The sequence below is a fragment of the Micromonospora sp. DT41 genome, assembly GCF_049841715.1.
Lineage (GTDB): Bacteria > Actinomycetota > Actinomycetes > Mycobacteriales > Micromonosporaceae > Micromonospora > Micromonospora profundi.
On sequence record NZ_JBNCKU010000001.1, the window covers coordinates 1 to 115,343 of the forward strand.

86 protein-coding genes, 3 tRNA genes and 3 pseudogenes (1 of these 92 running past the window's edge) are annotated in these 115,343 nt (G+C 70.1%); 37 read left to right on the forward strand and 55 right to left on the reverse strand.

Annotated elements, in window-relative coordinates; translation table 11 throughout:
• The 8 genes from ACLQ23_RS00005 to ACLQ23_RS00040 all read right to left on the reverse strand — a co-directional run.
• Positions 1-10,411: amino acid adenylation domain-containing protein (locus tag ACLQ23_RS00005; protein ID WP_425880206.1), on the reverse strand; the 10,411-nt coding region annotated here is incomplete at its 3' end.
• Positions 10,408-15,411, reverse strand: coding sequence for an amino acid adenylation domain-containing protein (locus ACLQ23_RS00010; RefSeq protein ID WP_425880207.1), 5,004 nt, complete (start codon positions 15,409-15,411; stop codon positions 10,408-10,410). The genes ACLQ23_RS00010 and ACLQ23_RS00005, both read right to left, overlap by 4 nt.
• A gap of 48 nt (positions 15,412-15,459) precedes the next feature.
• Entirely contained in the window at positions 15,460-15,666 is a 207-nt protein-coding gene (locus ACLQ23_RS00015) for an MbtH family protein (protein ID WP_053655527.1), read from the reverse strand.
• A gap of 17 nt (positions 15,667-15,683) precedes the next feature.
• A complete protein-coding gene (gene sbnB / locus ACLQ23_RS00020; RefSeq protein ID WP_355592115.1) occupies positions 15,684-16,697 on the reverse strand; it encodes a 2,3-diaminopropionate biosynthesis protein SbnB in 1,014 nt (337 codons plus the stop codon).
• Positions 16,691-17,659 (reverse strand): 2,3-diaminopropionate biosynthesis protein SbnA, encoded by a 969-nt coding sequence (gene sbnA, locus ACLQ23_RS00025; protein ID WP_355592461.1) that lies wholly within the window; start codon positions 17,657-17,659, stop codon positions 16,691-16,693. The genes sbnB and sbnA overlap by 7 nt, the downstream gene beginning before the upstream one ends.
• A 211-nt stretch (positions 17,660-17,870) precedes the next feature.
• Complete coding sequence (locus tag ACLQ23_RS00030) at positions 17,871-19,226, reverse strand: condensation domain-containing protein (protein ID WP_355592117.1); 1,356 nt, start codon at positions 19,224-19,226, stop codon at positions 17,871-17,873.
• The gene (locus ACLQ23_RS00035) at positions 19,223-19,477 is read right to left on the reverse strand and encodes an acyl carrier protein (protein WP_425735980.1); all 255 of its coding nucleotides are present in this window, start codon (positions 19,475-19,477) and stop codon (positions 19,223-19,225) included. The genes ACLQ23_RS00030 and ACLQ23_RS00035 overlap by 4 nt, the downstream gene beginning before the upstream one ends.
• Before the next feature lie 43 nt (positions 19,478-19,520).
• Positions 19,521-20,477: a beta-ketoacyl-ACP synthase III gene (locus ACLQ23_RS00040; RefSeq protein ID WP_355592121.1), complete on the reverse strand. Its 957-nt coding sequence runs from the start codon at positions 20,475-20,477 to the stop codon at positions 19,521-19,523.
• A 179-nt stretch (positions 20,478-20,656) separates the two neighbouring features.
• On the opposite strand from ACLQ23_RS00040, the gene ACLQ23_RS00045 reads away from it, so the two are divergent.
• Positions 20,657-21,544, forward strand: coding sequence for an SDR family NAD(P)-dependent oxidoreductase (locus tag ACLQ23_RS00045; protein WP_355592123.1), 888 nt, complete (start codon positions 20,657-20,659; stop codon positions 21,542-21,544).
• Here ACLQ23_RS00045 and fabG read toward each other — a convergent pair.
• The 4 genes from fabG to ACLQ23_RS00065 all read right to left on the reverse strand — a co-directional run bounded on the left by fabG (position 21,516) and on the right by ACLQ23_RS00065 (position 24,992).
• Positions 21,516-22,262, reverse strand: a complete 747-nt coding sequence (gene fabG, locus ACLQ23_RS00050; protein ID WP_355592125.1) for a 3-oxoacyl-ACP reductase FabG — start codon at positions 22,260-22,262, stop codon at positions 21,516-21,518. The genes ACLQ23_RS00045 and fabG overlap by 29 nt on opposite strands.
• Positions 22,259-22,723 (reverse strand): 3-hydroxyacyl-ACP dehydratase FabZ family protein, encoded by a 465-nt coding sequence (locus ACLQ23_RS00055; protein WP_355592127.1) that lies wholly within the window; start codon positions 22,721-22,723, stop codon positions 22,259-22,261. Before ACLQ23_RS00055 ends, fabG begins: the two co-directional genes overlap by 4 nt.
• Positions 22,723-23,091 (reverse strand): hypothetical protein, encoded by a 369-nt coding sequence (locus tag ACLQ23_RS00060; protein WP_355592129.1) that lies wholly within the window; start codon positions 23,089-23,091, stop codon positions 22,723-22,725. Before ACLQ23_RS00060 ends, ACLQ23_RS00055 begins: the two co-directional genes overlap by 1 nt.
• 80 nt (positions 23,092-23,171) lie before the next feature.
• Entirely contained in the window at positions 23,172-24,992 is a 1,821-nt protein-coding gene (locus tag ACLQ23_RS00065) for an AfsR/SARP family transcriptional regulator (protein WP_355592131.1), read from the reverse strand.
• Positions 24,993-25,272: 280 nt separating this feature from the next.
• Between ACLQ23_RS00065 and ACLQ23_RS00070 the strand changes: the two genes are divergently transcribed.
• The 3 genes from ACLQ23_RS00070 to ACLQ23_RS00080 all read left to right on the forward strand — a co-directional run bounded on the left by ACLQ23_RS00070 (position 25,273) and on the right by ACLQ23_RS00080 (position 31,709).
• Positions 25,273-28,443: a type 2 lanthipeptide synthetase LanM family protein gene (locus ACLQ23_RS00070; protein ID WP_355592133.1), complete on the forward strand. Its 3,171-nt coding sequence runs from the start codon at positions 25,273-25,275 to the stop codon at positions 28,441-28,443.
• Positions 28,440-28,682, forward strand: coding sequence for a hypothetical protein (locus ACLQ23_RS00075; protein WP_355592135.1), 243 nt, complete (start codon positions 28,440-28,442; stop codon positions 28,680-28,682). The genes ACLQ23_RS00070 and ACLQ23_RS00075 overlap by 4 nt, the downstream gene beginning before the upstream one ends.
• 180 nt (positions 28,683-28,862) lie before the next feature.
• Positions 28,863-31,709: an AAA family ATPase gene (locus tag ACLQ23_RS00080; RefSeq protein ID WP_425880333.1), complete on the forward strand. Its 2,847-nt coding sequence runs from the start codon at positions 28,863-28,865 to the stop codon at positions 31,707-31,709.
• 56 nt (positions 31,710-31,765) lie between these two features.
• On the opposite strand, the gene ACLQ23_RS00085 is transcribed toward ACLQ23_RS00080, so the two are convergent.
• Both ACLQ23_RS00085 and ACLQ23_RS00090 read right to left on the reverse strand, forming a co-directional pair.
• Positions 31,766-34,465 carry an RICIN domain-containing protein gene (locus ACLQ23_RS00085; protein WP_355592139.1) on the reverse strand — a complete coding sequence of 900 codons (2,700 nt, stop codon included), beginning with the start codon at positions 34,463-34,465 and terminating at the stop codon, positions 31,766-31,768.
• Between the two features lie 312 nt (positions 34,466-34,777).
• Positions 34,778-35,509 carry an alpha/beta hydrolase gene (locus tag ACLQ23_RS00090; RefSeq protein ID WP_355592141.1) on the reverse strand — a complete coding sequence of 244 codons (732 nt, stop codon included), beginning with the start codon at positions 35,507-35,509 and terminating at the stop codon, positions 34,778-34,780.
• A gap of 291 nt (positions 35,510-35,800) precedes the next feature.
• On the opposite strand from ACLQ23_RS00090, the gene ACLQ23_RS00095 reads away from it, so the two are divergent.
• Together ACLQ23_RS00095 and ACLQ23_RS00100 are read left to right on the forward strand one after the other, a co-directional pair.
• The gene (locus tag ACLQ23_RS00095; protein ID WP_355592143.1) at positions 35,801-36,541 is read left to right on the forward strand and encodes a class I SAM-dependent methyltransferase; all 741 of its coding nucleotides are present in this window, start codon (positions 35,801-35,803) and stop codon (positions 36,539-36,541) included.
• Positions 36,531-37,040: a polyketide cyclase gene (locus ACLQ23_RS00100; protein ID WP_355592145.1), complete on the forward strand. Its 510-nt coding sequence runs from the start codon at positions 36,531-36,533 to the stop codon at positions 37,038-37,040. Before ACLQ23_RS00095 ends, ACLQ23_RS00100 begins: the two co-directional genes overlap by 11 nt.
• Positions 37,041-37,070: 30 nt before the next feature.
• On the opposite strand, the gene ACLQ23_RS00105 is transcribed toward ACLQ23_RS00100, so the two are convergent.
• The gene (locus tag ACLQ23_RS00105) at positions 37,071-38,051 is read right to left on the reverse strand and encodes a DUF2867 domain-containing protein (RefSeq protein ID WP_355592147.1); all 981 of its coding nucleotides are present in this window, start codon (positions 38,049-38,051) and stop codon (positions 37,071-37,073) included.
• A gap of 49 nt (positions 38,052-38,100) precedes the next feature.
• Here ACLQ23_RS00105 and ACLQ23_RS00110 point away from each other — a divergent pair, with 49 nt between their 5' ends.
• Both ACLQ23_RS00110 and ACLQ23_RS00115 read left to right on the forward strand, forming a co-directional pair.
• Positions 38,101-38,703 carry a TetR/AcrR family transcriptional regulator gene (locus ACLQ23_RS00110; protein WP_355592149.1) on the forward strand — a complete coding sequence of 201 codons (603 nt, stop codon included), beginning with the start codon at positions 38,101-38,103 and terminating at the stop codon, positions 38,701-38,703.
• Between the two features lie 68 nt (positions 38,704-38,771).
• Positions 38,772-39,281, forward strand: a complete 510-nt coding sequence (locus tag ACLQ23_RS00115; RefSeq protein WP_355592151.1) for an HAD domain-containing protein — start codon at positions 38,772-38,774, stop codon at positions 39,279-39,281.
• Positions 39,282-39,380: 99 nt separating this feature from the next.
• On the opposite strand, the pseudogene ACLQ23_RS00120 reads toward ACLQ23_RS00115, so the two are convergent.
• Positions 39,381-39,512 (reverse strand): annotated as a pseudogene (locus ACLQ23_RS00120) (kinase); the annotation flags it as partial.
• A gap of 102 nt (positions 39,513-39,614) precedes the next feature.
• Between ACLQ23_RS00120 and ACLQ23_RS00125 the strand changes: the two are divergent.
• Together ACLQ23_RS00125 and ACLQ23_RS00130 are read left to right on the forward strand one after the other, a co-directional pair.
• A complete protein-coding gene (locus ACLQ23_RS00125; RefSeq protein WP_425880208.1) occupies positions 39,615-40,334 on the forward strand; it encodes a VOC family protein in 720 nt (239 codons plus the stop codon).
• Positions 40,335-41,082: 748 nt separating this feature from the next.
• Entirely contained in the window at positions 41,083-42,075 is a 993-nt protein-coding gene (locus ACLQ23_RS00130) for a glycoside hydrolase family 11 protein (RefSeq protein WP_425735983.1), read from the forward strand.
• A gap of 213 nt (positions 42,076-42,288) precedes the next feature.
• Here the strand turns inward: ACLQ23_RS00130 and ACLQ23_RS00135 are convergent.
• Positions 42,289-42,364 (reverse strand) — tRNA-Lys (locus ACLQ23_RS00135).
• A 188-nt stretch (positions 42,365-42,552) separates the two neighbouring features.
• On the opposite strand from ACLQ23_RS00135, the gene ACLQ23_RS00140 reads away from it, so the two are divergent.
• On the forward strand, positions 42,553-43,833 hold the full coding sequence (locus tag ACLQ23_RS00140; protein WP_425880209.1) for an Ig-like domain-containing protein: 1,281 nt from the start codon (positions 42,553-42,555) through the stop codon (positions 43,831-43,833).
• 248 nt (positions 43,834-44,081) lie between these two features.
• Positions 44,082-45,371: a L,D-transpeptidase gene (locus tag ACLQ23_RS00145; protein ID WP_355629663.1), complete on the forward strand. Its 1,290-nt coding sequence runs from the start codon at positions 44,082-44,084 to the stop codon at positions 45,369-45,371.
• Between the two features lie 109 nt (positions 45,372-45,480).
• Here the strand turns inward: ACLQ23_RS00145 and ACLQ23_RS00150 are convergent.
• Positions 45,481-45,553, reverse strand: a tRNA-His gene (locus tag ACLQ23_RS00150).
• Positions 45,554-45,736: 183 nt separating this feature from the next.
• A complete protein-coding gene (gene orn / locus ACLQ23_RS00155; RefSeq protein ID WP_355592163.1) occupies positions 45,737-46,333 on the reverse strand; it encodes an oligoribonuclease in 597 nt (198 codons plus the stop codon).
• A gap of 67 nt (positions 46,334-46,400) precedes the next feature.
• Here orn and ACLQ23_RS00160 point away from each other — a divergent pair, with 67 nt between their 5' ends.
• The gene (locus ACLQ23_RS00160) at positions 46,401-47,669 is read left to right on the forward strand and encodes a glycosyltransferase family 87 protein (protein ID WP_355592165.1); all 1,269 of its coding nucleotides are present in this window, start codon (positions 46,401-46,403) and stop codon (positions 47,667-47,669) included.
• Positions 47,670-47,701: 32 nt separating this feature from the next.
• Here ACLQ23_RS00160 and ACLQ23_RS00165 read toward each other — a convergent pair.
• From ACLQ23_RS00165 to ACLQ23_RS00175, 3 genes and pseudogenes are all read right to left on the reverse strand, one after another.
• Positions 47,702-48,229, reverse strand: a pseudogene (locus ACLQ23_RS00165) (hypothetical protein); the annotation flags it as partial.
• A 681-nt stretch (positions 48,230-48,910) separates the two neighbouring features.
• On the reverse strand, positions 48,911-49,642 hold the full coding sequence (locus ACLQ23_RS00170; protein WP_355592167.1) for a YcnI family protein: 732 nt from the start codon (positions 49,640-49,642) through the stop codon (positions 48,911-48,913).
• Positions 49,643-49,659: 17 nt separating this feature from the next.
• The gene (locus tag ACLQ23_RS00175; RefSeq protein WP_355592169.1) at positions 49,660-51,324 is read right to left on the reverse strand and encodes a copper resistance CopC/CopD family protein; all 1,665 of its coding nucleotides are present in this window, start codon (positions 51,322-51,324) and stop codon (positions 49,660-49,662) included.
• Positions 51,325-51,526: 202 nt separating this feature from the next.
• On the opposite strand from ACLQ23_RS00175, the gene ACLQ23_RS00180 reads away from it, so the two are divergent.
• From ACLQ23_RS00180 to ACLQ23_RS00195, 4 genes are read left to right on the forward strand one after another with little or no spacing between them, the layout of a single operon-like run.
• The gene (locus tag ACLQ23_RS00180; RefSeq protein WP_355592171.1) at positions 51,527-52,105 is read left to right on the forward strand and encodes a sigma-70 family RNA polymerase sigma factor; all 579 of its coding nucleotides are present in this window, start codon (positions 51,527-51,529) and stop codon (positions 52,103-52,105) included.
• Positions 52,106-52,136: 31 nt separating this feature from the next.
• A complete protein-coding gene (locus ACLQ23_RS00185; RefSeq protein WP_355592173.1) occupies positions 52,137-52,661 on the forward strand; it encodes a MauE/DoxX family redox-associated membrane protein in 525 nt (174 codons plus the stop codon).
• Positions 52,654-53,370, forward strand: coding sequence for a DsbA family protein (locus tag ACLQ23_RS00190; RefSeq protein ID WP_355592175.1), 717 nt, complete (start codon positions 52,654-52,656; stop codon positions 53,368-53,370). Before ACLQ23_RS00185 ends, ACLQ23_RS00190 begins: the two co-directional genes overlap by 8 nt.
• Positions 53,367-54,443, forward strand: a complete 1,077-nt coding sequence (locus ACLQ23_RS00195; RefSeq protein ID WP_355592177.1) for a hypothetical protein — start codon at positions 53,367-53,369, stop codon at positions 54,441-54,443. Before ACLQ23_RS00190 ends, ACLQ23_RS00195 begins: the two co-directional genes overlap by 4 nt.
• 122 nt (positions 54,444-54,565) lie before the next feature.
• On the opposite strand, the gene ACLQ23_RS00200 is transcribed toward ACLQ23_RS00195, so the two are convergent.
• From ACLQ23_RS00200 to ACLQ23_RS00215, 4 genes are read right to left on the reverse strand one after another with little or no spacing between them, the layout of a single operon-like run.
• Entirely contained in the window at positions 54,566-55,336 is a 771-nt protein-coding gene (locus ACLQ23_RS00200) for an energy-coupling factor ABC transporter ATP-binding protein (protein ID WP_355592179.1), read from the reverse strand.
• Positions 55,333-56,103 carry a cobalt ECF transporter T component CbiQ gene (gene cbiQ / locus ACLQ23_RS00205; RefSeq protein WP_355592181.1) on the reverse strand — a complete coding sequence of 257 codons (771 nt, stop codon included), beginning with the start codon at positions 56,101-56,103 and terminating at the stop codon, positions 55,333-55,335. Before cbiQ ends, ACLQ23_RS00200 begins: the two co-directional genes overlap by 4 nt.
• A gap of 15 nt (positions 56,104-56,118) precedes the next feature.
• The gene (locus ACLQ23_RS00210) at positions 56,119-56,553 is read right to left on the reverse strand and encodes a PDGLE domain-containing protein (protein ID WP_355592183.1); all 435 of its coding nucleotides are present in this window, start codon (positions 56,551-56,553) and stop codon (positions 56,119-56,121) included.
• Positions 56,550-57,266, reverse strand: a complete 717-nt coding sequence (locus tag ACLQ23_RS00215) for an energy-coupling factor ABC transporter permease (RefSeq protein WP_355592185.1) — start codon at positions 57,264-57,266, stop codon at positions 56,550-56,552. Before ACLQ23_RS00215 ends, ACLQ23_RS00210 begins: the two co-directional genes overlap by 4 nt.
• 164 nt (positions 57,267-57,430) lie before the next feature.
• Here ACLQ23_RS00215 and bcp point away from each other — a divergent pair, with 164 nt between their 5' ends.
• From bcp to ACLQ23_RS00240, 5 genes are all read left to right on the forward strand, one after another.
• A complete protein-coding gene (bcp, locus tag ACLQ23_RS00220) occupies positions 57,431-57,907 on the forward strand; it encodes a thioredoxin-dependent thiol peroxidase (RefSeq protein WP_355592187.1) in 477 nt (158 codons plus the stop codon).
• 34 nt (positions 57,908-57,941) lie between these two features.
• Positions 57,942-58,607 carry an HNH endonuclease signature motif containing protein gene (locus tag ACLQ23_RS00225; protein ID WP_355592189.1) on the forward strand — a complete coding sequence of 222 codons (666 nt, stop codon included), beginning with the start codon at positions 57,942-57,944 and terminating at the stop codon, positions 58,605-58,607.
• 13 nt (positions 58,608-58,620) lie between these two features.
• Positions 58,621-58,857, forward strand: coding sequence for a hypothetical protein (locus ACLQ23_RS00230; RefSeq protein WP_355592191.1), 237 nt, complete (start codon positions 58,621-58,623; stop codon positions 58,855-58,857).
• Positions 58,843-58,925: transfer RNA gene (locus tag ACLQ23_RS00235), tRNA-Leu, on the forward strand. The genes ACLQ23_RS00230 and ACLQ23_RS00235 overlap by 15 nt, the downstream gene beginning before the upstream one ends.
• A 93-nt stretch (positions 58,926-59,018) precedes the next feature.
• Entirely contained in the window at positions 59,019-59,546 is a 528-nt protein-coding gene (locus ACLQ23_RS00240) for a GNAT family N-acetyltransferase (RefSeq protein WP_425880210.1), read from the forward strand.
• Positions 59,547-59,606: 60 nt separating this feature from the next.
• On the opposite strand, the gene ACLQ23_RS00245 is transcribed toward ACLQ23_RS00240, so the two are convergent.
• The 4 genes from ACLQ23_RS00245 to ACLQ23_RS00260 all read right to left on the reverse strand — a co-directional run bounded on the left by ACLQ23_RS00245 (position 59,607) and on the right by ACLQ23_RS00260 (position 62,722).
• The gene (locus tag ACLQ23_RS00245; RefSeq protein WP_355592193.1) at positions 59,607-60,617 is read right to left on the reverse strand and encodes an expansin EXLX1 family cellulose-binding protein; all 1,011 of its coding nucleotides are present in this window, start codon (positions 60,615-60,617) and stop codon (positions 59,607-59,609) included.
• Between the two features lie 53 nt (positions 60,618-60,670).
• A complete protein-coding gene (locus ACLQ23_RS00250) occupies positions 60,671-61,003 on the reverse strand; it encodes a hypothetical protein (RefSeq protein ID WP_355592195.1) in 333 nt (110 codons plus the stop codon).
• Positions 61,004-61,065: 62 nt separating this feature from the next.
• Positions 61,066-61,884: an MOSC domain-containing protein gene (locus tag ACLQ23_RS00255; protein ID WP_425880211.1), complete on the reverse strand. Its 819-nt coding sequence runs from the start codon at positions 61,882-61,884 to the stop codon at positions 61,066-61,068.
• 4 nt (positions 61,885-61,888) lie between these two features.
• Positions 61,889-62,722: a class I SAM-dependent methyltransferase gene (locus ACLQ23_RS00260; RefSeq protein WP_355592197.1), complete on the reverse strand. Its 834-nt coding sequence runs from the start codon at positions 62,720-62,722 to the stop codon at positions 61,889-61,891.
• Between the two features lie 119 nt (positions 62,723-62,841).
• On the opposite strand from ACLQ23_RS00260, the gene ACLQ23_RS00265 reads away from it, so the two are divergent.
• The 3 genes from ACLQ23_RS00265 to ACLQ23_RS00275 all read left to right on the forward strand — a co-directional run bounded on the left by ACLQ23_RS00265 (position 62,842) and on the right by ACLQ23_RS00275 (position 67,020).
• The gene (locus ACLQ23_RS00265; RefSeq protein ID WP_355592198.1) at positions 62,842-63,924 is read left to right on the forward strand and encodes an LCP family protein; all 1,083 of its coding nucleotides are present in this window, start codon (positions 62,842-62,844) and stop codon (positions 63,922-63,924) included.
• Between the two features lie 122 nt (positions 63,925-64,046).
• Positions 64,047-65,540, forward strand: coding sequence for a sugar transferase (locus ACLQ23_RS00270; RefSeq protein ID WP_355592199.1), 1,494 nt, complete (start codon positions 64,047-64,049; stop codon positions 65,538-65,540).
• Positions 65,541-65,637: 97 nt separating this feature from the next.
• Positions 65,638-67,020 carry a glycosyl hydrolase family 28-related protein gene (locus ACLQ23_RS00275; protein WP_355592200.1) on the forward strand — a complete coding sequence of 461 codons (1,383 nt, stop codon included), beginning with the start codon at positions 65,638-65,640 and terminating at the stop codon, positions 67,018-67,020.
• 7 nt (positions 67,021-67,027) lie between these two features.
• Here ACLQ23_RS00275 and ACLQ23_RS00280 read toward each other — a convergent pair whose 3' ends face one another.
• From ACLQ23_RS00280 to ACLQ23_RS00305, 6 genes are read right to left on the reverse strand one after another with little or no spacing between them, the layout of a single operon-like run.
• Complete coding sequence (locus ACLQ23_RS00280; protein WP_355592201.1) at positions 67,028-68,281, reverse strand: hypothetical protein; 1,254 nt, start codon at positions 68,279-68,281, stop codon at positions 67,028-67,030.
• Positions 68,282-68,283: 2 nt separating this feature from the next.
• Positions 68,284-70,044, reverse strand: a complete 1,761-nt coding sequence (locus tag ACLQ23_RS00285; protein WP_355592202.1) for an O-antigen ligase family protein — start codon at positions 70,042-70,044, stop codon at positions 68,284-68,286.
• Complete coding sequence (locus ACLQ23_RS00290) at positions 70,041-71,216, reverse strand: glycosyltransferase (protein WP_355592203.1); 1,176 nt, start codon at positions 71,214-71,216, stop codon at positions 70,041-70,043. The genes ACLQ23_RS00285 and ACLQ23_RS00290 overlap by 4 nt, the downstream gene beginning before the upstream one ends.
• Positions 71,217-71,219: 3 nt before the next feature.
• Entirely contained in the window at positions 71,220-72,332 is a 1,113-nt protein-coding gene (locus ACLQ23_RS00295) for a glycosyltransferase (protein WP_355592205.1), read from the reverse strand.
• Positions 72,319-73,452: a glycosyltransferase gene (locus tag ACLQ23_RS00300; protein ID WP_355592207.1), complete on the reverse strand. Its 1,134-nt coding sequence runs from the start codon at positions 73,450-73,452 to the stop codon at positions 72,319-72,321. Before ACLQ23_RS00300 ends, ACLQ23_RS00295 begins: the two co-directional genes overlap by 14 nt.
• A gap of 56 nt (positions 73,453-73,508) precedes the next feature.
• Positions 73,509-74,891, reverse strand: a complete 1,383-nt coding sequence (locus tag ACLQ23_RS00305; RefSeq protein ID WP_355629717.1) for a hypothetical protein — start codon at positions 74,889-74,891, stop codon at positions 73,509-73,511.
• Between the two features lie 147 nt (positions 74,892-75,038).
• Here ACLQ23_RS00305 and ACLQ23_RS00310 point away from each other — a divergent pair, with 147 nt between their 5' ends.
• The 6 genes from ACLQ23_RS00310 to hutH are packed head-to-tail and all read left to right on the forward strand — an operon-like array spanning position 75,039 to position 82,924.
• Positions 75,039-75,890 (forward strand): MurR/RpiR family transcriptional regulator, encoded by an 852-nt coding sequence (locus ACLQ23_RS00310; RefSeq protein ID WP_355592211.1) that lies wholly within the window; start codon positions 75,039-75,041, stop codon positions 75,888-75,890.
• Positions 75,891-75,906: 16 nt separating this feature from the next.
• The gene (hutU, locus tag ACLQ23_RS00315; protein WP_355629720.1) at positions 75,907-77,556 is read left to right on the forward strand and encodes a urocanate hydratase; all 1,650 of its coding nucleotides are present in this window, start codon (positions 75,907-75,909) and stop codon (positions 77,554-77,556) included.
• A gap of 11 nt (positions 77,557-77,567) precedes the next feature.
• On the forward strand, positions 77,568-78,788 hold the full coding sequence (locus tag ACLQ23_RS00320; RefSeq protein WP_355629723.1) for an allantoate amidohydrolase: 1,221 nt from the start codon (positions 77,568-77,570) through the stop codon (positions 78,786-78,788).
• A 37-nt stretch (positions 78,789-78,825) separates the two neighbouring features.
• Positions 78,826-80,187 carry a formimidoylglutamate deiminase gene (locus tag ACLQ23_RS00325; protein WP_355592217.1) on the forward strand — a complete coding sequence of 454 codons (1,362 nt, stop codon included), beginning with the start codon at positions 78,826-78,828 and terminating at the stop codon, positions 80,185-80,187.
• An 8-nt stretch (positions 80,188-80,195) separates the two neighbouring features.
• The gene (gene hutI, locus ACLQ23_RS00330) at positions 80,196-81,389 is read left to right on the forward strand and encodes an imidazolonepropionase (protein WP_355592465.1); all 1,194 of its coding nucleotides are present in this window, start codon (positions 80,196-80,198) and stop codon (positions 81,387-81,389) included.
• On the forward strand, positions 81,386-82,924 hold the full coding sequence (hutH, locus tag ACLQ23_RS00335; protein WP_355592219.1) for a histidine ammonia-lyase: 1,539 nt from the start codon (positions 81,386-81,388) through the stop codon (positions 82,922-82,924). The genes hutI and hutH overlap by 4 nt, the downstream gene beginning before the upstream one ends.
• A 130-nt stretch (positions 82,925-83,054) precedes the next feature.
• Here hutH and rdgB read toward each other — a convergent pair whose 3' ends face one another.
• The 9 genes from rdgB to ACLQ23_RS00380 all read right to left on the reverse strand — a co-directional run bounded on the left by rdgB (position 83,055) and on the right by ACLQ23_RS00380 (position 90,108).
• On the reverse strand, positions 83,055-83,672 hold the full coding sequence (gene rdgB, locus ACLQ23_RS00340; protein WP_355592221.1) for an RdgB/HAM1 family non-canonical purine NTP pyrophosphatase: 618 nt from the start codon (positions 83,670-83,672) through the stop codon (positions 83,055-83,057).
• A 214-nt stretch (positions 83,673-83,886) separates the two neighbouring features.
• Positions 83,887-84,612, reverse strand: a complete 726-nt coding sequence (gene rph, locus ACLQ23_RS00345) for a ribonuclease PH (RefSeq protein ID WP_355592223.1) — start codon at positions 84,610-84,612, stop codon at positions 83,887-83,889.
• Positions 84,613-84,690: 78 nt separating this feature from the next.
• Positions 84,691-85,434 carry an MBL fold metallo-hydrolase gene (locus ACLQ23_RS00350; protein WP_355592225.1) on the reverse strand — a complete coding sequence of 248 codons (744 nt, stop codon included), beginning with the start codon at positions 85,432-85,434 and terminating at the stop codon, positions 84,691-84,693.
• Between the two features lie 193 nt (positions 85,435-85,627).
• Positions 85,628-86,593, reverse strand: coding sequence for a PLP-dependent cysteine synthase family protein (locus ACLQ23_RS00355; RefSeq protein ID WP_053655581.1), 966 nt, complete (start codon positions 86,591-86,593; stop codon positions 85,628-85,630).
• 11 nt (positions 86,594-86,604) lie between these two features.
• Entirely contained in the window at positions 86,605-86,934 is a 330-nt protein-coding gene (locus ACLQ23_RS00360; RefSeq protein ID WP_425735985.1) for a MoaD/ThiS family protein, read from the reverse strand.
• 69 nt (positions 86,935-87,003) lie between these two features.
• A complete protein-coding gene (locus ACLQ23_RS00365) occupies positions 87,004-87,492 on the reverse strand; it encodes a Mov34/MPN/PAD-1 family protein (protein WP_053655583.1) in 489 nt (162 codons plus the stop codon).
• Positions 87,493-87,545: 53 nt separating this feature from the next.
• Positions 87,546-88,040 carry a DUF2017 domain-containing protein gene (locus tag ACLQ23_RS00370; protein ID WP_355592229.1) on the reverse strand — a complete coding sequence of 165 codons (495 nt, stop codon included), beginning with the start codon at positions 88,038-88,040 and terminating at the stop codon, positions 87,546-87,548.
• A gap of 120 nt (positions 88,041-88,160) precedes the next feature.
• Entirely contained in the window at positions 88,161-88,451 is a 291-nt protein-coding gene (gene clpS / locus ACLQ23_RS00375) for an ATP-dependent Clp protease adapter ClpS (RefSeq protein WP_053655585.1), read from the reverse strand.
• A 148-nt stretch (positions 88,452-88,599) separates the two neighbouring features.
• Positions 88,600-90,108: a hypothetical protein gene (locus tag ACLQ23_RS00380; protein WP_425880212.1), complete on the reverse strand. Its 1,509-nt coding sequence runs from the start codon at positions 90,106-90,108 to the stop codon at positions 88,600-88,602.
• Positions 90,109-90,340: 232 nt separating this feature from the next.
• Here ACLQ23_RS00380 and ACLQ23_RS00385 point away from each other — a divergent pair, with 232 nt between their 5' ends.
• From ACLQ23_RS00385 to ACLQ23_RS00400, 4 genes are read left to right on the forward strand one after another with little or no spacing between them, the layout of a single operon-like run.
• A complete protein-coding gene (locus ACLQ23_RS00385; protein WP_355592233.1) occupies positions 90,341-93,019 on the forward strand; it encodes a LuxR C-terminal-related transcriptional regulator in 2,679 nt (892 codons plus the stop codon).
• Between the two features lie 16 nt (positions 93,020-93,035).
• Positions 93,036-94,322 (forward strand): nicotinate phosphoribosyltransferase, encoded by a 1,287-nt coding sequence (locus ACLQ23_RS00390; RefSeq protein WP_425735987.1) that lies wholly within the window; start codon positions 93,036-93,038, stop codon positions 94,320-94,322.
• A gap of 52 nt (positions 94,323-94,374) precedes the next feature.
• The gene (locus ACLQ23_RS00395) at positions 94,375-94,956 is read left to right on the forward strand and encodes an isochorismatase family protein (protein WP_425735988.1); all 582 of its coding nucleotides are present in this window, start codon (positions 94,375-94,377) and stop codon (positions 94,954-94,956) included.
• Positions 94,957-94,996: 40 nt separating this feature from the next.
• Entirely contained in the window at positions 94,997-96,253 is a 1,257-nt protein-coding gene (locus tag ACLQ23_RS00400; protein ID WP_425735989.1) for an MFS transporter, read from the forward strand.
• 479 nt (positions 96,254-96,732) lie between these two features.
• Here the strand turns inward: ACLQ23_RS00400 and ctaD are convergent, their stop codons facing one another.
• Together ctaD and ACLQ23_RS00410 are read right to left on the reverse strand one after the other, a co-directional pair.
• Positions 96,733-98,493 carry an aa3-type cytochrome oxidase subunit I gene (gene ctaD, locus ACLQ23_RS00405; RefSeq protein WP_377663418.1) on the reverse strand — a complete coding sequence of 587 codons (1,761 nt, stop codon included), beginning with the start codon at positions 98,491-98,493 and terminating at the stop codon, positions 96,733-96,735.
• A 128-nt stretch (positions 98,494-98,621) separates the two neighbouring features.
• Positions 98,622-99,734: an FAD-dependent monooxygenase gene (locus tag ACLQ23_RS00410; RefSeq protein ID WP_355592242.1), complete on the reverse strand. Its 1,113-nt coding sequence runs from the start codon at positions 99,732-99,734 to the stop codon at positions 98,622-98,624.
• A 302-nt stretch (positions 99,735-100,036) separates the two neighbouring features.
• Here ACLQ23_RS00410 and ACLQ23_RS00415 point away from each other — a divergent pair, with 302 nt between their 5' ends.
• Complete coding sequence (locus ACLQ23_RS00415; RefSeq protein WP_355592244.1) at positions 100,037-101,170, forward strand: GH12 family glycosyl hydrolase domain-containing protein; 1,134 nt, start codon at positions 100,037-100,039, stop codon at positions 101,168-101,170.
• 120 nt (positions 101,171-101,290) lie between these two features.
• Here the strand turns inward: ACLQ23_RS00415 and ACLQ23_RS00420 are convergent, their stop codons facing one another.
• The 6 genes from ACLQ23_RS00420 to ACLQ23_RS00445 all read right to left on the reverse strand — a co-directional run bounded on the left by ACLQ23_RS00420 (position 101,291) and on the right by ACLQ23_RS00445 (position 104,894).
• On the reverse strand, positions 101,291-101,899 hold the full coding sequence (locus ACLQ23_RS00420) for a hypothetical protein (protein ID WP_355592246.1): 609 nt from the start codon (positions 101,897-101,899) through the stop codon (positions 101,291-101,293).
• Between the two features lie 394 nt (positions 101,900-102,293).
• Positions 102,294-102,728 carry a DUF6896 domain-containing protein gene (locus tag ACLQ23_RS00425; protein WP_355592248.1) on the reverse strand — a complete coding sequence of 145 codons (435 nt, stop codon included), beginning with the start codon at positions 102,726-102,728 and terminating at the stop codon, positions 102,294-102,296.
• A 5-nt stretch (positions 102,729-102,733) separates the two neighbouring features.
• On the reverse strand, positions 102,734-103,030 hold the full coding sequence (locus ACLQ23_RS00430) for an Imm32 family immunity protein (protein ID WP_355592249.1): 297 nt from the start codon (positions 103,028-103,030) through the stop codon (positions 102,734-102,736).
• Positions 103,031-103,152: 122 nt separating this feature from the next.
• Positions 103,153-103,539, reverse strand: coding sequence for an Imm32 family immunity protein (locus tag ACLQ23_RS00435; RefSeq protein WP_355592251.1), 387 nt, complete (start codon positions 103,537-103,539; stop codon positions 103,153-103,155).
• 91 nt (positions 103,540-103,630) lie between these two features.
• Positions 103,631-104,122 (reverse strand): hypothetical protein, encoded by a 492-nt coding sequence (locus tag ACLQ23_RS00440; RefSeq protein ID WP_355592253.1) that lies wholly within the window; start codon positions 104,120-104,122, stop codon positions 103,631-103,633.
• 484 nt (positions 104,123-104,606) lie between these two features.
• Positions 104,607-104,894: a hypothetical protein gene (locus tag ACLQ23_RS00445; RefSeq protein ID WP_355592255.1), complete on the reverse strand. Its 288-nt coding sequence runs from the start codon at positions 104,892-104,894 to the stop codon at positions 104,607-104,609.
• Positions 104,895-105,128: 234 nt separating this feature from the next.
• Here ACLQ23_RS00445 and ACLQ23_RS00450 point away from each other — a divergent pair.
• Positions 105,129-105,371, forward strand: a pseudogene (locus tag ACLQ23_RS00450) (cellulose binding domain-containing protein); the annotation flags it as partial.
• Between the two features lie 592 nt (positions 105,372-105,963).
• On the opposite strand, the gene ACLQ23_RS00455 reads toward ACLQ23_RS00450, so the two are convergent.
• Together ACLQ23_RS00455 and ACLQ23_RS00460 are read right to left on the reverse strand one after the other, a co-directional pair.
• On the reverse strand, positions 105,964-112,758 hold the full coding sequence (locus ACLQ23_RS00455; protein ID WP_355592257.1) for a polymorphic toxin-type HINT domain-containing protein: 6,795 nt from the start codon (positions 112,756-112,758) through the stop codon (positions 105,964-105,966).
• Positions 112,759-112,838: 80 nt separating this feature from the next.
• On the reverse strand, positions 112,839-115,343 hold the 3' portion of the coding sequence (locus tag ACLQ23_RS00460) for a LamG-like jellyroll fold domain-containing protein (protein WP_355592467.1). Its footprint extends 969 nt past the window's final position; 2,505 of the gene's 3,474 nt are visible here — the last part of the coding sequence; the start codon falls outside the window, past its right edge; its stop codon occupies positions 112,839-112,841.

The following is a 115,343-nucleotide window of genomic DNA, read 5'->3' on the forward strand; positions in this document are numbered from 1 at the left end:
CCAACCCCGTGTAAAAACGCCGCTCCCCCGACAACTGACTCATCACCTTCAAATGAGCCGCGTGCAGAACGGCCTTGGGTGACACCTCGTACGTCGATGCCAGCTCGCGGATCCGGGGGTCGAGGTCCTGGTAGCTGAGCCGATGCCGCAGCACGGTCCCGGGCTCCCCGGACTCGTCGCCCCAGCCCACTGGTGGGGTGAACCTGGCGTGGTCGGAGGTGACAGTCCGCCAGTACGCCTCGTCGGCCTCCGAGGCCAGCGCCGCCTGCTCGCCGGCGACGAAATCGGCGTACCGGACCGCGAACGGCTCCGGTGCCTCCGGCGCCATGCCGACACAGCGCCGCTCGTAGCAGCTGAGCAGCTCGGCCAGCAGGGTGTTCAGGTCCCAGCCGCCGGTCACCAGGTGGCTGATCGCCACGGTGAGCCACCATCCGCCGTCGGCGCCGACATGGGCGCTGACCCGCAGCAGCGGGGCGGGGTGCTCCGGGTCGAACGGCCGTGCCCGCTCGGCGTCGACGTAGCCGCGCAGGTGTGCCTCGGCCCGATCCTCGTCAAGGCGCAGGATCCGTACGTCGATGGGGGCATGGGCGTGCACGAGTTGCAGCGGCACCGAGTAGGTGTGCGGGTCGAACGACGTACGCAGGGTCTCGTGCCGGGAGACGATGTCGTGCACGGCCGCCGTGAGCGCGTCGCCCGAGAAGGACTGGCGACTGTGGACCCGGAAGCAGCGGACGATGTGGTACAGCGACCGCGTCGGGTCCTTCTGGATCTCCACGAGCATGCCGAGTTGAACCTGGGCGATGGGGTAGGCGTCGGTGAGGCCGGCGGGCAGGGCGGCCCGGTCGGCGTCGTCGAGGAGCGCGAACGGTGCGACCGGCTGGAACTCCGGAGCGACCTCGGCGCTGTCCTTTGCGGCGAGGTGCGCGGCGAGCGCGGTGACGGTGCGGTGCACGAAGACGTCCCGGACGCCGACGGGGAAGCCGGCTCCCCGGAGCGCCCCGACCAGGGCGACCGCTCGCAGTGAGTCGCCGCCGAGGTCGAAGAAGCTGTCCATGACGCTGACGGTGTCCAGGTTCAACACGCGTGCCCAGATCTCCGCGAGTTGCCGTTCCAGGTCGTTACGGGGAGCCACGTGCGCCCGGCCGGTCTCCCCGACGGACGCGGCCAGGGCGGCCCTGTCGACCTTGCCGTTGGCGTTCAGTGGGATGGACTCCACCACCACGAGGTCCGCCGGGATCATGTACTCCGGCAGTCGACTGGCACATTCCTGCCGCACCCGGGCGGCCAGACCGGCGTCCGGCCCTTCCGGCACGTAGAAGGCGAGCAACCGCGCCTCTTCCGGATGGACCAGAGCGACAGTGTCGCGGACGCCGGCGACGGCGCCGATCACCGACTCGATCTCGCCCAGCTCGATCCGGTAACCACGAACCTTCACCTGATGATCGACGCGGCCCACGAACTCGACAACACCATCGGCCAACCGGCGAACCAGATCCCCGGTCTTGTACAACCGCGACCCATCCGAGGCGAACGGGTCCGGCACGAACCGATCCGCAGTCAAACCAGACTGACCCACATAACCCCGAGCAACACCCACACCGCCGACGAACAACTCACCGACCACACCCACCGGCACCAGATTCATCCACGAATCAAGCACGAACATCCGCATACCCGGCAACGCCCGACCAATAGGCACCACCGGCAGGGTCTGCTCCACCCGCACCGGAAAAACACACGTCCCCACCGACGCCTCCGTCGGCCCATACTCATTGATCAAATTCCCCGGACCCAGAAGACCCAACCAACGATTAGCCAACGCCGCCGGCAAACCCTCACCCGCAACCACCACCACCGGCGCCAACCCAGCCAACAACTCATCCGACAACTGCCGACCCAAAATCTCCAAATGACCCGGCGTCAACTTCAAGAAACTAAACGGAGCAGCAGCCGACAACACCGACCCCAACTCCGCCAAATCCACATCCTGATCCACCATCAACACCCGCTGGCCCACCACCAACGGCGCCCACAAATTCGGCACCTGCAAATCAAACGCCACCGACGAGAAAACAGCACACCCACCCGAACCACGACCAGCCAAATCCACCGACGCCCAACGAACATGATTCGCCAAACCCCGATGCGTAACCTGCACACCCTTCGGCCGACCAGTCGAACCCGACGTGAAAATCACATACGCCAAATCATCCAAATCCACCACACCCGGCAACACCACAGACTGCTGCGGCTCCACCGCGCGCTCGGCCACCAGCACCTCGACCCCGGACGGGAACCGATCCGCGTAGCGGGCTGACGTCACCACATGGGACACACCGGCATCCGCCAGGATCGAGCTGATCCGACCGGCCGGGTACGACGGGTCCACAGGCACGAACGCCGCGCCCGTCTTCCACACGCCCAGCATGGCGGCCACCAGATCGACACCCCGATCCAGCAACACCGCCACGACCGAGCCACGGGATACGCCGGACGAGGCCAGCCACGTCCCCAGCACCACAGCCCGCGCATCCACCTCCGCGAAGGGCACCCCATTGACGGCCTCGCACGACGGCACCGCCGTCACCCGCTGCTCGAACCACCCCAGCACCGAGTCCGACAGCGGCTCCACCGCGCCGTCGCCGTCTGCCAACAGCACCGACACCTCACCCGCCGGCAGACACACCATCCGCGCGTCCCCGCCCGGATCCGCCACCATCGCCTCTAGCACCGCCCGGTACATCGCGCCCAGGCGCAGGACGTTGGGGTAGCTGACGACGTGGGGGTCGCTGAGAATGCTGAGCGTCCCGTCCAGTGTGGAGACGTGCAGGTCGAACTCACTTGACGCCTCGTAGACGGCGTCGTCGAAGCCGACCCGGTCGGTGTCGACCTGCGCGAAGTCGAGGTAGTTGAAGAGGATCTCGAGGGGCCGGGCACCGTCGGTGAACCGCTGCACCGACGGCAGCGGGTAGTGCCGGTGCGGCCACAGCTCCAACTCGGCGTCGAAGGTCTGCCGGATCAGCTCCGCCCAGGTGGCTGCCGAACCACGGTGCACGATCGGCAACGTGTTCAGGTGCATGCCGTACACCTGGTCGGCGCCGGTCACCTCGGGCCGCCCGTGGCAGACCAGGCCGCTTGTGAAGACGGGCTCGATGGTGATCTGGCTCATCACCTTCAGATGCGCGGCCAGCAGCACGCTCTTCAGTGCGGTGCCGGTGCTGCTTGCCACCTCCCGGAGCCCGTCGAGCAGGTCGTGCAGCGGAACCCTGGTGCCGCACTGGAACTGGGGGTCGGAGTCCGGGGCGCCCCAGCCGGTGGGCAGGGCGAACCGCGGGTACTCGACGACACCCCGCCAGTACGCCTCGTCCTCGGCGGACGTCAGCGCGGCCAGTTCCGCGGCGACGAAGTCGGCGTAGCGCACGGGCAGCGCGTCGACGGGCACCGGAGCACCGGTGTCCCGCAGCCGCCGGTAGTTGTCGAGGATCTCCATCAGCAGGGAGTGGTGGCTCCAGCCTTCGAGGATGCCGTGCGACATGGTCAGCACGAACCACCAGGCGTTGCCCTCGCCGATCGCACCGGCGACGCGTATCTGCGGGACCTGGTCCGGCGCGAACGGGTTGGCCCGCTCGACGGCCATGTAGGCGCTCATCCGGGCCTCGGTGTCCGGGCCGCGCAGGTCGAGTTCGGTCACCTCGATCGGCACCTCGGCGTGCACGAGTTGCAGCGGCACCGAGTAGCCGTTCAGGTCGAACGACGTACGCAGGATCTCGTGCCGGTCGACGACGGTCTGCACGGCACGGCGCAGCGCGTCGGGGACCAGCGGCTGCTCGTCGTGGATCGGGAAGGCCGAGACGTTGTGGTAGGTGTGCCGCTCGGTGTCGGTCATCGTCTTGACGAGCATCCCGAGTTGCACCTGGGCGATCGGGTAGGCGTCGCTGAGACCGGCGGGCAGCGCGGCCCGGTCGGCGTCGTCGAGCAGCGCGAACGGTGCCACCGGCTGGAACGCGGGCGCGACCTCGGCGGCGTCCCCTGCCGACAGGTGCGCGGCGAGCGCGGCGACGGAGCGGTGCACGAAGACATCACGTACCGAGGCGGAGAAGCCCGCCGTACGCAGGGCGCCGACGAGAGCGATGGCGCTGATCGAGTGGCCGCCGAGGTCGAAGAAGCTGTCCACCACGCTGACGGTGTCCAGGTTCAACACGCGTGCCCAGATCTCCGCGAGCTGCTGCTCCAGGTCGGTACGCGGGTCCACGTGCACACGCCCGCCACCGGTCACCGACGCCGCGAGAGCAGCCCTGTCGACCTTGCCGTTGGCGTTCAGCGGGATCGACTCCACCACCACGAGGTCCGCCGGGATCATGTACTCCGGCAGTCGACTCGCGCACTCCCGCCGCACCCGCTCCGAGAGCCCGACATCGGGGCCGTCCGGCACGTAGCAGGCCACCAGCCGCGAGCCCTCGCCGTGGACCAGTGCCACCACATCACGAACCCCGGCCACCGCGCCGATCACCGACTCGATCTCGCCCAGCTCGATCCGGTAACCACGAACCTTCACCTGATGATCGACGCGGCCCACGAACTCGACAACACCATCGGCCAACCGGCGAACCAGATCCCCGGTCTTGTACAACCGCGACCCATCCGAGGCGAACGGGTCCGGCACGAACCGATCCGCAGTCAAACCAGACTGACCCACATAACCCCGAGCAACACCCACACCGCCGACGAACAACTCACCGACCACACCCACCGGCACCAGATTCATCCACGAATCAAGCACGAACATCCGCATACCCGGCAACGCCCGACCAATAGGCACCACCGGCAGGGTCTGCTCCACCCGCACCGGAAAAACACACGTCCCCACCGACGCCTCCGTCGGCCCATACTCATTGATCAAATTCCCCGGACCCAGAAGACCCAACCAACGATTAGCCAACGCCGCCGGCAAACCCTCACCCGCAACCACCACCACCGGCGCCAACCCAGCCAACAACTCATCCGACAACTGCCGACCCAAAATCTCCAAATGACCCGGCGTCAACTTCAAGAAACTAAACGGAGCAGCAGCCGACAACACCGACCCCAACTCCGCCAAATCCACATCCTGATCCACCATCAACACCCGCTGGCCCACCACCAACGGCGCCCACAAATTCGGCACCTGCAAATCAAACGCCACCGACGAGAAAACAGCACACCCACCCGAACCACGACCAGCCAAATCCACCGACGCCCAACGAACATGATTCGCCAAACCCCGATGCGTAACCTGCACACCCTTCGGCCGACCAGTCGAACCCGACGTGAAAATCACATACGCCAAATCATCCAAATCCACCACACCCGGCAACACCACCGACTCCACCTGCGGCACAGAGTCGACGGTCAGCACCTCGACACCATCGGGGCAGCGATCCACGTGCCCCGGCGACGTCACGAGCACCGACGCGCCCGCATCGGCCAACATGGTCTCGACCCGGCCCACCGGGTACGACGGGTCCACCGGCACGAACGCCGCACCCGCCTTCCAGACACCCAGCAGCGCGGCCACCAGATCGGCACCCCGATCCAGCAACACCCCCACCACCGAACCCCGCGACACACCACGCGAGGCCAACCACGACCCCAACGCCACCGCCCGAGCATCCAACTCGGCGAACGACACACCATTGACGGCCTCGTTCGAGGGCACTCGAGCGACCTGGTCCTCGAACCACCGCAGGACCGACCCCGACACCGGCTCCACCCCGCCGTCGCTGTCGGCCATCGCCACGGACACCTCGGCGGTCGGCAGACACACCACCCGCGCGTCCCCGCCGGAGTCCGCGACCATGGCCTCCAACACCGACCGGTACATCGCGCCCAGGCGGCGCAGGGCGTCGTGGCCGACGTTGCGTTGGCTGGCCTGGAGGGTGAGGAAGCCGAGCCGGCTGAACACGCCGAGCGGGAACTCGGTGGGACTGTCGTCGATGGACTCGGCGTAGTCGATGTCGTCGGTGTCGATCTGGTGGAAGTCGTGGAAGCTGAACCGCACGTCGAGCATGCGGGCGTCCTCGCCGACCTCACGTTGCAGGGTGGACAGCGGGTAGCGCCGGTGCGGCCACATCGCCAGTTCGGCGGCGAAGGTCCGCTGGATCAGCTCCGACCAGGTGGCGGCCGGGCCGTCGTAGCCGACCGGCACCGTGTTGAGGTGCATGCCGTACACCCGGTCGGCGCCGGCCGCCTCGGGCCGGATGTTGCAGACCAGGCCCGTGTAGAACCGATCGGCGCCGGTCAGCTGGCTCATCACCTTGAGGTGCGCGGCAAGCATCACCGACTTGAACGGCACACCGAGGCGCCGGGCCAGGTCCCGCAGCGAGGCTTCGAGGTCCTGCACCGGCACCCAGTGCTCGTGCTTGGCGCCCTCCGGCGCGTCGGGGTCACCCCAGCCGGTGGGCAGGTCGTGACGGACCCGTCCGGCCAGCACCCCACGCCAGAACTCCCGGTCCTCGTCGCCGGTGACCGACAGTCGTTCGGCGGCGACGGCGTCGGCGAACCGCACCGACGGGATCGGCTGCGGCGAGAGCGGCTCTCCGGCACGGATCTGGTGGTAGGCGCGGACCAGTTCCATGATCAGCGAGTGGTAGCTCCATCCGTCCAGGATCGGGTGGCACTCGGTGATGGTGAGCCACCAGCTGCCGTCCGGGCAGGTACGGGCGTGCAGCCGCAGCAGCGACGGGCGATCGAGGTCGAACAGTTGGGCCCGCTCGACAGCGATGTGCTCGCGCAGTTCCCGGTCCAGCTCGGCCCGCTCGGTGGTGACCGTGTGGTCGTGCGTGACGGTCAGCTCGGCGGTGGCGTGCACCAACTGCATCGGCACCGAATAGCTGGTCAGGTCGAAGGAGGTACGCAGCACCTCGTGGCGGCGCACCAGCAGCGCCGCGGCGGCGCGCAGCGCCTCCAGGGAGAACTCCCCTTCGCCACGAACCCGGTAGCTGGTCACGTTGTGGTACGGGTTCTGCTCGGTGTCGGACAGCAGCTCGACAAGCATGCCGAGCTGCCCCTGGGTGCACGGGTAGGCGTCCACCACGCCGGCGGGCAGCACGGCCCGGTCCGCCTCGCCGACCAGCTCGAACGGGGCGACGGTCGGCTCCGGCTCGGTGGCGGGCCGCGCGGTGAGCAGTTCGGCCAGCTCGGCGACGGTACGCCGCTCGAAGATGTCCCGGACCTCCACGTCGAAGTGCGCCGCCCGCAGTGCGCCGGCCAGCGCCACGGCGCGGATGGAGTCACCGCCGAGGTCGAAGAAGCCGTCCTGTACGCCCACCCGGTCCAGCCCGAGCGTGGCGGTCCAGACGTCGGCGAGCTGCTGCTCCACAGTGGTGCGCGGGGCCACGTACGGCCTGTCGACGGCGACCACCGACCGACCCGGGGCGGGCAGCGCGGCCTGGTCGAGCTTGCCGTTGACGGTGAGCGGGATCCGGGGCAGCGGCATGAACGCCGCCGGGACCATGTAGTCCGGCAGCGTCCGACCCAGCGCCGCGCGCAGCTGCGAGGGGCGCAGCAGCGTCGAGGTGTCATCGGCCACCAGGTACGCGGTGAGCCGCTGGTCGCCCGGGGTGTCCTCGCGCAGCACCACCACCGCGTCCCGGACGCCGGGCAGGACGGTGAGGGCCGCCTCGATCTCACCCAGCTCGACCCGGTAGCCACGGATCTTGACCTGGTGGTCGATGCGTCCGACGAACTCCAACCCTCCGTCGGCGTGCCGTCGGGCGAGGTCGCCGCTGCGGTAGAGCCGCGAACCGGCAGGCCCCCACGGGTCCGGCACGAACCGCTGCGCGGTCAGGTCGGCGCGACCCAGGTAGCCGCGGGCGACACCTGGGCCGCCCACGTGGATCTCGCCGGGCACGCCGATCGGCACCGGCCGACCGTCGGCGTCGAGCAGGTGGACCGTGAGGTCCGACAGGGGTACGCCGATCCGGCTGGCGGTGCCGCCCACCTCGGCGGCGACGACCCTGTGGTACGTGGTGTGCACTGTGGTCTCGGTGATCCCGTACATGTTGATCAGCTGCGGCGTGTCCACGCCACGGCTTGCCACCCACGGCGCCAGCTCGGTGAAGTCCAGTTTCTCGCCGCCGAAGGTCACCACCCGCAGGGCGAGCTGGTCCACCCTGGGGTCGCCCTCGGCCGCCAGCCCTACCAGCGCGCGGAACGCCGTGGGCGTCTGGCAGAGCACCGTGACCCGCTGCGCGATCAGCTCGTCGAGCAGCTCCTGCGGGGATCGGGCCAGCGCCCGGGGCACCACAAGGAGGCGACCGCCGTGCAGCAGGCAGCCCCAGATCTCCCAGACCGAGAAGTCGAAGGCGTACGAGTGCAGCAGCGTCCACACGTCGTCGGCGCCGAACCGGTAGTCGCCGGCGGTGACGGTCAGCAGCCGCAGCACCTGCCGGTGGGCCACCGCCACGCCCTTGGGCCGGCCGGTGGAGCCCGAGGTGTAGATGACGTAACAGAGGTTGTCCACGTCCATCGGCACGGCCGGGTCGGTGGCCGGCTGGGCGGACAGTTCCGTGGCGAATTCCGGGGCGTCCAACAGCACGACGGTTCCGTCGAAGTCGGCGAACCGGTCACTGTAGGCGGTGGTGGTAAGCACGATCGCCGCGCCGGCATCGTTGATCATGAAATCGAGGCGTTCGTCAGGCGAGGCCGGGTCGAGGGGCAGGTACGCCGCACCGGACTTGAGCACGCCGAGCAGGGCCGGCACCAGTTCGGGGCCGTGGTCGAGGTGGACCCCGACCAGCCGCTCCGGGCCGGCGCCGTGGCCGCGCAGCCAGTGGGCGAGCCGGTTGGCGTCGGCGTTCAGCTCGGCGTACCCACTGGTGGTGCCGCCGACCGTCAGCGCCGCCGTGTCGGGGTGGGTGGCAGCGACCGCCTCGAAGACGCCGTGCACGGTGCCGGTGACCGGGTCGGCGGTGACCGGCCCCTGAGTCACAACGGCCAGCTCGGCGGGGCCGAGGACGGCAAAGTCGGAGAGTCGGGCCGTCGGGTCGGCCGCCACCTGCTCCAGGAGCCGCACCAGGTGGTCGGCGGCACGCTCGACGGTGGCCGTGTCGAACAGGGCTGTGGCGTACTCGATCCGGCCGCGCAGTCCGCCGTCGGCGCCCTCCATCATGTGCAGGGTCAGGTCCACCTTGGACGTGCGCAGGGGCAGCTCGACAGATTCCACGCTGAGGTCGCCGGGCCAGTCGATGGCGGGCGGCTCGGACTGGAGGGTGAACGCGACCTGGTAGAGCGGCGTCCGGGAGAGATCACGCTCCGGTTCCAGCTCGTCGGCGAGCAGGGCGAACGGGGCGTCGGTGTTGTCGAACGCGCCCAGCACCGTGTTGCGGGTCTGCTCCAGCAGGGCGGCGAACGACGGGTCACCACTCCAGCGGGCGCGCAGCACCAGGTTGTCGATGCCGTACCCGACCAGGTTGTGCAGCTCCACGCGGCTACGCGCGGACGACACGGTGCCCACGGCGAGGTCGGTCCGGCCGGTGTAGCGCGACAGCAGCACCTGGTAGGCGCTGAGCAGGGTGACGAAGACAGTGGTGCCGGCGTCGCGGGCGACCCCGCGCAGCGCGGCGGAGAGTTCGGCGGTCAGTGTGAACGGCACCGACGAGCCGCGCCAGTCCCGGTTCTTCGGCCGGGTCCGGTCGGCCGGCAGCTCCACAGGCGTCAGCCCGGCCAGTTGGTCGCGCCAGTAGTCGAGCGACCGGGCCACCGCGTCGGCGCGCAGTCGGCCGCGCTGCCAGGCGGCGAAGTCGGCGAACTGGACGGCGGGCACCGGCAACCAGGGCTCGACGCCGGCCCGGAGGGCGGCGTACAGCTCGGCCAGCTCACCGGTGAGCACCGCGAGGGACGGCGCGTCGCAGGCGATGTGGTGCAGCACCAGGGCGAGGACGTGCTCGTCGGTGTCCAGCCGGACCAGCACGGCCCGCACAGGCCAGTCCTCGGCCAGGTCGAACCCGGTGAGCGCGGCGTCGGCGAGCACCGCGTCGAGCGCTGCCTCCCGCTCGGTGCGCGGTCGGTCGGTCAGGTCCACCACCGGCAGGTCGCGGCTCGTCGGAGTGTCGATCACCTGGATCGGAGCGGTGCCGGCGAGGGCGTAGCGGGTGCGAAGAATCTCGTGCCGGGCGACCAGGGCGTCGAGGGCGCGGCCCAGCACGTCGGCATCCAACTGCCCGCGCAGTCGCAGCGCGCAGGAGACCAGGAACTCGGCGCTCGTGGGGTCCATCCGGTTGAGGAACCACATCTGCTGCTGGCCGTACGACAGCGGCAGCTCCCCCGACCGGTCGACGGTCGGGATCCGGTCCCGGCGGCCGGTACGACGGCCGGCCAGGCGACGCTGGACGAGTTCTTCACGCAGGTTCGGCTCGTTGGCGATGCTGGTCATGCCGGGTACTCCTCGGATCGCGAAAGGTCGTGGGTGAGATCGGCTGCGTCCAGCGCGTCGACCTCAGCTCGGATCAGGTCTTCGATGGCGAGCGCCTGGGCGCGCACCGTGGGGTGCTCGAACACCAGCCGGATCGGCAGGTCGAGGTCGAACTCCTCCTGCAACCCGGCGATCAGCCGGGCGGCCAGCACCGAGTGGCCGCCCAGGAGGAAGAAGTCCGTGGTCGCGCCGATCCGCCCGTCGAGCAGTTCCGCCCAGATCGCGGCGACCCGCTTCTCGACAACGCTCTGCGGTGCGACGAACTCGGTGGGGTCGGCGGTGCCGTCGGCGAGCGCCGCGTCGAGCCTGCCGCGCAGGGCGTCCCGGTCCACCTTGCCGTTGGCGTTGAGCGGGATCCGCTCCACCGGCACGAACAGGCCCGGCACCATGAACTCGGGCAACTGCCGGGCGCAGTACGCGGCCAGGTCGGTGGCCTCGCCGATGTAGAAGGCGACCAGGCGGTCCTGGTGGGCGAGGACCACGCAGTCGCGTACCCGCGGATGTTCGGCGACGACGGCGCTGATCTCGTCGGGTTCGATCCGGTAGCCGCGGACCTTCACCTGGTCGTCGACGCGACCGACGAAGGCCATCGTGCCGTCGGGCCGCCAGTGGCCCCGGTCGCCGCTGCGGTAGAGGCGGGTGCCCGGCGGGCCGTAGGGGTCGGGCACGAAGCGTTCGGCGGTCAGCTCTGGCCGCCCGAGATAGCCGGTGGCCAGGCATGCGCCACCGATGTACAGCTCGCCGACGGCGCCGACCGGCAGCAGCCGCATCTCGTCGTCCAGGATCCGCACGACTGTGTTCGCCATCGGGCGGCCGATCGACACGATCTCGCTGGTCTGCGGCTCCACCACCGGGTACGCCGACATGATCACTGTGGTTTCGGTAGGGCCGTAGGAGTTGATCAGGCCGCCCGGACCGAGCAGTTCGAGCCACTGGTTGGCCACCGACCGGCGCAGCACCCCACCGGCCACCCAGAGCTGACCGGCCAGCCGCTGCGCCTGCGCGGCGTCCACCTGCGTGGCCAGCAGCTCCAGGTGCGGGGGCGTCATGATGAAGCGGTCGTACGGCCCGGCGGCCAGCAACAGAGCGCCGAGCTGGGTGAGGTCAAACTCCTGCGGCAGCAGGGTCACCGGCTGCCCGGCCACCAGCGGGCCCCAGAGGTTGGAGATCGACAGGTCGAAGGCGATCGTGGAGAAGAGCGGCGCACCACCGCCGGCCGGGCGGCCTCCCCGGTCGCCGAGCGCCTCGGTCTCGGTGGCGCAGGCCAGGAAGTTCGTGACCGCCGCGTGGGAGAGCAGCACCCCCTTGGGGCGGCCTGTCGATCCGGAGGTGAACAGCACGTACGCCGTCTGGGCCGGGTCGAGGTCGCGGGCCGGCGCGGTGTGCGGTTCGGAACTGACCATCAGCCGGTGGGTGTCCACCTGGAGGGTGGGCACTGCGAACCGGTCGGCGAACCGCGATTCGGTGACGGCGAGGCCCACGCCTGCGGTGTCGAGCAGGTAGTCGATCCGCTCGGCCGGATACGAGGGGTCCAACGGAAGGCAGGCGGCACCCGCCTTCCAGCAGCCGAGGATCGCGGCCACCAGGTCGGGTCCCCGACCCAGCAGTACGGCGACGGTCGCCCCCGGCGCGACGTTGGAGCGGCGCAGGTGGTTGGCGAAGCGGTTGGCCCTGTCGTCCAACTCGGCGTAGCTGGTGCACGCCTCGCCGTGGCGCAACGCCACCGCCTGCGGTGCCACCGCGCGACGCGCCTCGAACCTGTCGACAACAGTGGTGGCCGGACGGGGCACCGTCGGCCCGTTCCACAGGTGCAGCAACTGGTGCCGTTCCTCGGCCGAGAACGGGTCGAGCCCGTCCAGGCGGGCGTCCGGCTCGGCGGCGGCAGCGCCCAGCAGCCGGACGAAGTGGTCGGCGAACCGTCGCACTGTGGCTTCGTCGAACAGCGTCGTGGCGTACTCCACGGCTCCGGCGAGCGAGCCGTCCGGCTGCGGCCACAGGTGCACTGTCAGGTCGGTCTTGGCCACCGTGGACGCCTGCCGCAGCGCGTCGATCGTGAGCGGGTCGTCGGCCATCCGGCCGGTGATCCCGCCCTCCTGGTAGTTCAGCGCCACCTGGTAGAGCGGGGTACGGGAGAGGTCCCGCTCACCGACCAGGTCGTTTACCACCCGGTCGAAAGGCAGGTCCTGGTGGGCCAGCGCCGCGACGGTCCGGTTGCGGACCGCCCGTACGGCCTGAGTGAAGCCGGACGCCGGGTCCAGAGTGCAGCGCAGCACCACCGGATTGAGGAAGATCCCGGCGATCTGGTCCAGCTCGGCGGGCCGGTGCCCCGATGTGGGCGTGCCGATCGGCATGTCCCACTGCCCTGTGTAGCGGGCGAGAACCGTGGCGAAGCCGGTGAGCAGTGTCATGAACGGGCTGGCCGCGCAGCGCCGACCCACATCGGTCAGAGCGCCGGCGACGTCCGCCCCGACGGTGAAGCCGAGCATGCTGCCCTGCGCGTCCCGCCGGGCCGGGCGCGGACGGTCCAGCGGCAGCTCCAGCTGCGGCACCCCGGCCAGCGCCTCCCGCCAGTACGCCAACTCACGCCCGACGACCTCGTCGGTGAGGTGCCGCTGCTGCCAGACCGCGTAGTCGGCGTACTGCACCGGCAGCTCCGGCAGGTCCGCCGGTCGTCCCTGCGCGGCGGCGGCGCACAACTCCCGCAGGTCCCGTTCGAGGACGTCGGCGGTACCGGCGTCGGACGCGATGTGGTGCACGGCCAGCACCAGCAGGTGATCGCGGCCTGTGGCGACGGCGAGTCCGGCCCGCCACAGCGGACCGGTGTGCAGGTCGAAGCCTCGGCCGAGCTGTTCGGTGATCAGTTCGGCCAGCCCGCCGTGGCTGACGTCGCGCACCTCCAGGTCGACGGTCCCCGGCGCCACGACCTGCTGGCGGGCCACGCCGTCGACCACCAGATAGCGGGTACGCAGCGGCTCGTGCCGTGTCTCCAACGCGTGCAGCGCCGCCCGGACGTGGTCGGGGCGGGTGGTGGCGGGCAGCCGTACGTGCACGGGAACGACCCATTCCTTGCTGCCCGGGTCGAGCTGGTCGAGCATCCACAGCCGGTGCTGGGCGGCGGACAGTGGCAGGGGCCTGTCGCGCCCCACCGGCAGCACCGGCGAGGCGGCCGGGGTGGCCGGGGTGGCCGCCTCCAGCAGCCGTGCCTGCGCGGCCACCGTGGTGTGGGTGAGCAGGTCGCGCAGCGTCACCGTGCCGCCGGCGCCGCTGAGCTGGCTCTCCAGCGCCAGCGTCACGAGTGAGGAGCCGCCGAGCTGGTAGAAGTCGTCGTCTACGCCGACCTGGTCGACGCCGAGCAGGTCCCGCCAGATGGCCGCGACCGTCTGTTCGGCGGCTGTCCGTGGCGACCGTAGCGCCGGCCGGTCGAGAGTGTCGATCGCCGGCAGGGCGGACCGGTCGATCTTGCCGCTGGCGGTGAGCGGGAACTCCGCCACCGGCTGGAACACGGCAGGCACCAGCGCCTCGGGCAGCCGGCCGACGCAGAACGCGCGCAGGGCCGCCGGGTCGAGTGACCGTCGACCGGCGACGTACGCGGCGAGCTGCCGGCGACCGGCCGGGTCGGTGTGCCCCACCACCACCGCCGCCTGGATGTCCGGGTGGGCGGCGAGCACCGCCTCCACCTCGGCCGGTTCGATCCGTACGCCGTTGACCTTGAGCTGGTGATCGACCCGACCGACGAACTCAAGGCTCCGGTCAGCACGCCACCGGACCTGGTCACCGGTGCGGTAGAGGCGGGCGCCGGGTGGCCCGTACTCGTCGGGCACGAACCGTTCGGCGGTCAGGTCCGGCCGGTGCAGATAGCCCCGGCCCAGGTTGGCCCCACCGATGTAGAGCTCGCCGACCACACCCACCGGCACCGGCCGCCGGTCGACGCCGAGCACCTGGACGCGTACGCCGGGCAGTGGCCGGCCGATCGGCACCGGCCCGGCCGGCTGCGCCGTGTCCACCGGGTGGGCTGTCACGTCGATGGCGCACTCGGTGGGGCCGTACGTGTTCCACACCCGCACGTCGGGCGTGACGGTCAGCCGCCGGCACAGGTCGGCGTGCAGCGGTTCCCCGGCCGAGAAGACCAGCCGCAGACTCGTGCAGTCCGCCCAGCCGGGCTGGTCGACAAGCCGGGCGAACACCGACGGCACTCCCTGAAGGACGGTGATCCGGTGCCGGATGACGGCCGCGACCAGGGCGGCCGGGTCCCGGTGCGCCCCGTCCGGTGCGAGCACCACAGTGCCGCCGCTGGCCAGCGGGGCGAAGAACTCCCAGCCCGCCGCGTCGAAACTGACCGATGTCTTCTGGAGCACCCGGTCGCCGGGGCCCAGGTCGTGCTCCCGGATCGTCCACGTCACCCGGTTGCCGATGCCACGGTGGGTGATCAGCACGCCCTTGGGATGGCCTGTCGACCCGGAGGTGTAGATGGCGTACGCCACCGAGTCCGGGTCGGGTGACGGCACCGCGGCGGTGTCCGGGCAGGCCGCGATAGCCGCCCGGTCGGTGTCCAGGCACACCACCCGGTCCGGCGTCGCCTCGTCGCGCAGCGCGTCGCGGGTGAGCAGCACCCCGGCCCCGCTGTCGGCGAGGAGACGCCGCCGCCGCTCGGCCGGGTGGGTCGGGTCCAGCGGCAGGTACGCCGCACCGGCACGCCACACACCCAGCAGCGCGACCACGAGGTCGACGCCACGGTCCAGGTTGACAGCGACAAGCGACTCCGGGCCGACGCCCAGCTCGGCCAGGTACCGACCGAGCTGGTTGGCCCGCCGGTCCAGTCCGGCGTAGTCAAGTCGCTCAGTGTCGCCGCTCACCGCTATTGCGGTGGGGGTCAGTACGGCCTGCCGGGCGATCAGCTCGGACAGGGTGCCCGCCCCCTGGATGGTGGCTGCGACGGGCGCCGCAGGCGGAACGATACTCATGGTGCTCCTCCGGGGGACCGGGCGCGGACGTGGGATCGGATCAGGTGGTCAGGCCGTGGCCTGGGACTCCATGCGCTGACGCAGGCTCAGCGGCCGCATGTCGGTCCAGATCTCGCCGATCCGGGCCAGGCATTCGTCGCGGGTGCCCTCGGTGCCCTCGGCACGCCAGCCGGCGGGCAGGTCCCGGTCGGTCCACCAGACCGAGTACTGCTCCTCGTCGTTGAGCACCACGCGGTAGCTGCGGTTGTCGGTCATTGCCACTCCTTCGGGAATCAGGCGGACGCCACGGCGGCGTCCACCACGGGTAGGAAGTCGTCGACGCGTACGCCCAGGCCCCGCCGTTCGGCGGTGGCGCGGACGTGCTCGGCGAGCGCGAGGTCCAGCACGCCGAGGCCGAACGGGGACACCACCACCGGTACGTCGTCCACGGGCAGCCGCGTCTGGCCGCCGGCCAGCGCGCCGATGGTGGCGTGGATGAAGTCCCGGCCGCCGGTGAGCTGCTCGGCCAACTGCAACGAGGTGCCCTCGCGGCAGGCGTGGTCGGCGTCGTCGACCACGTTGCGCGCGGCCAGCAGACCCTCGGGAAGCAGGTCGCGCAGGGACAGGTGCAGCACTACCGCGCCGGGCTGGCAGGCGGCCAGGTCGAGGTGGGGTTCGGTGGCGGTGGTGGCGATCGAGGTCAGCCGGTGCGCGGCCAACGCCTCCTCGGCGGTCCCGGCCAGTGTCGTCGGCGTACCCGGCAGCAGCGTCCGGGCTGTCTCGGCGAAGGCCTCGGCCCGGCGCGGGTCGGTGTCGAACAGCGTCAGCGCCGGCGGCGGGGCGACGGTGCCCGCCACGAACCGCAGCACCTGCTGGTTGATCAGGCCGCAGCCGATCAGGGCCAGGCCGTCCGGGCGGCGGTGCGCGGTGAGCAGGCCGGCGGCGAGCGCAGCGCTCGCCGCGGTACGCCGGGCCGAGATGACCGACCCCTCGATCAGCGCCACCGGGTGGCCGGTACGCATCGAGTTCAGCAGGATGGCCGCGCTGGCCCGCTCCAGCCCGGAGGCCAGGTTGCCGGGGAACGAGGAGATCCACTTGATGCCGCTCACCGGTGAATCGGCGCCGAGGTAGGCGGGCAGGCCGATGATGCGGTCGCGGGGTCGCTGGGGGAAGCGCAGGAAAACCGAGTGCGGCAGGCTCGTGCGGCCCTGCTCGTGCAACAGGTACGCGTTCCGGACCAGATCCACCGCCCGGGCGTCGTCGCCGTCGAGGATGTCCCGCACCACAGCCCTACCGATGATCAGCACGTAGCGTCCTTCCACAGGTGGGTGATCTCCCCGAAGTGCCCGGACACCCATTGATCGGAATAGATCGTGTCGAGGTAGCGATCGCCGTTGTCGGGCAGAATCAGCACCGCGGTGGCGCCCGCGGGGATGTCGGCCATCCGTCGGCGCAGCGCGGACACCGTGGCGCCGGAGGACCCGCCGGCGAGGATGGCCTCCCGGTGCAGCAGCAACCGGCAGCCGACCACGCAGTCCAGGTCGGAGACGTGCATGATCTCGTCCGGGGTGGCGTCGACGGCCAGCGGCGGCACTACCGAGGCGCCGTGCCCGGGGATCAGCCGGGTCGCCGGCTCGTCGCCGAAGATGGCGCTGCCCACCGCGTCCACCGCCACCACGCGCGTGGAGAGCCCGTGGTCGCGCAGGTAGCCGACGCAGCCGACGAGCGTCCCGCAGGTGCCGGTGGAGCAGAACAGATAGTCGATCTGACCGTCGAGCGCTGTCACTATCTCAGCCATCGTCTGCCGCTGCGCGGCGGCGTTGAGCGGATTGGCGTACTGGTCCGGGCGGTAGGCGTGCGGGACCTGCTCGCACAGCTCGCGGACGCGACGCTGTCGGGCCGGCAGGTACTCGCCGCTGACCGGGTCGGGGTGCTCGACCATCTCGATCTCCGCGTGGTACGCGGTAAGGATCGCGAGGTTCTGCCGGGTGGTCTTCGGGTCGACAACGCAGATGAACCGGATCGCGTAGTACGCACAGAACTGGGCCAGGCCGATGGCCAGGTTGCCCGAGCTGGACTCGACGACCACCGATCGGCCGGGCACCAGCTCCCCGGATTCGACCTTGGCGCGCAGCATGCTCAGCGCGGTGCGGTCCTTGATGCTGCCGCCGGGATTGAAGCGTTCGAGCTTGACGAACAACCGGGAGGGGAACTCCGGAAACAACCGGACCAGCTGTACCAGCGGTGTGTTCCCGACCGTCGAGAGGATGCCCTCGCGCACCGTTCCTCCCTCCACAAGTGACCTACCAATGCCAGGGACGTTGTCAATCAGCGCTATACCGCCCCTATACCTGTGCGTCGGGCGGCCATATCGGGCCTGGATCCGGCCGGCGACGGGGGTCGCGCCAGCCGGATCCGGCCCGTGCGGCGGGAGTGCCGGCCCTGCGGCACGGGGGAACCGCGGGCCACGCCGCACCGGTCTATCGGGTGCCGAGCGCCAGCAGTTCGCGCAGTTCGGCCTGGTCGACCATCGGTGCCAGGGACACCACCGTCTCCGGCGCCGTGCAGGCCACCCGCAGCATCTGGAGGAAGTGCCCTGCCAGCCGCTGCACTGTCGCCTCGTCGAACAGGTCGGTGTCGTAGCCGAACTCCGCCTGGAGCCGGCCGTCCTGGTACTGGGTGAGGGTCGCCGACAGGTCGAACTGCCCCTCGTCGTACGGGATGTCCAGCAGCCGGATCTGGTGCCCGGCGAACGCGTGCCGCCGGGTGGTGTAGTTGTCGCCGTGCTGGTGGGCCAGCAGGGTGACGGTCACCCGCACCGGCGGGTCCTGGTTCCGCCGGCCCGACCGCAGCAGCGGGAACGGGTAGGCGGCATGGGCCACGGCGTCGGTCAACTGTCGGCCCGCCGCGCTGATCGCCGTCGCGAACGTGGTGTCCGCGTCGAACGACCCCCGCAGCGCGATCGTGTTGATCAACATGCCGACCACCCCCCGCAGCGCCCGTCCCCGCCGCAGCGAGGCCGGACAACCGACGGTGAGCTCCCCCAGGCCGGTGTAGCGGTACATGGTCGCCTGGAACGCGGCGAGCACTACGGCGTACGGCGTCACCCCTGCCGCCGCCGCGGTCTCCCGCAGCCGGCCGGCGAGGTCGTCCGTGAGGTCCTGACTGAACGCGCCGCCCCGGAACGAGCGCACGGGCGGACGGGGCCGATCGGTCGGCAGGGTGGCCGCAGTGGTGCCGTCGCAGACCTGATCCCAGTAGGCGCGCAACCGCTCGCCCCGCTCGCCGGACAGGGCCGCCCGCTCCCGGTCCAGGAAGTCGTCGTAGCTACCGGAGACCGGCGGCAACTCCACCGGCCGACCGGCCTGCAACGCCCCGTACGCGGCGTCCAACTCCTGCCAGACGATCCGCTGCGAGTGGAAGTCGGTGGCGATGTGATGGATCACCACCACCAGCACGCAGTCGGTGCGCCGCCGCAGCAACGCCACACGCATCGGACCGTCCTGTGCCAGCCGTAGCGGCTGGTCGCCGAACTCCTGGCAGCGGCGCAGCAGCCCGTCGTCGTCCAGGTCGGCAACATCGTGGATCTCGACCTCGCACCCGAGGTCGGGATCGACGACCCGCACCGGTCCCTGCTCCGTCTGCACGAATCGGGACCGGAGCATGTCGTGCCGTGCTCGCACCGCCGCCAACGCCCCGCGTACCAGGTCGGGGTCGAGCACCGGTTCGACGTGCAGCCCGTGGACCACGTTGCTGGCCGGGCTGTCCGGGGCCAGCCGGTGGACAAGCCACAGCGCCCGCTGTCCAACCGACAGCTCCCGGACGTCCTCGGTCACCCCGAAGACCTGGCGGAGAGCACGAAGTCGCTGAGGTCCTGGACCTTTGTGAAGCTGCCGACCAGCTCGTCCGGCACCTCGATGTCGAAGTGGGTCTCCACGGCGGCGAGCAGGTCGACGAGCTTGAGGCTGTCCAGCCCGAGGTCGACGAACGTGTCGCTGGCGTTGATCTCCCGGTCGACGTCGTCGGTCATCAGCTTGCGGGTGAGCGACACGACGTCGAGGGACACCTGGTTCACGGTCATCGTCATGGTGCTTGTCCTTTCGTAGGAAGGGGATCTTGATCGAAGTGGGTCAGGGCATCCGGATGATCTGACCGGCGTAGGCGAGTCCCGCCCCGAAGCCGAGGAGCATCACGCGGTCGCCGGGGCTGGTCCGGCCGCTCTCGTGCAGCCGGCTGAGCGCCAGCGGCACCGACGCGGCAGAGGTGTTGCCGGTGTCGACGATGTCCTTGGCGACCTTCTCGTCAGGGATCTGGAGGATCTCGGCCAACTGGTCGACGATGCGGAGGTTCGCCTGGTGCGGCACGAACCAGTCGATGTCCGACAGCTCGATGCCGGCGAAGGCGCACACCTTGCGGGCCACCCTCGGCACGTTCTTCGTCGACCAGCGGTAGACCAGCGGGCCGTCCATCTTGGCGAACTCGCGGCCGTTGGCGTCCCACTTGGTGCCGAGGATGTCGGCCCGCGAGCCGTCGCTGCCCCACACGGTCGGGCTGATCCCGTCGACCTCCGACGGGGAGACCACAGCGGCACCCGCACCGTCACCGAAGATGACGTACGTCGCCGGGTCCTCCGGGTCGATGAAGCGGCTCAGCTGTTCCGCGCCGACGACGAGCACGTTGCGGGCGCTGCCCACCCGGATCTCGTTCGCCGCGAGCCCGATCGAGTACGCGAAGCCGGCGCAGGCGGCGTTCAGGTCGAACGCGCCGGTGGTGGTGATGCCGATCCGGCTGGCCACCTCGGGTGCCCCGCCCGGGATGCGGTCCTTCTTCGTCGCCGAGGCGAGGATGACAAGGTCCACGTCGGCGGGGTCGACGTTCGCCATCGCCAACGCCTTGCCGCCGGCCTCGGCGGCCATCATCGTCACGGATTCCTCCGGCCCGGACCGGTAGCGCGACCGGATGCCGGTCCGCTCCTCGATCCACTCCGGAGTCACGCCTGCCTCTCCGGCGATCTCCTCGTTGGTGATCAGTCTGCTCGGCCGGTACGCCCCGAGCCCGGTGATTGCCGCACCTGTCATCTGTGCCATCGCCTCCTCCGCACCACGCCTGCTCGGCGTCCTGGTGACACCGTCCGGAGGCAGTGTTGGGCGGGGCTCTCATAACTTCTCTACATCGCGCCCGGTATGGAAAAGAGATAGCCCGGCCCCGGACCGTACGGCGGATGTGTGTCGCCGCAGGCTGGCACGCCGATTCCGAGGGAGCACGCATGGAGGAGTTCCGAGGCAGGGTCGCGGTCGTCACGGGTGCCGGTTCGGGCATCGGCCGGGCGCTGGCGGTCGAGCTGGCCGCGCAGGGCGCCCGGCTGGCCCTCTCCGACGCGGCGGAGGCGGGTCTCGCTCAGACCGCGGCGAGCTGCGCCGCGGTAGGGGCCGAGGTCCGTACCTACCGGCTCGACGTCACCGACAGGCAGGCGGTGCAGGCCCACGCCAAGGAGGTGCGCGCCGACTTCGGCGGCGCCGACCTGGTCATCAACAACGCCGGGGTGACCCTGCTCGCCTCGATCACCGAGGCCAGCTGGGACGACATGCGGTGGGTGCTGGACGTCGACTTCTGGGGCGTCGTCAACGGCACCCAGGCGTTCCTGCCGCTGCTCGTCACCTCGAAGGGCCACCTGGTGAACATCTCCAGCATGTACGGGTTGACCGCGGCGCCGGCGCAGAGCGCGTACAACGCGGCCAAGTTCGCCGTCCGCGGTTTCACCGAGGCGGTGTTGCAGGAGATGCGGGTCGGGAACGTGCCGGTGCGGGTCAGCTGCGTCTATCCGGGCAAGGTGCGTACCGACATCTTCAGCAACGCGCGGGCGGCGAAGGGGCTCGGCTACGGCGGGGTCCGGGAGCGCTACGCCCGGGAGGCGACGACCTCTGCCGAGCAGGCCGCACGGCTCATCCTGCGCGGCGTCCGGCGCAACCGGGTGAAGATCGTCGTCGGGTCGGACGCCCGCCGGGCCGACCTGCTCACCCGGCTGCTCGGCACCGTCTACGCCCGCTTCACCGCGCGCCGGGTCCGGACGCAGGCGAGCCAGGTCCGCCTGGAGGCCATGCGGACCCGGCTCGCGGCACAGCGAGTCAGAACGTCAGACCACCGTCAACCGTGACGACCTGACCGGTCAGGTAGGAGGCCCGCTCCGAGAGCAGGAACGTCACCACCGGGGCGACCTCCTCCGCCTGGCCGAGCCGGCCGAGCGCGGCCCGCTGCTGGACGCCAACGGCCAGGCCAGCTGGCAGGTCGTTGAGCATGTCGGTCTCGATGAAGCCCGGCGCCACGGCGTTGACCCGGATTCCGTACGGGCCGACCTCCTTCGCCAGCGCCTTCGTGAAGCCGATGATGCCGGCCTTCGACGCCGAATAGTTGGTCTGGCCCGGGCTACCGGTGATGCCCGCCACCGAGGAGACGGTGACGATGCTGCCACCCCGTCGCCGCATCATCCGGCGGATCGCCGCCCGGCACACGTTGTAGACACCTCCGAGGTTGACGTCGATAACCGACCGCCAGTCCTCGTCGGCCATCATCGCCACCGGCCGGTCGCGGATGATCCCGGCGACGGTCACCAGGGCCGCGAGCTCGCCGAAGTCCCGCTCCACCTCGGTGACGAACTCGCGTACCTGCGCGGAATCGGCGACGTCCACCTGCCGGGCCAGCACCCGGGCACCGGTCTCCAGCACCTCCGCTGCCACCTTCTCGGCGGCCTCCCGGTTGCTCTGATAGCAGAAGGCCACGTCGTACCCGTCTGCGGCGAGCTGCCGGACCACGGCCCGGCCGATCCCTCGGGATCCTCCACTGACCAGGGCGACCGGTCGTCGGTTCTCACTCATGTCTGCTCCTTGACGTCGGAGACCCCGGCCAGGACGGCGGGGCGAAGCGCAGCCGCCGGGCGCACCGCGCCAACCAGGCGACCGACCTGCATGACCACCTCGGTGCCGACCACGCTCTCGCCCCGGACGAAACCGGTGTCGGCGATCAACCGGATCAGCTCGACGCGGTGCTCGACCGTCTCGCCCGGCAGCACCGGCCGGCCGAACCGGATCCCCTCGAAGGCGCCCGCGATGGGCACCCCGTCGGTCAGCACGTCGGGCATCGGCCGGTCGTGCCTGATCAGCACCAGCGCGGCCTGACCCCACGACTCGAGCAGCAGCACGGCTGGCAGCGGCCGGGTCCCGGTCACCGTGTAGCTGCCGACCAGCCGACGCCGGGGCACGATTTCGCTGACCCGGTCGACAAGGAGCATCGGCGGTCGGTGTGGGATGAGCCGTCGAATGTCGTCGCTGTCGAGCATCACGGGGTTCCTTCCTGATAGCGCAACACCACCTCGGCGGCCGGTACGCCGGACACGGCGACCGTGCCCCGACGTATCCCGCCGTCGCAGCGGATGGTGATGACCAGCTCGTCGTCGAGGTCGATCGTTCGGAGGAACCGGCAGGACACCAGCTCGGCGAGGATCTCCGTCGGCATCGCCGCGAGGACGGCGCGGTGCACGTACTCGACGATGTAGACACCGGGCAGCAGGGGGAATCCGGGATAGTGCCCGGCGAAGACCGGGTCGTCCCGGTCGGGCCGGACTCGACCGACGATCTCGTCCCCGCTTGCGTGGTCGAGGTCGATCCGCGCAGTGGTCGCGCACTCGGGCGGAATCAGGATGGTCACCCACCGACCGTGCCGGTACCGGCTATATCTTCTCCATACGCCGGGAGTTCTGCGGAGCCGCCGGGGTTCCGCAGGCGTGGCTATGCCGACAGTGCCGATCGGGCGGTGACCATGCGGTGGTCCGACGGGTCGGCCTTCTCCCGCGCGAAGACCCGCACCAGATCGTGGAAGCGGTGTCGTTGCCGCCGCCCGCCGTCCGAGCCCGCGATCTCCAGCAGCCGGGCGTCGACAAGGCTCTCGGCCACCTCCTCCCCCACCCGGGGCGTCACGCCGAGCACCCGGGCGGCGGCTCCGATCGGGAAGTCGACAGTGTTCAGCAGGGCCAGCCGGCGCAACGCGACCTGGCTCTCGGCCTCCAACTCCTGATAGCTGCCCTCGATGCGGGCCCGCACGTCGAGCGTCCCCAGCCGCAGTTCGTTGAGGCGGAACCGCTCGTCGGCCAGCCGCTGCGCGAGGTACCGCAGGGACCAGTGCGGTCGGGCGATGAGCCGCGCCGCGGCCACCCGGATGCCGATCGACAGCCGCCCGCACAGTTGCACGATCCGGTGTGCGGCGCCGGGCTCGGCGGCCACCCGTGACGAGCCGACGATCGTGGCGAACAGCTCCAGCGCCTGCGCCGGGTCGAGGATGCCCACCTCGACGCGGGTAACGCCGGGAAGCTCGGAGAGGCGACCACGACAGGTAAGGATCACCCGGCAGGACGGGTCACCGGGCAGCAGCGGGCGGACCTGCGGATAGCTGGCGGAGTTGTCGAGCACCACCAGGACCCGGCGGCCGGCCAGCTGGCTGCGGTAGAGGCACTCGCGTTCGTCGAGGCGCTTCGGAATGGCCTCCTCGGTGTTGCCGAGGCTCCGCAGGAACCAGCCCAGCACGTCACCAGGGTCGATGGCGTTGCCCCGGGTGCCGCCGAGGTCGGCGTAGAGCTGCCCGTCCGGGAAGTCGTCACGGCACAGGTGCGCGGCCCGCAGTGCCAGCGACGACTTTCCGACGCCTGCCATTCCGGTCAACAGCGTCCGCTGTGGAGCGGGTGGCGACGTCTCGGCGAGCAGCCCTGCCAGCTGGCGCAGTTCCTGTTGCCGGCCGCAGAAGTCGTGCGCTCCGGGCGGCAGCATCGCCGGCCGGACGTCGCGCCAGCCCGGTCCGGCTCGCGGTGCGACAGCGACGTCGGGCATCCCGGGGCGTGCCAGCACCATCTGGTACGCCTCGGCCAGCGCCGGCCCCGGATCGGCACCCAACTCGTCGGCGAGGACCCGCCTGCCCTCGTGGTAGACGGCAAGCGCGTCGGCCTGGCGGTCACACCGCAGCAGCGTGGTGATCAAGTGACTGCGCAGCTGCTCGTGCAGCGGCTGTGCGGCGACCAGGTCGCTCAGCTCCACCACCAGATCGGCCTGCCGGCCCAGCATCAGGTCGGCAGTGATGCGATCCTCCAGAACCGCCATGCGCCCCTCGGTCATCCGGGGCGACTCCGCCTCGACGAGGTAGTCGGTGACGTTGGCGAGCGTCGTTCCGCTCCACAGCGCCAGCGCCTCGTGCAGGTCCCGCGCGGCCTCCTCGTGCCGGCCGGAGCGCAGTGCGTCCCGTCCCAGCCCGCCCAGCCGCTCGAACTCGTCGATGTCGAGTCGGCTGTCCCCGGTCCGCAGCAGGTACCCGGACCACTGCCGGACGATCTCCACCTCGTCGCCGAGATATTTCCGCAGCCGGGAGACGTAGTTGTAGAGCTGAGCGGCGAACGTCGCAGGCGGGTTCTCGTCCCACAGCAGCTGACAGAGCCGGGTGTCGGAGACGATCCGTCCTCGGGCGAGCAGGAGGACGGCCAGGACCGTGCGCTGTTTGGCGCCGTCCAGCGCGACCTCGACGCCGTTGCGCCAGGCGCTCACTGGTCCCAGTACGCGAAACTCCATAGTCGCTCCGATCGGGTCAGCCCATCGAATAGTCGGAGGGTCGACCACCGTCGTGTGTCGACGCATCTGTGCCGGGCACCCAAGTTCCGTGGTCCACACCTGCGCCTATGTCGCCACGCCACCGACACCGGCGCCCGTTCCAGCCCTCTGAAAGGCCGTCACGGACTGTCATGCGGGTTGCATCGGAGAGTGCACGGACTGCCGCGACCAGCCGGGCCGACATGAATTTGGGTGGATCCCACGCATGAGTTGTCGGCCGCCACTTGGCACCCTCAATTCGATGAACACCACGGACGCCGACGGCCCACCCAGCCTCGCTCCAGCCGAGTCGCCCCGACTCCACCGGAGCTGGTGGGCGCGCGGTCTGGCGCTGCACGAGCGGGTGACCGCCGGCGGCGGCACCGAACCGGTCGACGCCGGGCGGCTCGGGCACGCGCGACAGCGGCTGGACCTGTGGCGGGCCGACCGTGGCCCGGAGCTGGACATCCGGCTGGGCGAGCTGGGCGTCGACGAGGACCTGTTGCTCACGTACCTCGCCGAGGAGGACGGTCAACTCGCCGCGCGGGTCGACCCGCCGCCCTGGGCGGTCCTTATCGAAGCCGCGGTACGTGCCGCCGCGCGGCCTCCGTCGGTGCCGGTCGCCGCTGACTGGAGAGCGGCGTTCGCCCTGCCGCTGCGTCCGTTGGTCGACCAGGCACGGACCCGCTTCCGCCGGGACGCCGTCCCGGTGACCGACGCCCACGTCGACCTGGGTGGGCTGGATGCCGCGTTGGCGGCCACACTGGAACGGCAGCTGGCCGCGCTGGCCGCCCGTACCTTCGTCGAGGAGCTGCACCGTCGCCGGACCGCAGGCCTCCTCCATGGCGCCGACAGTCGCGCCCGATTCGTCGACTTCGTTCGCCAGCTCGGCACCCCGGCGGGGCTGGCCGCGCTGTTCACCGACCTTCCGGTCCTGGCCCGCCTGCTCGGGCAGGCCACCGCGCACGCCACCGACGCGATGCTGGAACTACTCGCCCGGTACACCGCCGACCGGGACCGCCTGGTCAAGGACCTCCTGGGCGGCACCGACCCCGGCCCACTTGTGGCCGTCGACGACAGGCGGGGTGACTCGCACCGGTCCGGCCGGACCACCACCGTGATCCGGTTCGCCGACGGCAGGCGGTTGGTCTACAAGCCTCGGGACCTCACCCACGACGATCGACTGGCGGCCTTCGTCGGCTGGATGAACCGGATGGTGCCCGCCGTCGCCATGCGGACAGCCGCCAGTCTGGTCCGCCCGGAGTACGGCTGGACCGAGTTCGTGATCGCGGCACCGCTTGCCGACCCGGACGGCGCGGACCGCTTCTATCGACGGCACGGCGCGCTGCTGGCGCTCGCCCACGCGCTCAACACCACCGATCTGCACTACGAAAACGTGATCGCCAGCGGCGAGGACCCGGTGGCCATCGACGTCGAGACGTTGTTCAGCCCCAGCTGGCGGCCCGCGACCCCGAGCGGCGATCCAGCCGCCGACCTGCTCTCCGCCTCGGTGCACCGCACGGCGTTGCTGCCGCTGATCGTCGTCGGTGAGCAGGGCATCATGGACCTGTCCGGCGCCGGCGGCGACGAGGGCAGGCAGAGCCCGGTCAGTCGCATCGACTGGGCTGACCCGGGCACCGACCGGATGCGCCTGGTACGCCGCGCGGCCACCTTCGACGGCGCCTCGAACCGGCCCCGGCTCGGCGACCGGGTGATCGATCCGGAGGACCACGAGGCTGCAATGCTGGAAGGTTTCCGGCTCGGCTACGAAGCGATCGAGGCACATCGCGGGGACTTCACCCAGCTGGTCGAGGCGTCGTCGGCAATGACGGTGCGACTCGTCGTACGGCCCACCTGGGCCTATCGGACGCTGCTCGACGAGGCCACCCACCCGAGCCTGCTGCGCGACGGTCTGGACCGGGACCGTTTCCTCGGGCAGCTCTGCGGCCGGACCACACTGCCCGGCGACCCGGTGTTCGCGCGCCACGAGATCGTCGCGTTGTGGCGCGGTGACGTGCCGTACTTCCACGCCCGGGCCGACGCTTCCGTCCTGGCCGCCGACGGCGAGCCGACCGCGGTGCCGCTGCACCGCAGCGGCGTCGGCGCGGCACTGGACCGGATCGCCGGGCTCGGCGAGGCCGACCGGCAGGACCAGGAGTGGGTCATCATGGCCAGCCTGGCCACCCGCCGACCGGCTGGCACGCATGGCGACGCGGCGCCGATGCCCGGGCCGTCGCACGGCACGGCCGCCCCACCCGAACGGCTGGTCTCGGCAGCCTGTGCGATCGCCGACCAGCTCGTCGCCCGTGGCGCACCGGGTCGGGACCGGGTGAACTGGCTCGGCCTGGAGCTTGTCGACAACCGGCAGTGGCTGCTGCTGCCGATGGGCGCCGGCCTGGCCAACGGGTACCTCGGCGTGGCGCTCTTCCTCGGCCAGCTCGCCCAGGTCAGCGGTGTCGCCCGATACGGTGACGTGGCCCGTCGGGCGGTCGCCGCGACGCCGGGGCTGCTGCGCCTGCTCTCGGACCGCCCGGAGTTGGTCACCGCGATCGGCTGTGGTGGGCTGCACGGCCTCGGCGGAGTGGCCTACGGGCTGGCTCGGCTGGCAGTGCTGCTCGACGACGCGGAGATCGGCCGGTGGGTCGACATGGCGGTGGAACTCGCCGAGGTCGCGGTCGCCGGCTCCACCACCGACGACTGGGCCATCGGCCGGGCCGGCTGTCTGGCCGCGATGACCTCGATCCACGCCGAGCTGGGTAACGACCGGGCGGCGGCGCTGGCCCGGACCTGCGCCGACCAGTTGGCCGCCTCGTCCGCACTCGATCACCCCGCCAGTGCGGCAGGCTTCGCCGACGGGACGGCCGGCATCGCGTACGCCCTGCACCGGTTCGTCGACGTCGGCGGCGGTTCGCCGCAGCACGCGGACGCCGCACGGAAGGCCCTGCGGCACGCCCAGCAGGCCCCGACCGACTCGTCCGGCTGGTGTGCCGGTGTCTCCGGCCTGGCTCTCGCCCTCGCCGGCCGGCACGACGCCGACGCGAGCCCGGAGGCGCCAGCCGACCTCGTCCGGCGGCTGGCCGAACGGCCGCTGTCCCGCGACCTGAGCCTCTGCCACGGCGAGTCCGGCGTCGTCGAGGCGCTGACGGTGCTGGCCGCAGGGCCGGCCGGCGCTGCGGCTGCCACCGCGCAACGGCAGCGGACGACCCTGATCCTCAACTCCCTTCAATGGCAGAATCGCTACTGCGGCACACCCGACGGCGTGCTCACACCGGGGCTGCTGACCGGGCTCGCCGGCATCGGCTACGGACTGCTGCGCTCCGCCCTGACCACGCGGATACCGTCCGCGTTGCTCCTGGAACCCACCCCGCAGCCAACCGGTCCCGGCTGGCTGTCGCTCACCAATCCCTTCATCCCGAGGAGAGAAGAACGATGATGTCGCACCAGCCCACCACCGACCTCGCCGACACCGACCACGCCGAGGCGTCGCACCCCGCCGGTGAGCCGCACGTAAGCCCGGTTGTCGCCTTCGGCCTGCGTACGGCGGCCCTCGCCGGCCTGGCCGTCCCGGTGGGGCTCCTGATCGGACACCTGGTCGCCGGCGATGCCGGCGCCTCCGCGGACTCCGCCGTCCCGCTCGCGCTCACCACCTGCTGCCCCACGTTCCCCGTGTGACCCAGGGCGGAAACCGCCCGGTCAGCGCGGCGATCGGTCCGGTCGGACGATAATCTCGCCGGGCCCGGTGCGCCTGCTGGTGGACCCTGGTTATCGATGAAGTGCCTCGCTATCGTTGCCGCCGTGCAACGATCCCGCGTCCTGGTAGGCCGAGATTCGGAATTCGGTGTGCTGAGCGGAATGATCGAGGCTGCCCGCGTCGGTCACGGAGGCGCGGTCTTCATCGTCGGAGAGGCCGGCGTCGGCAAGTCGCGGCTCGCCGCCGCGGCCGCCGAGGCCGCCTACACCGCCGAGATGAGCCTGCTGCGGGGGCGGGCCAGCGCACTCGGTGCCGGGGTACCACTGCGGCCGCTCACCGAGGCGGTGCTCTCCCTGCTGCGTTCGGCCACCGTGGACGTCACGGCGCTCGGCCCGTACGGTCCGATCCTCGGCCGGTTGGTGCCCGACTGGGGCACTCCCCTCGGCGATCAGGAGACCGGCTCAGTGGTGATCCTGGCCGAGGCGGTGCTCCGGCTGACCGGTCTCGCCGGTCAGGAGCGCGGGTGCCTGATGGTCCTGGACGATCTCCAGGACGCCGACGCCGAGACGCTCATGGTTGTCGAATACCTGATCGACAACCTCGACCAGCAGCCCACGCTGCTGGTCGGGGTCATCCGGGCCGACGACTCCCCCGCGCTGGAGGTCGCCCGGGCGGCGGCCCGCCGTGGCCGGTGCACGGTTATCGAGTTGGACGGGCTCCGGCCCGAGGACCTGCGGGCCATGGCCGGGGCGTGCCTGGGCGTGGCGGCAGACGAGCTGCCCACGGCTGCGGCCGAATTGCTCTGGGGAGGCAGTGGCGGCAACCCTTTCCTCATCGAGGAGATCCTCGCGGCGATGGTGGAGAACGGGTTGCTCCGGCACGGCCCCCAGGGGTGGCTTGTCGCTCCGCAGGCGCCCGCCACCCTGCCCGCCGCGTTCGCCAGGAGCATGGCGCACCGGATCGAGAAACTCAGCCCGCCGGCCCGGGAGCTGCTTTCCTGCGGCGCCCTGATCGGGCAACGCTTCTCGGTGGCGGTGGTGCAGACGGCGACCGGGCTCAGCGACCGTGACCTGCTCAACCACCTGCACGGCGACATCGTGGCCCAACTTGTGGCGCCGGACGACCAGTTGACCGACTGGTACACCTTCCGGCACCGGGTCACCCACGAGTCGCTGCTCGCCCTTGTCGAGCCGGCCGACCGGCGGCGGTTGGCCCACACCGTCGCCGAGGCCGTCGCGAAGGTCCACCCGGAGTTGCCAGGTGAGTGGTGTCAGATCTCCGCCACCCTGCGCGTCGAGACCGGCGACACCCTGCTTGCCGGTCGGCTCTTCGCCGAAGCCGGCCGCAGAGCCCTCGCGCAGGGAGCCGCCACCTCGGCCGTCGCCCTCCTCGACCGGGCCTGGGAACTCCAGGCCGACGGGTCGGCCGAGGCCCGCGCCGACACCCTGGAGACGCTCCTGCAGGCCCTCGGCGAGGCCGGCCTGGTCCGGCGGGCACTGGAGCTGGTCAACAGTCCGGACCAGGTAGCCGGTCTCCCCGCCCGACGGCAGGCCAGGCTGCACACCCGGCTGGCCTGGACCGCGGTGGTGGCCGGGGAGCTCACCGACGCGCTGGCCCAGGTGGAGATCGCCCGTGAACTGCTCGGCCCGGACCCCGCGGCCGAGGACGAAGCTCCTATCGACATCGTCGCCGCACACCTGGCCCTGGACACGCCGGGGCGGGACCAGTTGGAGGTCGCCGAGGCCCTGGCCCGCAGGGCCGCCACGGTCGGCGCCGCGGTGCCGCTGCCGGTGGTGGCCTGCCAGGCCTGGCAGTTGCTCGGGGCGCTCGTCCGGCACCGCGACCCGGCCGAGGCCACCCGCTGCCTGGAGCAGGCCCGGTCCATCGCCGCCGAGCACGGCCTTCCGATCTGGGAGGTCCACGCGCTGATCCGGCTCGGCAACGACGACGCGTTGCTGCACGGCGAGCTGGACCGGCTGGAACAGGCCCGGGAGCGGGCGCTGCGGGTCGGTGCGGTGACCGCCCGTCAGCAGGCCGAGGCGAGCATCGCGCTGCACCTGATCATGCGCGGCGACTACCCGGCCGCACAGGACCTGATCGACCAGGTCCGCACCGCGACGACCCGCCTGAAGTTGATGGAGACCACGCAGTACGTGCTTCTGCTCAGTGCGGTGCTCGCCGCCCATCAGGGCCGGCGGGTCCAGATGCAGGAGGCGCTCGCCGACTTCCGGCACTGGGGCGGTGACGAGAGCCTGCACGCGCAGCGGGTCCACGGGCTGGCCGGCACGTTCTGCGCGCTGCTGGAGGAGGACCGCCCCAGGGCGCTGGAGGAGTTGTCCCTGGCGGTACGGGCGGAGGAGACCAACCCGACCGTGTTCCACCTCGGTGGGCGGCTCGGCCTCCAACTGCTGTTGCGGGCGATGGCCGGCGAGGTCAGCTTCGCGGCGTACGACGCGATCGTCGGCACACCGGCGAGCCAATTGCGATGGGACCGGCAGTTCGCGCTCTTCGCCCGGGCGGTCCTGCTCGGCCGCGCAGGTCAGCACGACGCCGCGACCGCCGCGGTGGCCGAGGCGATGGAGGTCGGCGCGCTGTACGCGATGGGGCGGCACCTCGCCCTGCGGCTGGTCGCCGAGGCGGCGCTCGCCGATGGCTGGGGCACGCCCGTGGAGTGGCTGCGCGCCGCCGAGGACTACTTCCACCAGGCGAACGTCGCACCGGTCGCCGGGGCGTGCCGCACGCTGCTGCGCCAGGCGGGCGCGCGGATCGCCCAACGTCGGCGCGGCGCCGGGGAGATCCCACCTGAGCTGCGGGCAGCGGGCGTGACGGTACGCGAGTGGGAGGTGCTGCGGATGCTCACCGGCCGGCTGAGCAACCGCGAGATCGCCGAGCGGTTGCACCTGTCACCACGCACTGTGGAGCGGCACGTCTCCAGCCTCATCACCAAAACGGGGCAGCCGAACCGGATCGCGTTGAGCGATATCGCTACCGACTTCGACGCGGGCTGACGCCGTTGTGGGGTGGCCCGGGGGCCGGCCCTGTCGGACCGACCCCCGGGTACGGGTCAGCTACGCAGGCTCCACTGCTGGTTGGCGCCACCGTTGCACGACCAGAGAATGATCTTCGTGCCGTTGGCGCTGGCGGCGCCGTTGGCATCCATGCAGAGCCCCGACTGGGCGTTCGTGATGGTGCCGTTGCTGTTGACGTTCCACTGCTGGTTGAGCCCGCCGTGACAGTCCCAGATGATGACAGCGGTGCCGTTGGCCGTGCCCGCCCCGGAGGCGTCGAGGCACTTGTTGCCGTACACGGTCAGCTGCTTGCCGGTGGTGTGGGTCCACCGCTGGTTCGTGCCGCCCGAGCAGTCCCAGATCTGCGTCTGGGTGCCGTTGGTGGTCGTCGAGTTGGGTACGTCGACACAGCGACCGGACTGGCCACCGACGAGCTGCCCGACCCGCTGGCCACCGCCGCTGCCCGGCTGCCTGACGAGCGATGTCGACTCGGCTGACCGGTTGCCCTGGGCGTCGAGCACGTAGAGCCGGTACTCACCCTGGGCAGTCGGCACGGCGATGGAGGTGGCGGTGCCGGCTGCGCTTGTCATAGTGGGGCCGGCGGCGAACGTGGTCGTGCCGGAGGGAGCGAGCCAGACCGTCCTTGTGGCGTCGCCGGTGCTGCGGATCGGGATCGACGACGCCCCGCTGCTGACCACGGTGCTCGCCGGCAGGACGTAGTTCGGCACTGAGAGATTGCTGGCCGGAATGATGTCCCGGTACGAGTCCTCAAGACCGGAGCTCACTGCGATGCCGTAGGCAGCGGCCGGCCAGACGTAGTCGGAGGAGACGAGGATGTCCTGGACAGTGCTGTTCGGGAGGTTCTTGTTCGAGACCTTGTTGATGGGGCCGTAGGTCTGCGTGATGCTCAGGTCGTGCTTTCGTCCGAAGTCGTCGGAGTTGATGAGCCACGTGACGTTCTTGTCCACGCTCAGGACGTTGTCGCGGAACGTGATGTACGCCGACCCCTCGTCCGGGTGCAGGCCGTACTTGTGACCGGACGGCACGCCCTGGAGATAGTTGTTGGTGATCGTGGTACCCGGCTGGGCGCCCAGCGTGTAGATCGGGGCGGTGTCGCTGAGCCGCTGCACAGTGTCGATGATGTGGTTGTAGCTGATCGTGTTGTTACGGGCCGTCGTGGTGGGCCGGTTGGGCGCGATCGAGCCCGATGACCCGTCGAAGTTCCACCAACCCCAGCCGAGTGTGATGCCCGACCAGGGAGCCTTCTCGATCCGGTTGCGCTGGATCGTCAGGGTGTCGACGAAGTACGCCGAGATGGGGCTGTGCCCGTTGAACAGCACGGCGCTGTCGTACAGGTAGTTGTTCTTGATGTCGATGTTCTTGGGCAATCCCTCGACCTGCGCGGAATACTTCTCGCGGTTTGTCGAGGTGTGGTCGCCGATGTAGACGTGCTGGGGATGGCCCACGCTGATGGCTGAGCCGGCGATGTCGTTGGTGTAGTTCCCGATCAACTGCGTGCCCTGCACGTCGTTGACCATGCTGATGCCGTCGGCGCCGGTGTGCTGGATGCGGTTGCGCTGCAACAGGATCCCGTCGGCGTTCTGCACCTGGATGATGCCGGGCGTCACGTCGACGTTGCGGTAGTAGTAGACGTGGAAGTTGCCCTTTGCGTACGCCTGGGCGCCGAGGTTGCCCTGCTGCGCCTGCTTGAAGGACGAGCCGGCGACGTTGAACAGGTTCCAGTCGGAGTGCTGCACCGTCAGCCCGGAGAACGTGATGTTGCGGGCGTGGTTGCTCGTCGAGGTGCCGGCGACCCGCAGCAGGGTTGTCACGTTGTTCGGCGCGTACACCGTCGCTGTTGCCATATTCTCGGAGCTGGCCTTGTAGTAGTAGACCGTCTTGCTGCTCTTGTCGTAGTAGAACTCGCCGGGCGCGTCGAGGAACTCGTAGGCGTTCATGACCTTGTGGGTGCCGCCCACCTGGGCATTGCCGTTGAACGCACCCTGGGCGATGGCCGCACCGGGCTGCTGGAACAGGGCGACCCGGTTGGCGCCGTCGGAGCTCGTCGTCACCTGACGGACACCCACCAGGGCCGTGGTCCAGGTGGTGCCTGTCTCGATCTCGATGTCGTCCTGGTTGCGGGCGATGGCAGGGAAGTCGCTCAGGCTGTACTTGGCGCCGTCGCACTGCGACCCCGACTCCCAGGCCCAGTCGGCCTGGCCAGCGGTGATGGTGTACGTCCCGTAGCAACCGCCCGAGCTGATCGTCTTTGACGCCATGAAGGCACGCTTGTCGTTGACGTAGAGCGCGCGCAGCTTGTTGGCCCGGTCCAGAGGCGCCTTCCAGATGTTGCCGCTGTGCTGGGTCCACCCCGTCACCTGGACGCCGCCGTCGAGGACCGGCTTCTCGCTGCCGTACGCCGCGTAGGCGACCCGGAAGCCGTTGGTGCCCGAGTCGGCGGCGCCGAACTCGACGGTGCTGCCGATCGGGTAGGTCCCGCCGCGCAGGTACACGTTGATGTCGCCGGTCATGCTCGCGTTCACCGTACGGACGACATCGCGAGCGCGTTGCACGGTGCGGAACGGGGACTGGAGCGTGCCGGGGTTGGCGTCGTTGCCGTCGGGGGCGACGTAGTAGGTCTGCTGGACCGCCGCCGAGGCAGGCGTCGGGCTCGTCAGCACGGCGGGGAATGCCGCGGCGACGAGCACCGCGACCGCCAGGAATGACCTTCGAGCGGTGGATGCGAGTGACTTCACGAACTGTTCCTCTCACTTGCCGTCGACAGTGGACCCCGTTCTTATCGAGCGACGAGCACGGAACAGCGACGCCATCAAGGGTCGGCGGGCGACTGCTGTCCCCCGACCGCAACTTTGCCAATCGCTACGAAAGTCTTCCCCGGAGCGTAGGTCACACGTGTGACGTCTGCAACCTTTGATTCGGGGTCGTCAATGCGCAAAACGCAGCAGAATTGGACAGAGCATCCAGCGCGTCCATCAGTCCGCTCTGGATCATCCGATGATTGGTCGACAGCTCCCAGCGGCGCCCTACTACCGGCTGACGACCCGGTCTCACGTCAGGTGCCGGACGAAGAACCGGTTCCCGGCGTCGCCCTCGAACTGCGGGACGCCGGTGTGCCCGCCCATGTTGGCGTGCAGCGTCTTCTCCTTGGAGCCGAAGGCGTCAAACAGGTCCAGGGCCATCTGCCTGTCGTTCCCCTCGTCGTCCCACTGCAACAGGACCTGCAGCGGAATGGTGACCTGCCGGGCCTCCGCGAACATCGAGCGGGGCACGAAACTCCCGGCGAACAGGAGGGCCGCCGAGATACGCGGCTCGACCACCGCCAGCCGGAGGCCGATGGCGATCACCCCTCCCGAATACCCGACCGGACCGCCGATCTCGGGCAGCGCATGGAGGGCGTCCAGGGCGGCCCGCCATTCCGGGACGGCCTTCTCGACAAGCGGAAGGACAAGCCTGTCGACGATCTCGTCACCGACCGGCTCGCCGGACTCCAGCGCCCGGCGCAGGTCGGCGCGGGCCTGCTCGACGGCGGCGGAACGGGGCCGGTCGCCGGCTCCGGGAAGCTCGATGGTGGCCGAGGCGAAGCCCTCCGCAGCAGAGTGTCGCGCCCGGGCCACCAGTCGGGGGTACATCCTGTGCAGTCCGCCGGGGTGACCGACCAGGATCAGCGGCGCCGGTGCAGGTGCGGATGCGGGCGTCCACAGGATGCCGGGGATCTCACCGAGGGTGAACCCGCGTTCGAGGACACCGTCGTCGATGCGTCGCTCAGAGGTGAATTGCATTGTCGTGCCTTTCGGGAGGGCTCGTGAACGGCGCTCCCGGACGACCTATCGCCCGACCGTGACCCCGGAGGGAAGCGCCCATGTCGATACGTTCACGGGTACCACCTCCTCGTTCTCTCGCACGGCCTCCGGGAAAGTAGCAGTGGTCTCCGTGCTCTGCCAAGCGAGTTTTGCGAAGGCTCCGTGGCTAGTCAGGGCCGACGTTGGCGGACGGGCAATCACGAGTGCGTGGTCTGTCGGAGACTGGTCGGAGATCTATGCAGCTTCCGGCGGGCAGCGAAAGGTGGGCGTGTGGCGATTGACGTCTTCGGCGGAGTGGCCGACCTGTACGAGCACGCCCGACCCGACTATCCGGCGGAGATCGCCGAGGCGGTCCTCGCCTACCACGGGGGCACACCGGCGTCCGTTGTCGAGATCGGTGCGGGCACCGGAAAGGGCACCGACGTGCTGGTCCGCATCGGCGCCCCGCTGACCTGCGTCGAGCCCGACGAGCGGATGGCCGCCCGCCTCGCCGAGCGGTTCCCGGCCTCCCGCGTCGAGATGACCACCTTCGAACGGTGGACCCCACCAGCCGGTGGGGCGGACGTGCTGGCCTGCGCCACGGCCTGGCACTGGCTGGACCCGGCCACCCGCAACGCCCAGGCCCGACGCGCCCTGGCGCCGGGCGGCACCCTCTCCGTCTTCGCGCACCGGTACGGCTACACCGATGCCGACCAGCGGGCCGCCGTGCAGGCCGCGCTGCACTCGGTCGACCCGGACATGCGGGACCGCCCGGTCGACTGGTTCCACCGGGACATCGTCGAGAGCGGACAGTTCGACGACGTACGCCGGGAGGTGTTCCGGCGGGAGCTACGGCTGGACAAGGCGCGGTACCTGGCGTTGGTGCGTACGTTCGGGCCGTACCTGTCCCGCACTCCGGAGCAGCAGCAACGCGGGATCGCCGCCCTCGACCGGCTGGTGGACGACTTCGGCGGCAGTGTCGTGCTGGACCTGCGTACGACGCTGGTGTTGGGCAGGGCCGATGCTCGGTGACCGGTGGGGCGTGTCCGACGACGAGACGCTTCGCCGCTACCCGTGTGACGACTTCGTCCCCGTACCCACATTGCGGGCCTGGCGCGGGGTGGGCGTGGACGCGCCCCCGGCCGCGGTGTGGCAGTGGGTCGCACAGATCCGGCTCGCGCCGTACGCGTTCGACTGGATCGACAATCTCGGCCGGCGCTCACCGCAACGGTTGGCGGCGCTTCCCGAGCCGGCGGTGGGCGAGGCGTTCACCACCGCCGGCGGGCGCAGGCGGGGCCGGATCCTCGCCGTCGCGCCGGGACACCACCTGACCGGCGAGATCATGGGCGCGGTCCTGTCGTACGTCGTGGAGCCGGACTCGGGGAACACCACGCGCCTGCTGCTCAAGGTCGTCATGCGGACGAACCGGGTGCTCGCCCTCGGGATGTGCCTCGGGGACCTGGTGATGGCCCGCCGTCAGTTGCTGAACCTCAAGCGACTCGCCGAGCAGGGCGCACACCCGGACCACTGACCGGGTACGTCGTCCGGCGGCACTGTCGCCTCACGCGCGGTCGGTCGACCGCCAAGGGGCGACGACGCTCCGGCCGGCGTGGCGCAGCATCGCCCTGACAACCAGCGGGTGTACGAGGCGTACGGCGGCGAGGTGGGCGCGGCCGGCCCCGGAACGGGCCGCCGCCAGGGTGGCCACGGTGATCGTCGTGCCGCCGGGGTCCGGCTCGACCAGAACGCTGGTTCGGAAGGTCAGGTGACCGGCGTCGGTGCCGAGCAGCACCTCCCTGTCAGTGCGGGCGATGGTGTCGACGTCCGAGGCGTCGCCGCGCTCGATGCCGAACGGGGTGGCCAGCCGGTTCCGCGAACGCAGCAGTGCGGCCCCGACGCCTGGCGGATCGCGGAAGACCGCAGCCGCCCAGTCATGCGGATCGGTGGTGGTGCCGGGCGGCACCCGCAGCGCGTAGGCGTCGGCCAGATCCGCCCGCTCGATGGAGTCGTGCAGAAGGATTGCAGCGGTGGGGACCGGCACGCCGCGTACCCGCACGCTTGTCATGCCGACGACGAGCCGGGCGCGCCACGGGTATCGGACGGGGTGCGCGACCGTGCCGGTCACGGCACGTTCGGCGTTGTCCAGCAGGTGTTCGAGGACCGTGTCGTGGCAGACGCGTACCAGGGCGGGCCAGAGCAGTCGCATGCGACCGACCGGCCGGGCGCTCATCCCGTGGCGCAGCAGGCAGGCGTGCGGGCCGCGCTCTTCGACCTCAAGCGTGTGACTACCGATCATGCTGGTACTCGCATGGAAGGTCCACTCAACTCGACGGCCCGGCTCGTATCCGGTGACGTGGTAGCGGATCGGACCGTGCCCGCCGTCGGCGCCGACGGCGAGCGGCCGGTCGAACCGCATCGGCATCCAGGCGGGTACGGGCCACAGTGGGTCGTCGGCGGCACCGATCCGGTCCACCAGCCCGCCCACCACCGAAGCGGCAACCGGCAGCGCTCGTTCGTGAACGTTGTGGACCGTGGGCCTCATCGTCGACTCCATACGCTTGCGTATGTTTTCCATACGCTACCGTACAGTGATGAGCCAGCGACGTGTCCAGCGCGGTGACGGAAAGCGGACCGCACCCCGGCTGACGGCCGACGACTGGACCTCGGAGGCCCTGAAGGCGATGGCCTGCGGAGGGCTCGCAGCGGTCGCGGTCGAGCCCCTCGCAGCCCGGCTCGGTGCCACGAAGGGCAGCTTCTACTGGCACTTCGCCAACCGAGACGCCCTGATCGAGGCGGCAGTGCTGCGGTGGGAACGCGAGCACACCGACGCCGTCATCGGCCACATCGACTCCGAACCCGACCCGCTGGCCCGGCTCCGGCTGCTCATCAGCCTCGTCCTGGGATCCACCGTGTCGCAGGACAACTCCATCGAACTCGCGATGCTTGCCACTGCCGACCACCCGCACGTCGCCCCCGTACTCGCCCGGGTCACCGAGCGGCGGGTGGCGTACACCGCAGGGCTGTTCGTCGCGCTCGGCTGGCCGGCCGAGGAGGCACGGCGCCGTGGGTTGCTGGCGGTCACCTCCTACCTGGGCTACGCGCAGATGGCGCACGTCGCGCCAGGAACCCTGCCTGCCGCCGAGGCGGACCGCCGCCGCTACGTCGACCAGACCGTTCGCCTGCTCACCGTCTGAGTCACAACGACGAGCTACGACTCTGTGCAATGTGGTCGGCGGCGGGGTGAGGTCTAGCCTCTGGGGTCATGTCCGACCCCGCGCCGCGTCCGTTGCTGTTCCTCGACGTGGACGGCACCCTCATCCCGTTCGGAACACCCACAGCGGCTCAGCCGGGCATTCCGCGTGTCAGCGAGGCATCGGCCCCACCGACCGATGCCCATCCCCTGCTGCACAAGGTCAACCCGGAACACGGGCGACGGCTGGAGTCCCTGCCGTGTGACCTGGTGTGGGCGACGACCTGGATGGACGATGCGAACGACGTGCTCGCGCCGCTGCTCGGACTACCGCCTCTGCCGGTCGTGGACTGGCCCGACTCCGACGAGGTGAGGCACCTGCACTGGAAGACCCCTGGGCTGGTCGAGTGGGCGCAGGGACGCGCGTTCGTCTGGGTCGACGACGAGATCACCCACGCCGATCAGGACTGGGTGTCGGCTCATCACCCCGGTGCGGCCCTACTGCATCGGGTCGATCCACGTCGCGGGCTGACCGAGCGGGACTTCACTGTCATCGAGCGCTGGCTCAGGCAGGCGCGGTAGGGCGAGCTGCACGTCGTCGCAGTCGCCGTGCTCGGCGGACTGTCTGGCCGGTCGGGACCGACGTCGGCGAACGGTGCGCCGGTAGCCGTCTGAGCTGCTCTACGGGGACGGAACGTTCGGTAGCAAGTCGTCATCGCCTCCGGTCTGGGGTAGCCCAGCCAGAGCGGCGATGGCCTTGACGGCCTCGTTCAGTCCGGTGGTCTCGGGTAGGACGAGTTCGTCGGGCCAGCCGGGCAGCGTTCGACTCTGGGGCATCGGCCGATCGGATGGCCGAAGGCGACGGTTGGCTATTTCCATGTGCGACGAACATTCTGCGACGCTTAGGAAGGAGACATGACCAACGAGGTGACCGTTCCCCTGCTGCCGTGCGCTTCCATTGACGACATCGAAACCTTCTACGGAGTTCTCGGTTTCCGCACCACGTACAAGCAACGCAAGCCCAACGCCTGTGTGGGGGTGCAGCGGGAAGACCTGCATCTGCAGTTCTTCGAGATCGCCGGATTTGACCCGGAGCAGTCCTATGGCTCCTGTCTGGTGCTCACCGCGGACATCGAGGGACTGCATCGGGCATTCGCAGCCGGCATGCGCGCCGCGTACGGCAAGGTACTGGTGTCCGGAACGCCCCGGATGACCCGGCCCAGGGCTCGGAAGAACGCCGACGGGTTGGGCGGGTTCAGCGTCATCGACCCGGGCGGCAACTGGATCCGCGTCTTTCGGCACGCCGCCACCATGCCCATGCCGGCCACCACACCTGCCGGGCGACTGGCCAAGGCCCTAGCGAATGCTGTCGTGCAGGCCGATTCCAGGGGAAGCGTCGGACAGGCCGTTCGGATCCTCGACAGCGCGTTGGCCCGCCCGCAAGCCGACGACGACCCGGTCGAGCAGGTAGAGGTCCTGGTCTACCGCGCCGAACTCGCGATGGTGCTGCACGATCCAAAGACTGCGGCCGAGATGCTGGCCCGCGCCCAGTCCGTCACGCTCACGGAAGACGAAGCCGAAAGGGCGGCACCCGCGTTCGACAACGCCGCCGACCTCGCAACAGCACTGCGGTGACTCACCATCGGTACCAGTTCTGGTGGGAGCCGATGACCCGTGTTCTCGACCCGCAGCACGATGTCCACCAGGTTCGAGCAAGTACACGCTAGACGGACGTAAACGCCGGTTCCTCGCGTACTCCTTTCCGTCCCGCTCGCCAGGCCCGCACCAGCTGGCAGTACTGGCACGACCAGGCTTTGTCAGGGCCGCTTGTCACCCTCCCCGGTGTCACCCGGGTCGGGCTGCCCTCAGCTCCACCTCCCTGCTGCGACAGGGCCGGCGGTGAAGGTTCGCGGCGGGCTGAGGGCGACAGGTCCGCTGTAGAGAGCGCCGCCCTCGCTGGCACGGCCAAGGCCCGGCCCGGACTGGAAGTTTCGGTGGCTTGGCTGCGGATCACCGCTCCCACCCCGGACAACGGCTGACCATGCGGAGCACGACGAGCAAGGCTAGCAGCCAGTTGGAGTCACCTGAGACAACGCTTGACTAAGAAAGTGTTCCGGTAATATTTCGGGAATTGTTGACGGGTCCAGAGTCGGGGCCATACGATTGCCATCGACGCCCCTCAATGATCTCGACTCACCGCGACCCGTCTCGGTCGCACCGGAGGGCCGTCCACCTACCACGGGGTGATACGCCGAAGACCGGCTGCCGCACCTGGCCACCGACAGCTCGCGGGGTCACATCGCGGCGCTGGCCACCACCAGCTGTCACGAGGAGGAACACGTACATGAAGGACACCTCGACCAGGCCGCGAAAGAGCAGTCGCATGCGGCTGCTCCTCAGCGCCGCGTGCGCTGCGGCGCTCGCTGTCACCGGCACGTTCATCGCCAGCCCCAACGCGCACGCCGAGGCCGACCGGACCCTCACCTCGAACCTCACCGGCACACACAACGGCTACTACTTCTCGTTCTGGAAGGACAGCGGCAACGCCAGCATGACGTTGCGCGCCGACGGCCGGTACAGCAGCAGTTGGGACAGGAGCACCAACAACTGGGTCGGCGGCAAGGGCTGGGCCACCGGCAGCCGACGGACGGTCAGTTACTCGGGCACCTACAACCCGGGCAACAACAACACCTACCTCGCCCTGTACGGATGGACGCGGAACCCGCTCATCGAGTACTACGTGGTGGAGAACTTCGGCAGCTACAACCCGAGCAGCGGCGCCCAGCGGCTGGGTACGGTCACCACTGACGGCGGCACCTACGACATCCTCCGCAGCCAGCGGGTCAACGCCCCGTCGATCGACGGCAACCAGACGTTCTACCAGTACTGGAGCGTCCGTCAGCAGAAGCGTTCGAGTGGCACCATCACCACCGCCAACCACTTCGACGCATGGGCCCGCGCCGGCCTGAACCTGGGCAGCAACCACGCCTACCAGGTCATGGCGACCGAGGGCTACCAGAGCCAGGGCAGCTCGGACATCAACGTCTGGGAAGGCGGCGGGGGCAACCCCACCACCGGGCCGACCACCGGTCCGACCACCCCGCCCGCGAACGGCAACTGCACCGCAGTGCTGTCGGCTGCCGAGCGGTGGGGTGACCGGTTCAACCTGAACGTGGCGGTCAGCGGCACCAACAACTGGGTGGTCAGCCTCGGGCTCAACGGCGGCCAGAGCATCCAGAACAGCTGGAACGCCTCGGTCAGCGGCACCACGGGCACCGTCACCGCCAGGCCGAACGGCAACGGCAACAACTTCGGCATCACGATCATGGCCAACGGCAACTGGACCTGGCCGACGGTCACCTGCCGGACCAGCTGACCCCGACCCAACCGACCCCTGGGGGTGGCGTGCCGGCCGGGCCGGCACGCCACCCGTCGTCGCGTTCAGGACACGACCCCCGGCCGGGTTTCGCATGAGGGGGAACCTGAACCGGCACTTGGTCCGGCTCTTGACGCTGGCTTTGGTGATACGTAGAGGTCAGAAAAAGAGGTCAGGCCCAGTCCAACCGGACCGGGCCTGATCTCTTCTCGCTGGTGCGCCGCCAGGGACTCGAACCCCGAACCCGCGGATTAAGAGTCCGCTGCTCTGCCAGTTGAGCTAGCGGCGCTCGTTCGGCAACGGAGAGAACATTAGCACCCCGCTGAGCCGGGCTCCAATTCGGTTACCCGGGTCCCCCCTTCGGTCGAGCTTACTGGACAAACGCCCCTAAATCTTCCAGCGCGGGTGAGACGGGTGCGTCATCGAGAGCACTGATACGGCACGATGTCCGCCAGGTACGCGAGAACAGAGGTGGGGATGGCACGGTTCACGCGAGCCGGGGCGGTGGTGGGCGCTCTGACCCTGGCGGCGTCGCTGGCACTGACCGGGTGCGGCGATGAGCAGAAGAAGCCGGAATTCGTTGGCGGGGCCCAGGCGAGCACGGAGCCGAGCGCGAGCGCCAGCGCCGCTCCGGGCACGGCCGAGTCGTCGATGCCGGCGACGCCGAGCGGGCCGGCGCTGACGTTGAGCCCGGCCGACGGCACGAAGAACAGGCCCGTGAGCACGGAGATCAGCGCCAAGGTCCCGGACGGCGGCAAGGCGTCCTCGGTGACCCTGGCCGCCGCCGACGGCAAGGCGGTGGAGGGCAAGCTGCGTACTGACGGTTCGGCGTGGGTGCCGAACGCTCCGCTGAAGTACGGGACGAAGTACACCGCCACGGTGACGGCGAGCGGGTCGGACGGCACGACCAGCCAGGGCACCAGCACGTTCACCACGATGGCCAAGCCGAAGTCGACGATCGGTTCGGGCCTGTACCTCTTCGACGACAAGAGCTACGGCGTGGCCATGCCGGTGGTCACCGAGTTCCACCCGGGCATCCCGAAGAAGGACCGGGCGGCGGTGCAGAAGCGAATGTTCGTCCACACCGACCCGCCGCAGCCGGGGGCATGGCACTGGGTCGCCAACGGCACGCAGGCGTACTACCGCGCGCCGGAATACTGGAAGCCGGGCACCACCATCACCGTGCGTATCGCGCTGGCCGGCGTGCCGCTCAGCAACGGCAGGTACGGCGACATCGACCGCAAGGCCACGGCGAAGATCGGCCGGTCGTTCGTGATGAAGGTCGACAACGCCACCAAGAAGATGACCGTGTACGAGAACGGCACGGCCGTGCGCACCATCCCGGTGAGCCTGGGCAAGAAGAGCACCCCGTCGTCGAGCGGCACGATGGTCGTGATGGAGAAGAAGGCGGCCACTGTCTTCGACACCCGCGACGATCCGAACCCGGCGAACCGCTATGTCACCGACATCGAGTTCGCCCAGCGGCTCACGTGGGGCGGCGAGTACATCCACGCCGCGCCCTGGTCGGAGCATGTGCAGGGGCGGCAGAACGTCTCGCACGGCTGCGTGAACGTGTCGACGGCGAACGCCCGCTGGTTGTTCGAGAAGACGCGGATCGGTGATCCGATCACGGTGAAGGGCACCGAGCGCAAGCTCGCCGCCGGCAACGGCTGGACGGCGTGGAGTCTGAGCTGGTCGGACTTCGTCAAGGGCAGCGCGCTGCCGGTGCCCGAGGGTGGGGCCGGCCCGGCTCTCTGAGCGACCGATGTTCCGCGCCGGCCCCCGCCCGAGGCGGGGGTCGGCGCGTACCCTTGCATCTGCCCGTGGCGCGACGGCGCCGGCGGCGACCCTCGTCCCGACGCGGAGGCGAGCCAGGCTCACGAATCGCCGATAGTAGCAAGAATCTGACATTTTGTCGGCGTGTTCGGGTTCACCCTCGGCAACCGGGGCCTGCGCTGGCGCGTCTGTAAGAGACGATGGGCAGGGACCACGACTGTGAGGACATCATGCGAGCTAGCCAGCACCAGCTGAACCGGCCCGGTGGGCGACGCCGCGTGTTCGCGGCGGGGCTTCTCGCCGCGGCGCTGGCCTTGACCTCCGCGTGCACCGACGGCGGCGGTGGCAAGCCGTCCTCGTGGCAGGGCGGCGGCGAGAGCGCGGCGCCGAAGGCAGCGGCGACGATCAGCGAACCGGCGGCCGACGCGAAGGACGTGCCGGCGTCGACAGGCGTCACCTTCACCACGAAGGACGCCGTGGAGACCGCCGTCGAGCTGAAGGACGCGGCCGGCAAGACGGTCGAGGGCGCGCTGTCCGCCGACGGCAAGACCTGGCTGCCGGCGGGCGCCCTGGCGTACGGCACGAGCTACACCGCCACTGTCACCGCCACCGGCGACGACGGCCGTCCGGCCACCGCCACCAGCACGTTCACCACGATGGCCATGCCCGCCAACCAGGTACGCGTGAGCAGCTTCCTCGGCGACAACCAGGTGGTCGGTATCGGGATGCCGCTGATCGTGAAGTTCAGCCGGGGCATCCCGGAGGACTACCGCGACGACGTGCAGCGCCGCATGACGGTGACCTCCACGCCGGCCCAGGAGGGCATCTGGCACTGGGTCAGCCCCACCGAGATCCGGTATCGGCCGAAGGAGTTCTGGAAGGCCGACAGCAAGGTCTCCTACCGGGTCCAGGCCGGTGGCCTGCCGCTGGGCGACGGTTGGTACGGCCGCGCCGACCTCAACGTGGACATCAAGATCGGCGCTTCGGTGATCATGACGGTCGACAACAAGACGAAGCGCATGACTGTGACCCGCAACGGCTCCGTGATCAAGACCATTCCGGTGAGCCTCGGCAAGAAGAGCACCCCCTCGTCAAGCGGGACGATGGTGGTGATCGAGAAGCTGCGCAAGACGGTCTTCGACACGTTCGAGGAGCTCGGCCCCGAGGAGGGCTACCGCACCAAGATTGACTTCGCGCAGCGCCTCACCTGGGGCGGCGAGTTCATCCACGCGGCGCCCTGGTCCGAGGGCCAGCAGGGCAGCGTCAACGTGTCGCACGGCTGCGTGAACGTGTCGATGGCCAACGGCGAATGGCTGTTCAAGAACACCCAGGTCGGCGACCCCATCACCGTCAAGGGCACCGAGCGCAAGCTCCAGAACGGCAACGGCTGGACGGACTGGAACATGAGCTGGGAGCAGTACGTCAAGGGCAGTGCCCTGCCGTACGAGCCGCCTGCCGACCCGGACACGTCGCCGACCCCGGACGGCTCCACCGCCCCGACGGCCACGCCCACCGCCTGATCCACAGCTACGACGGGAGCCCCCTCCACTGGAGGGGGCTCCCGTGTGCGGTCCCCTGGAACGACTCAGGCCCCCTCGTGAGAGGAGGCCTGAGCGGTGAAGCTAGCTGGGTGACTGATGGGAATTGAACCCACGACAACCGGGACCACAACCCGGTGCTCTGCCAACTGAGCTACAGCCACCATGCCGCCGTCGCCCGGTCGATCGCCCCGGGCGGGGTGCGGACCAATAATAGCCACACTCCAACCAACCGCGTCCACCGGGTTGCCCGCTCCGCCGTGTGGCAGTCACAGACACCTCCGGTGTTAGGAGGGGCCCCTTCCTATACACCAGGCGTTAATAAGGTGCCCTTCCTTCGCTGCGGGTCAGAGGTCGGCGGCGATCGCCTTCGCCGTGTCGACGTCGGGGCCGGGCAGCGGGACGAAGATGGTGCGCCGGTAGTACTCCAATTCCCGGATGCTCTCCCGGACGTCCGCGAGCGCCCGGTGCGCCAGGCCCTTCTGCGGCTGGCCGAAGTAGACCCGGGGGTACCAGCGGCGGCACAGCTCCTTGATCGACGAGACGTCGATCATGCGGTAGTGCAGGTGCGCGTCGAGGCGGGGCATGTCCCGGGCGATGAAGCCACGGTCGGTGGCGATCGAGTTGCCACACAGCGGCGCGGTACGCGGGTCCTTGACGAAGCTCCTGACGTACTCCAGCACCAGGTCCTCGGCCTCGGCGAGGGTGACCGCCGAGCGGCGGACCTCCTCGGTGAGGCCGGATTTGGCGTGCATCGTCTGGACGATCTCCGGCATCGCCTCCAACGCGGCCTCGTCGGCGTGGATCACCACGTCGACACCGTCACCAAGCACGTTGAGGTCGGGATCGGTGACCAGTGCCGCAACCTCGATCAGTTTGTCCCTGCCGAGGTCCAACCCGGTCATTTCACAGTCGATCCAGACGAGGAGATCAGCCACCGGCACAGCCTACGCGCAGCCCACACCCCGCGGCTGCGCGCTCTCGGCCGGGCGGACCGCTAGGGTTTCTCAAGTGCCAGCCGATCCTGTAGCGCCACCCGCCGTCACCGACGACGATCCCGGCGGTCGTACGGTGCGTCGGCTGGTCGCCGTGGTGGCGCTGCTGGCCGTGTTGCCGGCGCTCTACGTGCCCGGCCTGGTGCACAACTTCTTCGATCTGAAGATCTACATGTCGGCGATGGACTGGTGGACGACGGGCCATCCGCTCTACGACTACGTCCAGCCGGACCGGGTTCAGGGTGAGCTCTACTTCACCTATCCGCCGTTCAGCGCGCTGCTGCTGTGGCCGTTCGGTCTGCTGAAGCTCGGCGTCACCGTGACGATCTTCACGGTGCTCACAGTGCTGGCAGTGGTGCTGACCACCCGGTGGCTGGTGATGCCGGTGATCGCCCGGCACGGCCTGCCACGGACGTTCACACTGGTCGTCGCCGTGCTGCTGGTGCTGGCCGTGGAGAGCACCCGCGAGACGATCACCTTCGGCCAGATCAACATGTTGCTCGTCGTGCTGATCCTGGGCGACCTGCTGTTCGCCGTGCCGCAGGCGCGGCGCTGGGCCGGGGTCGGGGTGGGGCTGGCGACGGCGCTCAAGCTCTTCCCCGGCATCTTCATCGTGTACCTGCTGGCCACTCGGCGGTGGCGGGCCGCAGTGGTGGCGAGTGCGACCGCGGCGGCGGCGACGCTGCTCGCGGCGGCCATCGCCCCGAGTGATTCGTGGCGGTTCTGGACCCAGGAGTTGTGGGACACCGAGCGCGTGGGCCGCACCGACTACGTCGGCAACCAGTCGCTGTTCGGCCTGCTCAGCAGGTTCACCGCGCCGGAGAAACCTGACCGGATGCTGTGGCTGCTGCTGGTGGCCGTGGTGGCCGGCTACGGGCTGTGGCGGGCCGCCCGCGCGGCTCGGGCCGGTGACCTGCTGACGGGCCTGACCTTGACCGGCCTGGTCGGCGCCCTGGTCAGTCCGATCACCTGGACCCACCACATCTACTGGTTCGTGCCGGCGGTGGTGCTGCTCGTCGACGTGGCGCTCAGCGCCGACCGACCGGACGAGTCACGTCGGCGCTGGTGGTCGGCCGCGCTCGCGCTGGGCACCACCGCTGTGATCACCTACGGGGTGGTGACGTTCCAGAAATGGGGAACGGACCCGGTCCGCACCCATGACCCGGTGGATTTCGTCACGCAGAACAGCTACGTGCTGCTCTGCCTGCTGCTGCTGGCAGCCCTGCCGATCCGGTCGAGCCGGGTCGCGGAAAAATCGCACCAAATGGACAGAGTTCCCCAGTAGCCACGATCACGGCTAATCTGGTCTCATCTACCTCAGGTGTCGCTCGGGTAGCACCGATCCCCCGGTGAGAGCGGCCCTCCGCGTCGGCAGCGCGGAGGGCCGCTCGCCGTCTCGTCCACCACCACCGGCCGGGCCGTCGGCTCCGCCGCCGCGGGCGGCCAGGCCAGGCTCAACGTCACCTCGGGCGGGCGGGGTTGCCCGGCCGCCTCGTCCAGGTCTCCGAGCGTGGCCGGTCGGTGGGCGGGCTCGGTGCCGATAGCCGAGCGGGGTCGCTCCCCCGAGCCGACCGGAGCGAGCTGCCGCACCGCAGGCATCGGTGGTGCGGCACCGGGCTCCCGGACGCCGAGGCCGCTCAGCGAGGTGACCCCGAGCCGGCCGGCCAGCACCGGCACCTGGTCCGGTTCGACAACGAAGACCACCTCGCGGGGGCGCTGCGGTCGCAGCAGGAGCAGCACCGCGCCCACCACCAGCAGCACCCCGAGGGCGAGCAGACCCCACGTCGCCGGGCCGGTCCAGGTCGCCCGCAACTCCGCCCGCAGATCCAGGGCGAGGTCGGCCCCGCCGTCGGGGCGCATCACCACCAGGCTCATCGGCTCACCGGCCAGGTCGCCGGCGGCCCACTCCAGCGAGCCGATCCCCTCGCGTACCCAGAAGGGGCGGCCCAGCGGGTTGGTCGCCTCGGTGGCCGCCGTTGCGACGGCCGGACCGGCCGGGTCCAGTCGGACGGGCAGCGGACCCCGGGCCAGCGCGACGCGACGGACCGTGGCGTGCGGCACGGGCTCCAGCCAGCGACGCACCTCCGCCGTAGGTGCCAGACCGACGAACGCCGGGCCGCCAGGGGTACGCGCGTCCACCCGCAGTCGGGTCTGGGCGGTACGCGCGAACGGCACTTCCTGCCGCAGCAGCCGGTCGAGGTCGCCGACGACGACGGCGTGCCCAGGTGTGCGGACCGTCTCGAACCGGGCCGTGAAGGCTCCGCCGGGGTCGGCGTGCCGGGTCACCAGCCAGAGCCCACCACCGACCAGGAGCGCCGGAATCCCCATGACCAACAGCAGCACTCCGGCGATCGCCCGCACGAAACGCATTCGCACCGTCCCCCTCCGTAGCCAGATACCCGGCCGACCTTACCGACGTACGCCCTCTGATCAGCGGATATCCACGGCACGGCCGATTCCGGTCCGGTGCGAAGCGCGCTGGCCCGCCGGAAACGAACTCCGGGGGGCCAGCGGGTGAGCGACGGGTCAGGACTTGGCTGCCGGCTCCCGGCGGGTCCGGGCGAACGCGAGGCCGCCCAGCACCAGGCCGGCCAGGCCGGCGACGAGACCGGCGACGCCGAGACCGATCGCGGCGCCCTCGCCTTCGTCGTCGTCATCGTCGGACGCGACGGCCGACGCGGCGGGTGCGGCCGACGCCGACGCCGACGCTGCCGGGGTGAGCGTGAGTACCGGCGCCGGGCTGTCCGGCTCCTCGCCGCCCGCAACTGGCTCGTCGATCCACCGCGAGATGTTGCCGTCCGAGTAGGTCTGCAGGGTCTTGAAGACCATCGACTCGACCTGGGGCAGCGGGCCCATCGAGACCGGGAACTCCTGGAACTGGCCCGGCTTCACCGCCGCGTCACCGGTGGCCGTCCAGGTGATCTTGGAAACGGCCTCGGTGAGCTGGCTGCCGTGCACCTCGATCGGCGGGTCCACCTTGCGCTTCTCGGTCGTCACCGTCCAGCCGGGCACCGGCATTGTCGACACCGAGCCGACCGGCGCGTTCTCCGGCAACACCACCTCCAGCTTGGTGGTCGACGCGGTGTCGCTCTCGTTGGGCACCCGGAACGCCACCCGGGCGTAGCCGCCCTGGGTCGCCTCCTTCGGGTTCACCGTGACGTGGGCGGACGCCGACCCGGCGAAGCCGAAAACGGCTGTGGCGACGGCGGTGAACGCCAGGGCGGTAGCGGCGGCTGCGGTACGCCGGAGACGGGTCATGAGCTTGGTGGACCTCTCTAACGGATGGGCACGGTGGCGGTCACCGTGGCCTGGTCGATGTCGGACGTACGGACGGTGATCTTCAGTTGCCACTCGCCTGCGGCCGGCATGCTGATGTCGCCGTACGAGTGGTTGTCCGTCAGCGGCAGCAGCGGGACGTCGATGGGCTCGATCCCCGCCGAGGGCAGCGCGGCCGTCGCCCGCCACTCCACCACCGGCTGCGGGCGGTTGTCCTTGGTGTACGCGTACAGGTGCATCGAGTTGTTGCCCCGCTCGGCCGGGTCCAGCTCGATCTGGAGCGTGAACAGCGAGCTGGACAGCGTGGTGGTGAAGAACCCGGCCTGGGTGCCGGACGGCTCGGCGACGGCAGTGCGGGCGGGCGTGGTCTGCACCAGGGTCGCCGACAGGCCCAGCACCACGACTGTCACAGCCAGCTCCACCAGGACCGCCCGGCGCACGGGCACCGGTCGCTGCGCCGCCGTGCGCCGACGTACCAACTGCCGGGAGTACGCGGCCACGGCGATCACCACAGCGAACAGCCCGACCTTGGCGAGCAGCAGCCGCCCGTACGTGGTGGCGAACAGGGCGTCCAGGGTGCCGACCTCGATCAGCGCCTGGACGATGCCGCCCAGCAGCAGCGCCGAAACGGCGAGCGCGGCCCAGCGCGACCAGATCGGCAGGATCGCGCCCAACTCCCGCTCGTCGGCCTGCCTCAGCAGGAAGACGGCGAGCATCAGCAGGCCGCCCAGCCAGACCGCCATGCTGCCCAGGTGCACAGCGTCGACCACAACGGATACCGCCGGCGCCGGCGAGGCCGCCGCGTGCCCGGCCAGCGGCCAGGTCAACAGGGCTGCCCCGCCCAGCACCGCCAGGATGATCGCGTCGGCCCGGCCGACCGGCCGGGCCAGCAGCGGCCGCAGCAGGAACGCCGACGCCGCAAGCAGGCCGAGCCGTACCAGGTGGGCGGCACCGAATGTGCTGCCCAACACACTGGAGAACCCCTCACCGGTGACCTCGAACAGCCCACCGCCGGCGGTGTAGGGCACCTGCAACCACAGGTCGGCGAGGGTGGCCACGGCGACCAGACCGAGACCCGTCCAGGCCAGCCGGGACGGCCCGCGCCGGGACAGCCGGCTCGGCCACAGCGCGGCGAGCACCAGCACCGGCCCGACCAGCAGCACCAGACCGGCGTAGCCGAGGAACCGGGCCACCTTCACGGCGGTGCTCACCACCGGGTCGGCGCGGCTGTCGTCCCCGGCGTCGACCGGCGCAGCCGACGGCGCGCCCACCGAGTAGGTGAAGGCACCGGAGACCGGGTGGCTGTCGGCGGAGATCACTCGGAAGCTCACCAGGTAGGTGCCGCGCTCACCGCTCGGGTCCACCGGGATCGTCACCACCCCGCCGTCGAAGGACGGCTCACCCCGGTCGGCCCGGGAGCCGTCCGGCGCGACGACCCGGATCTTGCCGGGAACCTTGCGGACCGCCTCGCTGAACGTGAGCACCACCTCGGCCGGCCCGCTGGGCACCACCGACGAGGCGGCCGGGCTGGTGCGGGACAGCACGGCGTGGGCGCTGGCCGGACTGGCGGGCACGATCAACAGGGCGACGACGGTTACCAGGAGGCCGGCGGCGGCGGCCAGCCGGGCCATCCAGCGGCGGGGGGCGACAGTCATGACGGTCATCGTCGCCGACGGAACGGGTGATCGGCGACCCGAGGTGGGCAGGTGACTCAACTGCGCTCAGCCGCCAGCGCCGCGCGCACGGCATCGCGTGTCATGCCCAGGTAGTCGGCGCCCGGAGGGAAAAAGTTCCCGACGTGTCGCAGACCATCCATGGGTCGAAGGACCCTGGCGTCACGGCGGTCGCCGCGTAACCTGTTTTGTCGTGAGCCCAGTCGCGCGTGACTTCGGTGTCGGTCCGGCCGGTGACGTCGTCCGGGACGAGGCCACCGAGTGGGCGCTGACCGCCCGCAACGGCGATCCGGCCGCCCAGTCCGCGTTCGTCCGGCTGACCCAGGCCGAGGTCTGGCGCTTCGCCGCCGCCCTGGTGAGCCCGGACAGCGCCGACGACCTCACCCAGGAGACGTACCTGCGGGCATTTCGGGCCCTGCCCGCGTTCGAGGGTCGCTCCACCGCCCGCACCTGGCTGCTCGGCATCGCCCGGCGGGCCTGCGCCGACCACCTCCGCACTGTCGTCCGCCGCCGCCGGCTCGACGAACGCCTGGCCGGCAACGCCCACACCGACCACCCGCATCCGGACCCCGCCGGGCAACTCGGGGCCACCGACCTCGTGCGCCGGTTGAGCCCCGAGCGACGCGCGGCGTTCGTGCTCACCCAACTGCACGGCCTGTCGTACGCCGAGGCCGCCGCCGTCGAAGGCGTGCCAGTGGGCACCATCCGCTCCCGGGTCGCCCGGGCCCGAGACGAACTCGTCCAGGCGGTCGGCGACGCCCTCGCCGGCTGAGCCGGAACTTCCGGCGGAGACGGAACGACAAATGACCGTGACAGCACCCACCACCCCGGCCAGCCGCTCGTCACTCGTGCGGCAGTGGCTCGGCCTCGCGGTCCGGCTCGGCCTCGCCGCAGTCTGGTTGGTGGCCGGCGCGTCAAAGGTCGGCGACCTGGCCGCCTCCGGCCGGGCCGTGAACGCCTACCAGGTGATGCCGTACGACGTGGCGACCGTGATCGGCGCCGCACTGCCCTTCGTCGAGCTGGCCCTGGGCGTGCTGCTGCTGCTCGGGCTGGCCACCCGGCTCAGCGCGGCGATCTCCGCAGCGCTGCTGCTGGTCTTCATCGCGGGCATCGCGTCGGCGTGGTCGCGGGGTCTGGCCATCGACTGCGGCTGCTTCGGCAGCGGTGGGCAACTCGCCGAGGGACAGGCACCCAGTTACCTCCCGGAGATCCTGCGGGACCTGGGATTCTTGGCGCTGGCCGGATTTCTGCTGATCTGGCCGCGTACGCCCGTCTCGGTGGACGGGTGGCTGTCCGCCGAACCGGCTGTGGAGGACGAGGATGAGTAGTCGCAAGGGGCAGCGGGACGCGGCCCGTGTGGTCCGCCAGCAACTGGCCCGTGAGCGTCGACGTCGCCGCACCATCTGGGTCTCGGCCGCCGCCGTCGCGGTGCTGATCATCGCCGGCCTGATCGGCTGGGCAGCCTGGTCCAGCCAGCGGTCCGACGACTTCACCACCCCGCCCGGCGCCAACGCCGACGGCACCGGCATCGTCACCGGCGGCGGCCCGGTGACCATCGACGTCTACGAGGACTTCCTCTGCCCGGCCTGCAACCAGTTCGAGCAGACCAGCGGGCCCACCCTGGAGCAGTTGGCAGCCGAGAACAAGGCGAAGGTGGTCTACCACCCCGTCGCGTACCTCAACCGCTTCTCCACCACCGCGTACTCCACCCGCTCGTCGGCCGCCTCCGGCTGCGCCGCCGCTGGCGGCAAGTTCCACGAGTACGCCAAGGCGCTCTACGCCAAGCAGCCAGCAGAGGGCGGCGCCGGGCTCAGCGACGACGAACTGATCGACATCGGCGCCGACGTGGGCCTCGACCGGGCCTCGTTCGGCAGCTGCGTCAAGGAGGGCACGTACAAGACGTGGACCGAGCACGTCACCGACGAGGCCAGCCGCAACAACATCACCGGCACGCCGACCATCCTGGTCAACGGGAAGCAGCTCGCCGACCGCAGCCCGCAGGGCCTCACCGCAGCCGTGGCGGCGGCCGGCAAGTGATCCGTACCCTGCTGTCCCGTGCCGGCCTGGTCGCCACCGCCGCCTGCGCGGTGACCCTGCTCACGGCGGCGCCCGCCGCCGCGCACGGCGCGGACGCCCCGGACGGCAGCGACTACCGCACCCGCGTCACTGGCGTCACGCCCGATCAGCGCGGTCTGGAGGTACGGGTCATCGAGGCGGGCGCCCGACTGGAACTGACAAACCGCACCGGCCGCCCGATCGAGGTGATCGGCTACTCCGGTGAGCCGTACCTGCGGGTCGGCCCCGACGGCGTCTACGAGAACACCCGCTCCCCCGCCACGTACCTCAACCGCACCCTCGCCGGGGACACCACCCTGCCAGCCGACGCGGACCCGGCCGCCCCGCCGTCCTGGCGACGCGTCGACGACGGCACCACCGTGCGCTGGCACGACCAGCGGGCGCTCTGGCAGGAGTCGGCGCCACCGGCCGCCGTACGCGCCGCGCCCGACCGCGAGCACCGGGTCCGGGACTGGACGATCCCGCTACGCGACGGTGCCGAGCCGGCGCGGATCAGCGGCACGCTGGACTGGGTGCCGCCGCCGGACGCGTACACCTGGTGGACGGTGACGATCGTGGGGGCGCTCGCTGTGGGGGCGCTCGGCCTGCTCGCCGCCGCCGCGCCGGCCGGAGCCCGGGCGTCGGCCGCGCTGGGCGTGCTGCTTGTCGTCGGCGGCGCGGTCGCCGTGCTCTACCCGGTGGGCCGCGAACTCGACGCCGGCGCCCAGGGCGTCGGCGGGGTGCTCGTCGGGCTGCTGGGCGGGCAGTTGTGGTCGCTGCTCACCGGCCTCGGCGCGATCGCCGCAGGCGCGCACGCGCTGGCCCGCCGCCCGGCCGCCGACTTCGCGGTGGCGCTTGCCGGAGCCTGCCTGGCGCTGTTCGCCGGGGTGGGCAACGCGGCGGTGTTCGCCCGGTCCGTCGCCCCGGTCCCCTGGCCGGCCGATATCGCCCGCGTCCTCGTGGCCGTGGTGCTGGTCACCGGTGCCGGAGCAACCGCCGCCGGAGTCCTACGCCTACACGCCGCCTCCCGAGCCCAAACCCAAACCCGAACCTAGCCCTCGCCCTCCCTCCCCCACCCTCAACCCCCGCGATCTGGCACTTTGTGTCCTCGATACGCGGCTTTTGTCGCTGATGCGGGGGCGGCAAGTGCAAGATCGGCGCGGGTCAGGGGTGTGGGTCAGGGGCGCGGGGGTGGGGTGGGGGTGAAGCCGTGGGGGAGCTCCAGGCGGTGGCGGGCCAGTAGGGCCGCGTCGGCCAGCAGGTCTGGGGTGGGGGCGTCGGCGACTATCCGGCCACCGTCCAGGATCACCGAGCGTTCGCACAGTTCCGCCGCGTACGGCAGATCGTGGGTGACCATCAGCAGGGTCACCGGCAGGCCGCGCAGGATCTCGGCCAGCTCGCGCCGGGCGGCCGGGTCCAGGTTCGACGACGGCTCGTCCAGCACCAGGATCTCCGGGTGCATGGCGAGCACTGTCGCCACCGCCACCCGGCGCCGCTGCCCGAAGGACAGGTGCTGCGGGGATCTGTCCCGGTGCTCGCTCATCCCCACCGCGGCGAGCGCCTCGTCCACCCGGGCGGTCAACTCCGCCCCGCGCAGGCCCAGATTCGCCGGCCCGAACGCCACGTCCTCCGCCACCGTCGGCAGGAAGAGCTGGTCGTCCGGGTCCTGGAAGACGATGCCCACCCGGCGACGCACCTCGGACAGGGTGGCCCGGTCCGGAGTGACGGTCAGCCCACCGACGCTCACGCTGCCCTGCGTCGGGGTGAGGATGCCGTTGAGGTGCAGCACCAACGTCGTCTTGCCGGCGCCGTTGGGCCCCCACAGCGCCACCCGGTCGCCGCGCGGCACCGTCAGGTCCACGCCGTGCAGGGCCACATGCCCATCCGGGTACGCGTACCGGACGCCACGAACGTCCAGCGAGACAGCGGTCTGCACGACTCCGATCATGTCAGCACGACGGCGACGGCAGCGATGGAGGCCGCCACCACCGGCACTGTCGCCGCGACGAGCCACTGGCCGGCGGTCGCCGCACCGTCGCCCTGCCACACGGCGGGCATCCGCCCCGTGTACCCCCGGGACAGCATCGCCAGGTAGACCCGCTCGCCACGCTCGAACGCACGCAGGAACAACGCCCCGATCCCGGCGGCGAATCCGCGCAGCTGCCACAGGAAACGCGGGTCGTCACCCCGCGAGATGCGGGCCACCCGCATCCGCCGCGCCTCACCGACGAGCACGTCCAGGTAGCGCAACATGAACGTGGCGATCTGGGTGAGCACCTGCGGACAGTGCAGCCGGTCCAACCCGACGATCAGGTCCCGGGTGGTGGTGGTCGCGGCCAGCAACAGCGAGACGAGGACACCCAGGGTGCCCTTGGCCAGGATGTTCCACGCCCCGTACAGCCCGTCCTCGGACAACCGCAGCCCCAGCACCTCGACCCGCTCGCCGGCACCGAGGAACGGCAGTGCCACGGCGAACAGCACGAACGGCAGCTCGATCAACGCCCGGCTGAGCAGCCAGCCCGGACCCACCCGGGCCAGCGCCGCCACCACCACTACCAGCAGGGCGTACGCGCCGAACGCCCAGAACGCCTCGCGTGGGGTGGCCACCACGGCGATCGTGAAGACCACCATCGCCGCGATCTTGACCTCGGGCGGGAGCCGGTGCACAGGCGAGTCCGACTCGCGGTACAACACGTGCCCGTGACCGGCGCCCATCCGCGTACCCCCTGATCAGCCGGCGGTGCCGGCGCGGCGCCGACCGTCGTCGGTTGCCGCGTCGTCGAGGGCCGGCGCCTCGCCGGTGGCCGGCGTGGTGCCTGCGGGCTGCGCGGCGCCACGGCGGCGCAGCAGCCAGAAGCCACCGGCGCCGATCGCGAACGTCACAAGCACCCCGAGCACCCCGGACAGACCCGTCGAGACGAAGCTGTTCTCCACGCCCCGCACGCCGTAGTCGGCGAACGGGCTGTCGCCCAGCTCGTGGTCCCGGGCCTGCTGCGCCGGGCAGCTGCCGCCGACGATGTTGTCGTCGGCGTCGACGGTGCAGCCCTTGAGCAGGGAGGAGTCCAGCCCGTCCGGGTGCGACGAGGCGTAGTTGCTCACGACCCCGGCCAGCAGCAGGGCGACCAGCAGACCACCGGCCAGGAACATCCAGGAACGGTTCTTCATCGAACACCTCCGGCGACCGGAACAGCGGGGGTGGCGGGGGAACGCAACGAGCGCAGCGCGTAGACCAGGTCGGGTCGCACCTTCGCCACCGTCAGCACGGTGGTCGCGGTGATCAGGCCCTCACCGATGCCGATCAGCAGGTGGACGCCGGCCATCGTGCCGGCCAGGCCGGCGAGGTTGCCGCCCAGGTCGGTGGTGCCGCCCAGCCAGTACTGGAGGACGAAACCCTGCGACGCCACGACCACGCTGACAAGCGCCGCGACGAACGCCGTCACGGCAAGGCCGGCGCGCGTGCGAGGCAGCACCCGCAGCATCACCGAGATCAGCAGGTACGCCGCGGCGGTACCGAGCAGCGCCATGTTCGTGATGTTGAGGCCGAGCATCGCCACGCCGCCGTCACCGAAGATCAATGCCTGTACGACGAGTACCACCGCCACACAGAGCGCGCCGACCCACGGCCCGACAAGCATCGCGGCGAGCGCGCCACCGAGCAGGTGACCACTCACCCCGGCCGTGAAGATCGGAAAGTTGAGCATCTGGACGGCGAAGATGAACGCCGCCACCAGGCCCGCCATCGGGGCGAGCCGGTCGTCCAGATCCCGCCGACCGCGCAGGACGCAGACGGTGAGCGCGCCGAGCGCCAGCGCCGCGAAGACCGCTGCCACCGGGCCGTCGATGATCCCGTTCGAGATGTGCATCGCCAGTGTTTCCACGCGACCTCCCCGCGTCAGCGGGCCCGTTCCGGGCCAGCGTGAGTCAGCCTATTTCTCAAGACTTGCTGTTGCCATAGCTTGGCAACAATGGATGTTCCTCGTCACTATCAACGCCCGCGAGGCGGTGGCGACGACGACACACCTCCCGGCGGTAGGGTCAGGCCATGACCGCGCCCGACCGCCTCTCCCCCGGTGACCCCGCGCCCGAGTTCACCCTCCCCACCGACACCGGCGACCAGCTCTCCCTTGCCGACCTGCGCGGCCGCAACGTGGTCCTGTACGCCTACCCGGCGGCCATGACCCCCGGCTGCACCAAGCAGGCCTGCGACTTCCGCGACTCACTCGCCTCCCTCCAGGCCGCCGGCTACGAGGTGGTGGGCATCTCCCCCGACAAGCCGGCGAAACTGGCGAAGTTCCGCGAGCGCGACGCCATCACCTTCCCGCTCGTGTCGGACGAGGACAAGGCAGTGCTCACCGCCTACGGGGCGTACGGCGAGAAGCAGCTGTACGGCAAGACCGTGACCGGAGTGATCCGCTCGACGTTCGTCATCGACGCCGACGGCAAGATCGAACGTGCGCTCTACAACGTCAAGGCCACCGGGCACGTCGCCAAGCTGCGCCGCGACCTCGGCCTGGACTGACTGACCTGTCACACCGGGCCGCTACGGTCCGTCAGTGGTCCGATACAAGTACACGCCCGAGGCGCTCGCCGAGGCAGCCGCCGCCGCACGCACCATCACCGAGGTGATGCGGCTGCTCGGCGTACGCGTCAGCGGCGGCTCCCACGCGCACATCAGCCGCCAGCTCAAGCGCTTCGGCATCGACACGTCGCACTTCACGGGCAGCGCCCACAACCGGGGCGCGCGCGGCGAACGGCGCACCACATCGTCACAGCTTCTGGTCGAGCTGCCCGAGGGCTCCCGCCGGACACCGGGGACGCGGCTGAAGTGGGCCTTGAGCACACTCGGCGTACCCGAGGAATGCGAAGAGTGCGGCACCGGGCCGGTCTGGCGAGGCGCTCCGCTGACCCTGCACGTCGATCACATCAACGGCGACTTCCTCGACAACCGGCCACCGAACCTGCGGCTGCTCTGTCCGAACTGCCACAGCCAGACCGCGACCTACGCCGGCCGGGGCAAACGGGGTGGCGAACTCACCGTTCCCGTGCGCGCGGCCGCAGGTGGTGAGGAATCCTCCGGTCCCCCTCGTCGTCGGATGTCGCGGGCGGAACTCGTCGACCTGTTCGCCCGGATCGACGCGCAGCAGATCACAGCCGTGGCAGCCGCACAGCACCTGGGCTGTCGCCCGGCGTCCCTGCAACAAAATGCGGCGGAGACTTGAGCAGGAAGGTCTGGTGACACCGCGGCTGGATCGCCGCTGGCGTTCGCTGGCACACCGCGACACGGTGATAGAACACGCGCTGGCGAATCCGGAGGTCGGGCCGAAGCGACTGTCGGAGATCCTCCGCGACCTGCCCGGCGGCCGATGCACGCTGAGTCACGGCTCGATCTCGGCCATCCTCAGAGAGGCCGGGCTCAACACCGTCGAAGCCCGACGCTTTAGAATCAGCACATTGGCGGGAGTGGCGTAACGGCAGCCGCGCAGGTCTTAGGAACCTGTATCCGAGAGGATGTGGGGGTTCGAATCCCCTCTCCCGCACCGAGTTGCACGTGCGGTTCACGCGCTGCGCATGCTGTCGGCAGGGTCACAACCCCGGGTCGATCGGGCATCTGACCAGCCAGGATTGGCGCCGTGAGCCTGCGTTTCGTCCTCGACCCCGACCTGTCCCCACAGCTGCGCGACGAGATCGTCGCCCTCTGGGTGGACGTCACCAATGCCGGTGGCGCGGTCGGCTTCGTGCCCCCGGTCACCGCCACCGAAGTCCGTACGATCGCCGATCCGACCTTCGCCGGCATCGCCGACGGGCCGGACCGGCTGCTGGCCGGGTACGACGGCGACCGACTGGTGGCGGTGCTTGTCTTCTGCGACAACCGGTTCCCGCTCAAGGCGCACTGGTGTGTGCTGAAGCGGGTGATGGTCCACCCGGACACCCAGGGCACGGGCTACGGGTCGGCGCTGATGCACGAGGCCGCCCGGCTGGGTCGGGAGTTGGGACACGAGGCGCTGCACGTAACGGTGCGTGACGGGCTGGGTCTGGACGGGTTCTACCGCCGCCTCGGTTACCGGGAGATCGGCCGGTTGCCGGGAGCGCTGCGGGTGGCGCCCGGCGACGATCGGGACGAGATCCTCATGTGGCTCGACCTGACCCCGACCGACTGACCGCTCAGCCACCTCGACCGCCGGCCGGTCGGCCACGCCCAGCCCAGCCGACAGACCTGTTCAGCCACACCAGCGGGCGGTGGGCCTTGTCGGGCGGGTGGAGGGCGTCCCGGCTGCCGACGCGTTCGCCTGCGCCACCTCCGCGGGGCGGCGCGCGGGTGTCGGCGTGGCGGCTGGTCGGGTGGTGGCCGGGCGGGCCGACGCCGGCGGTCGCGCTGTCGCGCGCGCGGTGCCGGGCTCGTACATCCGCACGACGCTTGTCTGCACCTGGCCGGGTGTCATCCGGATGCCGGACACGGTGACCTGGTGCCCGTACACGTCGCTGACCCGCACGCTGAACGGGCCGGGACCGGCGCCGGAGGCCAGCAGCCAGTAGTTGTAGTCCTGCCGGGCGGTCGCCCGCCACGGGCCGGTGGTGCCCTGGCGCACCTCGACGGCGCGCAGCGGGTTGCCGTGGTTGCCGATCCGGATGGCGAACCAGAACCGCGACGCGCCTTCCTTGATCCGGAAGGAGAGCGGGCCGGGTAGCGGCGGGTTGACCACGGCACGGTAGGTGATCGGGACGAGGCCCTGGACCGGGTCGGCGATCCGGGCGAAGGCCTCCCGGGACAGGTCGAGGTGGCCGGTCTCGCACTCCGGGCACTGATCCATGATCAGGACGCGGACGGTGCCCTTCGGGCCTGTGACGTCGAGGAAGCCGCCGCAGGCGGCACCGGCGGCGTACTCGGTCGGGCCGAGCGCCACGTAGAGCCGGTTGGCCGGGACGGCCGGGTTCGAGCAGTTGCCGCCGCCACCGTTGGAGTCGTAGAAGGTCGCCTTGCCGCTGTGGGTGGCGGTGCCGGTGGGTGGTGCGGCGGCGAGGGTCCGGCCGGCGGCGCAGGCGGGGGTGGAGCCGGAGCGCAGGGCCAGGGTGAGTCCGAGCGCCGCCGCGAGGACTGTGACGCCGGTGGCGACGAGCCAGGGCAGCGGGCCGGGCCTGGGTGCCGGCGGGTTGTCCGGGGCACGGTCCAGGTCGAGTTCGATGTCGACGTCGGTGCTGCTGACGCCACCGGGAGCGCTTCCGTCGGTCACGTCGGCGATGCTGCCGGACCCGTGTGCGGGCGAACAAGCCGGCTAAGCGAAAGCTAAGACAGCATCGACGGACGGTGAGCGGCGCGTTCCTTCTGCAGGCCGGCGGTCAGCGTGGCCAGGCTCTGCAACTCGCCCGCCAGGCCGGGCCGGTCCCGCAGGACGTCCTCCAGGCGGGCGCGCCACAGCCCGGTCTCGACCGACGCACGGGTGCCGTCGGGGTCGTGCCGGAGCTGGTCGCGGGTCCGTTCGAGCGACTCCTGGCAGGTCGGCCCGAGCAGGTCGCCCACCTGAACGCTGAGCCAGTCGAACAGGTCTTCGTCGCGCGTCGCGCCGACGAGCACCCGGGCCGCTTCCCATGCCACCCGGGGCTGATGCAGGGCCACCATGGCGTCACCTCCAGATTCGACAATCATCGATCGGGGCCGCGGGCGCGGCAATACCTGGCCGGTCAGGGTTCGATGACGATGGGATCGCCAACGTGCAGTGGGCCGCTGTCGACGGGCACCAGGTGCAGTCCGAAGAGGAGTTTCTGCCTGATGTTGCGGTGGCGGCCGAGGGTACGCAGGGGCTCCTTCGTGCGTACCCCGGCTTCCTGGTCGGTGGTGGTGACCACGCAGCGGTCACACGGCCCGGCGGCGCGCATCAGCAGGTCACCGATGCGCACCGGCCGGCCGGCCCAGTCGTCCTCGGCCCACGCCGGCGCCTCGTCGACCACCAGGTTGGGCCGGAACCGGGCCATTGGCACCGCCTGCTCGCCGGCCTCGGCGAGCCATCCGTTGAGGGCGTCGAGGGAGGCTGTGTTGGCAAGCAGCAGCGGGTAGGCGTCGGCGAAGCTGACCTGGTCGCCGGTGTCGTAGTCGCGTTCGTCGGCGGCGAGGTGCCGGGCCGGTCGGGCCAGCCAGACGAGCCGGACGGGCCGGTCGAGCAGTTCGCCGAGCCAGGCGTCGGCCGCCGGGCCGGCGGGTAGCGCGGGCACCGGGATCTTGCGGTGACGGAAGGTGCGGACCGGTACCGGGTCGCCGCCTGTCGGCTCGGGCACGTCGAGGTCGGGCTGCCCGTCGGCGCGCAGCGTCAGGCCGCCCGGGCGCACTGTGGCGCGCAGGCCGACCAGCCGGGTGGTCTCCCGTTGGGTGACGCCGACGCCGGCGGCGTCCACCACCATCCAGCGCCGGTCGCCGGCCAGGCCCCAGGGCTGCACGAGCGCGCCGTCGTGATCGAGGCGGTGACAGCCCTTGACTGGGTACGTGTGGATCGAGGTCAACCGCACCCGGCTACCATGCCACGCCGATGCCGTCGCCGGGGTACCAGTGGTTGGCGGGGCTCTCCCGGTAGGCGAGGAACCGGCGGCCGGTGCGTTCGGCGTGCTCGGCGAGCACGTTGGTGCTTGTGACGTTGTCGGTGAGCAGGATCGCGCCGGGTGCGAGTTTCGGTTCGACAGCGTCGAACTCGCGCTTCTCGTGGGCGCGGCTGTGGTCGCTGTCGTGCAGGAACAGGTCGACGGGGCGGTCCAGCGCGCCGATCGAGGCGATCGAGTCGCCGATGACCAGGTCGACGACGTCGGACCAGGGTTCGCTGCGGGCCAGGTAGCCGGCTTCGGGGTTGATGTCCAGCGAGGTGACGCGGCCCGGGTGGCCCTCCTTGGCGTTGCGCAGCAGGGCGGCGGCCAGCACGCAGGTGCCGAGTCCCTTGTCGACGCCGGTCTCGACGATGTGCGTGGGACGGGTGGCGCGGACGATGGCGTACCAGCCGATCCGGCGGGCGTAGCGGACCTGCCTGTCGGCCAGGCCGCGACGGGCGGCGCCGGCGGTGGCCCGCTCGATGTGCTGGCGCAGCGCCTGATCGGACTCGATCTCGCCGAGCCATTCGCGGACCTGAGTGACCGGTCGGTCACAGACCACGCTGACGAACCAGGCCAGGTGGTTGCGGCTCAGCTTGGTCAACTCGTACGTGTAGTTGTGATGTTCACGGGAGGTGACAAGCCACCGGGCCGAGACGCGCAGCACCTTGGCGTCGTGGCGGGCGACACGGGCGAGCCGCTTGGGGAACGCGGCGACCGGGGCGAGGGGAGTGCGGGCGATGGCCCGTCGGAGCTTCGTTGCGTCCACGGCTGGTTCATACCAGGTTCGCGCCACCGTGTGTCGGAAAACTATTCAGTCGCCATGCGGACCGCGCTGGAAGTGACAGGGGTACCTGGTCGTAACGCGAAATCAGTAGCATCGCGCCTATGCAGTATCGCCAGGAGCACGCGGAGCCCGAGACGGAGTTCATCGCGGCGCAGTCACCATCGGAACCCACGACGGAGGCGCCGCCGAAGCGCCGTCGCCGGTGGCGAAAGGTCGTTCTGATCACCTTCGTGGTCCTGGCGTTGCTCGCCGGCAGCGGCATGGTCGCCGGAGGGCTCTACTTCCGTTCCATCAATTCGGGGATCGAGCGTGTCGACGCGTTCGGCAACGTGCCCGAGGCCGAACGCCCGCAGGTGGCCGAGAAGGCCAAGGGCGCGATGAACATCCTCATCCTCGGCAGTGACACGCGTGACCCGGAGAACACCGGTGGTTCCCGCACCGACACCATCATCCTCGCGCACCTGCCGAAAGACCGGTCCAGCGCGCAACTCATCTCGATTCCCCGGGACACGTGGGTGCCGGTGCCGCGCTCGAAGGAGGGCCGGGGCGGCCGGGACGCGAAGATCAACGCATCGTTCGCGTGGGGTGGCGTTCCGTTGATGGTGCAGACGGTGGAGAAGTTCACAGGCGTCCGCATCGACCACGTGACGATGGTGGACTTCTCCGGTTTCAAGGAGATCGTCGACGCGCTCGGTGGCATCGACATCACCGTGGAGAAGGGGTTCACCTCGACGCACTCGCTGAACCCGGACAGCCGACGGACGTTCAAGGCCGGCACCCAGACGTTCGACGGGGCCGCCGCGCTCGACTACGCCCGCGAGCGGTACGCCTTCGCGGACGGCGACTTCAGCCGGATCAAGCACCAGCAGCAGGTCATCAAGGCGATCCTCGACAAGGCCGCCTCCGGTGGCACCCTTGCCAACCCCGGCAAGTTGAACTCGTTCGTCCGGGCCACCGCCAACGCCGTCGCGGTGGACGAGTCGATGTCACTGGTGGATCTGGCGATGGAATTGCGGCACCTGCGCAGCGGCCAGCTCGGCTTCTACACCTGCCCCACAAAGGGCACCGGCATGATGGGCACCGAGAGCGTGGTGCTCGCCGATGTCGCGAAGGCCCGCACGCTCTTCGACGCGGTACGACGCGACTCGGTCGACGAGATCACCGCAAACCAGCCCAGTTCCTGACCGACAGGGCGCAGTTGGATTCATCCAAACGGCCCTGTTGACTGATGCGATGTGGTCATATTCTGCCTTCGCCCCGGCAGACATTCGTGTCGCCGTGGCACCACGGGGAGGGACACACATTGATGTCGAGCGAATCGACATCGACAAAGCTCGCGGAGAACGCGCCTGAACGCGCGCTCTCCGCGGACCACGTCGACAAACATCAGGGCCCGACGGCCGTCGACCAGCAACCAGATCTCGACACCACGACTGTCCTGCCGTACGCCAGTTCGCGTACGTCGAAACGCACGAACCCGCTGCGCGCGTGGATGCTGGCAGTGCCGGTCGACCTGGCCGCTCTCCTGGCGCCGCTGCTGGTGAACGACCAGCGCTACTGGCGCGGCACCCTGGCCATGGCCTGCGTGACAGTGGTGATCTTCGCGGTTGGCGGCCTCTACCGGCCACGGCGGCATCTGAGCATCCTCGATGAGCTGCCGAGCCTGAGCGGCCGCCTGCTGGCCTCCGCCTCCGTCATCGCGATCATCGCCGCGACCCGGCACGACTCCGCCACGTACCTGGCGGGCTTCATGCGCGGCGTCGCACTGTCCGTCGTGCTCGTCGTCCTGGGTCGGGCGCTGACCCGGACCCTCGTGATGACAGCGCGGCGACGGCGCTGGGTGGAGCACAACGCGATAGTGATCGGAGGTGGGCCGATCGGCGTCGAACTGGCCCGCCTGCTGCGCCGTTACCCCCAGTACGGGCTCCGCTACGTCGGCTGCGTCGACACAGTGCCGCGCGGTGCCGGGATCCAACTGGCCGGCAGCCTCGACGACCTGGAGTACCTGGTCCGTCTCCAGCGGTGCGACGTACTGATTCTCGCGGACCCGGCCAGCTCCGAGTCGACGGTGATGGAGGTGCTCCGCCGGCCGCTCAGCGCAGCCTGCGATCTGTGGGCCGTTCCCCGGTTGTGGGGTTCCCGCTCAGCAGCCGGTAACCCGGACCACATCGGCGCCATCCCGATCGTGAAGATCGGCGACACCACGCTCTCCGGCCCTCGGTGGGCGCTCAAGCGCGCGTTCGACGTGGCCTTCGCGTCGCTGTTCCTTGTGGTGCTCAGCCCGGTGATGCTGCTCTGCGCCATCGCCGTGCTGCTGGAGAGCGGTGGCCGCGGTGGCATCTTCTTCCACCAGGAGCGGATCGGCAGGCACGGCAAGCCCTTCCAGGTCATCAAGTTCCGGTCGATGCGCCCGGTCAACGAGCACGAGTCGCAGACGAACTGGTCGATCGCACACGACAAGCGGGTCGGCCCGGTCGGGCGACTGCTGCGACGTACCTCCCTGGACGAGCTTCCCCAGTTGTGGAACATCGTGCGCGGTGACATGAGCGTGGTGGGTCCGCGACCCGAACGTCCGTACTTTGTGGAGAAGTTCTCGGCGGAATACCCGACGTACGCGATGCGGCACCGGGTGCCCGTGGGACTCACCGGGCTCGCGCAGGTCAGCGGCCTGCGCGGCGACACGCCGATCTCCGACCGCGCCCGGTTCGACAACTACTACATCGAAAACTGGTCGCCCTGGCTGGACGTCAAGGTGCTGCTACGGACCGTGGCGGAGGTGTTCCGGGCCGGCGGTCGCTGACGAGCGGAACCCCGCCCGGCCGCGCACCGGCTTCGGACGCGACAGCGCGGCGTGGGATCATCGTCCGTCCACGGTGTCACGGGGAGGGAACGGACTCATGGCCCACGAGGACAGCGCGGCCCGACCGGGTGGTCGGGCTGTCAGCCGTCGCTCGGCGTTGTTCCGGGGCGGTGCTGTCGCTGCGGGCGTGGGCACTGCGGCTCTGGGCGGTGCCGCAGCCGCCAACGGGCTCTCGTCCCTGGGTGACGGCCGGGTGGTGAACGTCCGTGACCACGGTGCGACAGGTGACGGCGCGGCCGACGACACCGAGGCGCTCCAGGCTGCGATCGACGCCGTACGCCCCACCGGTGGGATCGTGTTCCTGCCACCCGGCGTCTACCTGACGCGGCGTCTGACACTGCGCTCCCGGGTGCACCTGCGCGGCTCCGGCGGCGATGCGACGGTCCTGCGGCTGCGGGCGGGCGCGAACTCGGCGATCCTCGAGTCGGAGGATTTCGCCCGATTGACGGGCACCCGCTCCGACGCGGGCATCACCCTGTTCAGCATCCGCGACCTCACCCTCGACGGCAACAAGGAGCAGAACCCGGCCGGCGGCTACGGGCTGCGGGTGTACGGGTACGGCTACGAGATCACCGAGGTGATCATCTTCAACTGCCGCAACGACGGCATCTTCAGCGAGTGGGGTCCGACCGCCGCCCTGGCCGCGCCCTCGCACCAGATGGAGGCCCGGCTCACCGCCGTCCGGGCACACGACAACGACGGGCACGGCGTCGCCTTCCAGGGTCCGCACGACTCGATGTTCCTCAACTGCGTGGCTTTCGAGAACGCGGGCGCTGGGTTCCGGGTCGCCGGCGACTCGACGGGTACGCAGATGGTGAACTGCCACGCGTGGGGCATCCGGCAGGACGTGGCGTTCGACCTCGCGGCAACGAGCGTCGGCTGCGTCAACTGCTACGCCGACCTGAACGGCGGTGTGGGCGTACGCATCTCGCGCAGCGACTGCCGCTGGGTGGGCGGGTTCGTGCTGGGCTACAACGAGTCGCACCCGAACCCGGAGATCGGCGTGCAGTTCGCGCCGGGAACGCAGCCGGACGAGCCGTCCGGCTGCGTCGTCGACAGCAGGGTCGTCAACTGTGGGACCGCCGCCGTCGACTTCGGCGCCGACCGTGGCCTGTCCAACGTCCGGGTCAGCATGTTCCAGCCGGGTGCCCTCGCGGACGGCGGCGGGCGCATCGCGGGCACCGGTCGCGGCTGGATCGGCAACCCGGCGGCGTCGACGCAGGTGGAGATCGTGCAGGGGCTCGGCGACGCGGACCGCAACCTCGTCGTACGTCCCGCGTTCGACCTGCGGTCGCAGCCGACCCCCGACCGTCCGTCGGGTGGGAGCGTGCGTGTCTTCGCCCGCGAGGTCAACGGCCGGACCCAACTGTGCGCGATCTTTCCCAGCGGCGCCGTCCAGGTAATGGCCACCGAACCCTGACCGTACGTCAGACCGGCGCCGAGGATGCCGTCGCTCGTGTCGCCCGGTGCGCGCCGACGTGCCCGGGTGGGCGCGCGTCCGCCGATGTCGACTCGGCCGGTGTCTGTCGCATCCGCCCGAGGAACCACACCACCACAAGCGCCTCGCAGAGCAGCAGTTGGAGCACCAGGTCGGACACCTCGGTGGCCCAGACGAGCGCCACCGCGACACCTGCGAACGCGATGACCCGCGATCCGATGGCGGAGGCCAGGTAGCGACGCGGACGGGCCCAGGTCATGTGGCGGACGGACAGCCAGGTGGAGACCGCGAGCAGCAGCTTGTAGAGGCAGTAGCCAGCGATCGCAGCGGCACCCACGGCGGCCAGGTCGGGGGCGAGCAACCGGCGTACCTGTTCGCTGGCGAGGACCACCACCGACACGCCGAGCCACGCCACGAGGGTCAACCCCCGGGTCACAGTGCGCCAGCGTGCCGTCCGGCCAGCCACGATGTCCTCGCGGGTGCTGGCCGAGAGCACCACGTGGAACGGGCCGAAGACGAGATCCAGCGCCCGCAGCACCACCACTGCCGTCTGCCCCGCGGCGGCACCCGCCACCGACGGCAACGCGATCGTGTACGCGAGATCCGCAAGAGCCGCCACGCAGTAGACCGAGCCGACCGACAGGCTCTGCCGGGCACCCGGCCGGACCGTACCGGCCGACGCGGCCCGGGATCGCAGCGTCACCCAGGCCAGCACGGCGAGCTGAGCGGGCACGGCGGCGATGTCCACGCGCACGTCGGCAGAGAGGAGGAGCACACCGCTCACCAGTGTCCCGAGGGCGGTGAGCTGGGGAATCAGGTTGGCGCTGCCCGGTGAGCGGGTACGCGCGCAGGCCCAGAACATCGCCTCCACCGGCAGTTGGAGGAGCACCGGGGCGACCACGCACAACCGGTCGGTGAGGCTGCTGTCCGGCAGCGCCACCGAGACCGACAGGAAGGCCACTGCGGCGACCGGCAGCGCCACCAGGGCGGACACGCGTCGTGCCCAGCTCTCCAGGCGCCAGTCGTCGGGCACGACTCCCGCCGACAGCGGCCGGCCGACAAGCGCCTCCATCAGCGTGTACGGGATGGAGAGCAGGGTGCCGAGCAGTGCGACGAGTGCCAGCCGGTCGTTGTCGGCCCAGGACGCGTAGAGGAACAGCGCCACGCTGGACAGCCGGGTGAGCGCCTGCACGGAGATCTGCGACCGTTGCAGACGCAGCACGGTGGTGGAGAGGAAACGCACTGTCACCACCTCCGGTTGTCGTCGGGGTGCCGACGGTCCGGGCGGGTCACCGGCAGGACAGCGGTGCTGTCGTCGTCCCTGGGGCCGTACGGCGGGGGCGGTTGCTGTTGTCGCGGTGGCGCGGAGCGCTGCGGGTCGCCTCCCCTGCGTGCCGGGCGTTGTGGGCCGTCTCCCCTGCGTGCCGGGCGCTGCGGCGGGAGGACCACGGTGTCGGCGTCGACGGGCTGCCGCACGGTCCTCTCCGGTTCCACCCGGGGCAGCACGGCGGTCTCCGCCTCCACCCGGGGTAGCACCACCGTCTCCGCGTCGACGGGCCGCCGCCGCTCGGGCGGTCGGACCGGCGGGTACGCGACGGGCGGGACCGCCTGTCGCACCTCGACGGCGGGCGCAACGGGCGCCGGCGGCAGCGGGTCCAGGTGGTTTCCGTACGCGACGAAGAGCGCCAGACACATGGTCGCGCCCGTGTACTCCCAGGCTTCGATGACGAGGAACGCAGCCGAGAGGCCGGTCAGGACGGCGAGGTGCGAAACGGCGGACGGGCGCGTGGAGGCGTACCGCCAGAGCCGGGCGAGCAGGTATCCGATCCCGGCGATCAGCGCCACCATCATCGGCAGCCCGTACTGGAGGGCGACGCTGACGAAGTAGTTGTCGACGAAGACCTGCCCGCCGGAGGCGGCCCGCGACACTGTCGCCGCTCCGGCGGCGCCGATGCCGCGACCCCAGAGGGGAAGGTCACCGTCGAGCAGCCCCGACCACACCTCGAAACGCTGGAAGAGGCTGCGGGCACCGGTCGCGCCGACGGCCACGAAACCGACGGTCACGCACGCCACGACACCGAGACCGACAAGGCGGGCGCGGCGACGAGCGGCGGCGCCACCGGACCGGTTGCCCACGGCGGCGGCGATGACCCCGCCGACGACAAGCAGCGCACCGGAACGGGACGTGCTGAGCGCGAGGCAGACAACTGCCGAGACCGCGCCGACGTGCCACGACAAGCGGGTGGGTCGGGCGCCGGAGGTCAGCCAGAGCGCCACGTACCCGAGCAGGAACGCGCCGGCGAGGATGCCCAGCTCGGCGTTGACCTCGGTGAGGCCGGGAGCGCGGAACGTGTCGCCGATGTAGCGGATCGCCTGGCCTTCTTCGAAACCCCACTGGACGAGCTGCTGCGGCCCAATGATCAACTCTGCGACCGTGGCGACGCCGTTTGCCATCAACAGCCAGGCGGCGACCGTCACCATCCGGGTCGTCCCGGACGCGCCCAGGCCCAGCAGAGCCAGCAGGAGGAGGAACGGCAGCACTGTGAGCCGGAGCCCGGACAGGGTCTGCCCCGGCCCGTGGTGCGCGACGCCGATCAGGCTCCATACGCCCAGCACCAGCAGGCCCACACTGACGCCGATGACCTGCCGGCGGCTCCAGCCACCACGTAGCACGCAGCGCAGGGCGTGCACGCCGGCTATCGCCGTGGCGGACAAGCCGAGGGCGTACTCGCGACCACCGAAGGCGTCACCGACAAGCCCTTCCACGCCGGCGAGGCGCAGCCCCAGCGGCGCGTTGAGCACGACGAGGACGTACGCGAGGCCCGGCAGTGGAAACACCGCGAGCGCGGCGAACACGACGACGAGGGCCGGCAGGAGCGGCGGGACACCGGCGAGCAGGCACACCACTGCGGCAACCGGCACGGCGGCAACCGCGCCGAGCAGGGCTCGCACCGTACGCCAGCGGATCGGGCCCGGCGACCGCACCGCGCGCCGACCGGCCGTCATCGTCTTGTTGCCGGGACTCGTCGCCGTCCCGCGTCGTCAGCGCGCAGCGCGGTGTAGGCGTCGACGACAGCGTCGACGTGCCGGTCCCAGTTCAGCTCGCGCCCGTCCCGGGCCGCGGCAGCCGCGATCGTGTCGTAGTCGGCAGGTGGCGTGCTGGCGGCCCGACGCAGCGTCTCGGTCAACTCCGCGCGTGTCCGGAAGATCCGCAGGGATTCGTCCGAGGCCATCGGCGGCCGGGCCACCTCGCTGGAGATGATCGGGCGGCCGGCCCGCAGCGCCTCGACGCACGAGATCGGGAAGTTCTCGGCCCACTGGCTGGGGAAGACGAGCCAGCCGGCCCGCGCCATCGCTGCCTGCTTGCCCTCCGCGTCGAGGAAGCCCAGGTATTCGAGGCCGGGCAGTTCCCGCGCCGCCGCCTCGACGTCGGCCCGGCGTGGGCCGTCCCCGCCGATGAGCAGAGTGGCGCCGTCGTGGCCGGCCACCTCCCGCCACGCGGCCAGCAGCAGGTCGATGCCCTTGTGCTCACTGAGCGCGCCGAGGAACAGGAACACCGCGGGGTTGCCGGCCGGCCAGGACACCGGGCCGCCGGTCTCCGGCACGGCGAGCGGTACGACGGTCCCGCCCAGCGTGGACCCCTGCGAAAGGTGCCGCTGCGCGATGTCCCGGGTACGCGCGGCCGGCCACAGCAGCGAGACCCCACGCAGTTGCCGGACCAGCCACGCCGACCGGGCTCGCAGCAGCCGGTCAGTCAGGTCTGACCTGCCCTGGTTGGCGAGGCTGTTGTTCGGGTCGGCTACGGCGTAGTCGTGGACCGTGTGGCAGGTCGGCCACGTTCTGGCGATCCGGGCCAGCGGCAGGACGCCCAGGCCCTGCCAGTTGTGCACGTGCACCACGTCGGGTGCGAAGTCGCGAAGGGCGTTCAGGCGCAGGCCGGTCGGGTCGGCCAGGTCACCGAGATGGGTGAGGACCTTGCCGAGCCTCGGGTCGGCGCCGCCCAGGCGGGCCGAGATCCTCGTGTCGACGGGCGCGTCGGTAGGCAGGCTGTGCGGCGACGGGCGGCTGAACACCTGCACCTCGTGACCGCGGTCGACGAGCGCGGCGGAGAGGTCCCGCACGTACTGCTCCGCGCCGCCGCGGATCGCGAACGACGAGTGGACCATGGCGATCCGCACTGCTCAGGCCTGCTTTCCGGTCGTCTGGGACAGGGCACGGCCGTCCTGGTCGGCGTCGAGCAGGTGCGCCAGGTGAGCGGTCGCGTCCCGCCAGGAACGACCGGCGGCACCCGCCCTCGGTCGAGGGCCTCCGACGGCCTCGCCCACCGCCCGGACCAGCGCCGCCGCCGTCCAGGTCGTCATCCGTTCGGCCCGACCGTCGGTCGCCTCCAGCAGTGCGGGGTCCGGTGAGATGACTGTGGGGGTGCCCAACCGGAGCGCCTCGGCGGCCGGCAGCCCGTACCCCTCGAAGTGGCTCGGCATCAGGAACGCTGCGGCGTTGGCGACGGCCGCCGCGTAGTCGGCGTCGGAGAGCCGGTCGAGCAGCACCACCCTGTCGGCCGCCGGGGACGCCGCCACGGCGTCGGTGAACCTGTCGATGCGCTGACCGCCGGTCAGCACCGCGAGCACCAGGTCGGGAAGGTCGCCCAGAGCCTCGACGGCCAACTCGACCCCCTTGTGGGCCGCGTGTCCGGCGACCAGGAGATACGGGCGCACCCCGCCGGTCCGGGCCGCGAGTTCCGGCGGAAGCGCACCGGGTACGACGTCCACGTCGCTGCCCGGATACCAGACGGTGGCCCGGTTCTCCGGCACGCCGTAGAGCCCGAGGAGGTCGTGGCGGGTACGGGCGCTGACGCAGAGCAGCTGACGGGACCTGTTGATCGCCGTCGCGTAGCTGGCCCGCCGGTACTGCCGCACCGACGTCGACAGGTCGTGCGGCCAGAGCCGGAAGGCGAGATCGTGGACGACTGTGGTGACCGGCAGTTGGCTGCCGACCATGGCGACCGATGGGCTCAGGGAGAGCACCCGTGCACCCGCCGGCTCCTGCCGGGCCTCACCGGTGACCCGACGCAGCGTCGTGGTGGCGGCTGCGACGGCCCGGGCCCGGTCACCGGCCTGCCGGCTGACCACCGCCACCTCGGCGGCGGCCCCGGCGGGCACCTCCCACGTCGGAGGTACGGCGACCAGCCGCAGCCGCTGCCCGGCCGGCCAGTGCCGCACGACCTCGGTCAGGACGCGGGTGATGCCGCCCGGACCGACACCGCTGCAGTCGACGATGGTGTCAGCGGGTCTCATGCGCGATCCACTCGCCCATCTCGTGCTGGAACCGTTGCGGTGAGAAGGCCATCGCGTGTTTGCGGATGCGCGCCCCGTCGAGTTCGCCGACACGGCGTACGGCGGCGGCGTGGTCGGCCGGTCGCATCGAGCCGATCAGGAAGCCCGTCTCGCCGTTGACGACAGTCTCCAGCAGGCCGCCGGTGTTCAGACCGATCACCGGCGTCCCGCACGCCTGCGCCTCCACCGGGATGATGCCGAAGTCCTCGTGTGCCGGGAACAGCAACGCCCGGGCGCCCGCGTAGAGCTCCCGCAGCCGTTCCCGGGAGGGCCGCACCTCGAAGGTCACCGGCACGCCGACGGTGGCGGCGAGCCTGCGCAGCCTCGCCTCCTCCGGCCCGGAACCGGCCACGACAAGGGGCAGCCCTGACTCGCCGGCGATCTCGATCATCAGGTCGAAGTTCTTGTACGGGATCCAGCGCCCCACACCCAGCAGGTAGTCGCGGGCGGGTTGGGCCGGGGCCTCGGCGAAGTACTCGACGTCGACGGGCGGGTGGATCACCACGGCGTCACGCTTCCAGAACCGCTGGATGCGCGCCTGCACCTCGCGGGAGTTCGCGGCGTACGCGTGCACGTGCCGGCTGAGCCTGACGTCGACAGACTGGAGCGCCTTGCGGGGACCGCTGAGCAGCGCGCCCGAGCCCCGACCGTCGAAGTCCGGGCTCCAGACATAGCGTGCCGGTGAGTGCACGTAACTGAGGTGCCGGGTCCGTTCCGGCGGGCCGAGCCGCACGGTGTGGGCGAACGCGTGGCTGGACGAGATGACCACGTCGTAGCGTTCGTCGCCGACTGTCCGCCAGGCCAGGGGCATGAGGGGCAGCGCGAGGGCCTTGCTGCGGCGCAACGGCGTCTTGGCCAGCCAGGTCTCGTGCAGACCGAGGCGGTCCACCTCGACGTCCCGGTCCGCCCAGAGCACGATGCGCCGCGCATGCGGCACGAGATCCGCGATGGCGAGGAACACGTTCTCCGATCCGCCCGTGGCGCCGAACCACTCGTGGACGACCGCCACGGAGCGGTCGGCGAGCAGCGGCGTCGACGCCGGGGACGGCACGGTCGGCTGGACGTTGTCCAACGAGGTCATCGTTCCTCACTCATGTCAACGGTCGGCTCGCCGGGCGTACCGGTCCGGTGCCGGTGTCAGCTGTTGCGGCGCCACAGGTCCCGCAGCGCGTCCCAGTTGCCGGCGATGCCGGCTTCGCACAGGGTTTCGACGTAGAAGGCGCCGTTGACGTCGTCGCGGTCCCACCACACGCCGCACACGGTCCGGCCGTCTCCGCCCTTGAAGGCGTACTCGACGTAGCTGCCGGGTGCGCCGGTCACGCCGCCAGTCGTCCGGGTGGCCTCGCGCAGCCCCGGCGCCAGCGCGCCGCCGGCCAGGTTGAGCTGCTGACGGTACGCACGCGCCGCGTCCTTCTCCGCCTTGGCGGGGTACAGCGCGAAGTGCACCGAGGCTCCGCCGTACCGGCAGAAGACGTGGCGTCGCTCGTCGGCCGGCAGCGGCGGGCCGCCGACCTCGGTGTCGACGGCGCACCCGCCCGCGGCGGCCAGCCAGGGCTCTGCCAGCGGCGCGAGGTCGCCGTCGAACTTGGTCTTGTTGATGGAGAACTGCGTCGCCTCGAAGGGAGCGAGCGAGGCGTTCGGCGCCGGCGCTTCGGGCTCGTCGTCGGAACGGTTGACGCCGCCGACGAAGAACCCGGCGGTGCCGGCGGCCAGGACGAGCACCACTGCCGCGACAGCGAGGAGCCACTTGGGCCGCTGCGGGGGCCGCTGCACGGGCGCGATCCGCCGACCCGTGCCGCCGAACGGATCCTGCGGGAGCGACTGCGGCGGGAGGCCGGCGGACGCGGAGCTGTAGGTCGCGGGTGCCGGGCTGTGGGTCGCGGAGCTGTAGGTCGTCGGTGTGAGGCTCTGGGTCGCCGGTTCCGGGCTGTGGGTGGCGGGTGCGGGGCTTTGCGACGGTACGGGTGAGCCGGGCGCACCTGAGACGGGCTGCGACGGGCTGGACACCGGCTGCCCGGAGACCGGGTTGGTGTGCACCGCCCAGGGAAGTTGCGGCATGTGCGACACCAGCTCGGGCGCACCGGAGACCGGCGCTCCGCTGGCCTGCTGCGGCACACCGGAAACCGGCGGACCCGAGGCCGGTGCCGCCGACGCGGGTGCCGCTGAGGTGGGTGCTGCCGACGCGGGTGGCGCGGAGACCGGCAGGTCGGGCACCGGCTGGTAGGCCATGCCGAGGCTCTGGAAGAGGCGCTGCGGCGCGTTCCCCTCCTCGGCCCGGTAGGCCACCCACGGGTGGGCGGCGGTGAGGTTGGCGTGCGCGTAGCGGTGGCCGCCAGCGGCCTGCGCCAGCGCGTTCGCCGCGTTGCCGAAGGCCACCCGCCAGCGCTCGTCGGACGCGGCGACGCCGTCGAGCACTGCCACCGTGGCGAACTGGCCCTGCCCGTCGACTGCGGCCCACGCCTTGCCAACCTGGCAGGCGCCCAACATGTGGGTGTACCTGTACGGGTTCTCCGGCTGCATGCCACTCCTCCGCTCGACCGCCGTGCGGATCCTACAGAGGTGGTGCCATCGCAGCGTCCCGCCGGTCGGCGGTGCGACAGGTGGGGGCCCGGCGTGCGGCCCGGCCACCTCTTGCCCTCTGAAAGTTTTCATGCATAGAGTCCCGGTGTGAATGAGACGGGGGTCGAGGCGTCGGTGGAGCAGGTACTCGACCTGTTCGACGGGGTGCGGCTCACCCCGACCCAGCGCCGTATCGCGCACTGCCTGGTGCAGCACGGCCCGGCGGTGGCGTACCTGTCCGCTGCGGAGGTCGCCGAGCTGGCCGGGGTCAGCCAACCGTCGGTCACCCGGTTCGCCGTCGCGCTCGGCCACGACGGCTACCCGGCGCTGCGCCGCCGGCTGCGGGGCCTCACCGCCGCCAGACCCGGTGGTCCGGCGGACGCCGGAAACGAACTCCAGCAGGCCGTACGCGCCGAGATGGGCAACCTGGACCGGCTGGCCGGTCAACTCGCCGACCGGGACCGGATCGCCGAGACCGGCAGGCTGCTCGCGGCCAGCCGCCCACTGCCGGTGCTCGGCCTGCGCGCCGCCGCACCGCTTGCCGCGTACTTCGCCTACTTCGCCGCGAAGGTGCACCCGGACGTGCGGGTGCTCGACGACGGCGGCAGCCTGCTGACCGACCGCCTCGAACAGGCCGCCGAGGCCGGCGCTTCGGCGGTGCTGGCCTTCGTGCTGCCTCGCTACCCGCGCGAGACCCTTGACGCGCTGCGGGACGCGCGGGCCACCGGCCTGACCGTCGTGGCGATCACCGACTCGCCGGTCAGCCCCGCAACCGAGCACGCCGACGTGGTGCTGCCCGCCGCCGTCGGCGCCCAGCTCGTCTTCGACCTGCACACCGCCCCGATGACTCTGGCCATGGTGCTGTTGCAGGCGATCTGCGACGCCGCGCCGGCCGACACGCAGCGCCGGCTGGAAGCGTTCGAAGCCTCGGCGGCCCGCCGTCAGTTGTTCCTCGGATGACCGGAGGAGACCAGAGATGACAGAGCCGATCCGTGCCGCACGGGGCAGTCAGCTGACCGCCCGTGGGTGGCAGCAGGAGGCCGCACTGCGGATGCTCATGAACAACCTCGACCCCGAGGTGGCCGAACGCCCCGACGACCTCGTGGTGTACGGCGGCACCGGCAAGGCCGCGCGGGACTGGCCCTCCTACCACGCGCTGGTACGCACACTCACCGACCTGCGCGAGGACGAGACGATGCTCGTGCAGTCGGGCCGGCCGGTGGGCGTGCTGCGCACCCACGAGTGGGCGCCCCGGGTGCTGCTTGCCAACTCGAACCTGGTCGGCGACTGGGCGACCTGGCCCGAGTTCCGCCGGCTCGAACATCTCGGCCTCACCATGTACGGGCAGATGACCGCCGGCTCGTGGATCTACATCGGCACCCAGGGCATCCTCCAGGGCACCTACGAGACGTTCGCCGCCGTGGCCGCCAAGAGGTTCGGCAGCACGCTCGCGGGCACGCTGACGCTCACCGCCGGCTGCGGCGGGATGGGTGGCGCGCAGCCCCTCGCTGTCACAATGAACGGCGGCGTATGCCTGATCGTGGACGTGGACCGGACCCGCCTCGACCGGCGGGTGCACGACCGCTACCTGGACGAGGTCGCCGACTCGCTTGACGACGCGGTGCAGCGGGTGCTGGCCGCCAAGCGGGACCGGCGCGCGCTCTCGGTGGGCGTTGTCGGCAACGCCGCCGAGGTCTTCCCCGAGCTGCTCAGCCGGGGCGTCGAGGTCGACATCGTGACCGACCAGACGAGCGCCCACGACCCGCTGTCGTACCTGCCGGTGGGGGTGGAGCTGGCCGATGCCCGCGACTACGCGACGGCGAAGCCTGCCGAGTTCACCGACCGGGCGCGGGCATCGATGGCCCGGCACGTCGAGGCTATGGTCGGCTTCCTCGACGCCGGCGCCGAGGTCTTCGACTACGGCAACTCGATCCGAGGTGAGGCGCAGCTCGCCGGCTACCAGCGCGCCTTCGACTTTCCGGGCTTCGTGCCCGCGTACATCAGGCCGTTGTTCTGCGAGGGCAGGGGCCCGTTCCGGTGGGCGGCGCTCTCCGGCGACCCGGCCGACATCGCCGCCACCGACCGGGCGATCCTGGAGCTGTTCCCGGAGAACGAGTCGCTGGCGCGGTGGATCCGGATGGCCGGCGAGCGCGTCGCGTTCCAGGGCCTGCCGGCACGGATCTGCTGGCTCGGCTACGGCGAACGCGACCGGGCCGGCGTGCGGTTCAACGAGATGGTCGCCTCCGGTGAGCTCTCCGCCCCGGTGGTCATCGGCCGGGACCACCTGGACGCTGGCAGTGTGGCCAGCCCGTACCGGGAGACCGAGGCGATGGCCGACGGCTCCGACGCGATCGCCGACTGGCCGCTGCTCAACGCGCTCGTCAACACGGCAAGCGGTGCATCCTGGGTGTCCATCCACCACGGCGGTGGGGTGGGCATCGGGCGGTCCATCCACGCGGGGCAGGTCTGTGTGGCCGACGGCACCGCGCTCGCGGGGCAGAAGATCGAGCGGGTGCTCACCAACGACCCGGCGATGGGTGTCATCCGGCACGTGGACGCCGGCTACGAAGGCGCCCGCGAGGTAGCCAACCGCACCGACATCCGCGTCCCGATGACCGAGCAGTAAGGAAGGGCACCTTGTTATCGGATTTTGTTGTAGAAGGGGCCCTTCCTAACAGGTTCCGCGCCCTGTGGGACGAGATCGCGCCGATCGGGCGGGACGCCGACAGCGGCGGCTACCTGCGCTACGCCCTCACCGAACCCGAAGTCGAGCTGCGTGCCTGGTTCCGTGCACAGGCGCGGCAGCGAGGGATGCCCGTCACCGAGGACGGCAACGGCAACCTCTTCGCGCACTGGGGTGACCCGGAGGCCGCCGACGCGGTGCTGACCGGCAGCCACTTCGACTCGGTGCCGCACGGTGGGGCGTACGACGGGCCGCTCGGCATCGTCAGCGCGTTCCTCGCCGTGGACGAGCTGCGCGCCGCCGGCGTCACTCCCGTCCGGCCACTGGTGCTGGCGGCATTCGTGGAGGAGGAGGGGGCGCGCTTCGGCGTACCCTGCCTGGGGTCGCGTCTGCTCACCGGTGCGCTGCCTGTCGATCGCGCGGCCGGGCTGCGCGACGCGGCCGGGGTGAGCTTCGCCGAGGCGCTCGGCGAGCGGCCGGCAGGTGCCCGCCCGGAGCTGCTGGGCCGGTTCGGCGCGTTCGTCGAGCTGCACGTCGAGCAGGGCCGCGCGCTCGTCGAGGCGGACGCGCCTGTCGCGGTGGCCAGCACGATCTGGCCGCACGGCCGCTGGCGCTTCGACGTGACAGGCGAGGGCAACCACGCGGGTACGACACGGATGGCCGACCGCCGCGACCCGATGCTCACCTACGCGTTCACGGTGCTGGCCGCCAACAAGGAGGCCCGGCTGCGCGGCGCGCACGCCACTGTCGGCCGGGTCGCCGTCGAACCGAACGCCACGAATGCCATCCCGTCGAAGGTGACCGGCTGGCTGGACGCCCGCGCCGCCGACCCGCAGACCCTCGCCGACCTGGTCGAGGCCGTGCGGGGCAAGCTCGCCGAGCGGGCCCGCCGCGACGGTACGCAGGCTACCGTCACCGAGGAGTCGGCCACCCCGCTTGTCGCCTTCGACGGTGGACTGGCCAAACGGCTGGCCACGTTGCTCGACGCGCCGGTGCTGCCCACCGGCGCGGGGCACGACGCGGGGGTGCTGGCCGCGTACGTGCCCACCGCCATGCTGTTCGTGCGCAACCCGAGCGGGGTGTCGCACTCTCCCGCAGAGGCGGCCACCGACGCCGACTGCGCCGCCGGTGTACGGGCGCTGGCCGCCGTGTTGGAGGAGCTGACATGCCGCTGACAACGCAGACGACTCAGCTCCACAGGAGGCGAGGAGCATGACCACCTCCCGTTGGCTCGCCGAGTACGCCTGGCTGCCCGAGGGCTCCGAACCCACACCCGAGGTGCTCATCGAGGTCGAGGACGGCCGGATCACCGCCGTCACGCCGTTGCAGGGGTCCGCCGGGCCGGAGGCCGGGGTGGAGGTGCTGCGGGACGCCGCCCGGCTGCCCGGGTTGACAGTGCCGGGTCTGTCCAATGTGCACTCGCACGCGTTCCACCGTGCGCTGCGTGGGCGTACCCACGGCGGCCAGGGAGACTTCTGGAGCTGGCGCGACCGGATGTACGCCATCGCCGACCGGCTCGACCCGGACACCTACCTGGCGCTGGCCCGCGCGGTCTACGCCGAGATGGCCCTGGCCGGGATCACCTGCGTCGGGGAGTTCCACTACCTGCACCACCGGCCCGACGGCGGCGCGTACGACGACCCGAACGAGATGGGCGCGGCACTTGTCGAGGCCGCCGCGCACGCCGGCATCCGGCTGACCCTGCTGGACACCTGCTATCTGACCTCCACAGTCAGTGGTCAGCCGCTCGCCGGGCCGCAGCGCCGCTTCGGTGACGGCGACGCCGTCCGGTGGGCCGAGCGGGCCTCGGCGTTCCAGCCGACTGACTCCCACGCCCGCGTCGGCGCGGCAGTGCACTCGGTGCGGGCGGTCCCCGCCGACCAGCTGCGCACTGTCGCCGACTGGGCGCGGAGCCGGCGCGCGCCGCTGCACGTACACCTGTCGGAGCAGTACGCCGAGAACGACGAGTGCCGGGTCGTGCACGGTCGCACACCCACCGCGCTGCTCGCCGAGCACGGCGTGCTCGGGCCGGACACCACAGCCGTACACGTCACCCACCCGACCGGCGCTGACCTGACGCTGCTCGGCGACAACCGGACCGGCGTGTGCCTCTGCCCCACCACGGAACGGGACCTCGCCGACGGGATCGGCCCGGCCCGGCGGATGGCCGACGCGGGGCTCCGGCTGAGCCTGGGCAGCGACAGCCACGCGGTGGTCGACCTGTTCGAGGAGGCGCGCGCCGTGGAGCTCGACGAACGGCTGCGCACCCGCCGCCGCGGCCACTTCACCTCCGCCGAGCTGATGACAGCGGCCACCGCCACCGGCCATGCCGCGCTGGGCTGGGCCGACGCCGGGCGGATCGCCGTCGGCGCCCGCGCCGACCTGGTGACGGTACGACTCGACAGCGCCCGCACGGCAGGGGTGCCGCCGGTGGGCGTGTTCTTCGCGGCCTCCGCGGCGGACGTCGACCAGGTGCTTGTGGACGGCCGGGTGGTGGTGGCCGAGGGCCGGCACCTCACTGTCGACGTACCGGCCGAGCTGTCGGCGTCGATCGAGGCGGTGATCCCCGCGTGAGCGCGAGCATGAGCAGCCTGCTTGTCGACAACATCGGAGAGCTGGTCACCAACGGCGTCGGCGAGGGGCCGCTGGGCATCCGCCGCAGGGCGGCCGTGCTGATCGAGGCGGGCCGGGTGGCATGGGTCGGGCCTGCCGCGTACGCGCCGGCAGCCGACCGGCGGATCGACGCCGGCGGGGCGGCAGTGCTGCCCGGTTTCGTGGACAGTCACGCGCATCTGGTGTTCGCCGGTGACCGGGCCGCCGAGTTCGCCGCGCGGATGGCCGGCGAACGCTACACCGGCGGCGGCATCCGGACCACCGTCGGCGCGACACGCGCCGCCAGTGACGACGACCTGCGGGCCACAGTGCGCCGGCTACGAGGGGAGGCGCTGCGCCAGGGCACCACCACCATGGAGATCAAGAGTGGGTACGGGCTGACAGTCGCCGACGAGGCACGCTCGCTGCGAATCGCCGCCGAGACCAGCGCCGAGACCACGTTCCTCGGCGCCCACGTGGTGCCCGCCGAATACGCCGACCGTCCCGACGACTATGTCGGGCTGGTCTGCGGGCCGATGCTTGCCGCCGCCGCACCGCACGCGAAGTGGATCGACGTGTTCTGCGAGCGGGGTGCCTTCGACGTCGACCACGCCCGCGCCATCCTCGCCTGCGGGCAGGCTGTCGGGCTGGGCGTACGGGTGCACGCCAACCAGCTCGGCCCCGGACCGGGCGTGCAGCTCGGGGTGGAGCTGGGCGCGGCCAGCGTCGACCACTGCACCTACCTCAGCGACGCGGACGTCGACGCGCTCGCGAACTCGACGACTATCGAGTGGCTCTCCGGTCCTCCGACCTGCACCGTGGCCACCCTGCTCCCCGGTGCCGAGTTCTCCACCCGCTCGCCCTACCCGGACGCGCGCCGGCTGCTCGACGCCGGTGTGACCGTGGCGCTCGCGACCGACTGCAACCCCGGCACGTCGTACACCTCGTCGATGCCCTTCTGCATCGCCCTCGCGGTCCGCGAGATGCGGATGACCCCGGCGGAGGCGGTCTGGGCCGCCACCGCCGGTGGCGCGCTGGCGCTGCGCCGCGACGACATCGGTGTCCTCACCCCCGGCGCGCGGGCCGACCTGATCATCCTGGACGCGCCGTCGTACCTGCACCTTGCCTACCGGCCCGGTGTCCCACTGATCCGCCAGGTCCTGCTCAACGGAGTGCCGCAATGACGACCGTGACCATCCAGCCCACCGGAATCTCCACCGACGACGTGCTCGCCGTCGCCCGCGGCACCGTCACTGTCGTCCTCGACCCGGCCACCCGGGACGCGATGGCCACCAGCCGCGCGATCGTGGACGGCATCGAGGCCGCCGGACGGCCCGTGTACGGCGTCTCCACCGGCTTCGGCGCGCTGGCGAACACGTTCGTCGCGCCGGAGCGGCGGGCCGAGCTTCAACACGCGCTGATCCGCTCCCACGCCGCCGGGGTGGGCGCCCCGATGCCGCGCGAAGTGGTCCGGGCCATGATGCTGCTGCGCGTACGCTCGCTGGCCCTTGGTCGTTCCGGGGTCCGCCCGCTTGTCGCCGAGGCACTCGTCGACCTGCTCAACCACGACATCACCCCGTGGGTGCCCGAGCACGGCTCGCTCGGCGCTTCCGGTGACCTGGCACCGCTGGCGCACTGCGCGCTCGTGCTGCTCGGTGAGGGCTGGGTGCTCGGCCCGGCCGGTGAGCGGCAGGACGCGGCCGACGCGCTGACCGCCGCCGGGCTCAAGCCGATCGAGCTTGCCGCCAAGGAGGGGTTGGCGCTGATCAACGGCACCGACGGCATGCTCGGCATGCTGCTGCTGGCCATCCACGACGCGGCGCACCTGTTCGCCATGGCTGACGTGACGGCCGCGCTTGCCATCGAGGCGATGCTCGGTTCGGAGCGGCCGTTCCTGCCGGAGCTGCACGCCATCCGGCCGCACCCCGGTCAGGCCGCGTCGGCCGCGAACATCCACCGCCTGCTCCAGGACTCCCGGGTGATGGACTCGCACCGCGACGACCTCGCACACGCCGTGCAGGACGCGTACTCGATGCGCTGCGCCCCGCAGGTGGCCGGCGCGGCCCGCGACACCCTGGACTTCGTCCGCACTGTCGCCGCCCGGGAGCTGGTGTCCGTCGTGGACAACCCGGTGGTGCTGCCGGACGGTCGTGTCGAGTCGACAGGCAACTTCCACGGAGCGCCCCTCGGCTTCGCCGCGGACTTCCTCGCCATCGCCGCCGCAGAGGTTGGCGCGATCGCCGAGCGGCGGGTGGACAGGCTGCTGGACGTCACCCGCTCGCGGGAACTGCCGGCGTTCCTCTCCCCCGACGCCGGCGTGAACTCCGGGCTGATGATCGCCCAGTACACGGCTGCCGGCATCGTCGCCGAGAACCGGCGGCTGGCCGCCCCCGCGTCGGTGGACTCGCTGCCCACAAGCGGCATGCAGGAGGACCACGTCTCGATGGGCTGGGCGGCGACCAAGAAGCTGCGGACCGTGCTTGACAACCTCACCAGCCTGCTCGCCGTCGAGTTGCTGGCCGGCGTACGCGGGCTGCAACTGCGGGCGCCACTGGTGCCGTCGCCGGCCGGCCGGGCCGCCGTGGCCGCGCTCGGCGGCGCGGCCGGCGAGCCCGGCCCGGACGTGTTCCTCGCCCCGGTACTGGAGGCCGCCCGCGCGGTGCTCGCCGGCCCGGAGCTGCGTGCCGCCATCGAACGGGAGGTCGGCCCACTGGGCTGACCTTCGCGGGTCGCTGTCCTCCGCTGCCGGTCACGCGGCGGACGACAGCACCTTCGCGGTTCGCTGTCCTCCGCTGCCGGTCACGCGGCGGGCGGCAGCACCTTCGCGGTTCGCTGTCGTCCGCTGCCGGTCAGGCGGCGGGCGGCAGCACCTTCGCCACCAGCTTCGCCAACTCGCGCAGAGCCTTGCCGCGGTGGCTGACCGCGTCCTTCTCCTGCGGGGTCAGCTCGGCGTTGGTCCGGTCCTGCCCGTCGCCCAGGAAGATCGGGTCGTAGCCGAACCCACCGTCGCCGCGCGGCGCCCGCAGGACCCGCCCGGACTGCCGGCCGTCGACAAGGTGCTCCTTGCCGCCGGGCAGCACCAACGCCACAGTGCACACGAAGGACGCCGCCCGCTGCTCGTCCGGGACGTCGGCGATCTGGTCCAGCACCAACTGGAGGTTCGCCCGGTCGTCGCCGTGCTTGCCCGACCAGCGGGCGCTGAACACGCCAGGCATCCCGTTCAACGCGTCCACCGCGAGCCCCGAATCGTCGGCGATCGTCGGCAGCTCGGTGCGCCGACAACCCTCCCGCGCCTTGATCAGCGCGTTCTCACCGAACGTCAGGCCGGTCTCCGGCAGCTCCGGATATTCCGGTACGTCGTCGAGCCCGAGCAGGGCGATCCGGTGCGCGCCCAGCGCGCCGTCCAGGATCCGCTGAAGCTCCACAAGCTTCTTCTGGTTACGCGTGGCAAGCAGGACCTTGTTCATGCTGGGCTACCTTCTTTCGCGACTGCGGGGCTCGCAAGCTCACTCCTCGCGCTCACGCGAGCACCTTCGTTCGCGACTGCGGGGCTCGCAAGCTCACTCCTCGCGCTCACCAAATCACCTTCGTTCGCGACTGCGGGGCTCGCAAGCTCACTCCTCGCGCTCACCAAATCACCTTCGTTCGCGACTGCGGGGCTCGCAAGCTCACTCCTCACGCTCATGCAAGCGCCTTCCGCTGGGCCTCGGCCAGGTCCGCGCAGCCCGCGACGGCCAGGTCGAGCAGACTGTCGAGCTGGTCGCGGGCGAACACGCCCGCCTCACCGGTGCCCTGCACCTCGACGAAGTCACCGGTGCCGGTGCAGACCACGTTCATGTCCACCTCGGCGGCCACGTCCTCCTCGTAGCAGAGGTCCAGCCGCGCCTCACCGGCGATGATCCCCACGCTGACCGCGGCCACCGAGCGGTGCATCACCTTCTCCGGCTTGCCGGCCAGCGCCTTGCGTGCGGCGAGCCACCCCACCGCGTCGTGCAGCGCCACGTACGCGCCGGTGATGGCGGCCGTCCGGGTGCCACCGTCGGCCTGGAGCACGTCACAGTCGAGGACCACCGAGTTCTCGCCGAGCGCCTTCAGATCGATGCAGGCGCGCAGGCTCCGCCCGATCAGCCGGGAGATCTCGTGCGTCCGGCCGCCGACGCGGCCCTTGACGCTCTCCCGGTCGGAGCGGGTGTTCGTGGCCCGGGGCAGCATCGCGTACTCGGCGGTGACCCAACCGAGCCCGGAACCCTTGCGCCAGCGTGGCACCCCCTCGGTGACACTCGCAGTGCAGAGCACCCGGGTGCCGCCGAACTCGACGAGCACCGAACCCTCCGGATGGGTGCTCCAGCCCCGGGTCAGCGTCACCGGTCGAAGTTGATCGGGCCCTCGCCCGTCAGGTCGCGCCATGCCTGCACCCTATGCGGTGCGGCGATCCATCTCCCCCGGGGTGCCCCGGCCGACCCGTGCGTCGCGCCCCGGCGGGAGTCAGATGTCGTAGCTGGCGCCGGCCCGGACCACCTCGACCGGCCCGGCGTACGCGGAGATGGCCGACTCCAGCGTGTGCGCCTCGCTGCCCCACGCCGCCACCAGATGCGTGAGCAACAGCCGACCCACAGCGGCCTTCGTGGCCGTCTCGCCGGCCTCCCGACCGGTCAGGTGCAGATCCGGCGGATTGTCGACGCCGTCGAGGAAGCTCGCCTCGCAGAGGAACACGTCGGCGTTCTGTGCCAGCCGCAGCAACTCGTCGCAGGGCGCGGTGTCGGACGAGTAGCACAGCGAGCGACCGCCGTGCTCCAGCCGCACCCCGTACGTCTCCACCGGATGGTTGACCCGGTCGACTGTGACGGTGAACGGGCCGATCGGGAAGGTGCCCGGCTCCAGCGCGTAGAACTGGTAGACGTCCTCCACCGTGCCGTCGTCGTGGTACGCGGCGCTGAGCCGGTCGGGAGCGCCGGCGGGCGCGTACACCGGCAGGGCCGGATAGGGCCCCTCCGGGGCGTAGCGGCGGACCACCACGTACGTCACGGCGTCCAGGATGTGGTCGCAGTGCAGGTGGGTCAGCAGGATCGCGTCGGGGGCGTGCAGCCCCGCGTACCGCTGGAGGCTGGACAGCGACCCGGAGCCGAAGTCGACAAGGAGTCGGAAGCCGTCGGCCTCGACGAGGTATGCCGAGCACGGGGACTCGGGGCCGGGGAAGCTGCCGGCGCACCCCAGGACAGTCAGTCGCATCGGGTCTTCTCGCTGTCACTGTCAGTAGTAACTGTGCCGGCGGCGCTCCCGCCCATGATCCCTACTGACACGTGCGCCACGCTGCGCAGCCTACGCCGGGGTGCCCGACCACCAGAATCATCCGCTCGAACTTGTCACGAACGTGACACCTACTCACAGTGCGGCGAGGTAGCGTACGGGCGGACCATCGCGGTCATGCCCAGAGCTGACCCTCCAGGGCATCCTCGGCATCGGCGAGCGTGCCGCCGTACGCGCCGGTGGACAGGTATTTCCAGCCGCCGTCGCACACCACGAAGGCCACGTCGGCGCGGCGGCCGTCACGGACCGCCTCGTGCGCCACAGCGAGCGCGGCGTGCAGGATGGCACCCGTGGAGAAGCCGGCGAAGATGCCCTCCACGTCGACGAGCTGACGGGTGCGCAACACCGCGTCCCGGGTGCCCACCGAGAACCGCCGCGACAGCACCGAGGCGTCGTACAGCTCCGGGACGTACCCTTCGTCGATGTTGCGCAGCCCGTAGACCAGCTCGCCGTAGCGCGGTTCGGCGGCGACGATCTGGATGCCGTCGACCTTCTCCCGCAGATAACGGCCGGTGCCCATCAGCGTGCCCGTGGTGCCCAGCCCGGCCACGAAGTGCGTGATGGTGGGCAGGTCGTGCAGCAGCTCCGGCCCGGTCGTCTCGTAGTGCGCCCGCGCGTTCGCCTCGTTGCCGTACTGGTAGAGCATCACCCAGTCGGGATGCTCGGCGGAGATCTGCTTGGCGGTCGCGACAGCCTGGTTGGAGCCGCCCGCCGCCGGCGAGAAGATGATCTCGGCGCCGTACATGCGGAGCAGCTGGACCCGTTCGGTGGAGACGTTCTCCGGCATCACGCAGACCAGCCGGTAGCCCCGCAGCTTGGCAACCATGGCCAGCGAGATGCCGGTGTTGCCGCTTGTCGGCTCCAGGATCGTGTCACCCGTGCGCAGCCGACCGGCCTCCTCGGCCGCGCGGACCATGAACAGGGCCGCGCGGTCCTTGATACTGCCGGTCGGGTTCCGGTCCTCCAGCTTGGCCCAGAGCCGCACCGGAGGCGCGCCGTCGGGAACCGTCGGAGAGAGCCGGGGCAGACCGACGAGCGGCGTGCCCCCACAGGCATCGAGCAGGCTGTCGTACCGCGCCATGACGGCAGACCTCAGCGAGCAGCGACGGCGTGCTGGCTGATCGCGGCAGCCGCCGCGAAGCCGAACGCGCCGCCGGCCACGGCCGGCAGGATGGTCACGCTGTCGCCGTCGGCAAGCTTGGCCTCCAGCGCACCGAGGAAGCGGACGTCCTCGTCGTTGACGTAGACGTTCACGAAGCGGTGCAGCGCACCGGCGTCGGTGATCAGCCGGGTGCGCAGCCCGGCGTGCCGGGAGTCCAGGTCGACGAGCAGGTCGCCAAGCGTGTCGCCGGAACCCTCGACGACCTTCGCGCCGCCGGTGTAGCTGCGCAGGATGGTGGGGATGCGAACCTCGATAGCCATGATGTCGTGCTCCTCATTTCAGGTGTGCCAACGGTGACAGGACGGACAACGGGTGCGGACGCTGACGGATCAGCGGCCGGAACACTCGTAGTCGACAGTCGCCGGGCTCTGCCCGAACATGTAGGACTGCACGGCGTGCGGGTCGACCCCCGCCTCCACGATGCGGACCGGCTCCTCGGTCACCACGCCGTCGACGATCCGGAACGACCGGATCTCCTCCGAGTCGGGCTCACGGGTCGAAACGAGCAGGTAGTGGGCCCCCGGCTCACCGGCGAAGGAGACATCCGTGCGGGACGGGTACGCCTCGGTGGCGGTGTGCGAGTGGTAGATGACCACGGGCTCCTCGTCCCGGTCGTCCATCTCCCGCCATACCCGCAGCTGCTCCATCGAGTCGAACTCGTAGAAGGTCATCGACCGCGCGGCGTTTTCCATCGGGATGTGCCGGGACGGGGTGTCGCTGCCGACGGCACCAGCGACGACGCCGCACGCCTCGTCGGGGTGGTCCCGGCGCGCGTGGGCGACGATCGCGTCGATGATCGACCGCTCGATGCTCAGCACGTCCACCAGCCTAGCCCGTGCTGGGCCGCGGTCTGAAGTGGTGCCGCTCACGCCTAGTCGATCAAGGCGTTGAGCAGCGACTCCTGTAGATATCCGAGGTACGCGTAGACCGACAGTTGGAACACCCGGCTGGACGCCGGGTCCTCGGCCACCGCGTCGTCCAACTCCTCGCCCAGGTCCGTGCCGTCCTTGATCTCCAGCCGTACGCCCATCGCCAGTCGCGCGTCGTTCAACGCCCGCAGCCACGCCTCCGCCGCCTCGGCGTCCAGCCGCACCTCGCCGCCCGCCTCGTCGGGCAACGCGGCCAGGATGGCCCCCGCCTGGTCGATCTTGGCGGTCTTCAGGTCGCCCTCGGTGTAGCGGCGAAACTCGGCGGTGCCCGGCGCGTCCTTCGGATAGACCGCCGGGAAGAGCCGACCCACGACCGGGTCGGTGTGGTCGAAACCGTCGGTGAGCAGACCGACCACCTCGGAGGCCACCTTGCGCAGCACCCGCACCTCGTCGACCGCGAAGGTGGCGACATAGCGGCCAGCCTGCCGCCGAAACATGCTCACGACACTGGCCCCGTTCGCGACTGCGGGGCTCGCAACCCCGGCTCACTCCTCGCGCTCACGACGCTGGCCCCGTTCGCGACTGCGGGGCTCGCAACCCCGGCTCACTCCTCGCGCTCACGAGCGGTCCACCGTTGCCCACAGCCCGTACGCGTGCAACTGCGACGCGTCGTGCTCCATCCGCTCCCGGGCGCCCGTGGAGACCACGGCACGACCCTTGTGGTGCACATCCAGCATGAGCTGCTCCGCCCTCTCCCGGCTGTAGCCGAACAGCTTTTGGAACACCCAGGTCACATACGTCATCAGGTTGACCGGGTCGTCCCACACGATCGTCACCCATTGCCCGTCGGCCGCCGGCACCTCGACGGTGGCCGGCGTCTCGACCGGTGCAACCTGCGGAGCCGCCATGCCCCCCATCGTGCCACCGGTTTCCCGGAACCGAGGAACCGGAACGCCGGCTCGTCGCGGATCGCCCATCTCGACGGCCCCCGGGCCACCCCGGTCGCCGTCGGAAACGAGGCACGGTGGACGTCCGCGACAGCGGGCTGCCCGGCCGTCAGGCGAGCAGGATGCCGTGTTCGATGGCATCGGAGAGCACCCCACCCAGCGAGAGGCGGATCACCTTGAACCGCCGGGAGACCTCCCGGGAAAGTTCCAGCTCGACCTCCCGCAACGCCCGCTGGGACCACCGTCGCGCCGCGCTGTGGTCGTCGTTGCCAGGGGTACGCCACTGCTGCCAGCAACCACCGGAGAGCGCCACGGCGACAGGTGGAAGCACCTCGTCGCGGTACGCCGTCGGATAGCCTGCCAGCGCGTCGATCGCCTCGACGCCGGTCAGCTTGGCCACCCCGGCCGTACTGGTGATCAGCAGGACCGGGTCCAGGTCTTGGCCGTTCCTGTGGTCTGCCAGGCCGTACTGCACGGCCGTGGCGATCCGGCGACGTACGCCCTCGGCCGGCGGCGCGCCGAGCACCTGGGTCGCGGCGTCGGCCAGGATGCGCCGCACCGCGTGATCGCACTGCGCGGTGGCAAGCAGCGACAGGGCTGCCATCTCCCGGTCCAGCAGGTCCGGCAGGCCGGCGCAGCCGACCCCGAAGACGATCTCCTGGACCGCCCGCAGGTGGATGTTGGCCAACTCCAGGGCGAGATGCTGGCGGATCCGCTGAGCGCAGGAACGGGTCTGCCGGTCGAGCCGCTCGGACCAGTCCCCCGGGTCGGCGACCGCCGTCACCCGGTCGTGCTGGCCGGGCAACATCGGCGGGTCGTTGCTGGCCCGGTGCAGCCCTTCGCCCGCCGACCAGCCCACCAACGCCCGGCGCAGGTCGGCGGGATCCGCGCCGCCGACCGGGAACCACCGCGCCCCCGCCAGGGAGGGCACGGCGGCCAGCAGCGCCGCCCGGTGCGCCTCCACCGTCACCGCCGTCGAGTCGACCTCCCCGTGGCGGCCTCCCGCCGGGGATGTCGACCCCGCCTCGCGGGTCGTCGCGGTCCTGTCGGCCTGCGGTGTCCAATCCGCCGCTCCGGGGGTCACCGCGAAGACGACCTCCACGGGAGCTGCGGCCACCTCGGCGAGCAGGTTCAACTCCGGGGCCGTGAACGCCTGGTCGGCGGAGATCACGAACAGCAACGCGCCGGCTCGTCCGACGGCATCGAGCAACACCCGCGCGCCGGCGACGCCGAGGGTCCCCGTGTCGGGTGTGTCGATCAGAGTGAAGTGCCGCAGCAACGGCTCGGGCACGCTCAGCTCGACCCGCCGTGGCGGGCGGGCCAGCGCCGGACCTGCGGCGTCACGGTCCGCGCCGTACGAGTGCGGCTGGCGGTAGCCCGGCACGAACGCCGCCCGGGTAGGCACCTTCGCGTGGCGCACCACCAACCAACTGCCCGCCGGCACCGTGAGCATCACCGGGTCGAGCCCGACCAGGGCGGCGAGAACCGCACGCCGGTCAGCGCCGGCCGGACCGACGGCGACGACGCCGAGCGGCTCCTGGGCCGCGGGGCCTGTCACACCGACCCGGGCGGGCAACGGGTCGCAGGTCGGCTGGCCGGTCGGACTGGCCATCGCCATCGGCGAGTCGACCGGGGGGAGGGCCCTGCTGCATCAGGTGCCTCCCGAGGCAGGCGACCGGTCGTGCCGGTCGCGTGGAAATTCCGGTGGCAGTACCCGGATGCTCGGAAGACTACGGGCGGCCCCCCGACCAGGCAGAACACTTCGGATACTCATGGGTAATTGTGCCACTACTCCACTTCGCTGCGTGACGGTGCGAGCGCGGACGGAATTCGATGGATATGCTGCGCGGATGAGTCGATGGAAGTTCGTCGGGCGGACCGACGAACTCAACCGCCTGCTGGCGGCGGTGACCGGCGAGGCCGGTCGTGGGCTCTTCTTCAGCGGCAGCGCCGGCATCGGCAAGAGCCGGCTGCTGCGCGAAGGTGTCAATGCCCTGCCCACCGACCGGTACGCGATCTGGTCCATCGCGGCCAGCGCCACGACTGCCGCGCTGCCCTTCGGCGGGCTGGTGCAGGTCCTCCCCGCCGAGCAGCCCCAGGGCCTCTCCCCCGCGGGCATCCTGCGCTGGGCGCTCGGCGTCCTGCAACAACAGGCCGCCGGCCGGCGGATCGTGCTCGCCATCGACGACGCGCACCTGCTCGACCCGCCGTCGGCGGCCCTGGTGCACCTGGTCGCCCGGTCGGACAACGCGACAGTGGTCGGCACCCTGCGCGACGGCGAGCAGATCCCCCTGCCGATCCGCGCACTCTGGACCGACGATCTGGTCGAGCACGTCGAGTTGACCCCGATGCCACCGTCGGAGACCGCAGGCCTGCTGGCGGCGATCCTGGGCGGTCCGGTCGACGCCGGCTCCGCGGACCGGCTCGGCCGGCTGTCGGCCGGCAACCCGCTGCTGCTGCGCGAGCTGGTGCACGCCGCCAACGGCAGCGAGGAGTTGAAGCGCACGTACGGGATCTGGAAGTGGACGGGCCGGCTGGAGTTGGCGCCCAGCCTCACCGACCTGATCGACACCCGCGTCGGGCAGCTCACCGACGGCGTCCGCACCGTCGTCGAGCTTGTCGCCTTCGGTGAACCACTCGGCCTGCACCTGCTCAACCAGGCTGCCGACCCGTCCGATGTGGAGATCGCCGAGGAGCGCGGTCTGATCACCGTCGTGCAGCACGACCGGCGGACCAACGTACGGCTGGCCCATCCGCTCTACGGCGAGGTGATGCGCCGCCGCTGCCCGGTCAGCCGCACCCGCAGGCTCCAGGCACACCTCGCCGAACTGCTGGAGCGCGTGGGCAAGCGCCGCCGCGACGACCTGCTCCGGGTGGCGGTGTGGCGACTCGACTCGGGCACGGCGCAGGACCCGACACTGCTCGTGGACGCCGCGGTGCAGGCGTTCACCCGCTACGACGTGCCGTTGGCGACCCGGCTGGCCCGCGCCGCGCTGAACGCCGACGGCGGCTCGGACGCGGCGGAACTGCTGGCCACCATCCTGATGTTCGCCGACCGGCCGGAGGAGGCGCTCAGCGTCCTCGACGCGGTGACCCTCGAACCCGACGACGAGCGGCGGCTCTGCCGCTGGCTGACCGTACGCGGGATGGTCAGCTACTGGGGGTTGAGCCGTGAATCCACAGTGGAGGAGATCGCGGACCGGGTCGAGCAGCTCAGCGATTCCGCCGACCGCGCCCGTGTGCACGCCTTCGAGGCGATCATGCGCCTGCACCGGCTGGACACGACGACCGCCGTGCGGCTGAGCCAGCGCGTGCTGGACCGGCCGGCGGCCAGCGTCGCCGCCCGTGAGCTGGCCCGCAGCACCATCGCGCACGTCCAGGCCGCGCAGGGCGAGCTGGCCCGCAGCGGTGCGGCGATCGCCCAGGTGCATTCGGCGGCGGCCAGTTGGCGCACCGACATGCCGTACCTGCAACTGGCCCTTGAGCTGGCCCGGGGCACCCGGCTGATGCTCACCGGCGACCTGGTGGGGATCGACGCGATCGTGGCCGACGAGTTCGCCGACCTGGCGGGCGCCGGCGATTTCCGGCTCGGCACCGGCTACCTGGCGATCCTTCAGGCGTACGCGGCACGACTACGCGGGCAGAGCGACGCGGCGATGCGTACCTCGTTGGGTGCCTGCGCGGTACTGGCCACCAGCCGGGTCTACGCCGGTCTGGCCCAGGCCGAACGCGCGCAGGCGGCGGCGCTGCGCGGTGACGCGGCGCAGGCCGCCGAGGCGATGGCCGAGGCCGACCGCACCCACGCCCCGGGCATGGCGGTGCTCTACCCGTGGCTGGAGCAGGCCCGGGGCGCGGTGCTCGCCGCGTCGGGCGACCTGCCGGGCGCGGTCAAGCAGCTCAGCGACCTGGCCGACCGGCTACGGGCGGACGGATTCGCCGGGCACGAGGTGCACGTCCTGCACGACCTGGTTCGACTGGACCAGGCGGGCGCGCCGACCGGTCCTACCTGCCGCGACGGTGGCCGGCGCACTGTGGCGCAGCGCCTCGCGGAACTCTCCGAGCAGGTGGACGGAGGGCTTCCGCCACTGCTGGCCCGGCACGCTCGGGCCGCGGTGACCAACTGCCCCACGGATCTGCTCGCGGTCGCCGACGACTACGCCGCGCTGGAGCTGACCGTGTACGCCGCCGAGGCCACCGCCCAGGCCCTGCACCTGTTACGCCAACAGCAGTCGGTGGCGGCGGGCGAGGCCCGGGAGCGCCTGGCCGGCCTGCTCGGCCGGTGCCACCTGATCCGCACGCCCGCGCTACGCGCCGGAGCGCCGGTGCTCACCGACCGCGAGTGGCAGGTGGCCCGCCTCGCCGCGCACGGCGCGACAAGTAAGGCAATCGCCGAGCGCCTCTTCCTCTCGGCCCGCACGGTCGAGAACCACCTCCAGCGGATCTACACCAAGCTCGGCGTGACCGGTCGGGCCGAGTTGTGGGCGGCTCTGCGGGCGATCCCGGGCCACGAGGGCGACGACGCGGGCTGAACCTTAGGCTGGGGCGGTGAGCAACCTCCGCCCCGCGCTGTTGACCGACCACTACGAGCTGACGATGGTCAGCGCCGCCCTGAAGGACGGCACCGCCGACCGTCGCTGCGTCTTCGAGGTGTTCAGCCGCCGGCTGCCGAGCGGCCGCCGTTATGGCGTCGTCGCCGGCACCGCCCGGCTGATCGAGTTGATCCGCGACTTCCGGTTCGACCCGGCCGAGGTCGACTTCCTCCGCCGAACCGGCGTGGTCGACGACGCGGCGGCGGCCTGGCTCACCGACTACCGCTTCACCGGCGACATCGACGGGTACGCCGAAGGTGAGCTGTTCTTTCCCGGCTCGCCGATCCTCACCGTCTCCGGCGGCTTCGCCGAGTGCGTGGTGCTGGAGACGCTGGCGCTGTCCGTGCTCAACCACGACTGCGCGGTGGCGGCAGCGGCGGCCCGGATGGTGACCGCTGCCCGGGGCCGGGCTCTGATCGAGATGGGGTCACGCCGCGCCCACGAGGAGGCGGCGGTGGCTGCGGCGCGGTCGGCGTACCTGGCCGGTTTCCGGTTCACCTCCAACCTCGCCGCGGGCGCCCGCTACGGCATCCCCACGGCGGGCACCGCTGCGCACGCGTTCACGCTGCTGCACGACGACGAGCGCGCCGCGTTCGCCTCGCAGGTCGCCACGCTGGGCAAGGACACCACGCTGCTTGTCGACACGTACGACATCAGCCAGGGGATCCGCAACGCCATCGCGGTGGCCGGGCCGGAGCTGCGGGCGGTACGGATCGACTCGGGTGACCTGGCAGTGATCGCCCAGCAGTCCCGCGAGCTGCTCGACTCGCTGGGCGCCACCGAGACCAAGATCATCGTGTCGGGTGACCTGGACGAGTACGCCATCGCCGCGCTGGCCGCCGAACCTGTCGACATGTACGGCGCGGGCACCGCAGTGGTCACCGGCTCGGGTGCGCCCACCGCCGGGCTGGTCTACAAGCTCGTCGAGGTCGAGGGCCGGCCAGTGGTGAAGCGTTCCGAGCACAAGGCGACGATCGGCGGCCGGAAGGTCGCGGTCCGCCGCCACAAGCCCACCGGCACCGCGACCGAAGAGATCATCGTCTCGCAGGGCGTGCCGGACCGGCAGGCCAACGACCGGATGCTCCAGCGCTCGTACGTGGCCGACGGCGAGCCGCTGGCCCTGCCCACCCTCGACGAGTCGCGGGCGCACCTGCGGGAGTGCCTCATCTCCATCCCGTGGGAGGGGCTGAAGCTGTCCGCCGGTGACCCGGCCATCCCGGTCACCGTCGTACCCGCCGCCTGAGTTCGTTCCGGACCGCCGCCACAGACCCGAGCACGAGAAGAGAGGTGCCCCGATGGCCAACGCGCTGATCATCGTGGACGTACAGAACGACTTCTGCGAGGGCGGCTCACTTGCCGTCGCGGGTGGCGCCGGGGTGGCCGCCGGCATCTCCCGTCTGCTCGCCAACGAGCCGGAGCGGTGGGACCACGTGGTCGCCACGAAGGACTACCACGTCGACCCGGGCGCGCACTTCGGCGATCCGCCGGATTTCGTGGAGTCCTGGCCGCGGCACTGCGTGGTCGGCACCAGCGGTTCGGAGTTCCACCCCGACCTGGCCACCGGGCGGGTCGAGGCGATCTTCCACAAGGGCGAGTACGCCGCGGCGTACTCCGGGTTCGAGGGGCACGCCGACGACGGCGAGTGCCTGGCCGACTGGCTGCGCCGGCACGACGTGGACCGGGTCGACGTGGTCGGGATCGCCACCGACCACTGCGTCCGGGCCACCGCGCTGGACGCCGCCCGCGAGGGCTTCGCCACGACCGTGTTGCTGGAGTTGACCGCCGCTGTCGCTCCGGCCACCACCGACGTGGCGTTGCGTGCCATGGACGGCGCTGGCGTGACACTGCACGGCGAGCCTGTGATCAGGGCCGCATGATGCGGTAATTGGGTGGCCATCGGTCCGCCGCCGGTCGAGGATGTCGCCGGAGGTAGGGACCAACGTGAACATGAAGCCTTACCGGGCGGCGCTCGCGCTGCCCGGCCTGCGGTCGCTGTTGCTGATCGCCGTCCTGGCCCGAATCCCGCTCACTGCGACCGGGATCACGCTGACCTTTCACGTGGTTCTCGACCTCGACCGGGGCTACGGGGCGGCGGGCCTGGTGGGCGCTGCCATCACCGTGGGCGCGGCGATCGGCGGCCCGCTGCTCGGCCGGCTCGTGGACCGTCGCGGCCTGCGACCGGTGCTGGTGCTGACGGCGGTCGCCGAAGCGGTGTTCTGGAGCACGGCGCCGTCGCTGCCGTACGCGCTGCTGCTGCCGACCGCCTTCGTGGCCGGCTCGCTGGCCCTGCCCATCTTCTCGGTCGTCCGCCAGTCGATCGCCGCGTTGGTTCCGGAAGATCAACGGCGGCCGGCGTACGCGTTGGACTCCATGTCGGTCGAGCTGTCCTTCATGATCGGCCCAGCGCTGGCGGTCGCCCTGGTCACCGCGATCTCGGCGCAGACCACCATGTACCTCGTCGGCGGTGGCATCGTTGCCGCAGGTGTCGCCCTGTGGCTCGTCAACCCACCGATCCGCAGCGCTGCCGAGCCCGTCGGCCCTCGCCGCCGGGTGCCGCACCGGGAGTGGCTGACGCCCCAACTGCTCGCCGTCCTGGCGCTCAGCGCCGCCGCCACCCTGGTGCTCGGTGGCACAGACGTGGCGGTCGTCGCCGTCCTGCGGGCCAGCGGCGAGGTCGGCTGGACCGGCGTCGTGCTGACCATCTGGGCGGTCGCCTCGCTGGCCGGCGGATTCGCCTACGGGGCCGTGCACCGTTCGTTCTCACCGCTGGCGCTGACCGGGGCGCTGGCCCTGTGCACAATCCCGGTCGGTCTGGGCGGCGCACACTGGTGGCTGCTCTGCCTGGCGCTGATCCCGGCCGGGGCACTCTGCGCGCCGACCATCGCGGCCGGCTCGGACGCGGTCAGCCGACTGGTCCCCGCCGAGGTACGCGGCGAGGCCATGGGCCTGCACGGCTCGGCCGTCACCGTCGGCGTGGCCATCGGCGCCCCGCTCGCTGGCGCGGTGATCGACGCCACTGCTCCGCTCTGGGGCTTCGTGGTGACCGGCGCGCTCGGTGCGCTTGTCACGTTGGTCGTCCTCCCGATCGAGCTACGCCGCCGCAACACCGCTGCCAGCTCCGCATCGCTACCGCTACCGCTACCCGACGCGGAGCTCGCTCCCGCCACCCGCTAATCCACCGCGCCACCAAGCAGCCGCCGCACCCATTCCCACTCCGGCGCGCTGCCGCACACCGATCGCCACTCCGGCAAGCTGCCGCCCCGGTGGGCATGTCATCTCATCGCACTGATACCTGTGAGTCATCAATATGACTCACAGGTATCAGCTTCTCAGGGACCGACGACCCGACCGCCGAGGCGAACGACAACAACAAAGCCACGCCGGGATCGGAGCCGCAGTCCAGCAACACAACCCAACAACGCAGGCCAGGCCACGACCGCACCGCGTCCACCCGCACGGCCCGCGTCCACCCGCACCGCACGGCACCGCATGGCCCCCGTCCACCCGCACGGCCCGCAACGACACCGGCAGAGGCAGCCGCAGCCGCACTGTTTGGTCGCGGGGCGAGACGCGGGTCTTGCTGGCCGGACATGGCGACGGGCGCCGCTCCCGGTGTCCCGGGGGCGGCGCCCGTCGTACTGCTCAGCTGCGCGTCAGTTGCGGTCGACGTCGCTGGCGGTGTCCTCGCGGTAGCTGGCACCGCCGTCCGACTCGCTGGTGAGCGGCTTGGAGCCACCCTCCGGCGGGCCGGCCAGGCTCTGGCCACCGGCGGCCAACTCCGGGAACTTCTCGTCGAACGCGGGCCGCTCGGAGCGGATCCGGGGCATCCGGTCGAAGTTGCGCAGCGGCGGCGGGCTGCTGGTCGCCCACTCCAGCGAGTTGCCGTGACCCCAGGGGTCGTTCACCTCGACAACCGGGCCGGTCTTGTACGCCTTCCAGCAGTTGTAGATGAACGGCAGCGTCGAGATACCGGTGATGAACGCGCCGACCGTCGAGATCATGTTCAGCGTGGTGAAGCCGTCGCTGGGCAGGTAGTCGGCGTACCGGCGGGGCATGCCCTCGTTGCCCAGCCAGTGCTGCACCAGGAACGTGGTGTGGAAGCCGATCATGGTGAGCCAGAAGTGCACCTTGCCCAGGCGCTCGTCGAGCATCCGGCCGAACATCTTCGGGAACCAGAAGTAGATGCCGGCGAAGACCGCGAACACGATGGTGCCGAAGAGCACGTAGTGGAAGTGGGCCACCACGAAGTACGAGTCCGACACGTGGAAGTCCAGCGGCGGGCTCGCCAGCAGCACACCGGTCAGACCACCGAAGAGGAACGTGACAAGGAAACCGACCGCCCAGAGCATTGGCGTCTCGAAGCTGATCTGGCCCCGCCACATGGTGCCGATCCAGTTGAAGAACTTCATACCGGTCGGCACGGCGATCAGATAGCTCAGGAAGCTGAAGAACGGCAGCAGCACCTGGCCGGTGGCGAACATGTGGTGCGCCCAGACGCTCATGGAGAGCGCGGCGATCGCGATCGTCGCGGCGACCAGGCCCTTGTAGCCGAAGATCGGCTTGCGGGAGAAGACCGGGATGACCTCGCTGATGATGCCGAAGAACGGCAGCGCGACGATGTACACCTCGGGGTGGCCGAAGAACCAGAACAGGTGCTGCCAGAGCATCGGCCCACCGGTTGCCGGGTCGTACACGTGGGCACCGAGGATGCGGTCCGCGGCGAGCGCGAACAGCGCGGCGGCCAGCAGCGGGAAGACCAGGATCACCAGGAGGCTGGTGACCAGGATGTTCCACGTGAAGATCGGCATCCGGAACATGGTCATGCCGGGCGCGCGCAGGGTGAGGATCGTGGTGATCATGTTTACCGCGCCGAGGATGGTGCCCAGGCCGGAGATGGCCAGACCCATCACCCACATGTTGGCGCCGACGCCGGGCGAGTGCTCGACGCTGCTCAGCGGCGCGTACGCGAACCAGCCGAAGTCGGCGGCGCCGCCCGGGGTGATGAAGCCGGCGGTCGCCATCGTGCCGCCGAACAGGTACAGCCAGTAGGCGAAGCTGTTCAGGCGGGGGAAGGAAACGTCGGGCGCGCCGATCTGGATCGGCACGATGTAGTTCGCGAAGGCGAACACGATCGGCGTCGCGAAGAACAGCAGCATGATCGTGCCGTGCATCGTGAAGAGCTGGTTGTACTGCTCGGGCGAGAGGAACTGCAGCCCGGGTCGAGCCAGCTCAGCCCGCATGACCAGGGCCATCAGGCCACCGATCATGAAGAACACGAACGCGGTGATCATGTACATGATCCCGATCTGCTTCGCGTCCGTGGTTCGCAGCAGCCGCGCGATGGCCGACCCCTTGACCGGCTCCCGGACCGGCCAGGGCCGGGTCACGACCGGCTTGGGTGCGACGGTGGTCACGAGTGGCCTCCGGTTCTCGGTTGTCGCTCGGCACACGCTGGTTATCTGCGGGCCGTCATCCGCAAGGAGGATAGTCCCCGGCAGGTCGCAGCGCCGCGTGGGGTGGCGTGACACGATCTACTACGGGACTACAGCGGGCCGACCAGTAGCCGGTAGTGCTCCCCGAAGATCCGTCCGCCGCGTCCGCGCAGCAGCGGGTCGCGCAGCGCCGGCGGCACGTCCCTGGTGCGGTTGCGGTCCCGGGTCCGGTCGGCCACCCATCGGGTACGCGGGCGACGACGACTCTCGTACGCGACGAGCGCCACATCGACGCTGCTGGCTGCGCGCAGTGACTCGGCGAGCACCACGGCGTCCTCCAGCGCCATGGCGGCACCCTGCGACAGCGTCGGCGCGGTGGCGTGGGCGGCGTCGCCGACCAGCAGCACCCGGCCCCGGTACCAGCGGCCCAGCTCCACTTCGTCGGTGAGCCCGACGTGGACCTGGTCCTGCGTCAGCATCTCCAGCACCTCGGGCACGGGCCCCCGGTAGTCGCCGAAGAGTTCGCGGAGCCGGGCCAACGGGTCGGCGGGCGTCTTGGTGCCGGCCTCGTCGGCGTAGAAGTGCAGCCGACCCCCACCGATCGGCACCAACAGCAGGCCGGAGCGCTGCCCGAGCAGACCGGTCCACTCGCTGACGGGTGGGCCGTCGCGCAGCACCGCCCGGTAGACCACCTGCCCGACGGGGCGGGGCGGCCCGCCGAGCGCGGCCAGCGCCCGGACCGAGGAACGCGGCCCGTCGGCGCCGATGACCAGGTCGTACTCGGTGGTGGTGTTGTCGGTGAAGGTGACGCCGACGCCGCCCGGAAGCAGGTCCAGGGCGCGGACCTCGGCGCCGTGGCGGACGGCGCCGCCAGCGCCGCTGAGCAGCACCCGGTGCAGGTCGGCCCGGGGCAGCGCCCGGCATTCGCCGACGCCGGCCCAGAGGGTGTCGAGATCCACCTCACACAGCGGCGCGCCTGTCGCGTCGAAGAAGCACTGCCGGTGGATGACCTGTCCGAGTGGGCGGACCGGGTCGTGCAGGTCGAGTCGACGCAACGCGCGGGCGGCGTTGCCGGGCAGGTAGAGGCCGGTCGCTGTCGACTCCCCCGGCGGCAGTTTGTCGGTGACGTCGGGCCGGAAGCCCGCCAGGCGTAACGCCCGGGCCACGGCGAGGCCTGCGATGCCCGCGCCGACGACGAGGATGCGCAGGGGAGAGCCACCCATTGTGGTGTACGCCTCCGGAGGGGTTACGGCACGCGTTGGAGGCAACACGCTACTCGGCGCAATCGGCGCACACCAGAGCCCGACCGGCCGCCCGGAACCACCTCTCGGGGACGCGTGCCGCTCAGCTGGACGTGCGGCGACGGCCGTCCGGCGGGCGGATGGCAATCCTCACATTTCACCAGTTTGACGCGAACGGTTGCGCGAGAGTTTCAGACATGTAAATGTGTCAGCGAGCGTGGGAGCGCTCCCGCACCTGCCCCGACCCGTTCGGCGCGCCGCACGCGCCGCAGTCAAGGAGCGTCATGAAACGTCCACTTCGGGCCCTGCTGGCGGCCGGCCTGCTGCTCAGCGGCTCGCTCTTCGCCGTAGCCCTCGGGGGCACCGCCTCCGCCGACACCCAGATCTGCGAGCAGTACGGCTCCACCACCATCCAGGGCCGGTACGTGGTGCAGAACAACAAGTGGGGAACCACCGCCCAGCAGTGCATCAACGTCACAAGCACCGGCTTCGAGATCACCACGCAGAACGGCAGCAACCCCACCAACGGCGCGCCCACGGCGTACCCCTCGGTGTTCTTCGGCTGTCACTACACCAACTGCTCCCCCGGCACGAACCTGCCGATCCAGGTGAGCCAGATCAGCAGCGCCACCAGCAGCATCAACTACCGGTACGTCAGCGGCGCCACCTACAACGCGTCGTACGACATCTGGCTGGACCCGTCGCCCAAGCGCGACGGCGTCAACCAGATGGAGATCATGATCTGGCTCAACCGGCAGGGATCGATCCAGCCCATCGGCTCGCGGGTCGGCAACACCACGCTCGCCGGCCGGACCTGGGAGGTATGGCAAGGCAACAACGGTGGGAACAACGTCATCTCGTACGTCGCGCCGTCGGCGATCTCCAGCCTGAACTTCAGCGTGCTGGAGTTCATCAACGACGTTCGCAACCGAGGTGCGATCACCAACAGCTGGTACCTGACCAGCATCCAGGCCGGCTTCGAGCCCTGGCAGGGCGGCGCCGGCCTCGCGGTGACCTCGTTCTCCGCGAACGTCAACGGTGGCGGCAACAACAACCCCACCACCCCGCCCCCGGGGACCACGCCGCCGCCTGGCGGCAGCTCGGGTTGCGCGGTGAAGTACACGCCGAACTCGTGGAACAACGGCTTCACCGCCGACGTGCAGATCACCAACACCGGGTCCAGCACGATCAACGGCTGGACGCTGAACTACACGCTGCCCAGCGGGCAGACCGTCACCAACGCCTGGAACGCCACGGTCAGCCAGAGCGGCTCCGCGGTGACCGCCCGCAACGTCGGCCACAACGGGTCGATCGCGCCCGGCGGCACGGCAAGCTTCGGCTACCAGGGGACGCTGAACGGGTCGTACTCGTCACCGACCAGCTTCTCGCTCAACGGGACGTCCTGCTCCCGCTCCTGATAAGGCCACTGTGCGGGGTCGCGGCTGACGTCGCGACCCCGCATCCACATCCGTCAGCTCGGCCCTGCGAGTGTCCAAGAGTCTCCCGGACCTGCCCGCCACCCGCTCTCCGCGACACGCCTATCCAAGTACCGTCGGTCGTATGATCTCAGCCTCCTCGACCAAGTCCCTGTACGTCACACGGTCAACCGCTTGGAGGGAAAGTCGAGCTGTGGCTGAGTGCAGGAAAGCGATAACTCGGTCGAGCTGAACCTGCAATTCGTTTCCCCCCACTGGTCCGGGAGAGAATTCGACATCATAACCCTGCACATCGAGCGAAACCACCATCGGGTTGATCACGTACTGAATCCAGATCGGTTCAAAATCGAGGTCACCTAGTGTTGATGCCGCAACCAACGCCGCATCAGCGCAGGTGAGTGCGTCCTGCGCGTAACTGCTCCAGGGGGAATCGAGTTCGTGCCCATTCGGCCCGGCCGCAAGGATGCGCTTCCTGAGCTCAAGGTGATCGCCCTGGGCGGGCCCACCCTCAATGAACGGTGGCACTAGATCGAGGGCTATCCGAGCCGCAGAAAGGGTCCATTTACCCGACGTCCGCCGCTCGACCTCGTCCAGCAGGGGGACCAACACCTCGGCACATGCACCGAATAAGGCTGCCTTCGAGCGTATCGGAAGCTCCTCGACAGAACGAGCAAGTTCTTCGACTGTTGAATCAAGGTCGAAGCTCGCCATCAGTTGTGCCCAACTCCTAGGTCGCCCATCGGACCCGCACAATTATGCCTGTTCGGTGAGTAGGTGTTTGGCGCATCCACATCCGTCAGCTCGGGCCCGCGAGGGTCCAAGAGTCTCCCGGACCTGCGAAAAGCGTCTGCCCCGTGTCGAACTGAATGGACCAGTGCTGGAACCTCCCGTCTGCTCCGCTGGAGACGAAGAGCAACAGCAGTAGCCCTACAAAGGTCAACACCAGGTCGAGATGGCGCGAAACCTGGATGGACCGCAGCGTTCGGCCATTCAGTCTCGTGATCAAGCGCCTAATTCGGTCTCGATCATCCTCGCAGGCTACGAGGAATTCAGTGCCTCCCTCAAGCCTCTACGCCGCCATCTCCACGAAGAGGAGGGAGCGGCCCTACGGCCGCGACCGCCGCGGGACCGGCTCATCGGCAGCGCAGAACCATCCGGGTGTCGGCTCACGGAGCACGCCCTCCTTCACAAGTTCGCGGCACACTTGCTCGACGCAGCGGCTGACCTCCGACCCCGCTACTTCAGGTTGGTTCGAGAAGCGCAACAAACGCCATGGATCAAATATCGCGGAATCATCGGGAAGAAGATCGACGTCCACCTCACGGCCGACTGCGTCGACCATCAACACACCACGGCCGTGGACCTGGTACTCCACACCTCTCAGAATCCCACTTCGCTGAACTCCACCTTTCCTGGCCTCCGTAACCAACTGCCCGAGGGTCTCCAGGTCCGCGCCACTCTGAAGAAGAGCGGCGCGAAGCGCGCCGAGACCATCAAGGAACTCTACGACCTGCGTACGCCAGTAGAGGGATCCGCTCATCTCCGCTACTCCAGTTCGATCCGGACCCCGAACGAACCTTCCTCGAACCAACCGCAGTAGTCGTCGAAGTCCAGATGGGACCCGGCCGGGGCACTGGGCTGCGCGAGGGTGAGCAGGTGACGCGCGAGCGAGGTGAGCCCAGCCGCGTTGCCCGAGATCAGGATCGTCTTCGCCGTCGTCTCGAGCACCTCTATTCGCAGGACGGTGTCGTCGTCCCAGTCGCTGATCAGGCCACGCCGGGGGTCGTACGGGATGACTCCGACGACGACGGGTTCCTTCGGCGGCTCGTCAAAGTCGTTCACGGCCGGCAAACCTGACACGGGCGCCACCCTCTCCTCCGACAGATAAGCGTGATGGTTCCTCACAGGCCCCCACCGCTGCTCGTCCAGCCGATCGAGCCCCGGTACGTCCCGACCGCCATATCTCAGCCCGTCAGCGCAATTACCAGCGGCACGGATCTCGGCGACAGGTACTCGTGGCCGGGGACGTATTCCACATGAAGGTGGGCAGAATCGTCCCCCTCTTCGGCGAAGCCGATGAGGGCCGACGCAAGGGACTCCAACTCTCCCGGCCCACCGGAGAATGTCAAGGTGCGAAAATCTGCCGAAAGCGTTATGGCAACATAACCGGACGTGCATCTTGACTCTATCGTCGACAGTGCACTGCTGTATGGAAAAGGGTCCGCCTCAGCGTTGAGCGGCAGCGTCTCCCGGACGGAACGGAGCGCCTGGGCCAGACCTAGCAGATCCAGCCGAGTTCCTGACAATTCCATTTCAGCAGTCGCATCCGAACGCAGGACTTGCATATCCATCCTCCTCCTTTGCGGGCCAGCAGCAGTCGGCGTGCGCAGCTGTCGACGGGCCCATGGCCTCTGAGGTTGGCAGCCGACGTCGCGACCAGGTTCAGTCACTTGCCCTCTGGTAGCCCAGGGCTTCACGCAAGAGTGCCAGGATCGCGGCGCCGAAGGCGTCCTCAGCCGGAGCGGCATGAGTGACCAGCGTAAGCGCGGTTGCCTCCGGCAGAGCCAGTTCGACACCGGTCCATCCTGACAGCGGGCCGTCGTCCAAGCGACCCTCGCCGGCGACGTCTACCTCTACCACCAAGTCGTGGTGAATCTCGTAGATGAGCGTCACTGGACCGGAGCCATCCGGCATCGGGAGGTACCCGTGCTCCTCCCAGTGCTCGTCCATCGCCGGATCGCGGGCGAACATCAGTTCACCGCGAGCCGGATAGCCGGCAGCCTCCTCAAGGTCGATGACCATCGGCTCTCTGCCGTCATCGATTCCGATGCGCGCAGACGGCCAGAGTCGCCGCATGCCATGGACGAACGCGGTCACGGCTGGTCGCGCGTCGAAAGGCACCACAACGACGGTGTCCACCCCAGTGATCTCCACCCACCCTCCTGTCACGACCTCGGCACACGCCTCAACGCCACTGCCCGGCCAGGAGTCTCGCAACGATAGGGCAGTCACCTCCCGGCAACGCCGGTTGCCGTTGACCGTGGTTAAGAGCACGCGCACCTTCAGAAAGTGCCGCGAGCCCGAAGTCGGCTCATCCTGCCTGCCCTCCGACCACATCTAGCCACAAAGGAGCCGTCAGGGATCCGGCCACCACGGGATCGCTGGCGCGGACCAGCTCCGCAACGGCGCTCCCGCCGCACTGGCTTGAACCGTGGTTCACCCCAGTGCAGATGGCGCTACTTGCATGGCAAGCTCCTCGATCGTTGAATCGAGGGCGAAACTCGCTATCAGTTGTGCTCAATTACCAGGACGTCCGACCCTCTTTTGCGTGGCGAGGCGCACCTCGCTCGAGGAGTGAGGGGCACCTCGCCACGCAGTTCGGTCGCACCGCCCCCTCGACCACCTATCAACTTTCGACTCATTCCAAGGTCAACCATTCGCAGTACGCCTCGTACGCGCTCTCCGTCACGTCCCGCAAATCCCATTCGGATAAGTAGCCCGCCTTTGCTGCGAGCAGCCCCAGCGACTTTCCTGCTTGTCGCAGAAGCTCGTCCGGCTCGTCGCCGGCCGACGCGACACCGATAAGAATTCCTTTTGCCTTGACTGGATCAAGCTCAGCCATCCGCGAAATGGCGTTGCCTCTTACCGAAACGTCACCTGACTTGTCCATCGCGACCAGGGCGAGTTCGAAGAATTCATCCATCATAGCGGGCAGGTCTTGAAGGCATTATTTAGCGCATCCGTCGTGTCGCCGGTAACGGGCTTGGGCAGGGTAATAGGGTGTGGGGCGCTTTGGGGTTCTCCCGCCTGAGGACGTCGAACCCTGTATCGTTCAACTTCCCAACGGTCGTCGCGCGATACTGGCCAATTCCCTTGATCTTCGAAGGCAAACGGTACCCTCAATACCACTGCCCAGCCAGGAGCCTCGCAACCTCAAGCAGGGTCCAGCGCGATCAACGGCTGGACGCTCAACTACACACTGCCCAGCGGGCAGCAGGTCACCAACGCCTGGAACGCCACTGTCAGCCAGAGCGGATCCGCGGTGACCGCCCGCAACGTCGGCCACAACGGGTCTATCGCACCCGGCGGCACGGCAAGCTTCGGCTACCAGGGCACCCTGAACGGGTCGTACTCGTCACCGACCAGCTTCACGCTCAACGGGACGTCCTGCTCCCGCTCCTGATACGGCCACTGTGCGGGGGGCGCGACTTCAGTCGCGACCCCCGCATCCACATCCGTCAGCTCAGCCGCATGCTAACAGCAGTCGGTGGGCGGAGGTGTCGACGGATCCATGGCCCCTAAGGTTGGAGTCGTGCATGCGGGTGCTGCGTTGCGGCTCCTGACAACGCGGCCGCAGTTGGACGAGCACCGGTGTGTTGCCGGCGATCACATTGCACGCGTGGATGGCGAGACCCGTGAGGTCGCGCCATCCACGCGTCAAGCTACCTTAGCTAATCGCCAACAAAGATAAGATATCGGTGGGCTTTCGCCCTCACGAGTTCAGCCATCGCGAGAAGTTCACGCGCTGCATCAAGTACTCCCCCAGGCGACGATTGGCTAACTAATTCATGGAGTTCAGAGCAAACGAGCTTCATTTGCATTCTATTGAAACGTGTATCGTCATAACGATCGACGTTCCCAAGCATTGGCATTTGCATCTCCCGGGCAAGCTTGACTAGCTCGTTGAGGCTTCCATGCTCACAAAGCGCTAGCCTTTCGTCGGGTAGAGTCCAGACCCAAGCACTGAGAGACATACAACGGGCTCCTTTGGTCGATTACCGCGGCAAGCCCGGATGCATAGTCACGACACCGCCGTAATCTCCGACGATCACCGTGTATACATTCGTCGGCATACCACCGTCCTTGGCCGCCTCGCGGCCGATAATTCGATCCGCTGTACACACATGCGCACAGTTTCCATTGTCCTGAAGATGGCCGGGAAAGTTATTCGCATTTTCCGCGAGGTCATAGAGATCGACGTCCTTGTCGAAATCGCCTTTTGTGTTGTCGTATCTTTCGCCGCTTTTCATGTGCTTCGACTTCACATATGCCTCGCCAGCGCTATCAAGGCCGATCTCGTCGCCGCAGTTGTGGACGAGGACGGGCGTTTGACCTGCGAGTACAAAGTACGTGTGGATTGATTGTACGGTGAGGTTGTACCTGACCGCCGTACTCGCGTAGGAGCGAAGGGCGGCAACCTTGACGACGTCGCCATTACTCGTCCCGAGACGCTCCCCGACCTGAAGGTTGCCCGCATCCACCCAGGCGCGACGATCCGCGCTCCAGAACGGGTGATGTTGGGTGGTCTGCAAGGGGACCGCATCAGCGTCGGGGACCTTCAGGGTCAGGTCCGTCAGGTAGACGTCCAGGTTGATGTGTGTGGCTACGACCGTACGTATCGAGGTTTTCCCGCTTTGTGGATCGCGGGCAACCACCTTGTCCCCGGTTTTGACACTCTCGATCGGACGCCTTGAGCCATCCGCCATCAACACCAACGTGCCCGGCGCGAAGCTGTCCAGGCAGCCCTTGCTGGCCTTGAAGAAGCTCTTCGCGCCGTCGACAAGGTCACCCAGGAGCCCCTTGGTTCTCGTGACGAGGTTGCCGAACTTCTTCCACTTCCATGGAGCGCCGTATCTCGCCGCGAGCTTGCCGATTGCACCGCCGACGGCGGAGGTGGCGACGTTGATGGCGGTGTTGAGACAGCCGCCCATGTCGCCCTTGAGGAAGCAGTCCAGAGCATCGGTGATGCCCAACTCGTCCATCATGATCTTTGCGAGGGCCTTGGCCGCGTTCAGGAGCTTCTGCTTCGCCCGCGCGATGCGAGCCTGGCGCTCCTTCTCGGCCGCTGCCGCCGCAGCCGCCCGGCGGTCCTTCTCGCTGGCCCGGGGGTTGTTCCACGCGTTGATCGTGGGCTCGTCCGGGTCGTACGCCTTCGAGCAGCCACCACAGCCGTCGTTGTGTCCCTTGACCTTGTGGTAGTTGCCGTACATGTCCTCGTAGTCGGCGCCGGGACCGCAAGCGTCGTCGGAGCACGCCTTGAGGCCGTCGGGGTCGGAGTACGAGATCGGGTTGTTGTTGGCGTACGCGTACCCGTGCATCTGCTGCGGGTCGTTGACGTCGATGATCGGGTCGACGGAGATGAACCGACCGGTGACGGTGTCGTACTCGCGGGCGCCGATGTTGACCAGACCCGTTGTCGAGTCCTGGTTGCCGTTGACGAAACCCTTCTCCGTCGGCCACTGCCCTGGTGTTGGTGGCGTGCCACGGGACTCACCGAACGGCGTGCTGCGCCGGTGCACGATCGCACCGTTCTCGTCGACGGTCGCCTGACCCGTGCCGTGGTGGTCGGAGGCGACGTAGTGCAGACCGTTGATCTTCCGAACGATCGTGCCGCCGCCCGGCAGGGAGTAGTAGCGGGTACCGTCGGTCGCCCTGGTGGTGTGGTCGAGCCGGACCTCCATGCCCGGCAGGTAGAGCGTCGTCGCGGTCGGCTCCTTGCGGAGCATCCGGGAGCCGTCGACGTCGTACAGGAAACTGGTCTTCTTGCCCGCGGCGTCGGTGACGGACTCGAGGTTGCCCTCGGCGTCCCACTTCAGAGTCTGGTCCTCGCCGACCTTCGTCCGCTTCGTGGTGTTGCCCGCCGCGTCGTAGCCGTACTCGTGGAGCTTCGAGCCCGCCGACGTCGTCTCGGTCATCGAGCGCAAGGTGTGCGGCTGCGACTTGCCCGCGTCCGGGTAGGTGTAGACGCGCTCCTTGAGCGAGGTGCCGTTTGCGGCGAACTGCGACTCGGTCTTACGGTTGCCCACCACGTCGTAGGTGTAGGAGTGGTGGTACGGGGCCACCCCACCCACACCCGTCGTCGACGGGCCTCCGGCACACGGGTCGGTGGCGGTGCTCGCCGACGTCCAGGCCCGCTCCATGCGGCGCAGGTAGTCGTAGGAGAAGCACTGCACGTCCCGGGTGCCCGAGGGCGTGTCGGCGATCCGGGTGATGTTGCCGGAAGCGTCGTAGCTGTACTGCGCGTCGATGTCGATGACCGGCGCGCCGCTGCGGTCCAGCCGCTGGTGGGTGAGCCGCTTGGAGCCCTGCTCGTACCCGTAGGTCGACCAGACCTTGTTGGCGCCGAGCTTCGCCTCGGTCTGGATGACCTCGCTGGTCGCCGAGTAGTCGACGTCCGTCAGGTACGGCACGTCACCCTCGGTCGCGGTCAACCGCTCCATGCTGTCGTACGTGTAGGCGATGCTCTCGAACGGCAAGCCTCCACCGTCGGACATGCCTGTCGCCCGAACGGTGCCGTCCTCGTTGTACTCCGCCGCGAAGCTGTACAACCCCGCGAGTTCCGCGCCGGCGTGCTCGGGCACCTGGTAGTAGGTGGCGTGCGGCCGGTAGAGCTCGTCGTAGCCGGTGTAGTAGGTGGCGTATTCCGCCCCGTCGATCCACCGGCTCGTCATGGAGAGCTGCCCGAGCATCTCCAGGTCGTAGGTCCAGCTGCTGAGCAGTACGCCGGTCTCGGCCGACCCCTTGTAGCTGGCGGTGGTCCGGCCGATCGCGTCGTACGTGGTGCTGATCGTCTGCTGCACACCGTTAGTGGTGCTGGTGAGCCGGTCCAGGTTGTCGTACGTCATCGTCGACGTCCCGGCATCCGGGTCGATCGACTTGACCTTGCGGCCGAGCTGGTCGTACTCGTGCTTCCAGACGTTGCCGGCGGGGTCGGTGACCGTCGCGAGCTGGCCGGAGCGGTTGTAGGTGTAGAGGGTCTTGTCCGAGGCACCCGACGGGCCGGTGCCCTTGTACTGCAACAGTTGGGTCGTCTGCCCGAGAGCGTTGGAGATCGCCGTGGTGGGGGTGCCGCCCTCCGGCGGGTCGACCGAGACGCGGTCACCGCCGTACGTGGTGCTGGTGCGCCACTTCTCGTTACCCGCTACCGCGAAGATCTCCGCCTTGACCCGGTCGGCCCCGTCGTAGACGTACAGCGTCTGGCCGTCGACCTCACCGTTGCGGGCGGGGAAGATGGCGTCCGTCGGAGCACCGGCGGCGTTGTAGGTGGCGTACGTCTTGTCGAGGTTGCCGGTCGCGGTGTAGAAGGTGTCCGCGATCATCCGGGTGCCGTTCGGCCCCTCGGTCTGCACCTGGCGGGGCCGCAGCAGACCGTCGTGCAGCTTGTACTCGACGCTGTACGAGCCGTCGTTCTGCCGCTTCTCCGTCTTGACCGCCACCGGCTTGTCGGTGCGGATCAGGTAGCTGTACTTGATGCTCGGGCTGTCGCCGCTGCGGTCCGGCATCCACACGTTGGACAGCCGGCCCAACGCGTCGTACTGCAGTTTGCTGACCAGCTTGTTCGGGTCGGTCTGCTTGACCGGGCTGCCCCAGGCCGGGGCGTACTCGGTGACTGTCTCGTGCTCGAGCGGGTTCTTCTCGACCACCTTCGTGGTCAGACCGTTCGTATCGGTGTACGTGGTGGTGGTGGTCTTGCCCATCGCGTCGGTGGCGCTGAGCGGCCGACCGTACCCGTCGAAGGTTCCCGACGCGGTGGTGATGTAGGTGGCGGTGGTGCCGTTGTGGCTTGCCATCCGCTCCGTCTTGGTCGGGTTGCCGAGCGTGGGCGCCACCCCAAACGCCTTGCCGTCGTAGAGGGTGCGGGTGTTGGAGATGACCTGGGTCTTGCGGTCCACCGGCGAGGTCCCGCATGACACCGACAGCGACTCGGTGCTTGCCACCAGGCTGTAGAGGTGCAGGTTGGGGTTGTCGGCGTAGGTGGTGGTGTTGCACGCCTCGTCGCCCGTGACGTTGACGTCGCCGAGGTTCTCGGTCTTCGTGACGCGGCCGAAGTCCGTCTCGAAGGTCGAGATGTTCTTCGTCTCCCGCCAGCCACCGGCGGCGAGCGCCACGAAGTTCCTGGTCGCCGAGGTGTTCGTGAACCAGGCCTTCTTGTCACCCCAACTGTGCGACTCGGTGGCGGTGTTGTGCCGCCACGGGGTGGCGATGCTCCGGCTGACCTCCGACCCGCCGTCGTAGACCGTGCTCTCCAACTGGTGGCCGGAGAACTGGTCGTAGTCGACGTGCTCGACACCGGCGGAGTCCTTCACCCGCACGTCCCGGGTGTCGCTGCTGCTCGGAATCTTGTCGCCGTGCATGCCGCGCAGATAGCGGTACTCGGTCTTGGTGGTCTGGGTCTGACCGTTGCCGACGGTGACGACGACCTTGCCGTAGCCGCGCCACTCACCCCAGGTCAGGTCCTTCGGGTCGGAGATCCCGTCGGGCTCGGACTTCCGCCAGGCGGCGCCGTCCTGGTAGTCGTACCTGGTGACCATGTCCGGTGCGCCACCGGTGCGGTCGGTTTCGACGACGGCGGCAACCACGTACTTGAAGAACCAGTCGGTGATCGGGTCACCGCTGCCGTACGGGTTCCACTTCACCGGGTAGCAGCGCTTGGTGCTGTTGCCCTCGGTCGGAAGCGCGCTCTTGGAGCAGTCCGGTGCCGCGTAGTTGACGTCGATCTGGGCGCCGGTGTCCGTCCACACGGTGGCGAGCCGGGGACGCACCAGCGGACCGATGTTGTCGTCGTCCCGGTCGACCCGGTTGGGCAGCTGGAGGTTGCCAATCTCCACCGACGGCATGGAGATGTCGTCGCCGTACATGCCGGTGTGGGTGATCTTGTGAAGCCAGAGGGTGCGGGAGGCGTCCCCGTTGTCCAGGAGCTGGTGGTCGAGCTTCCAGTTGTCGACAGCCGTCCAGCCGCTACCCTCGCGGATCTCGGTGGTGATCCCCGTCAGACGGGCCCGGGTCCAGAAGGTCGGCGTGATCTGGTCGCCCTTGCACTTGGTGTCCTTGTTGCAGTTGCGGTCGAAGGGAACGTCCGGCCAGTGCGGCGCTGTGGTCGCGTTCAGATCCTCCGGGTCACAGTCGACGGAGCCGTTGGGCAGGCAGCGCTCCTTGACGTCGAACCGCACCCGCGCCGGGGCGTTGGTGGTGTAGACGGCGTTGTCCCGCTGGCCGTAGTCGATCCGCTTGAGGTAGCCGCCGCGGTGGTACGCCACGCCGTTGGCATCGGTGCGCTTGCCGCGGGCGTAGTAGTTCGTCTCCGGCGTGTAGAAGTACGAGCTGACGTTGCCGTAGCGGTCCTTGACGTAGTCGAGGCTCCAGCGCCACGCCTGGTCACAGTACGAGGCGGTGAATCCACCGGACGTGCTGTTGCACGGCTCGTTGGCGTCGTCGCCGTAGACCGGAAGCGTCCAGGTCGACCCCGTCACCTCCTTGCCACTGGTCCAGCCCGGAAGCCTGTTGAGGCCGAAGAAGTACTGCGTGCCGTCGGTAGTGGTGACCTTCCAGTGCTCACCGTCGTTGTCGCCGTTCTCCGCGCCGGTGAGCCGCTCCACCTTCGAACCGTCGTCGGTGGCGAACTTCCAGGTGCTGCCGCTCTTGACCAGCTCGGTGGACTTGCCGTTGAGCAGGATCGTGGCGTTGTCGTACGCCCAGCACTGGTCGGCGTACTGGTCGTGCCCGTCCTCGGCACAGGACTTGTAGCGGCGTTCGATGTGCCCCGGCTCGTAGTTGAAGCCCTCACCCACCCAGGAACCCTGGTTGTTTGTGGTGGCGGTACGCCCGTCGACCGACTGCGACGAGTACGCGAGCGTGATGCCCGGAGCGCCGCCACCCGGAACCGGGGGCGTACGCATCGGGTAGCTCCAGGAGAAGCCGCCGGTGGACGGTGCCACCGACCACTTCGACGACGGCGCGAGCTTCGTCGCACCGAAATCGCCCTGCGAGGAGGATTCGGTTGCGGCCAGCGCGACTGTCGTACCCGCCGCCGCGGCGCTGACCGTGGCGAAGACCGTGCGGGATGCACTGTCGTTGACGGTCGGCACCGGCTCGATCGCGCAACCGGCCTTCTCCGGGGTGGTGAGCGCACACTCCGGCAGCTTCACCAGCTTCAGGCGGGCACCGAAGTCACCGCCGAACGCACCGGCAAGGCCGTCGTAGCTGACCCCCAACCGGACGTCGCCGGCGCCCTGCTGACCGTCGGTGCGGTTCAACCTGATCAACGGGCCGTCGACGCGGGCCCGTTCGGACGCGGCGCGGTCGAGGACCTCGACACGTACCTTCGTGGGCGCGGGAGCCGGAGGCGTGGCCGCCTTGGCGCCGGCCTTCGGCGCCGGTGGGGCAACAGCCGACAGCGACACAGCGAGTCCGCCGGCCTTGCCGGTCGCGGCCGGCCCCGGGTCGGTTGCGGAAGCGCCGGTACGCGCGCCGGCCTGCGCCGATGTCCCTGTCGGGGCAGGGACAGCGATCTCACTGGCTCCGGCCGACGGCCAGGTGACAGTGACGGGAGTCGTCGTGGCGGGGGCAGCCCCCGGGTTTGCCGTGCGCGGCTTGACGCCCAGCGGCGCACGATTCGGCACTGTCTTGCCGACGTCGGTCGCCGTCGGACGTTGGCGTTCGGCGGCAGTCGATGCGGGGGCATTGGCGACCTGGATGATGCTCGCGGTCATCACGACAGTCATTGCCCAGGACACTGGTCGCACCGCCCGGCGCTGCAACACGCCGGACGTGCCCAGAAATCGGGAGAACATCCACCCTCCCCAGGGTTGGTTGAAAGAAGGCACGGGGTGTCGGGGCCGCCCCCGAAGGGACGACCCCAACGCCGGTGGTGTCAGAGGTTGGGCTGCTCGACGACGAGGCTGGTCCGGTCGATCTTGACCTTGTCCGCCATGCCGTTGTAGATCCGGATGTCGTCTATCGCGCCGGAAAGGTTCTCCCGCTCGCTGCCATTGGCGAAGGCCCGGCCGAACTGGACGTTGCTCACGGCGGGCAACGGCTTCTCCAGCTGGAATCCGAGGACCTGGCCGTTGAGGTAGAACAGCAACTCCCGGCTGTATCCGTTGTAGACAAGCGTGACGTGGTCACCCTTGCCGACCCTGGAAGGTTCCCGGTCGTGCTGGGTCGCCTCGTACACCGGCGCGGTGCCGGTGTCCGTGGTGGCGGCCATCTCCCACAGGCCGTCGGTGTTGCCCCGCAGGACAACGACGCTGTTGTTGTTGGCGCCCTTGATGGAGATCGCCGTCATCGGATGGTTCTTCGAGCCGCTCGTGAACCGGACCCGGGCGGAGATTGTGAAACTGCCCGCCGGGTCGATGAGCGGCGTGGCCGTCTCGGCGTACTGACCGGCCTGGCCCTGGAACTGGAGGTAGCCGGCACCCATCATCCCGGTGATCGGGTTGCCCCGGACGAGGCTGCTCTCCTGCCCGAGGCGCAACGCCTCGCCGCCGGCGTCGTAGTTCGGGCTGGACTTGTTGGACTGGGTGCTCAACTGCCAGTAACCCTTGCGGTCCAGCTTGTGCTTCTCCAGGCCGGCCACGTCCTCAGCGACGACCGGACGGTCGAACACGGAGACGTCCGCCATCGCGCCCTTCCAGAAGTCGGAGTACCCGCCGCCCTTGAAGGTCTGGCGGCCGAACTGGAGAGCACCGCGGGCCTGGACCAGCGAACGCCGGTCCTTGACGACTGGAGTGCCGGAACCGACCTGGAGGGAGATCTTCTTGTTCGGACCATCGAAGATCGCCGTGATGAAGGTCCAGGCGTTGGTCGCCGGACCGGCTGTCACCTTCCACTCACCCAGGTTGATCACGTCGTTGGTGGGCATCCGGAAGAACCAGGAACCCTGATCGACGCCCAGGGTGAAACCGGGCTCACCGGTGGCATCCTGGCTCAGCGCGACCTGGCGTCGATTGGGATCGTCCACCCGGTACCAGCCGGTGATGGCGAAGCTCTGCTCGGTGCCCACCACCGAGTTGTTGGTGACGAGGTACGCGTTCGACGTGCCGTCGAAGGTCGCGGCAGTGTCCCAGGTGCCGAGTGACCCCGGTACGCCGAACGTGACGCCGCTGCCGATCTTCGCGTCGTGCGAGCCCATCTGGTCGTCCGCCGCCTTCGCTGTGGCGATGTCCGACAGCGGCCACTGCGCGACCGGCGGGCGCTTACCCACCCGGAAGGTGCAGGTGGCGATGGTGCTGGACCGCTTCGCCATGTCGATCGCCTTGACGAAGAGTTGGCGCGGCCCCTCCTTGTCGGGCGTCCATCTGATCGTCACGGGACCACCGTTTGTGGTCGGCTTGACCGACACGGAGGCGCCGCCGTTGAAGTTGTACACGTACTCGACCACGTCGGTGGCCGCCGAGTCGAAGGTGAAGCTGCCCTGGACACCGATGGAACCGCGCCACTGGTCGTCGTCGAGGCAGTCCGCTGTGGTGTCGGCGGCGTCCCCGGGCAGGTATTCCGGCGAGTCCACGTCCGGCGCGCTCGGGCTGGTCTTGTCGTAGTAGAACTGGCAGACGTTGCGTGAGCCTTCGGAGCTCCACGGCCCCCAGCTCACTCCGTCACTCGCCCGGACCTCCCAGGAGATCGGTACGTTCTGCGCGATGTCGCTTGGCACGTAGTAGTTGAAGAGGGAGCCGCTCGCCTTCAGCGGCGTGACGTAGCTGCGGGTCTGCAGGCTCCCGCCGGCCGGCGTCCAGGTGACCTTGAACTCGGCCTTCACCTGCTCGGTGTGCGCCGACGAGTGGTCGGGGTCCCGCAGGATGGCGTTGAGCCGCGGCGGTACGTCGGTGTAGGGCGCGCCCGTGCCGTACACGCAGCCACCACCGGGTGACATCGTGAGTTCCGACTGGTTGGCGATCACCGGGGCGCGGTTGTAGCGGACCGAGAGAACGCCGTTGTCGCAGAACCGCTTGGTGTGGCTGGATGCGGTCTCGCTTACCGAGCGCAGGCCGAGGGTGATGTTGCTCCAGCCCTTGCTGACCGCCTGCTGGACCGCCGGTTTGGCTTCCCACTCGGTGTTCTGGTTCGTCGAGGTGCAGCTCGACTGCACCTTTGTCGGCGAGTTGGTGTCGAGGTGCGTGGCCCCCGACCAGCTCGACCCGCCGGGCTGGTTGCTCCAGTTAGTGCTGGACTTGATCCCGGAGGGCATCAGGTAGAGGGCAGCCGCGCGGGCAGTGTCGTTGTAGACGTGCTGGAGGGTCACGCGGAACTTGGCCTCAAGGATGGTCTTGCCGGCGTACGGCGTGGCCAACTGGTAGAAGAGGCGCTTGATTTTGGAGTTGTTGCAGGAGCTCGGGCACAGACCGATGCGCTCGTGCCGCTTGGTGTCGAACTTCCAGTA

Bases quoted from the DNA above. Each gene is read 5' to 3' on its own strand.
- ACLQ23_RS00080 (WP_425880333.1), top strand. From the start codon at position 28,863: ATGATCGAGGCTGCCCGCGTCGGTCACGGAGGCGCGGTCTTCATCGTC.
- ACLQ23_RS00400 (WP_425735989.1), top strand. From the start codon at position 94,997: ATGTCGCCGGAGGTAGGGACCAACGTGAACATGAAGCCTTACCGGGCG.
- ACLQ23_RS00445 (WP_355592255.1), bottom strand. From the start codon at position 104,894: ATGATGGATGAATTCTTCGAACTCGCCCTGGTCGCGATGGACAAGTCA.
- ACLQ23_RS00250 (WP_355592195.1), bottom strand. From the start codon at position 61,003: ATGGTGGCCCTGCATCAGCCCCGGGTGGCATGGGAAGCGGCCCGGGTG.
- ACLQ23_RS00415 (WP_355592244.1), top strand. From the start codon at position 100,037: ATGAAACGTCCACTTCGGGCCCTGCTGGCGGCCGGCCTGCTGCTCAGC.
- ACLQ23_RS00265 (WP_355592198.1), top strand. From the start codon at position 62,842: ATGCAGTATCGCCAGGAGCACGCGGAGCCCGAGACGGAGTTCATCGCG.
- cbiQ (WP_355592181.1), bottom strand. From the start codon at position 56,103: ATGGGCGCCGGTCACGGGCACGTGTTGTACCGCGAGTCGGACTCGCCT.
- ACLQ23_RS00425 (WP_355592248.1), bottom strand. From the start codon at position 102,728: ATGAGCGGATCCCTCTACTGGCGTACGCAGGTCGTAGAGTTCCTTGAT.
- fabG (WP_355592125.1), bottom strand. From the start codon at position 22,262: ATGAGTGAGAACCGACGACCGGTCGCCCTGGTCAGTGGAGGATCCCGA.
- ACLQ23_RS00380 (WP_425880212.1), bottom strand. From the start codon at position 90,108: ATGGCGATGGCCAGTCCGACCGGCCAGCCGACCTGCGACCCGTTGCCC.
- hutI (WP_355592465.1), top strand. From the start codon at position 80,196: ATGAGCAGCCTGCTTGTCGACAACATCGGAGAGCTGGTCACCAACGGC.
- ACLQ23_RS00210 (WP_355592183.1), bottom strand. From the start codon at position 56,553: ATGAAGAACCGTTCCTGGATGTTCCTGGCCGGTGGTCTGCTGGTCGCC.
- ACLQ23_RS00145 (WP_355629663.1), top strand. From the start codon at position 44,082: ATGCGAGCTAGCCAGCACCAGCTGAACCGGCCCGGTGGGCGACGCCGC.
- ACLQ23_RS00370 (WP_355592229.1), bottom strand. From the start codon at position 88,040: ATGTTTCGGCGGCAGGCTGGCCGCTATGTCGCCACCTTCGCGGTCGAC.
- ACLQ23_RS00070 (WP_355592133.1), top strand. From the start codon at position 25,273: ATGAACACCACGGACGCCGACGGCCCACCCAGCCTCGCTCCAGCCGAG.
- ACLQ23_RS00100 (WP_355592145.1), top strand. From the start codon at position 36,531: ATGCTCGGTGACCGGTGGGGCGTGTCCGACGACGAGACGCTTCGCCGC.
- ACLQ23_RS00170 (WP_355592167.1), bottom strand. From the start codon at position 49,642: ATGACCCGTCTCCGGCGTACCGCAGCCGCCGCTACCGCCCTGGCGTTC.
- ACLQ23_RS00200 (WP_355592179.1), bottom strand. From the start codon at position 55,336: ATGATCGGAGTCGTGCAGACCGCTGTCTCGCTGGACGTTCGTGGCGTC.
- ACLQ23_RS00395 (WP_425735988.1), top strand. From the start codon at position 94,375: ATGGCCAACGCGCTGATCATCGTGGACGTACAGAACGACTTCTGCGAG.
- ACLQ23_RS00125 (WP_425880208.1), top strand. From the start codon at position 39,615: ATGACCAACGAGGTGACCGTTCCCCTGCTGCCGTGCGCTTCCATTGAC.
- clpS (WP_053655585.1), bottom strand. From the start codon at position 88,451: ATGGCGGCTCCGCAGGTTGCACCGGTCGAGACGCCGGCCACCGTCGAG.
- ACLQ23_RS00360 (WP_425735985.1), bottom strand. From the start codon at position 86,934: ATGGCTATCGAGGTTCGCATCCCCACCATCCTGCGCAGCTACACCGGC.
- ACLQ23_RS00305 (WP_355629717.1), bottom strand. From the start codon at position 74,891: ATGCAGCCGGAGAACCCGTACAGGTACACCCACATGTTGGGCGCCTGC.
- ACLQ23_RS00110 (WP_355592149.1), top strand. From the start codon at position 38,101: ATGAGCCAGCGACGTGTCCAGCGCGGTGACGGAAAGCGGACCGCACCC.
- ACLQ23_RS00300 (WP_355592207.1), bottom strand. From the start codon at position 73,452: ATGACCTCGTTGGACAACGTCCAGCCGACCGTGCCGTCCCCGGCGTCG.
- ACLQ23_RS00075 (WP_355592135.1), top strand. From the start codon at position 28,440: ATGATGTCGCACCAGCCCACCACCGACCTCGCCGACACCGACCACGCC.
- ACLQ23_RS00455 (WP_355592257.1), bottom strand. From the start codon at position 112,758: ATGTTCTCCCGATTTCTGGGCACGTCCGGCGTGTTGCAGCGCCGGGCG.
- ACLQ23_RS00420 (WP_355592246.1), bottom strand. From the start codon at position 101,899: ATGGCGAGCTTCGACCTTGATTCAACAGTCGAAGAACTTGCTCGTTCT.
- bcp (WP_355592187.1), top strand. From the start codon at position 57,431: ATGACCGCGCCCGACCGCCTCTCCCCCGGTGACCCCGCGCCCGAGTTC.
- ACLQ23_RS00275 (WP_355592200.1), top strand. From the start codon at position 65,638: ATGGCCCACGAGGACAGCGCGGCCCGACCGGGTGGTCGGGCTGTCAGC.
- ACLQ23_RS00115 (WP_355592151.1), top strand. From the start codon at position 38,772: ATGTCCGACCCCGCGCCGCGTCCGTTGCTGTTCCTCGACGTGGACGGC.
- ACLQ23_RS00055 (WP_355592127.1), bottom strand. From the start codon at position 22,723: ATGCTCGACAGCGACGACATTCGACGGCTCATCCCACACCGACCGCCG.
- ACLQ23_RS00065 (WP_355592131.1), bottom strand. From the start codon at position 24,992: ATGGAGTTTCGCGTACTGGGACCAGTGAGCGCCTGGCGCAACGGCGTC.
- ACLQ23_RS00270 (WP_355592199.1), top strand. From the start codon at position 64,047: ATGTCGAGCGAATCGACATCGACAAAGCTCGCGGAGAACGCGCCTGAA.
- ACLQ23_RS00295 (WP_355592205.1), bottom strand. From the start codon at position 72,332: ATGAGACCCGCTGACACCATCGTCGACTGCAGCGGTGTCGGTCCGGGC.
- ACLQ23_RS00035 (WP_425735980.1), bottom strand. From the start codon at position 19,477: ATGACGATGACCGTGAACCAGGTGTCCCTCGACGTCGTGTCGCTCACC.
- ACLQ23_RS00350 (WP_355592225.1), bottom strand. From the start codon at position 85,434: ATGCGACTGACTGTCCTGGGGTGCGCCGGCAGCTTCCCCGGCCCCGAG.
- ACLQ23_RS00045 (WP_355592123.1), top strand. From the start codon at position 20,657: ATGGAGGAGTTCCGAGGCAGGGTCGCGGTCGTCACGGGTGCCGGTTCG.
- ACLQ23_RS00010 (WP_425880207.1), bottom strand. From the start codon at position 15,411: ATGAGTATCGTTCCGCCTGCGGCGCCCGTCGCAGCCACCATCCAGGGG.
- rph (WP_355592223.1), bottom strand. From the start codon at position 84,612: ATGGCGCGACCTGACGGGCGAGGGCCCGATCAACTTCGACCGGTGACG.
- ACLQ23_RS00325 (WP_355592217.1), top strand. From the start codon at position 78,826: ATGACCACCTCCCGTTGGCTCGCCGAGTACGCCTGGCTGCCCGAGGGC.
- ACLQ23_RS00190 (WP_355592175.1), top strand. From the start codon at position 52,654: ATGAGTAGTCGCAAGGGGCAGCGGGACGCGGCCCGTGTGGTCCGCCAG.
- ACLQ23_RS00175 (WP_355592169.1), bottom strand. From the start codon at position 51,324: ATGACCGTCATGACTGTCGCCCCCCGCCGCTGGATGGCCCGGCTGGCC.
- hutU (WP_355629720.1), top strand. From the start codon at position 75,907: ATGACAGAGCCGATCCGTGCCGCACGGGGCAGTCAGCTGACCGCCCGT.
- ACLQ23_RS00355 (WP_053655581.1), bottom strand. From the start codon at position 86,593: ATGGCGCGGTACGACAGCCTGCTCGATGCCTGTGGGGGCACGCCGCTC.
- ACLQ23_RS00140 (WP_425880209.1), top strand. From the start codon at position 42,553: ATGGCACGGTTCACGCGAGCCGGGGCGGTGGTGGGCGCTCTGACCCTG.
- rdgB (WP_355592221.1), bottom strand. From the start codon at position 83,672: ATGAACAAGGTCCTGCTTGCCACGCGTAACCAGAAGAAGCTTGTGGAG.
- ACLQ23_RS00385 (WP_355592233.1), top strand. From the start codon at position 90,341: ATGAGTCGATGGAAGTTCGTCGGGCGGACCGACGAACTCAACCGCCTG.
- hutH (WP_355592219.1), top strand. From the start codon at position 81,386: ATGACGACCGTGACCATCCAGCCCACCGGAATCTCCACCGACGACGTG.
- ACLQ23_RS00105 (WP_355592147.1), bottom strand. From the start codon at position 38,051: ATGAGGCCCACGGTCCACAACGTTCACGAACGAGCGCTGCCGGTTGCC.
- ACLQ23_RS00130 (WP_425735983.1), top strand. From the start codon at position 41,083: ATGCGGCTGCTCCTCAGCGCCGCGTGCGCTGCGGCGCTCGCTGTCACC.
- ACLQ23_RS00185 (WP_355592173.1), top strand. From the start codon at position 52,137: ATGACCGTGACAGCACCCACCACCCCGGCCAGCCGCTCGTCACTCGTG.
- ACLQ23_RS00090 (WP_355592141.1), bottom strand. From the start codon at position 35,509: ATGCAATTCACCTCTGAGCGACGCATCGACGACGGTGTCCTCGAACGC.
- ACLQ23_RS00410 (WP_355592242.1), bottom strand. From the start codon at position 99,734: ATGGGTGGCTCTCCCCTGCGCATCCTCGTCGTCGGCGCGGGCATCGCA.
- ACLQ23_RS00285 (WP_355592202.1), bottom strand. From the start codon at position 70,044: ATGACGGCCGGTCGGCGCGCGGTGCGGTCGCCGGGCCCGATCCGCTGG.
- ACLQ23_RS00435 (WP_355592251.1), bottom strand. From the start codon at position 103,539: ATGGATATGCAAGTCCTGCGTTCGGATGCGACTGCTGAAATGGAATTG.
- ACLQ23_RS00015 (WP_053655527.1), bottom strand. From the start codon at position 15,666: ATGACCGACAACCGCAGCTACCGCGTGGTGCTCAACGACGAGGAGCAG.
- ACLQ23_RS00040 (WP_355592121.1), bottom strand. From the start codon at position 20,477: ATGGCACAGATGACAGGTGCGGCAATCACCGGGCTCGGGGCGTACCGG.